The sequence below is a fragment of the Pseudomonas sp. S1(2024) genome (assembly GCF_046557535.1).
On the sequence record NZ_JBKGFP010000048.1, the window covers coordinates 1 to 97521 of the forward strand.

At 62.6% G+C, this 97521-nt stretch carries 84 protein-coding genes, 2 tRNA genes and 1 other RNA gene; 32 read left to right on the forward strand and 55 right to left on the reverse strand.

Features of this window, described 5'->3' with window-relative positions; genetic code table 11:
* Positions 1–340: 340 nt before the first annotated feature.
* From msrQ to mrcB, 9 genes are all read right to left on the reverse strand, one after another.
* On the reverse strand, positions 341–952 hold the full coding sequence (gene msrQ, locus ACLCGK_RS13635) for a protein-methionine-sulfoxide reductase heme-binding subunit MsrQ (protein ID WP_410952183.1): 612 nt from the start codon (positions 950–952) through the stop codon (positions 341–343).
* Positions 952–1965 (reverse strand): protein-methionine-sulfoxide reductase catalytic subunit MsrP, encoded by a 1014-nt coding sequence (msrP, locus tag ACLCGK_RS13640; protein ID WP_015271833.1) that lies wholly within the window; start codon positions 1963–1965, stop codon positions 952–954. The genes msrQ and msrP overlap by 1 nt, the downstream gene beginning before the upstream one ends.
* Positions 1966–2044: 79 nt before the next feature.
* A complete protein-coding gene (pssA, locus tag ACLCGK_RS13645; RefSeq protein ID WP_009685387.1) occupies positions 2045–2896 on the reverse strand; it encodes a CDP-diacylglycerol--serine O-phosphatidyltransferase in 852 nt (283 codons plus the stop codon).
* A gap of 150 nt (positions 2897–3046) precedes the next feature.
* Positions 3047–4063 carry a ketol-acid reductoisomerase gene (ilvC, locus tag ACLCGK_RS13650; RefSeq protein ID WP_013974255.1) on the reverse strand — a complete coding sequence of 339 codons (1017 nt, stop codon included), beginning with the start codon at positions 4061–4063 and terminating at the stop codon, positions 3047–3049.
* A 55-nt stretch (positions 4064–4118) separates the two neighbouring features.
* Positions 4119–4610 carry an acetolactate synthase small subunit gene (ilvN, locus tag ACLCGK_RS13655; RefSeq protein WP_003250040.1) on the reverse strand — a complete coding sequence of 164 codons (492 nt, stop codon included), beginning with the start codon at positions 4608–4610 and terminating at the stop codon, positions 4119–4121.
* 1 nt (position 4611) lies between these two features.
* Positions 4612–6336, reverse strand: a complete 1725-nt coding sequence (locus tag ACLCGK_RS13660) for an acetolactate synthase 3 large subunit (RefSeq protein ID WP_015271834.1) — start codon at positions 6334–6336, stop codon at positions 4612–4614.
* Positions 6337–6744: 408 nt separating this feature from the next.
* Entirely contained in the window at positions 6745–7077 is a 333-nt protein-coding gene (locus ACLCGK_RS13665) for a YqcC family protein (RefSeq protein ID WP_031324603.1), read from the reverse strand.
* A complete protein-coding gene (locus ACLCGK_RS13670) occupies positions 7077–7895 on the reverse strand; it encodes a tetratricopeptide repeat protein (protein ID WP_410952184.1) in 819 nt (272 codons plus the stop codon). The genes ACLCGK_RS13665 and ACLCGK_RS13670 overlap by 1 nt, the downstream gene beginning before the upstream one ends.
* 15 nt (positions 7896–7910) lie before the next feature.
* Complete coding sequence (gene mrcB, locus ACLCGK_RS13675) at positions 7911–10232, reverse strand: penicillin-binding protein 1B (RefSeq protein WP_139657867.1); 2322 nt, start codon at positions 10230–10232, stop codon at positions 7911–7913.
* Between the two features lie 116 nt (positions 10233–10348).
* On the opposite strand from mrcB, the gene ACLCGK_RS13680 reads away from it, so the two are divergent.
* Entirely contained in the window at positions 10349–11911 is a 1563-nt protein-coding gene (locus ACLCGK_RS13680; protein ID WP_410952185.1) for an AAA family ATPase, read from the forward strand.
* A gap of 177 nt (positions 11912–12088) precedes the next feature.
* Positions 12089–12367, forward strand: coding sequence for a TfoX/Sxy family protein (locus tag ACLCGK_RS13685; RefSeq protein WP_013974260.1), 279 nt, complete (start codon positions 12089–12091; stop codon positions 12365–12367).
* Between the two features lie 178 nt (positions 12368–12545).
* Here the strand turns inward: ACLCGK_RS13685 and ACLCGK_RS13690 are convergent, their stop codons facing one another.
* From ACLCGK_RS13690 to ACLCGK_RS13705, 4 genes are all read right to left on the reverse strand, one after another.
* A complete protein-coding gene (locus tag ACLCGK_RS13690) occupies positions 12546–13427 on the reverse strand; it encodes a ChaN family lipoprotein (protein ID WP_410952186.1) in 882 nt (293 codons plus the stop codon).
* Between the two features lie 140 nt (positions 13428–13567).
* A complete protein-coding gene (locus tag ACLCGK_RS13695; RefSeq protein ID WP_410952187.1) occupies positions 13568–14335 on the reverse strand; it encodes a heme ABC transporter ATP-binding protein in 768 nt (255 codons plus the stop codon).
* Positions 14335–15318 carry a FecCD family ABC transporter permease gene (locus ACLCGK_RS13700; protein WP_162276790.1) on the reverse strand — a complete coding sequence of 328 codons (984 nt, stop codon included), beginning with the start codon at positions 15316–15318 and terminating at the stop codon, positions 14335–14337. Before ACLCGK_RS13700 ends, ACLCGK_RS13695 begins: the two co-directional genes overlap by 1 nt.
* A gap of 50 nt (positions 15319–15368) precedes the next feature.
* The gene (locus tag ACLCGK_RS13705) at positions 15369–16253 is read right to left on the reverse strand and encodes a hemin ABC transporter substrate-binding protein (RefSeq protein ID WP_410952188.1); all 885 of its coding nucleotides are present in this window, start codon (positions 16251–16253) and stop codon (positions 15369–15371) included.
* 148 nt (positions 16254–16401) lie between these two features.
* On the opposite strand from ACLCGK_RS13705, the gene ACLCGK_RS13710 reads away from it, so the two are divergent.
* The gene (locus ACLCGK_RS13710; protein ID WP_410952189.1) at positions 16402–16719 is read left to right on the forward strand and encodes a Rieske (2Fe-2S) protein; all 318 of its coding nucleotides are present in this window, start codon (positions 16402–16404) and stop codon (positions 16717–16719) included.
* Here the strand turns inward: ACLCGK_RS13710 and sfsA are convergent.
* Both sfsA and ACLCGK_RS13720 read right to left on the reverse strand, forming a co-directional pair.
* Positions 16709–17422, reverse strand: a complete 714-nt coding sequence (sfsA, locus tag ACLCGK_RS13715; protein ID WP_410952190.1) for a DNA/RNA nuclease SfsA — start codon at positions 17420–17422, stop codon at positions 16709–16711. The two genes, ACLCGK_RS13710 and sfsA, sit on opposite strands and share 11 nt — an antisense overlap.
* Complete coding sequence (locus ACLCGK_RS13720; RefSeq protein WP_410952191.1) at positions 17422–18594, reverse strand: pyridoxal phosphate-dependent aminotransferase; 1173 nt, start codon at positions 18592–18594, stop codon at positions 17422–17424. Before ACLCGK_RS13720 ends, sfsA begins: the two co-directional genes overlap by 1 nt.
* A 210-nt stretch (positions 18595–18804) precedes the next feature.
* On the opposite strand from ACLCGK_RS13720, the gene dksA reads away from it, so the two are divergent.
* From dksA to ACLCGK_RS13785, 13 genes are all read left to right on the forward strand, one after another.
* Complete coding sequence (dksA, locus tag ACLCGK_RS13725) at positions 18805–19248, forward strand: RNA polymerase-binding protein DksA (protein WP_003259209.1); 444 nt, start codon at positions 18805–18807, stop codon at positions 19246–19248.
* A gap of 64 nt (positions 19249–19312) precedes the next feature.
* On the forward strand, positions 19313–20200 hold the full coding sequence (gene gluQRS, locus ACLCGK_RS13730; RefSeq protein ID WP_024087757.1) for a tRNA glutamyl-Q(34) synthetase GluQRS: 888 nt from the start codon (positions 19313–19315) through the stop codon (positions 20198–20200).
* Positions 20201–20445: 245 nt separating this feature from the next.
* Positions 20446–20622 (forward strand): hypothetical protein, encoded by a 177-nt coding sequence (locus tag ACLCGK_RS13735; RefSeq protein WP_003250005.1) that lies wholly within the window; start codon positions 20446–20448, stop codon positions 20620–20622.
* A complete protein-coding gene (locus tag ACLCGK_RS13740; protein ID WP_410952192.1) occupies positions 20606–23581 on the forward strand; it encodes a sensor histidine kinase in 2976 nt (991 codons plus the stop codon). Before ACLCGK_RS13735 ends, ACLCGK_RS13740 begins: the two co-directional genes overlap by 17 nt.
* Before the next feature lie 4 nt (positions 23582–23585).
* Positions 23586–25028, forward strand: coding sequence for a sigma-54-dependent transcriptional regulator (locus ACLCGK_RS13745; RefSeq protein WP_100413853.1), 1443 nt, complete (start codon positions 23586–23588; stop codon positions 25026–25028).
* Between the two features lie 839 nt (positions 25029–25867).
* Positions 25868–27250: a polynucleotide adenylyltransferase PcnB gene (locus tag ACLCGK_RS13750; RefSeq protein ID WP_410952193.1), complete on the forward strand. Its 1383-nt coding sequence runs from the start codon at positions 25868–25870 to the stop codon at positions 27248–27250.
* Positions 27247–27726: a 2-amino-4-hydroxy-6-hydroxymethyldihydropteridine diphosphokinase gene (gene folK / locus ACLCGK_RS13755; protein ID WP_085721785.1), complete on the forward strand. Its 480-nt coding sequence runs from the start codon at positions 27247–27249 to the stop codon at positions 27724–27726. The genes ACLCGK_RS13750 and folK overlap by 4 nt, the downstream gene beginning before the upstream one ends.
* A gap of 262 nt (positions 27727–27988) precedes the next feature.
* Complete coding sequence (panB, locus tag ACLCGK_RS13760) at positions 27989–28789, forward strand: 3-methyl-2-oxobutanoate hydroxymethyltransferase (protein WP_410952194.1); 801 nt, start codon at positions 27989–27991, stop codon at positions 28787–28789.
* Positions 28786–29649: a pantoate--beta-alanine ligase gene (gene panC, locus ACLCGK_RS13765; RefSeq protein WP_410952195.1), complete on the forward strand. Its 864-nt coding sequence runs from the start codon at positions 28786–28788 to the stop codon at positions 29647–29649. The genes panB and panC overlap by 4 nt, the downstream gene beginning before the upstream one ends.
* Before the next feature lie 355 nt (positions 29650–30004).
* Positions 30005–31669, forward strand: coding sequence for a glucose-6-phosphate isomerase (pgi, locus tag ACLCGK_RS13770; RefSeq protein ID WP_410952196.1), 1665 nt, complete (start codon positions 30005–30007; stop codon positions 31667–31669).
* A 198-nt stretch (positions 31670–31867) separates the two neighbouring features.
* The gene (acs, locus tag ACLCGK_RS13775; RefSeq protein WP_410952197.1) at positions 31868–33802 is read left to right on the forward strand and encodes an acetate--CoA ligase; all 1935 of its coding nucleotides are present in this window, start codon (positions 31868–31870) and stop codon (positions 33800–33802) included.
* Positions 33803–33844: 42 nt separating this feature from the next.
* The gene (locus ACLCGK_RS13780) at positions 33845–34714 is read left to right on the forward strand and encodes an oxygenase MpaB family protein (RefSeq protein ID WP_015271851.1); all 870 of its coding nucleotides are present in this window, start codon (positions 33845–33847) and stop codon (positions 34712–34714) included.
* Positions 34715–34792: 78 nt separating this feature from the next.
* Positions 34793–37729, forward strand: coding sequence for a DUF748 domain-containing protein (locus ACLCGK_RS13785; RefSeq protein ID WP_410952198.1), 2937 nt, complete (start codon positions 34793–34795; stop codon positions 37727–37729).
* A 121-nt stretch (positions 37730–37850) separates the two neighbouring features.
* Here the strand turns inward: ACLCGK_RS13785 and ACLCGK_RS13790 are convergent, their stop codons facing one another.
* A complete protein-coding gene (locus ACLCGK_RS13790) occupies positions 37851–38264 on the reverse strand; it encodes a VOC family protein (RefSeq protein ID WP_010955354.1) in 414 nt (137 codons plus the stop codon).
* A 60-nt stretch (positions 38265–38324) separates the two neighbouring features.
* Between ACLCGK_RS13790 and ACLCGK_RS13795 the strand changes: the two genes are divergently transcribed.
* Complete coding sequence (locus tag ACLCGK_RS13795) at positions 38325–38627, forward strand: putative quinol monooxygenase (RefSeq protein WP_023661347.1); 303 nt, start codon at positions 38325–38327, stop codon at positions 38625–38627.
* Positions 38628–38705: 78 nt separating this feature from the next.
* Here ACLCGK_RS13795 and ACLCGK_RS13800 read toward each other — a convergent pair whose 3' ends face one another.
* From ACLCGK_RS13800 to rlmE, 16 genes are all read right to left on the reverse strand, one after another.
* Complete coding sequence (locus tag ACLCGK_RS13800; RefSeq protein ID WP_013974282.1) at positions 38706–39056, reverse strand: BON domain-containing protein; 351 nt, start codon at positions 39054–39056, stop codon at positions 38706–38708.
* A 264-nt stretch (positions 39057–39320) separates the two neighbouring features.
* Entirely contained in the window at positions 39321–41426 is a 2106-nt protein-coding gene (gene pnp, locus ACLCGK_RS13805) for a polyribonucleotide nucleotidyltransferase (protein ID WP_410952199.1), read from the reverse strand.
* A 250-nt stretch (positions 41427–41676) separates the two neighbouring features.
* Positions 41677–41946: a 30S ribosomal protein S15 gene (gene rpsO / locus ACLCGK_RS13810; RefSeq protein ID WP_003249971.1), complete on the reverse strand. Its 270-nt coding sequence runs from the start codon at positions 41944–41946 to the stop codon at positions 41677–41679.
* 147 nt (positions 41947–42093) lie between these two features.
* Positions 42094–43011 (reverse strand): tRNA pseudouridine(55) synthase TruB, encoded by a 918-nt coding sequence (gene truB, locus ACLCGK_RS13815; RefSeq protein WP_013974284.1) that lies wholly within the window; start codon positions 43009–43011, stop codon positions 42094–42096.
* A gap of 3 nt (positions 43012–43014) precedes the next feature.
* Positions 43015–43413 (reverse strand): 30S ribosome-binding factor RbfA, encoded by a 399-nt coding sequence (rbfA, locus tag ACLCGK_RS13820; RefSeq protein ID WP_003258061.1) that lies wholly within the window; start codon positions 43411–43413, stop codon positions 43015–43017.
* Between the two features lie 115 nt (positions 43414–43528).
* Entirely contained in the window at positions 43529–46069 is a 2541-nt protein-coding gene (gene infB / locus ACLCGK_RS13825) for a translation initiation factor IF-2 (RefSeq protein WP_024087764.1), read from the reverse strand.
* Positions 46070–46096: 27 nt separating this feature from the next.
* The gene (gene nusA / locus ACLCGK_RS13830) at positions 46097–47578 is read right to left on the reverse strand and encodes a transcription termination factor NusA (protein WP_003258062.1); all 1482 of its coding nucleotides are present in this window, start codon (positions 47576–47578) and stop codon (positions 46097–46099) included.
* 59 nt (positions 47579–47637) lie between these two features.
* Entirely contained in the window at positions 47638–48096 is a 459-nt protein-coding gene (rimP, locus tag ACLCGK_RS13835; protein ID WP_003249960.1) for a ribosome maturation factor RimP, read from the reverse strand.
* 130 nt (positions 48097–48226) lie between these two features.
* Positions 48227–48303 (reverse strand) — tRNA-Met (locus ACLCGK_RS13840).
* A 100-nt stretch (positions 48304–48403) separates the two neighbouring features.
* Positions 48404–48489 (reverse strand) — tRNA-Leu (locus tag ACLCGK_RS13845).
* 21 nt (positions 48490–48510) lie between these two features.
* Positions 48511–48909, reverse strand: a complete 399-nt coding sequence (gene secG, locus ACLCGK_RS13850) for a preprotein translocase subunit SecG (RefSeq protein ID WP_015271857.1) — start codon at positions 48907–48909, stop codon at positions 48511–48513.
* Positions 48910–48913: 4 nt separating this feature from the next.
* Entirely contained in the window at positions 48914–49669 is a 756-nt protein-coding gene (tpiA, locus tag ACLCGK_RS13855) for a triose-phosphate isomerase (RefSeq protein ID WP_015271858.1), read from the reverse strand.
* A 65-nt stretch (positions 49670–49734) separates the two neighbouring features.
* Positions 49735–51075: a phosphoglucosamine mutase gene (gene glmM / locus ACLCGK_RS13860; RefSeq protein ID WP_264209673.1), complete on the reverse strand. Its 1341-nt coding sequence runs from the start codon at positions 51073–51075 to the stop codon at positions 49735–49737.
* 16 nt (positions 51076–51091) lie between these two features.
* Positions 51092–51943: a dihydropteroate synthase gene (folP, locus tag ACLCGK_RS13865; protein ID WP_024087765.1), complete on the reverse strand. Its 852-nt coding sequence runs from the start codon at positions 51941–51943 to the stop codon at positions 51092–51094.
* 8 nt (positions 51944–51951) lie between these two features.
* Positions 51952–53856, reverse strand: a complete 1905-nt coding sequence (gene ftsH, locus ACLCGK_RS13870; protein ID WP_015271861.1) for an ATP-dependent zinc metalloprotease FtsH — start codon at positions 53854–53856, stop codon at positions 51952–51954.
* A gap of 203 nt (positions 53857–54059) precedes the next feature.
* Positions 54060–54686, reverse strand: a complete 627-nt coding sequence (rlmE, locus tag ACLCGK_RS13875) for a 23S rRNA (uridine(2552)-2'-O)-methyltransferase RlmE (RefSeq protein ID WP_015271862.1) — start codon at positions 54684–54686, stop codon at positions 54060–54062.
* Between the two features lie 102 nt (positions 54687–54788).
* On the opposite strand from rlmE, the gene yhbY reads away from it, so the two are divergent.
* The gene (gene yhbY, locus ACLCGK_RS13880; protein ID WP_003249945.1) at positions 54789–55097 is read left to right on the forward strand and encodes a ribosome assembly RNA-binding protein YhbY; all 309 of its coding nucleotides are present in this window, start codon (positions 54789–54791) and stop codon (positions 55095–55097) included.
* 141 nt (positions 55098–55238) lie between these two features.
* Here the strand turns inward: yhbY and ACLCGK_RS13885 are convergent, their stop codons facing one another.
* The 8 genes from ACLCGK_RS13885 to grpE form a co-directional block, all read right to left on the reverse strand.
* Positions 55239–55679, reverse strand: coding sequence for a hypothetical protein (locus ACLCGK_RS13885; protein ID WP_049798463.1), 441 nt, complete (start codon positions 55677–55679; stop codon positions 55239–55241).
* On the reverse strand, positions 55657–56139 hold the full coding sequence (greA, locus tag ACLCGK_RS13890) for a transcription elongation factor GreA (RefSeq protein WP_013974292.1): 483 nt from the start codon (positions 56137–56139) through the stop codon (positions 55657–55659). The genes ACLCGK_RS13885 and greA overlap by 23 nt, the downstream gene beginning before the upstream one ends.
* Complete coding sequence (carB, locus tag ACLCGK_RS13895; RefSeq protein WP_015271865.1) at positions 56136–59357, reverse strand: carbamoyl-phosphate synthase large subunit; 3222 nt, start codon at positions 59355–59357, stop codon at positions 56136–56138. The genes greA and carB overlap by 4 nt, the downstream gene beginning before the upstream one ends.
* Before the next feature lie 105 nt (positions 59358–59462).
* Positions 59463–60599, reverse strand: coding sequence for a glutamine-hydrolyzing carbamoyl-phosphate synthase small subunit (gene carA / locus ACLCGK_RS13900; protein WP_013974294.1), 1137 nt, complete (start codon positions 60597–60599; stop codon positions 59463–59465).
* 327 nt (positions 60600–60926) lie between these two features.
* Positions 60927–61733 (reverse strand): 4-hydroxy-tetrahydrodipicolinate reductase, encoded by an 807-nt coding sequence (dapB, locus tag ACLCGK_RS13905; RefSeq protein ID WP_410952200.1) that lies wholly within the window; start codon positions 61731–61733, stop codon positions 60927–60929.
* Between the two features lie 13 nt (positions 61734–61746).
* Positions 61747–62871, reverse strand: coding sequence for a molecular chaperone DnaJ (dnaJ, locus tag ACLCGK_RS13910; protein WP_013974296.1), 1125 nt, complete (start codon positions 62869–62871; stop codon positions 61747–61749).
* Between the two features lie 197 nt (positions 62872–63068).
* The gene (gene dnaK, locus ACLCGK_RS13915) at positions 63069–64994 is read right to left on the reverse strand and encodes a molecular chaperone DnaK (protein ID WP_015271867.1); all 1926 of its coding nucleotides are present in this window, start codon (positions 64992–64994) and stop codon (positions 63069–63071) included.
* Positions 64995–65095: 101 nt separating this feature from the next.
* The gene (grpE, locus tag ACLCGK_RS13920) at positions 65096–65653 is read right to left on the reverse strand and encodes a nucleotide exchange factor GrpE (protein ID WP_003258073.1); all 558 of its coding nucleotides are present in this window, start codon (positions 65651–65653) and stop codon (positions 65096–65098) included.
* A gap of 191 nt (positions 65654–65844) precedes the next feature.
* Here grpE and recN point away from each other — a divergent pair, with 191 nt between their 5' ends.
* On the forward strand, positions 65845–67518 hold the full coding sequence (recN, locus tag ACLCGK_RS13925; RefSeq protein ID WP_061551376.1) for a DNA repair protein RecN: 1674 nt from the start codon (positions 65845–65847) through the stop codon (positions 67516–67518).
* 190 nt (positions 67519–67708) lie between these two features.
* Here the strand turns inward: recN and fur are convergent, their stop codons facing one another.
* A complete protein-coding gene (gene fur / locus ACLCGK_RS13930) occupies positions 67709–68113 on the reverse strand; it encodes a ferric iron uptake transcriptional regulator (RefSeq protein ID WP_015271870.1) in 405 nt (134 codons plus the stop codon).
* A 97-nt stretch (positions 68114–68210) separates the two neighbouring features.
* On the opposite strand from fur, the gene ACLCGK_RS13935 reads away from it, so the two are divergent.
* A complete protein-coding gene (locus tag ACLCGK_RS13935) occupies positions 68211–68744 on the forward strand; it encodes an outer membrane protein assembly factor BamE (protein ID WP_015271871.1) in 534 nt (177 codons plus the stop codon).
* Positions 68745–68805: 61 nt separating this feature from the next.
* On the opposite strand, the gene ACLCGK_RS13940 is transcribed toward ACLCGK_RS13935, so the two are convergent.
* Positions 68806–69240 carry a type II toxin-antitoxin system RatA family toxin gene (locus ACLCGK_RS13940; protein WP_410952201.1) on the reverse strand — a complete coding sequence of 145 codons (435 nt, stop codon included), beginning with the start codon at positions 69238–69240 and terminating at the stop codon, positions 68806–68808.
* 162 nt (positions 69241–69402) lie between these two features.
* Here ACLCGK_RS13940 and smpB point away from each other — a divergent pair, with 162 nt between their 5' ends.
* On the forward strand, positions 69403–69885 hold the full coding sequence (smpB, locus tag ACLCGK_RS13945; RefSeq protein ID WP_013974300.1) for an SsrA-binding protein SmpB: 483 nt from the start codon (positions 69403–69405) through the stop codon (positions 69883–69885).
* 115 nt (positions 69886–70000) lie between these two features.
* Here smpB and ACLCGK_RS13950 read toward each other — a convergent pair whose 3' ends face one another.
* On the reverse strand, positions 70001–70768 hold the full coding sequence (locus tag ACLCGK_RS13950) for an FCD domain-containing protein (RefSeq protein ID WP_013974301.1): 768 nt from the start codon (positions 70766–70768) through the stop codon (positions 70001–70003).
* 256 nt (positions 70769–71024) lie between these two features.
* Here ACLCGK_RS13950 and ACLCGK_RS13955 point away from each other — a divergent pair, with 256 nt between their 5' ends.
* The 5 genes from ACLCGK_RS13955 to ssrA all read left to right on the forward strand — a co-directional run bounded on the left by ACLCGK_RS13955 (position 71025) and on the right by ssrA (position 77868).
* Entirely contained in the window at positions 71025–72695 is a 1671-nt protein-coding gene (locus tag ACLCGK_RS13955) for a lactate permease LctP family transporter (RefSeq protein ID WP_015271872.1), read from the forward strand.
* A gap of 63 nt (positions 72696–72758) precedes the next feature.
* The gene (gene lldD, locus ACLCGK_RS13960; protein ID WP_013974303.1) at positions 72759–73904 is read left to right on the forward strand and encodes an FMN-dependent L-lactate dehydrogenase LldD; all 1146 of its coding nucleotides are present in this window, start codon (positions 72759–72761) and stop codon (positions 73902–73904) included.
* Positions 73905–73979: 75 nt separating this feature from the next.
* A complete protein-coding gene (locus ACLCGK_RS13965; protein ID WP_410952202.1) occupies positions 73980–76790 on the forward strand; it encodes an FAD-binding and (Fe-S)-binding domain-containing protein in 2811 nt (936 codons plus the stop codon).
* Between the two features lie 287 nt (positions 76791–77077).
* Positions 77078–77374, forward strand: a complete 297-nt coding sequence (locus tag ACLCGK_RS13970; RefSeq protein WP_013974305.1) for a hypothetical protein — start codon at positions 77078–77080, stop codon at positions 77372–77374.
* Between the two features lie 99 nt (positions 77375–77473).
* Positions 77474–77868: a transfer-messenger RNA gene (ssrA, locus tag ACLCGK_RS13975) on the forward strand.
* A 229-nt stretch (positions 77869–78097) separates the two neighbouring features.
* On the opposite strand, the gene ACLCGK_RS13980 is transcribed toward ssrA, so the two are convergent.
* Positions 78098–79636, reverse strand: a complete 1539-nt coding sequence (locus ACLCGK_RS13980; RefSeq protein WP_410952203.1) for an MFS transporter — start codon at positions 79634–79636, stop codon at positions 78098–78100.
* 271 nt (positions 79637–79907) lie between these two features.
* Here ACLCGK_RS13980 and ACLCGK_RS13985 point away from each other — a divergent pair, with 271 nt between their 5' ends.
* On the forward strand, positions 79908–80771 hold the full coding sequence (locus ACLCGK_RS13985) for a LysR family transcriptional regulator (RefSeq protein WP_024087774.1): 864 nt from the start codon (positions 79908–79910) through the stop codon (positions 80769–80771).
* 57 nt (positions 80772–80828) lie between these two features.
* On the opposite strand, the gene gabP is transcribed toward ACLCGK_RS13985, so the two are convergent.
* The 3 genes from gabP to ACLCGK_RS14000 form a co-directional block, all read right to left on the reverse strand.
* Positions 80829–82220, reverse strand: a complete 1392-nt coding sequence (gene gabP, locus ACLCGK_RS13990) for a GABA permease (protein WP_003258117.1) — start codon at positions 82218–82220, stop codon at positions 80829–80831.
* A 552-nt stretch (positions 82221–82772) separates the two neighbouring features.
* The gene (gudD, locus tag ACLCGK_RS13995) at positions 82773–84119 is read right to left on the reverse strand and encodes a glucarate dehydratase (RefSeq protein ID WP_410952204.1); all 1347 of its coding nucleotides are present in this window, start codon (positions 84117–84119) and stop codon (positions 82773–82775) included.
* A 19-nt stretch (positions 84120–84138) separates the two neighbouring features.
* Positions 84139–85491, reverse strand: a complete 1353-nt coding sequence (locus tag ACLCGK_RS14000; protein ID WP_410952205.1) for an MFS transporter — start codon at positions 85489–85491, stop codon at positions 84139–84141.
* A gap of 261 nt (positions 85492–85752) precedes the next feature.
* On the opposite strand from ACLCGK_RS14000, the gene ACLCGK_RS14005 reads away from it, so the two are divergent.
* Positions 85753–86460: a FadR/GntR family transcriptional regulator gene (locus ACLCGK_RS14005; protein WP_410952206.1), complete on the forward strand. Its 708-nt coding sequence runs from the start codon at positions 85753–85755 to the stop codon at positions 86458–86460.
* 148 nt (positions 86461–86608) lie between these two features.
* Here ACLCGK_RS14005 and ACLCGK_RS14010 read toward each other — a convergent pair whose 3' ends face one another.
* From ACLCGK_RS14010 to ACLCGK_RS14025, 4 genes are all read right to left on the reverse strand, one after another.
* Positions 86609–87619: a zinc-dependent alcohol dehydrogenase family protein gene (locus tag ACLCGK_RS14010; protein WP_410952207.1), complete on the reverse strand. Its 1011-nt coding sequence runs from the start codon at positions 87617–87619 to the stop codon at positions 86609–86611.
* A gap of 163 nt (positions 87620–87782) precedes the next feature.
* The gene (locus tag ACLCGK_RS14015; protein ID WP_013974314.1) at positions 87783–88373 is read right to left on the reverse strand and encodes an HAD family hydrolase; all 591 of its coding nucleotides are present in this window, start codon (positions 88371–88373) and stop codon (positions 87783–87785) included.
* Positions 88370–89239, reverse strand: coding sequence for an acyl-CoA thioesterase II (gene tesB, locus ACLCGK_RS14020; protein ID WP_025340733.1), 870 nt, complete (start codon positions 89237–89239; stop codon positions 88370–88372). Before tesB ends, ACLCGK_RS14015 begins: the two co-directional genes overlap by 4 nt.
* 95 nt (positions 89240–89334) lie before the next feature.
* Positions 89335–89904 (reverse strand): GNAT family N-acetyltransferase, encoded by a 570-nt coding sequence (locus tag ACLCGK_RS14025; protein ID WP_013974316.1) that lies wholly within the window; start codon positions 89902–89904, stop codon positions 89335–89337.
* Between the two features lie 179 nt (positions 89905–90083).
* Here ACLCGK_RS14025 and ACLCGK_RS14030 point away from each other — a divergent pair, with 179 nt between their 5' ends.
* The 3 genes from ACLCGK_RS14030 (at position 90084) to ACLCGK_RS14040 (ending at position 93269) form a co-directional block, all read left to right on the forward strand.
* Positions 90084–90776: a histidine phosphatase family protein gene (locus ACLCGK_RS14030; protein WP_410952208.1), complete on the forward strand. Its 693-nt coding sequence runs from the start codon at positions 90084–90086 to the stop codon at positions 90774–90776.
* A 194-nt stretch (positions 90777–90970) separates the two neighbouring features.
* Entirely contained in the window at positions 90971–91885 is a 915-nt protein-coding gene (locus ACLCGK_RS14035) for a histone deacetylase (RefSeq protein WP_015271914.1), read from the forward strand.
* 148 nt (positions 91886–92033) lie between these two features.
* Positions 92034–93269: a TIGR03862 family flavoprotein gene (locus ACLCGK_RS14040; protein ID WP_410952209.1), complete on the forward strand. Its 1236-nt coding sequence runs from the start codon at positions 92034–92036 to the stop codon at positions 93267–93269.
* Between the two features lie 120 nt (positions 93270–93389).
* On the opposite strand, the gene ACLCGK_RS14045 is transcribed toward ACLCGK_RS14040, so the two are convergent.
* Together ACLCGK_RS14045 and yedA are read right to left on the reverse strand one after the other, a co-directional pair.
* Positions 93390–94721, reverse strand: a complete 1332-nt coding sequence (locus ACLCGK_RS14045) for a DEAD/DEAH box helicase (RefSeq protein WP_410952210.1) — start codon at positions 94719–94721, stop codon at positions 93390–93392.
* Between the two features lie 55 nt (positions 94722–94776).
* Positions 94777–95697, reverse strand: a complete 921-nt coding sequence (gene yedA, locus ACLCGK_RS14050) for a drug/metabolite exporter YedA (RefSeq protein ID WP_015271917.1) — start codon at positions 95695–95697, stop codon at positions 94777–94779.
* 154 nt (positions 95698–95851) lie between these two features.
* On the opposite strand from yedA, the gene ACLCGK_RS14055 reads away from it, so the two are divergent.
* On the forward strand, positions 95852–96301 hold the full coding sequence (locus tag ACLCGK_RS14055) for an Lrp/AsnC family transcriptional regulator (RefSeq protein ID WP_410952211.1): 450 nt from the start codon (positions 95852–95854) through the stop codon (positions 96299–96301).
* Here ACLCGK_RS14055 and ACLCGK_RS14060 read toward each other — a convergent pair.
* Positions 96298–96903 (reverse strand): PolC-type DNA polymerase III, encoded by a 606-nt coding sequence (locus ACLCGK_RS14060; protein ID WP_039613572.1) that lies wholly within the window; start codon positions 96901–96903, stop codon positions 96298–96300. The two genes, ACLCGK_RS14055 and ACLCGK_RS14060, sit on opposite strands and share 4 nt — an antisense overlap.
* 9 nt (positions 96904–96912) lie before the next feature.
* Entirely contained in the window at positions 96913–97392 is a 480-nt protein-coding gene (locus ACLCGK_RS14065; RefSeq protein WP_004576858.1) for an NYN domain-containing protein, read from the reverse strand.
* Between the last annotated feature and the right edge of the window lie 129 nt (positions 97393–97521).

Here is a 97521-nt window from a genome sequence, read left to right on the forward strand (position 1 = left end):
AGAGCGTTTCGTCTCAACCGAGGCGCGCATTCTACGCTTTCCTCATTTGCTGTCAAGCGTTTAATTTGAAGTTTTTTGCGAGAAACTCGTTTAGCTTCAAACACTTGACTCGCTGCGATCTCTCGTAGCGGGAGGCGAATCATACAGCGTTTAGAAGCGCTGTCAACCATCATCTCAACCGCTGACAATCATTCGATCGTAGCCCTTTCAACTTCGCTTCAACTATCTAACTCTTTGAAAATCAAGGAGTTTGTCGTTCCGGCGTCGCTGGAAGTGGGGCGCATTATAAGGGGATTCGAGAGGGCGTCAACCTTTAATTTCAAGAAATTGAAATAATCGCTCAGACCACCCTCCCCTGCCTCCGACCAACCCTGGGCAGCACCCGCGCAACAGCAGAAACCCGCAACACCATCAACACAGCCCCAATAACCGCATAAATCGCCCACTCCCGCAAATCCGAGCGCACGATCCACAGAAAATGCAGCAACCCCAACCCAAGTATCACGTACACCAACCGGTGCAGCTTCTTCCAACGCGCACCCAACCGCCGCTGGCTATACCGATTCGAGGTAACCGCCAGGGCCAGCAGCCCAAGAAACCCAAGCGCACCCACAATAATGTAAGGCCGCTTGCGCAGCTCAACCGCCAGCTGCCCCCAGTCCAGCCCAAGGATAAAGAACAGGTAAGCCAGGACGTGCAGCACGATATAGGCAAACACCCACAACCCCAACTGCCGGCGCACCACGATCCAGCCCGACCATCCCGTCAGCTTCTGCAGCGGGGTCATGCCCAAGGTAACCAGCAGGAAGGTCAGCGCCCCGAGCCCAAGCCGGTCCATCATGATCTTTCCGGGATCAGGCCCTAGCAGATTCATCGCCGCCTCATACAACCACCAGACTGGGAACAGGCATCCCACGATGAAAATGGCCAGACGAAACCAGGGGTAACGCATCAATAGTTCTTCCGCAGATCAAGCCCGGTATACAGCGACGCCACTTCATCGGCATAGCCATTGAACATCTGGGTTTCCCGCACATTGGGACTGAACAGCCCGCTGGGCAGCCGCCGTTCACGCGCCTGGCTCCAACGGGGGTGGTCGACCGTCGGGTTCACATTGGCATAGAACCCATATTCATCCGGCGCCAGCCCTTCCCAGGTGGTGCCCGGCTGCTCCGCCACCAGGCTGATACGCACGATCGACTTGATGCTCTTGAAGCCATACTTCCACGGCACCACCAGCCGCAACGGCGCGCCATTCTGGTTGGGCAGCTCCCGGCCATACATCCCGACCGCCAGGATCGCTAAAGGATGCATTGCCTCATCCAGGCGCAAGCCTTCTCTATAAGGCCAGTCGATCAAGGCAAAACCCGAACGCTGCCCCGGCATGTGCTCCGGGTCTTTCAGGGTTTCGAAGCGCACATAACGTGCCTTGGATGTCGGCTCGACCTGCTTGAGCACCTGCGCCAACGGGAAGCCCAGCCACGGAATGACCATCGACCACGCCTCCACGCACCGCAGCCGGTAGATGCGCTCCTCGAGCTGGTACGGTTTGACGAAGTCCTCCAGCGCATAGCGGCCGGGCTTACCCACTTCGCCATCGACCACAACGCTCCAAGGTTCGGTCTTCAGGCTGTCGCCATTGGCCGCCGGGTCGCCCTTGTCAGGCCCGAACTCGTAGAAGTTGTTGTAGTGGGTGGCATCCTTGAACGGCGTGATTGCCTCACCCTTGACCGTTACTGCCTGCCATCGGGTAGCTGCGAGCTTTTCATTGAACCAGCCAGGCGCCCTGCCCGCCTCGACATCGGCGTATCGGCTGGCTTCAGCTGCGCGCGCCATGCTCGGCAAAGCGCCCAGGGCCAGGCCAGCCAACGAGCCACCCAGCAGGGTACGACGGGAGAGATAGATGCCTTCGGGGGTGATCTCCGACGCCTTGCACTCGGAAGACCTGGGAAGCTTGATGAGCATGAGCGGCTCCACAGCACTGGATAACGGATGTACCAGTAAGACTATGGAGCCGGCGGGTTATTCCAGCATTAAATGATTGTCACGCTTTGCGACGGCGTGACTTCAGCAGGAACTGAATCGGGCCCGAAGCCGCATAGGCGAGGAAGATCAGCAGCAGGATACGCGGCGGGTCGCTGAACACCACGGCAAACACCAGCACCACGGCCAGGATAGCCACGAACGGCACACGCCCCTTCAGGTCCAGCTCCTTGAAGCTGTTGTACTTGATGTTGCTGACCATCAGCATGCCGGCAGCAGCCACCAGCAGCGCCACCAGGAACGACAGCTTGGAGCCCTGGATGCCGTAGTCGCTGAACGCCCACACGGTACCCGCGACCACACCCGCAGCAGCAGGACTGGCAAGGCCGATGAAGTAGCGCTTGTCGGCGGTGCCGACCTGGGTATTGAAGCGTGCCAGGCGCAGTGCTGCACCGGCCACATAGATGAAGGCAACCATCCAGCCAACCTTGCCCATGTCGCCCAGCGCCCAGCCAAAGGCCAGCAAGGCCGGAGCGACACCAAAGGCAACCATGTCCGACAGTGAGTCGTACTCGGCACCAAAGGCGCTCTGTGTGTTGGTCATGCGCGCGACACGGCCATCCAGGCCGTCGAGCACCATGGCCACGAAGATGGCGATCGCAGCGAAGGCAAAGTACTTGCTCGCCTCGCGCGGGTCACCGGCACTCAGGGCGCTCTGCGCGCTCATCGAGCTGATGATGGAATAGAAACCGGCAAACAGGTTGGCGGTGGTAAACAGGTTGGGCAGCAGGTAGATGCCACGATGGCGTACCTTGCGCCCTTCGGCGTCATGCCCTTCTTCAACGTGCTCATCGACAGGTAGCAGGCTTTCGGCGTCGGAGGGCTTGTTCGGCTCTTCGGGACGTTCGCTCATGGAGGGTACCTTGCAACAGGATGGAAAATGTTCGACACGGACCTGCAAAACAGGTTCTGACGGCAGGCCACTGGTCTGCTTTATACCAGAAGCTGACAGTCAGAACGAAAAAACGCGGCCGAAGCCGCGTTTTTCATCTTTCGATAAGACTTAGTTCTTGGTCTTGTCGACGATTTTGTTAGCCGAGATCCACGGCATCATCGAGCGCAGCTGCTCGCCGATGATTTCGATGCCGTGAGCGGCGTTGTTGCGGCGCTTGGCGGTCATCGATGGGTAGTTGGTAGCACCTTCGGAGATGAACATCTTCGCGTACTCGCCGTCCTGGATGCGCTTCAGGGCATTGCGCATGGCCTTGCGGGATTCTTCGTTGATGACTTCCGGACCGGTTACGTACTCACCGTACTCGGCGTTGTTGGAGATCGAGTAGTTCATGTTGGCGATGCCGCCTTCGTACATGAGGTCAACGATCAGCTTCAGTTCGTGCAGGCACTCGAAGTAGGCCATTTCCGGCGCGTAGCCAGCTTCGACCAGGGTTTCGAAACCGGCCTTGACCAGCTCTACGGTACCGCCGCACAGAACAGCCTGCTCACCGAACAGGTCGGTTTCGGTCTCGTCCTTGAAGGTGGTTTCGATGATGCCGGTACGGCCGCCGCCTACGCCCGAAGCGTACGACAGGGCGACATTCTTGGCGTTGCCGGAGGCGTCCTGGTAGATGGCGATCAGGTCAGGGATACCGCCGCCCTTGACGAACTCGGAGCGAACGGTGTGGCCCGGGGCCTTCGGCGCGATCATGATCACGTCGAGGTCGGCACGTGGGACAACCTGGTTGTAGTGGATCGAGAAGCCGTGGGAGAAGGCCAGGGTAGCGCCCTTCTTGATGTTCGGCTCGATTTCCTGCTTGTACAGTTGGCCCTGGAACTCGTCCGGGGTCAGGATCATGACCAGGTCGGCAGCAGCTACGGCAGAGGCAACGTCGGTCACTTTCAGGCCATGGGCTTCTGCCTTGGCAACGGTGGCCGAACCTTTACGCAGACCGATGGTGACATCTACACCGGAGTCCTTCAGGTTGCACGCCTGAGCGTGGCCCTGGGAACCGTAACCGATGATGGCGACTTTCTTACCCTGGATGATGGAAAGGTCGCAGTCTTTATCGTAGAAAACTTTCATGAAAATACCCCTGGTTATATCTCGGCCCCTGCGGAGCCATCGCTAATTTTTGAATTTAGATGCTGAGCACTTTGTCGCCACGGGCAATGCCGGTAACGCCGCTGCGCACGGTTTCGAGAATCGATGCAGTGCCGATCGCCTGGATGAAGCTGTCCAGTTTGTCGCTGGTGCCGCTCAGCTGCACGGTGTACACGCTGGCAGTCACATCGACGATCTGGCCACGGAAGATATCCGTGGTGCGCTTGATCTCGGCGCGCTGGGCACCGGTGGCCTTGACCTTGACCAGCATCAGTTCACGCTCGATGTGAGCGCTTTCCGACAGGTCGACGAGCTTGACCACTTCGACCAGCTTGTTCAGGTTCTTGGTGATCTGTTCGATCACTTCGTCATGGCCAACGGTGGTCAGCGTCAGACGCGACAGGGTCGGGTCTTCGGTCGGCGCCACGGTCAGGCTTTCAATGTTGTAGTTACGCTGGGAGAACAGGCCGACCACGCGGGACAACGCACCTGGTTCGTTTTCCAGCAGCAGGGAGATGATGTGCCGCATATCAGGTACGCTCCGTCTTGCTCAGCCACATGTCACGCATCGAGCCATCCTTGATCTGCATCGGATAGACGTGCTCACTGCGGTCAACCGCGATGTCGATGAACACCAGGCGGTCCTTCATCGCAAACGCTTCTTCCAGCTTCGGCTTGAGGTCCTTCAGGCTGGTGATGCGGATACCCACATGGCCATAGGCCTCGGCCAGCTTGATGAAGTCAGGCAGCGACTCGACGTACGAGTGCGAGTGACGACCGTTGTAGGCCATGTCCTGCCACTGACGGACCATGCCCAACACACCGTTGTTCAGGTTGACGATCTTCACCGGCAGGCCGTACTGCATGCAGGTGGACAGCTCCTGGATGTTCATCTGGATGCTGCCTTCGCCGGTCACGCAGGCCACGTCCTGGTCCGGGAAGTTGAGCTTGACGCCCATCGCCGCCGGGAAGCCGAAGCCCATGGTGCCCAGGCCACCGGAGTTGATCCAGCGGTTCGGCTTGTTGAAGCGGTAGTACTGCGCCGCGAACATCTGGTGCTGGCCCACGTCGGAGGTGACGAAGGCATCGCCATTGGTCACTTCGCACAGGGTCTCGATGACTTTCTGCGGCTTGATGACATTGCCGTCACCCTTGTCGTAAGGGAACAGCTCGCCATTGCCACGCCATTCGTCGATCTGCTTCCACCAGGCATCCAGCGCCGCCTTGTCAGGCTGCTCGCCGATTTCCTTGAGGATGCCGAGCATTTCGCTGAGCACGCTGTCGACCGGGCCGACGATCGGCACGTCGGCCTTGATCATCTTGGAGATCGACGCCGGGTCGATGTCGATATGGATGATCTTGGCATTCGGGCAGAACTTGGCCGGGCCGTTGACCACGCGGTCGTCGAAACGGGCACCGACGGCGAAGATGACGTCGGCATGATGCATGGCCATGTTGGCAGTGAAGCTGCCGTGCATGCCGAGCATGCCGAGGAACTGGCGGTCGGTACCCGGGAAGCCACCCAGACCCATCAGGGTATTGGTGACCGGCAGGTTCAGCGACTTGGCGATTTCGGTCAGGGCTTCGGAGCCACCACCGAGGATCACGCCGCCACCGGAGTAGACGATCGGGCGCTTGGCCGCCAGCAGCATCTCTGCAGCCTTGCGGATCTGGCCGGAGTGGCCGCGTACCGCTGGGCTATAGGAGCGCAGCTTGACCTTTTTCGGGTAGACGTATTCGAACTTCTCGGCCGGGTTGGTCATATCTTTTGGAATGTCGACCACGACCGGACCTGGGCGACCGGATTGCGCCAGGTAGAAAGCTTTTTTCAGAACTTCGGGAATTTCGCTGGCATGTTTGATCATGAAGCTGTGCTTCACGATCGGCCGCGAAATACCGATCATGTCGGTTTCCTGGAAGGCATCGGTACCCACCATGGTGCTAGGCACCTGGCCGGACAGGATGACCATCGGAATCGAATCCATGTAGGCGGTGGCAATACCGGTAATGGCATTGGTCGCGCCCGGGCCGGAGGTTACCAGCACCACGCCGGCCTTGCCGGTGGCGCGGGCGTAGCCGTCCGCCATATGGGTAGCTGCCTGCTCATGACGAACCAGGATGTGCTCGACTTCCGGTTCCTTGAACAGCGCGTCGTAAACATGCAGGAGAGCACCACCAGGGTACCCGTAGATGTGCTTAACGCCTTCGTCACGCAAGAAGCGGACGACCATCTCAGCGCCAGATAAAAGCTCCACGTTGTTCACCTCTAAAACGCCAGAATACCGCCCTCACTGGACGGGTCTTAATAGGTTTACTGCCAAGCAGAGCATGAGCGAACGTCAGCACTGACTGAGCAAGTATTGGGAGCGCCCCAGAGTGTTGCGGGGTTTTCCCACCCAGCGCGAGGTAACGCGTTGCGGGGTGTAACAGGTCGGCGCGGGTGTGCGCCTCATGATCTGCTTAGCGGGTCTGCTTCTGGCAGTCCCTCTACAGCGGAGATTGGATTCTTCTGATTCGGCGCCAACAAGTCAAGGAAAATTATTGCCAATTTTTCCCCAAGATGAATTCCTGCCACCACTAAAAATCGCTTCAGCAGCAGAATAAATAAGATTTCCACAAAAAAGGGCCACAATCTGCGGCCCTTGAAGGAAAAACTGAAGAAATCAGGCGGAAGGAGCAATCAATTGGTCAAATGCTGCCAACAGGCGGCGTAGCTCACGACTTTGCTCTGGCCGGTCGGTAAATACCGTTTCAGCCATTACCAGGATGCCGGACGCATTGGGCAGCGGGTGGCCCAGCTCGATGATGATCTTCATCCGCGGCAGGAAGATCCATTGGAGCCACTGCTCGAAACTGAGGGTATCGACTGCGAAAGGCACCGTGCTGGCCAGTGCCTCATCGCTTGGCGGCTCGTCATCCCACCAGCCTTGCACCTGCAGCTCACGTTCGATCAGCAGCAGGTGGTCGGCAACATCCAGAATGCGCTGCTCGATCATCACGAATTGACCCGTGCCTTTTGCCGGGCCAGTGCGGCACCAGCGCTGTCACCCTGCTTCTCGCGGGCCTGGGCGATGGTGTTCCACAGCTCGGCCTGCAGGCTCGGGCGGCCGTTGGCGTAAGTCAAAGCACGACGCGCCAACTGCTCGGCCTGCGGTGCATCACCTTGCGACAGGCGTACCTGGGCCAGACGGTACAGTACCTGTGGCTCGCGCGGGGCAATGCGCTGAGCACGCTCCAGGCTCGATGCGGCACCGTTGAAGTCACCGCTGCCCTGCTGGGTCTTCGCGGTGGTCAGCAGCGCCAGCACCGGGCCGTCCAGCTGCTCGTCGGCCGACAGGCCACCGGTAGCAGCACCGCTACGCGGAATACCGGTTGGCGCGTTGGTGCTTTGCGGGGCGCTGTTCATAGCCGCGATGTCGAAGGGTTCGTCGGCGATCGGGTTGGGATTGGTGGTCATTGGTGCCGAAGTGACCGGCCCAGGGGTAATTGGGCCTGGGGTGATCGGCCCCGGGGTAATCGGCGAGGTGCTGATTGGCGCCGCGCCATTGGCCGCCGGGAACGTCTGGATGCCCGAAGCGCCAGCGCCCTGCGGGATCATCACGGTCACGCCGGAGTCTTCAGGCAGCGTTTGAGCCTGCGCGGTACCTGCGTTATAGCCACCCGCAGAGCGATTGGCCGTCACGCGTTCGCTGTTGGACACCCGGGTGCTCGAGTCGACCACCGGAATATTGCCGCGCGGGACGCTGGCGCACCCCTGGAGCACAGCCAGCGCCGTCACGGCAGGAAACAGCCACTTGTTCACGTCACACCTCATCAATGCAGCCTGTGCTTAATTCATCCAGCCCTTGACCCAGTCCATGACCGATTCAACTGGATCCTGCTCGCCGCCGCAGGTCGCGCCGGCGGGCGGTTCACTCCCGCGAATATACGGCATCTGCACCGCTCCCGGACAGCTGCCATCAGACCCATGGCCACTGTACGGGTCAATCCAGGCCTGCACCACGTTGTCCGGTTGCGGCATGTCCAGCGGCAGCGGGTCGGCCTTCTTCATGAAGCTGGTCCACACCTGCAGGGCGCCGGTAGCACCAGTAAATGGCGTCTTGCCGTTGTCGTCACGCCCCATCCATACCACGGCCAGCAGGTCCTGGCTGAACCCGGAGAACCAGCTGTCGCGCGAATCGTTACTGGTGCCGGTCTTGCCCGCCAGGGTGAGATTGCGCGGCAAAGTGTTGTACACCGAGCGGCCGGTGCCTTCGCGCATCACCCGCTGCATGGCGTTCTGCACCAGGTAGATAGCCCCCGGGTCGAAGGTTTGCTGGATCTGGAACGGGTAGCGTTTTAGCGGCTCGCCCTCGGCGGTGAGCACGCTGCGGATACCGCGCATCGGGGTATTGAAGCCTCCGTTGGCGATGGTTTGGTACATCGTCGCGACCTGCATTGGCGACATGCCGCCGGCACCCAGCAGCATGGCCGGGAAGGCTGGCCAGTCAACGTTCACTCCCAGCCGGCCAATGGTCTTGATCACGTTGGGCACACCCACTTCCAGGCCGATCTTGGCAGTCGACAGGTTGTAGGAGTTGGCCAGCCCCTGGTACAGGTAGATGGTGCCATGCGGGCGACGATCGTAGTTCTGCGGGCGCCAGACCTGGCCGTCGGCACCTTTGACCGAGAACGGCTCGTCCTGCACCCAACTGGTCAAGGTGTACTTGGTCGGTTGTTCCAGCGCGGTCAGGTACACCGCCGGCTTGACCAGCGAACCGATCGGCCGCACGGCATCAATGGCGCGGTTGAAGCCGGCGAAGCCGGCCTGGCGGCTGCCGATAAGCGCCTGCACCTCACCGGTTTCCGGATTGGTCACGACCATCGCCGACTCAACCTCGTCCGCCCCCTTGCGCCCCGCGAGGCGCTTGAAGGTCTCGCTCATCGAGGTTTCGGCCTTCATCTGCAGGATCGGGTCGAAGCTGGTGAAGATGCGCAGGCCTTCTTCGGTCAAGTCTTCATCGCGGTAGTCCTGGCGCAGCTGACGCTTGACCAGGTCGAGGAACGCCGGGAACGAGCTGTCTGCCAGGCTGCCGCGCTTGGTCACGCCCAGCGGCATCTTCTTCGCTGCATCGACTTCTGCCTGGCTGGCCACGCCCTGCTCGGCCACCAGGTCGAGCACCAGGTTGCGGCGGGCCAGGGCGCGGTCCGGATAGCGACGCGGGTTGTAGTAGGACGGCCCCTTGACCATGCCCACCAGCAAAGCGATCTGGTGCAACTTCAGTTCCGACAGCGGTTGGCTGAAGAAGAACTGGCTGGCGAGGCCGAAGCCGTGCACCGCACGCTGACCATCCTGGCCGACGAACACCTCGTTGAGGTAGGCCTCGAGGATCTCGCGCTTGTCGTAGTGCAGCTCCAGCAATACGGCCATCATCGCCTCGGTCAGCTTGCGGCTGAGGCTGCGCTCGCTGGTGAGGTAGAAGTTCTTCACCAACTGCTGGGTCAGGGTGCTGCCACCCTGGCGCATGGAACCTGCCGAGGTATTGACCCACATGGCTCGAGCGATGGACTTGGGCGACACCCCGAAGTGGCTGTAGAAATCGCGGTCTTCCGTCGCCACCAGGGTTTCGAGCAGGTAGGGCGGTACCTGGTCGATCTTGATCAGGATGCGGTCTTCGAGGTTTTTCGGGTAGATGCCACCGATCATCAGCGGCTCCAGGCGCACTACGTCAAGCGTCTTGTCGTTGGCGCCGGAAAGGCCCGCCACGTAATCGCCGGAGAAGCGCACACGCACGAACTGCGCCGGCTCCATGCCCTCGTAGAACTGGAAGCCACGGGTATTGAGCTCGACGGTGTTGCCGTTGACTGCCGCCGCTCCCGGGCCGTTGGCCGCGCTTTCACGCCGGTAGCCGAGCGCGTCCAGCTCGGTGAGGAAGTCGTTCTTGCTCAGTTTCTGGCCGGTGAACAGCTCCAGCGGCCGGGCATACACCTTGGCCGGGATGGTCCAGCGCTTGCCGGAAAACTTTTCCTGGACAACGGCATCGAGGTAAACCGCGAAGCCGGCGACTATCACCAGGCCGACCAGGCTGAGCTTCAAAGCCCAGCCCAGCCAGGCGCGGGAGCGGCCGGTCGGGCGTTTCTGAGGGGTACGGGGATTTCGAGTTCGGGTCATGGCGGCGGATTATACGCACTTTATAAAGGCTGGGCAGACGCCCCCGGCGGTAGGCAGGGACGGCACCATTGACCATAATGGCGCATTCGAATTCCCTGCCCCCGGAAGGATTTCCCGTGAGCCAAGCCCTTATCACTGCGTTGCAGAACCCAGCCCTGTACCCTCACCCCGTGGATGGGTTCCAGCTCATCGAGACGCATATCTCCTGGGTCCTGCTCACCGGCGAGTATGCCTACAAGATCAAGAAGCCGATGAACTTCGGCTTCCTCGACTTCACCGGCCTGGACCAGCGCCGGCATTTCTGTAACGAAGAATTGCGCCTGAACCAGCGCCTGACCGATGGCCTGTACCTTGAAGTGTTGCCGATCACCGGTAGCGTCGACGCGCCGCAGATCGGCGGTGAAGGCGAAGCCATCGAGTACGTGCTGAAGATGCGCCAGTTCCCCCAGGGGCAGATGCTCAACACCCTGCAGGCCAATGGCGAACTGAACGCCGCGCACATCGACCAGATGGCCCGGCAGATCGCCGAGTTCCACCTGCAGGCCCCACGCGTGCCGGTGGAGCACCCACTGGGCACGCCGGACAGCGTGATGGCACCTGTGGAGCAGAACTTCGAGCAGATTCGCCCGTTCCTCAGCGACAAGGCCGACCTGCAGCAACTCGACGCCCTGCAGGCCTGGGCACGCAGCAGCTTCGAGCGCCTGCATGGCCTGCTGGAAAAGCGCAAGGCCAATGGTTTCATCCGTGAGTGCCACGGTGACATCCACCTGGGCAACGCCACCCTGATCGACGGCAAGGTGGTGATCTTCGACTGCATCGAGTTCAACGAACCGTTCCGCCTGACCGATGTGTACGCCGATACCGGCTTCCTGGCCATGGACCTGGAAGACCGCGGCCTGAAATGCCTGGCCCGCCGCTTCATCAGCCAGTACCTGGAACTGACCGGCGACTACGAAGGCCTGGAACTGCTCAACTTCTACAAAGCCTACCGCGCGCTGGTGCGGGCCAAGGTTGCACTGTTCAGCATGCCAGCCGATGCCGATGGCGTGCAGCGCGCCACCACTCTTCGCACCTACCGCAACTATGCCAACCTGGCAGAAAGCTACAGCGCCATCCCGTCGCGCCTGCTGGCCATTACCCACGGTGTTTCGGCTGTGGGCAAAAGCCACGTGGCCATGCGCATGGTCGAAGCCCTTGGCGCCGTCCGCGTGCGTTCGGATGTGGAGCGCAAGCGCCTGTTCGGTGAACAGCAGCTGGCTGAGGCTGGCCAGCTGAGTACCGGCATCTATGATCAGGACGCCAGTGTCGCGACCTACCAGCGCCTGCACGAGGTGGCAGCGACCGTACTGCGGGCCGGCTTCCCGGTGGTGCTGGATGCCACCTACCTCAAACGTGATCAGCGCCAGGCCGCAGCGGACATCGCCAGCCAGACGGGCGTGCCGTTCCTGATCCTCGACTGCCATGCGCCGGATGCGGTCATCGCCAGCTGGCTGGAGCAGCGCCGGGCAGAAAATACCGACCCGTCGGATGCCACCCTGGAAGTGGTCAAAGCTCAGCAGGCCAGTCGTGAGCCACTGGATGCACAGGAACTGGTGCAGAGCACCGGCGTCGATACCCAGAGCGCCGGGAGCATGGACCAGGTGATCGAGCAGATTCGCCAGCGCTTGCCTGGGCTGTAAGTTCAGCGTTTTCCTGGACCGGCCACTTCGCGGGTGAACCCGCGAATAGGCCGGCACAGGACATCTCGTCGCCCCCTATGGCAAAAGGCCGCGCATTTCCTATCCCCCGCTACACTCCTCTCTGACCTGCTCGCGATTTATCCCCCAATCCCCGTTCAGCCATCGCAAGGAGGCTCGATGAACGATGAATTGCAGCATCTGAAGAACCTTGGCAAGACCTCTGCGCAGTGGCTGCATGCAGCCGGCATCCACAGTGCATCGGATCTGCGCCGCCTGGGCGCGGTAGGTGCGTACCAGGCCGTGAAGACACGAGGGTTCCGCGCATCGAAGGTGCTGCTGTATGCCATTGAAGGCGCCCTGCTGGACATGCACTGGAACGATTTGCCGCTGGAGCGCAAAGAAGCGCTCAACCAACAACTGGATGCGAAAAGCCCTGCGCAAAAAAATCAGAAATAATCTCGGGAAAGGGATTGACGTCGAAATGAGAATAGTTATGATTATCACAACTGGTCGCGAGACTGGTTGGATAAGCTAAGAGCCCCTGGTTCGGACTCTCAGATTATCTCCTCATCAGGCTAATCACGGTTATTGACCCGGCAATTTGCCGGGTCTTTTTTTGCCTTTTACAGCCCCGTCACCGCAGTTGCGCGCAATAGTCCTGCTCCGGCATCGCTGCCGTGTACCACACAAAATCAGCCTCGCCTGCCTCGACCTGCTCACCAACCTCAGCTAGCAGTAGCACCTTGCTCTCCCCCTGCGCTTGCAGGTCAGCCAAGTGCAACGGTACACCCAGGTCCTTGCGCACGTGATAGGCCCCGGCCAGCAGCAGTGCTGGCTGCGGCGCCGCCAGCAAGCGCTCGGCCATGCGCCGGTCGCGCTGCTGCTGCACGGCCAGCATCGCCGGCAACTGGCTTTCTGGCAGCATCCCGCAATGTCCGGCGCGCACCTGCTCCAGCAGGGCGGCCTTGACCGTCGGCGCATTGGACCGTTCGCCCATTAACGAAGCCGGCTGGCGATAGGCCTGGCGCATCTCGCCAGGTGAGAGGTTGGCGGACAGCAAAGGCACCCGCTGCTGCAAGGCTTCAGTCACGATTGGCCCGTACAGCTGCCAATCCCAGCCGTCCTGCCAGGCCATGGCCTTGGGCAGGTCTGCCGGCAAAGGTTGCCCCGCGAGCTTGTCCAGCAGCGGTTGCTGCTCGGGCTGCAACATCTCCAGCAGCAGGCTGCCCTGCGCGCGTTGGCCTTGCAAGGCACGCAGCAGCCACAGCTGCAGCGCGTGATGGTCGGAGTTGTCGTGTTTCTCGCCGACCAGCACCCGGGGGGCGGCAGACAGGTGCTGCACCAGCTGCTCAGGGCTGATCAGCTGGCCACTGGCAAGATCGACGATATGTCCCAGCTCGGCATGGCTGCGCCCTTCACTGCTCTGCCAAGCGGGCAGCGGTGGCAGGCTGGCCTGGCAGCCACCCAGTACCAGCCCCAGGCACAGCGAGAAAACGGACAGCAGCGGATGTCGCATGTGTATCTCCCCTCACGGCCTGACCGGAGTATGTAGGAGCAGCCTTGTGCTGCGAAGAGGCCGGTATGGGCAGCAGACATGCATTGTCAGTACCGGCCTCTTCGCAGCACAAGGCTGCTCCTACAAAGATCGCGCCAGCGTTAGCGAGTGATGATCAGCGGATGCCCACGCTCCGGGTGCACCTGTACCAGTACGTCGATCCCGTATACCGCCTTCAACGCCGCCGGCGTCAGCACTGCTGACGGTGCGGCAAAGGCATGGCAGCGCCCCTGCTCCAGCAGCAGGATACGATCACAGTAGCGCGCCGCCAGGTTCAGGTCATGCAGGATCACCAGCACCGCGGCGCCACGGTCGGCAAAGCGGCGCACGGCTTCGAGGGTGGTGTGCTGGTGCAACGGGTCGAGCATCGAGGTTGGCTCGTCCAGCAGCAGCGTTGTACCCGCCTCGCCCGGCCACAGCTGCGCCAGCACCCGAGCCAGGTGCACTCTTTGCCGCTCGCCGCCAGACAACGCCAGGTAACTGCGCTCCACCAGGTGCCAGGCATCCGCTGCCCGCAAGGCCGCTTCGACGATTTCAGCATCGCGCCGCTGCCCGGTGCCATGGGGCATGCGCCCCATGCCCACCACTTCCTCGACCCGGAACGAGAACCCCAGGCTGGACACCTGCGGCAACACCGCCAGGCGCCTGGCCCGCTCCTGCCCTGCCCAGTCCGCCAGTGGCCTGCCCTGTAGCGTCACCCGCCCGTGATCGGGCGCCAGCTCACCACACAGTACTCCTAGCAGGCTGCTCTTGCCGGCACCGTTGGGGCCGAGCACGCCCACCACCTGCCCCTGGCTCAGCTGCAGATGAATGTCATGCAGCACTTCGTTGCTGCCCCGCCGCAAGTACAGCCCCTCGGCTTGCAACATCAACTGCGCCCTCGTATCAGCAGGAACAGGAAGAACGGTGCGCCGATAAAGGCCGTGACGATGCCGATCGGCAGCTCGGCAGGCGCCAGCAGCAGCCGCGCCGCCAAATCGGCGAACAGCATCAGCACACCGCCAGCCAACAAGGAAGCTGGCAGCACCACACGGTGATCAGGCCCGGCCAGCAGGCGCACCAGGTGCGGCACCACCAGGCCGATGAAACCGATCAGCCCTGCTGCCGCCACCGCCGCACCCACGCCCAGCGCCGTGCAGAACACCAGCTCGCGCTTGAGCCGCTCCACGTCAATGCCCAGGTGACGCGCCTCCGATTCACCAAGCAACATGGCATTCAACGCCTTGGCCCGACGTGGCAGCCACACTGCCACGCCTGCAGCCACCAGCAGCAAAGGCCACAGCCGCTGGTAACTGGCACCATTGAGGCTGCCCAGGTTCCAGAAGGTCAGCGTGCGCAGCGTGGCGTCGTCGGCCAGGTAGGAGAACAGCCCCACGGCAGCACCGCCCAGCGCGGTCATGGCCACACCGGCCAGCAGCATCGTGGCGACGTTGGTCTGGCCGTCGCGTCGCCCCAGACGATAAACCAGCGCAGTCACGCCCAGCCCGCCGATGAAAGCGCACAGCGACAACAGGTAAGGGGCAAGCACATCCGGCATGCCGCCCAGCCAACTGCCGCCAACGATGGCCACCGCCGCGCCCACCGCTGCTCCGGCGGCAACCCCTACCAGCCCGGGGTCGGCCAGAGGGTTACGGAACAGCCCCTGCATGGCCACACCAGATAGCGCCAGCACCGCGCCCACCGCCAACCCCAGCAAGGTGCGCGGCAGGCGGATCTGGCCGAGGATCATCTCGGCCTGCTGCAGGCCGTCAGCGGCAATGGGCAACCCCAGCAGGCGCAGGCCGGCACGCAGGGTATCGAACAGCGGCAGGCTGACCGGCCCCAGGGCCAAAGACAACCACACCGCCAACAGGCACAACAGGCTCAGGCAAACGAACAGTGTGCGTGGCTGGACGCGTTGTTTCATTGGGAGAGGCTGATCTTGGCGGCCGGATAGAAGGTAGCCGCAAGCAACTGAAGTGTTGCCGGCAGGCGTGGCCCGAGCCCGCCGACCAACAGTGTCGGGTCAAGCGATACCAGGCGTTTCTCTCGCACGGCGCGCGAAGTCGCCAGCGCGGGGTTTTCTTTCAGCAACGCCTTCAAGGCTTCGTCATCGGCCAGCGCCCGGTCGGAAAACACGATCACATCCGGGTCCAGCGCAGCCAGTGCTTCGCTGGAGAAATTCTTGTAGCCCTGATGTTCTGCCAAGTTGCGCCCGCCTGCCTGGCTCAGCAGCCAGTCGCCGGCGGTACCCTGCCCGGCGATCAGCGGCTTGGCACCCGCATGCCCGACCAGCAGCAACACTCCTGGCGCCTTCTGCCCGGCCTGGGCCTGCCTGACCCTGGCCTGCAAGGCATCGAGCTGCTGGTGGTAACCCGACGCCAAGACCGCGGCCTGCTCTTCTGCGCCCAGCAATTGCCCCAGATGCTTGAGGTTTTCATCCACCGCCGCCACCTCGGCTTTGCTGGAGAACAGTTCGACCCGCACGCCAGCCTTGCGGATTTGCGCCAGTACCGGTGGCGGCCCCATTTCTTCGGTGCCCACCAGCACATCCGGGCGCAGGCTGAGAATGCCTTCCGCAGACAACTGCCGCTGGTAGCCGACGCTAGGCAGTGACTTCAGCGATTGCGGGTGCTGGCTGGTGGTGTCCACACCCACCAAGCGCGCTTCACCGCCAAGTGCGCTGATCCATTCGCTCAGTGCGCCACCAGCGCTGACCCAACGCTGCGGCAGGTCGGCCGCCAGGGCCTGGGTGGACAGCACAACGCTCGCGCACAGAGCGAGCAAGGCGACAGGACGGCGCATCATCGGTTTCCTTCTGCAGGCGAGCCGCGCGCCTTGTGGCGAGCGACGGAACTGCGCACCATAGGCAGCCGGGCGCAGCGAATATGGACAATTTGATAATTATTCGCATTGAAGCGTCAACCCATCACTTGTTCCACGAGTCGTCTTTGCCATGCACTTCCTTTGTACCTACCACGGCCTGGCCGAAGGCCAAAGCCGCGCCTTCAGCGTAGACGGCATCGAACTGTTCGGCGTGCGCCGCCAAGGCCAGGTGTACCTCTACCGCAACCGTTGCCCGCACCGCGGCATCCCGCTGAACTGGGTAGAAGATGCGTTTCTCGATGACAGCGCCAGCCTGATTCACTGCGCCCATCATGGCGCGCTGTTTGTGATCGAAAGTGGAGAATGCGTGGCCGGGCCGTGCGAGGGCGAGCAACTGCAGGCCCTGGGCTGCCACGAGGACAGCCAGGGCATCTGGCTCAAGGGGTAAGCAGCACCGGCAGGCGGCGGTCGATGACAATGCTTTCGGAGTCCAGGCGTGCGCCGTAGGCCAGCACCTCCACTCCATCTGAAACTGCCGCGCGCAGGGCCTGGGCATAAGCCGCATCGATTTCCTCGGCCGGGCGCACCGCGTCGATACCGGTCAGGTTCACACAATACAGCTGCACCGCCCGCACGCCTTGCCTGGCCAACTTCGCCAGCTCTCGCAGGTGCTTGGCGCCACGCTGGGTCACCGCATCAGGAAAGGCCGCGACCGTGCTGGCTGGGTAGCCCAGGGTCACGCTCTTGACCTCGACATAGGCCGGAGCACCGTCGAACTCCAGGCGAAAGTCGATGCGGCTGCCTTCCTCGCCGTAGGCTACCTCACGCCTTAGCGCACTGAAACCGGCCAGTTCGGCGATGATGCCGGCACGCAGGGCCTCTTCGACCAGCGCATTGGCCCGCCCGGTATTCACACAGGCCAGCCGCCCCTGCGGAGTTTCGCTGATTTCCCAAGTGCCCGGGAGCTTGCGCTTGGGGTCGTTGGAGCGGCTGAACCACACCTGCCCGCCTTCACGCATGCAGTTGAGCATCGAGCCGGTGTTGGGGCAGTGGATGGTCAGTTGTTCGCCGCCGGGCAGTTCGATATCCGCCAGAAAGCGTTTGTAGCGGCGCAGCAGGCGGCCCTGTTCGAGTGGGGGATGGAACTGCATCAGCCTTGCCAGCTCCGCAGGCCGCGGGCAATCCGCTGCACCGCCTCTTCCAGGCGCGGCAGGCTCTGGGTGTAGGCAAAGCGCACATGGTGGCCGGCCAGGTGACGGCCGAAGTCCAGGCCCGGGGTGAAGGCCAGGTGCTCGGTCTCCAGGAAGTGCCGGCAGAAGGCGAACGCGTCACCGCCAAAGGCACTGATGTCGGCATACAGGTAGAACGCCCCCTGCGGCTCGACGGCAATGCGGAAGCCCAGTTCGCGCAGGGCGGGCAACAGGTAGTCGCGGCGGCGGGCGAACTCGGCGCGGCGCTCCTCGAAAATGGCCAGGGTTTCGGGCTGGAAACACGCCAGCGCGGCATGTTGGGCCATGCTTGGCGCACTGATGTACAGGTTTTGTGCCAGCTTCTCCAGGTCGGCCACCGCGCCAGGAGGCGCCACCAGCCAGCCGAGGCGCCAACCGGTCATGCCGAAATACTTGGAAAAACTATTCAGGACGAATGCCGAGTCGTCCACTTCCAGCACGCTGGGCGCGTCCATGCCATAGGTCAGCCCGTGATAGATCTCGTCCACCACCAGATGGCCGTGCCGTTCACGGGTGGCGCGGGACAGTTTGGCCAGGTCGTCACGCCCCAGCACGGTACCGGTCGGGTTGGCCGGCGAGGCGACCAGGGCTCCGACCGTGTCCTTGTCCCAGTAGCGGTCGACAAGGTCGGCAGTCAGCTGGTAATTCACGTCCGGGCCCACCGGCACCAGCTGCGCCCCGCCCTCGACCAGGCGCAGGAAGTGGCGGTTGCACGGGTAGCCTGGGTCGGCCAGCAGCCAGTGCTTGCCTGGGTCTACCAGCAAGCTGCTGGCCAGCAGCAGCGCACCGGAGCCACCCGGGGTGATGAGGATGCGTTCAGGGTCGACACTCAGGCCGTAACGCTGGCCATAGAACCCGGCAATGGCTTCGCGCAGTGCCGGCAGGCCGCGTGCGGCGGTGTAGCGGGTGTGCCCGGCGGCCAATGCTGCCTGGCCGGCGGCAACGATGGGCGTGGCCGTGGTGAAGTCCGGCTCGCCGATTTCCAGGTGGATCACGTCGTGCCCGGCCGCCTGCAGCTCGTTGGCCCGGGCCAGCAGCGCCATGACGTGGAAGGGTTCGATGGCGCGGCTGCGCGCACTGTAGGGGTGGGCCATGACCTTCTCTCAATTGGGTCTAAACTGGAGATTCTACCTCTGCACGCCACCGAACGTGCGGCTCAGGCCGCTGTCAATTACCAGGATCGGGCGGGGTAGCGCACCCCCGATCTATCTGGTAAGTTCGGCGGCTCGCAGTCGCAGGGCCGGCGGGTGCCGGAGATGGAGCAGCCTGCGCATTGGATCAGATGAGTGAGAGGCGGTCTATTCATGTCCACCGTAGAAAAGCAAAAAGCCCAGACCATGTACGGTGTCGAGCCCTACGTAGAATCCAAAGGTGAAGAGTACATGGGCGAGCCCATGAAGAAGCACTTCACCAAGCTTCTCGGCGCCTGGAAGCAAGAGCTGATGACCAGTGTGGACCGCACTGTGGACCACATGAAGGACGAGGCAGCCAACTTCCCCGACCCGGCCGACCGTGCCAGCCAGGAAGAAGAATTCGCCCTGGAGCTGCGCAACCGCGATCGCGAGCGCAAGCTGATCAAGAAAATCGACAAGACCCTCGACAAGATCAAGGCCGACGAGTACGGCTGGTGCGAATCGTGCGGCATCGAGATCGGCCTGCGTCGCCTGGAGGCCCGCCCTACCGCCGACCTGTGCTTCGACTGCAAGGAAATCGCCGAGAAAAAGGAAAAGACGGTCGGCAAAGGCTGATCTTTCTTTCCACCTGAACGGGGCGCATCATGCGCCCCGTTTCATTTATATGCCCAGCCTGACCATGACCCACTCAAGCTACATCGGGCGTTTCGCCCCCACCCCCAGCGGCTTCCTGCACTTCGGCTCGCTGGTCGCCGCCCTCGCCTCCTGGCTCGATGCCCGCGCCGTGAACGGCCGCTGGCTGCTGCGCATGGAAGACACCGACCCGCCTCGGGAAATGCCCGGTGCTCGCGATGCGATCCTGCAGACCCTGGAGCGCTACGGCCTGGAGTGGGACGGCGAAGTGGTGTTCCAGAGCCAGCGGCACGATGCCTATGCTGCGGTGGTCGACCGCCTGTTCAACATGGGCCTGGCCTACGCCTGCACCTGCTCGCGCAAGCAGCTTGAGGGTTACAACGGTATCTACCCGGGCCTTTGCCGCAATGCCGGGCATGCTAGGGATGGCGCGGCGATCCGCCTGCGCGTGCCAGAGCTGATCTACCGCTTTACCGACCGCGTACAGGGCGAGTTCCAGCAGCACCTTGGGCGTGAAGTGGGCGATTTCGTCATCCAGCGCCGCGACGGGCTGTATGCCTACCAACTGGCGGTGGTACTGGACGATGCCTGGCAAGGTGTTACCGACATCGTGCGTGGCGCCGACCTGCTCGACAACACCCCGCGCCAGCTGTACCTGCAAGAGTTGCTGGGCTTCTCGCAGCCGCGTTACCTGCATATTCCGCTGATCGTGCAGCCGGACGGGCACAAGCTGGGCAAGTCGTACCGCTCGCCGCCGCTGCAGGCGGACCAGGCGACACCGCTGTTGCTGCGGGCGTTGCGGGCGCTGGGGCAGAAAGCCGACCCCGAGTTGTTACTGGCAACGCCGGCGGAGGTATTGGCGGTAGCTCGCAAGCAGTGGCGGCCCGAGGCGATTGCACAGCGGACCACGGTGCCAGAGGCTGATTTGCGCTGAGGCATTACCGGCATCTTCGCGGGCACGCCCGCTCCCACAGGAACTACACCGCCTTCAAGATTTGTGGTTTACCTGTGGGAGCGGGCGCGCCCGCGAAGAGGCCCGCACAGGCAACCCACCCCTCAAAAACAAAAGCCCAATAAATTCAACCTCTTGGCGAACACTATGGATTCCCGCTAGCATCCGCCCAGCCATTTGCGCCAATAATAAGTCCAAGCCCGCAGCGCCCAACCATCGAGGCCAGCATGTACATCTATCGTTTGGTCCTGCTTCTGGTCGTGGGGATCTACCTGTTCTCCCCGGCCATCATGGACTGGTGGATCGAACCGACCGGAGCCTGGTACCGCCCTTACCTGCTCTGGCTGATCCTGATCGTCGTCACCTTCATCCTGCAGAGCCAACGAGATGCCGATGAGCTTTAGCCTGACCCAGATGATCCTGATCAGCGCCGCGTACCTCATGGTGCTGTTCGGTGTGGCCTGGATCAGCGAGCGGGGGTTGATCCCGCGCTCGATCATTCGCCACCCGCTGACCTACACCCTGTCGCTGGGCGTATATGCCAGTGCCTGGGCCTTCTATGGCTCGGTGGGCCTGGCCTACCAGTACGGCTACGGCTTCCTTGCCTGTTACCTGGGGGTGTCCGGCGCGTTCCTGCTGGCGCCAGTGCTGCTCTATCCGATCCTGAAGATCACCCGTACCTACCAGCTGTCCTCGTTGGCCGACCTGCTGGCGTTCCGCTTTCGCAGCACCTGGGCCGGGGCGCTGACCACCATCATCATGCTCATCGGCGTTCTGCCCTTGCTGGCCCTGCAGATCCAGGCGGTAGCCGACTCGATCAGTATCCTTACCGGTGAGCCGGTCAAGGCACGTGTGGCCTTCGCCTTCTGTACGCTCATCATCCTGTTCACCATCTTCTTCGGCTCGCGGCACATCGCCACACGCGAAAAGCACGAAGGGCTGGTGTTTGCCATCGCCTTCGAGTCGGTGATCAAGCTGCTGGCCCTGGGCGGTATCGGCCTGTATGCCCTGTATGGCGTGTTCGGCGGCCCGCACGAACTGGAAGTGTGGCTGCTGCAGAACCAGACCGCCCTGGCCGCTCTGCATACGCCGCTGCAGGAAGGTCCATGGCGCACCTTGCTACTGGTGTTCTTCGCCTCGGCCATCGTCATGCCGCACATGTACCACATGGCCTTCACCGAAAACCTCAACCCGCGCTCGCTGGTCAGCGCCAGCTGGGGCCTGCCGCTGTTCCTGCTGCTGATGAGCCTGGCCGTGCCGCTGGTGCTGTGGGCCGGCCTGCGCCTGGGCGCCACCACCAACCCCGAGTACTTCACCCTGGGCCTGGGGCTTGCCGCCAACAACCAGGCACTGGCGCTGCTGGCCTACGTCGGCGGTTTGTCGGCCGCCAGCGGGTTGATCATCGTCACCACCCTGGCGCTGTCGGGCATGGCCCTCAACCACCTGGTGCTGCCGCTGTACCAGCCGCCGGCCGAAGGCAACATCTACCGCTGGCTGAAGTGGACCCGCCGCGCGCTGATCGTCGCCATCATCACCGCGGGCTTCATGTTCTACCTCACCCAGAACAACCACCAGAGCCTGGCCAACCTGGGCATCGTCGCCTTCGTGGCCACGTTGCAGTTCCTGCCGGGCGTGCTGTCGGTGCTGTACTGGCCGACTGCCAACCGCCGTGGCTTCATCGCCGGCCTGCTGGCCGGCACCCTGGTGTGGATGGTGACCATGCTGCTGCCATTGCTGGGCAACCTGCAGGGCTTCTACATCCCGCTGCTGGACATGATCTACGTGCTGGACGACACCAGCTGGCACATGGCGGCCATCGCCTCGCTGGCGGCCAACGTGCTGTTGTTCACCCTGATCTCGCTGTTCACCAACGCCAGCAACGAAGAGGTAAGCGCCGCCGAAGCCTGCGCAGTGGACAATGTGCGCCGCCCGCAACGCCGCGAGCTGCACGCCGCCTCGCCACAGGAGTTCGCCACTCAACTGGCCAAGCCGCTGGGCGCCAAGGCCGCACAGAAGGAAGTGGAACAGGCCCTGCGCGATCTCTACCTGCCGTTCGACGAGCGCCGCCCCTATGCCTTGCGCCGCCTGCGCGACCGCATCGAGGCCAACCTGTCCGGCCTGATGGGGCCGAGCGTGGCCCAGGACATGGTCGAGACCTTCCTGCCGTACAAGTCCGGTAACGAAAACTACGTGACCGAGGACATCCACTTCATCGAAAGCCGCCTGGAAGACTACCACTCCCGCCTGACCGGCCTGGCCGCCGAGCTCGACGCCCTGCGCCGCTACCACCGCCAGACCCTGCAGGAACTGCCCATGGGCGTCTGCTCGCTGGCCAAGGACCAGGAAATCCTGATGTGGAACAAGGCCATGGAAGAGCTCACCGGCATCGCCGCCAAGCACGTGGTCGGCTCGCGCCTGGTCACCATCAGCGAACCCTGGCGCGGCCTGCTACAAGGCTTCATCAACGTGCCAGACGAGCACCTGCACAAGCAGCGCCTGGCGCTGGACGGCCAGCCGCGCTGGCTGAACCTGCACAAGGCGGCCATCGACGAGCCGCTGGCCCCGGGCAACAGCGGCCTGGTACTGCTGGTGGAGGATCTTACCGAAACCCAGGCCCTGGAAGACAAATTGGTGCACTCCGAACGCCTGGCCAGCATCGGCCGTCTGGCCGCCGGCGTGGCCCACGAAATCGGCAACCCGATCACCGGCATCGCCTGCCTGGCGCAGAACCTGCGCGAAGAGCGTGAGGGCGATGGCGAAATCATCGAGCTGTCCAGCCAGATTCTCGAACAGACCAAGCGGGTATCGCGCATCGTCCAGTCGCTGATGAGTTTCGCCCATGCCGGCGGCAGCCACCAGAACAGCGAAGAACCGGTATGCCTGGCCGAAGTGGCGCAGGACGCCATCGGTCTGCTGGCGTTGAACCGGCGCAATTTCGAAGTACAGTTCTTCAACCTCTGCGACCCGGAGCACTGGGCCGAAGGGGACCCGCAGCGCCTGGCCCAGGTGCTGATCAACCTGCTCTCCAACGCCCGCGACGCATCAAAGCCCGGCAGCGCCGTGCGCGTGCGCAGCGAAGTCAGCGAGCACACCGTCGACCTGATCGTCGAAGATGAGGGCAGCGGGATCCCGAAGAACATCATGGACCGCTTGTTCGAACCCTTCTTCACCACCAAGGACCCGGGCGAAGGAACCGGACTGGGGCTTGCTCTGGTCTATTCCATCGTGGAAGAGCATTATGGGCAAATCACCATCGACAGCCCGGCCGATATCGAACGGCAACGTGGCACCCGGATCCGCGTGACCCTGCCCCGGCATGTCGTAGCGACGTCCCCTGAAATTCGAGACCGTCGAGAGAATTGAATCAATGCCGCACATTCTGATCGTCGAAGACGAAACCATCATCCGCTCGGCCTTGCGTCGCCTGCTCGAACGGAACCAGTACCAGGTCAGCGAAGCCGGCTCGGTGCAGGAAGCCCAGGAACGCTTCAGCATTGCCACCTTCGACCTGATCGTCAGCGACCTGCGCCTGCCAGGCGCACCCGGCACCGAACTGATCAAGCTCGGCCAAGGCACCCCGGTACTGATCATGACCAGCTACGCCAGCCTGCGCTCGGCGGTAGACTCGATGAAAATGGGCGCGGTGGACTACATCGCCAAGCCCTTCGACCACGACGAGATGCTGCAAGCGGTTGCGCGTATCCTGCGCGACCGGCAGAACGCCCCGGCTGCCGCACCGGCGGCCGAGCCACGCGCCACCAATGGCAAGGCCGCCACCGCCGACAAAGGCGGCGCGGCGGCCGCCAATGGCGAAATCGGCATTATCGGCTCGTGCCCGCCGATGCAGGACATGTACAGCAAGATCCGCAAGGTCGCGCCCACCGACTCCAATGTGTTGATCCAGGGCGAGTCGGGCACCGGCAAAGAGCTGGTCGCACGCGCCCTGCACAACCTGTCGCGTCGGGCCAAGGCACCAATGATTTCGGTGAACTGCGCGGCCATCCCCGAGACACTGATCGAGTCCGAGCTGTTCGGCCACGAGAAAGGCGCGTTCACCGGCGCCAGCGCCGGGCGCGCTGGCCTGGTGGAGGCTGCCGATGGCGGTACCCTGTTCCTCGACGAAATCGGCGAACTGCCGCTGGAAGCCCAGGCCCGCCTGCTGCGCGTGCTGCAGGAAGGCGAGATTCGCCGGGTGGGTTCGGTACAGTCGCAAAAGGTCGATGTACGCCTGATCGCCGCGACCCACCGCGACCTGAAGAACCTGGCCAAGGCCGGCCAGTTCCGTGAAGACCTGTATTACCGCCTGCACGTGATCGCCCTGAAACTGCCTGCCCTGCGCGAGCGCGGCAGCGACGTCAACGAGATCGCCAGCGCTTTCCTCGCCCGCCAGAGCGCGCGCATTGGCCGCGACGACCTGCACTTCTCGGCCGAAGCCGAGCAGGCAATTCGTCACTACAGCTGGCCGGGTAACGTGCGAGAGCTGGAAAACGCCGTGGAGCGTGCGGTGATCCTCAGCGAGAGCGCAGAAATTTCCGCCGACCTGCTGGGCATCGACATCGAGCTGGGTGACCTGGAGGAGGACGAAATCCTCGATAACGCCCTGGTCGGGGCCAGTACGGCCAATGCCAGCCATGAGCCTACCGAGGACCTGTCGCTGGAAGATTACTTCCAGCACTTCGTGCTCGAGCACCAGGACCACATGACCGAGACCGAGCTGGCCCGCAAGCTCGGGGTCAGCCGCAAGTGCCTGTGGGAACGCCGCCAGCGCCTGGGCATCCCGCGGCGCAAGAGCAACGCTACCAGCGAATAACCACGCTGCCTGGGCGGGAGGTTCCTCCTGCCCCTATCTACAACCTCTCCAGCCTCTTCGCGGGCATGCCCGCTCCCACAGGAATTTCACTGCCCTAAAGGGTGGTGCATCCCCTGTGGGAGCGGGCGTGCCCGCGAAAGGGCCAGCAAAGCCAGCGCACACACCTCGGTAACACATCAGCCCCCGCAAAAATCTGTTACCCAAGCTTTCCGCCGTAACAGTTCCCGAGGCGTACGGTAACGAAATTTCGACATTTTCGACCGCTGAAAAACTGCTCACCACCTCCAAACCCTTGATTTTACTGGGTTTGCAAAAGTTGGCACGGCACCTGCTATATGTCTGGTACAAGAACAATAACAAGCACTGCAACTCAGAATAAGAACAAGACGAAACGGCTCACGCACAATAAAAACAAGACGGCGGAGGCGCAGCTAACTGATTCTTTTGGAGAGGATGCGTGTTTGGGGCTTGCCCCACAACCAGGTAGAGAACAACAAAAACTGCACTAAAAAGCAGCGCCTGAACTGGTTGGATCGACAGATCAACGTGACATCAGCGACCAAAGCAATCCGTTTGCTCTTAACCCCTGGATTGGGGGTCGTCCACAAGCTTCGAGATTTGTGGACAGGGCACTCAACAAAAACAAGAAGCCCAGCAGAAAAACAATAAGAGCACGCAACGACTTCTTGGGGAGCTTAGGCTCCCCTTGTCGTTTCTACCCTTCTGGCAGGCATCCTGCTACCCGCCTACACCATTCCTTGAGTAAATGCTAGAATCCCCGCCCATCATGCGGCCATTCTCCTATTCTTGGCCGAACATTCCTTCAAACAGTGCATCCCATGCTGAAGAAGCTGTTCCAGTCGTTCCGCCCGCCCGTACCGGGCCCGCACCACAGGCGCACCACGCCTGAGGTGATCAACAAGAGCCAGCACTCGCTGCAACGCCACCAATTCAGCCGCCATGCGGTGAACATCGTGGAACGCCTGCAGAGCGCCGGTTACCAGGCTTACCTGGTCGGTGGCTGTGTCCGCGACCTGATGCTGGGCATCACGCCGAAAGACTTCGACGTCGCCACCAGTGCCACCCCTGAACAGGTCCGTGCCGAGTTCCGCAACGCACGCATCATTGGCCGCCGCTTCAAGCTGGTCCACGTGCATTTCGGACGTGAAATCATCGAAGTCGCAACTTTCCGCGCCCACCATTCGGAAGACGACCAGGGCGACAGCCACCGTTCGTCGCACAATGCCAGTGGCCGCATTCTGCGTGACAACGTGTACGGCACCCTGGAAGAGGACGCGCAACGTCGCGACTTCACCATCAACGCCCTGTACTACGACCCGGTCAGCGAGCGCATCCTCGACTACGCCAACGGCGTGCACGATATCCGCAACCGCTTGCTGCGCCTGATCGGCGACCCTACCCACCGCTATCAGGAAGACCCGGTGCGCATGCTGCGCGCGGTGCGCTTCGCCGCCAAGCTCGACTTCGGCATCGAAAAACACACGGTCCAGCCGATCCGCGAGCTGGCCCCACTGCTGCGCGAAATTCCGCCAGCGCGCCTGTTCGAAGAGAGCCTCAAGCTGTTCCTCTCCGGCCAGGGCGCCATCGTCTTCGAAATGCTGGTCGACCTTCAGTTGTTCGAGCCGCTGTTCCCGGCCAGTTCGCATGCCTTGGACGAGCGCCCGACCTACACCCACACGCTGATCAGCCAAGCGCTGAACAACACCGACCTGCGCGTGAAGCAAGGCAAACCGGTAACCCCGGCCTTCCTCTTCGCCGCGCTGCTGTGGCCAGCCCTCCCGGCTCGCGTGCTGCACCTGCAGAACCAAGGCGTGCCGCCTATCCCGGCCATGAACGGTGCGGCCCACGACCTGATCGCCGAACAATGCGCACGTATCGCCATCCCCAAGCGCTTCACCCTGCCGATCCGCGAGATCTGGGACATGCAGGAGCGCCTGCCACGCCGCAGCGGCAAGCGCGCCGACATGCTGCTGGACAACCCGCGCTTCCGCGCCGGCTACGACTTCCTGCTGCTGCGCGAAAGCGCCGGGGAAGAAACCGACGACCTCGGCCAGTGGTGGACCGACTACCAGGATGCCAACGACAGCGAGCGCCGCGAGATGATCCGCGAACTGGGCAGCCGTGACGAAGGCGCCGGCCCGCGCAAACGCAAGCGCAGCGGTGGCAAGCGCAAGCGCAGTGGCGACGAGGCGTTCGAGTGAGCACCCGCGCCTATATCGGCCTGGGCAGCAACCTGGATGCGCCTGCCGAGCAGTTGCGCAGCGCGTTCCAGGCCCTCGACCAGGTCGAAGCCACACGACTGGTGGCGGCCTCGGCCCTGTACACCAGCGATTCGCTGCTGCCCGGCCAGCCGCGCTACACCAACGCCGTCGCCGCCCTGGACACCACGCTAGCGCCGCTGGCCCTGCTCGATGCCCTGCAGGCCATCGAAAACGAACAGGGCCGCGTGCGCAAGGAACGCTGGGGCCCACGCACACTGGACCTGGACATCCTGCTGTTCGGCGACCAGGTGCTCGACGAGCCGCGCCTGAAAGTACCGCACTACCACATGCATGCCCGGCCTTTCGTGCTGTACCCGCTGGCGGAACTGGTACCGGGCGATTTCCGCCTGGCCGACGGCCGCGCCCTTGCGCAACTGCTCGACGACTGCCCGTTCGTCGGCCTGGAACGCCTGTAAACCGGGCGTTCCAGCCTTGCACACTGGCGCGGTAACGCCAGTAACACCCTGATCGTAACAATGCGGTAACAGGGTGATTGACTTCCCCCACCTCGCTCACGACTATAGGCGTCCCGTGTGGCACCAAAGTGCCGCATACCCGTATTTAGGCCCGGACGGACCTGTGCCCGAACATCACGCGCGATGATGTGCCGCTCCGGAAAATGACTACACGCGTTGAATGCAGTCGTTTCTTACAGCGCCTGAACGAGGAATTTCCTACATGCCTGAAGTAACCCTGACCACCCTCAATGGCCTCAAGGCCAAGGGTGAAAAAATCACCATGCTGACCTGTTACGACGCCACCTTTGCCAAGGCCGCCAGCCAGGCCGGTGTCGAAGTGTTGCTGGTGGGCGACTCGCTGGGCATGGTCCTGCAAGGCCACGACAGCACACTGCCGGTGACCACCGCGGACATGGCCTACCATACCGCCAGCGTCAAACGTGGCAACGACGGCGCGCTGATCCTCGCCGACCTGCCGTTCATGGCGCACGCTACACCAGAGCTGGCCTTTGCCAACAGCGCCACGCTGATGCAGGCCGGCGCCCACATGATCAAGATCGAAGGCGCTGCCTGGCTGGCCGAGACCATCCGCCTGCTGGCCGAGCGTGGCGTGCCAGTATGCGCGCACATGGGCCTGACACCGCAGACTGTCAACGTGATGGGCGGCTACAAGGTCCAGGGCCGCCAGGAAGCCCAGGCCCGGCAGATGCGCGCCGACGCGATCGCCCTGGAACAGGCCGGTGCAGCCATGCTGCTGCTCGAATGCGTGCCCAGCGAACTGGCGGCGGAAATCACCAGTGCCGTATCCATCCCGGTGATCGGCATTGGGGCTGGCAACGGCACCGATGGCCAGGTCCTGGTCCTGCACGACATGCTCGGCCTGTCGCTGAGCGGCCACGTACCGAAGTTCGTGAAGAACTTCATGCAAGGCCAGCCGGATATCCACAGCGCCCTCGTCGCTTACGTCGAGGCGGTCAAGCAGGTCAGCTTCCCAGGCAGCGAACATGGGTTCAGTGCATGAATACAGTCAAGACCGTCCGCGAACTGCGCGCCGCAGTCGCCCGCGCCCGCGGTGAAGGCAAGCGCATCGGCTTCGTGCCGACCATGGGCAACCTGCACAGCGGCCATGCCGCCCTGGTGACCAAGGCTGCACAGCGCGCCGATTTCGTGGTCGCCAGCATCTTCGTCAACCCGCTGCAGTTCGGCGCCAACGAAGACCTCGACAAGTACCCGCGCACCCTGGCCGCCGACCAGGAGCGCCTGCTCCAGGCGGGCTGCAATCTGCTGTTCGCGCCCAGCGTCGAAGAGATGTACCCCGACGGCATGAGCGTGCAAACCCGCGTCAGCGTACCCCACCTTTCCGAAGGCCTGTGCGGCGCCAGCCGGCCCGGTCATTTCGAAGGCGTGGCCACCGTGGTCAGCAAGCTGTTCAACATGGTCCAGCCCGACCTTGCCGTGTTCGGTGAAAAGGACTTCCAGCAGCTGGCGGTTATCCGCGCCATGGTGCGCGACCTGAACATGCCGATCCAGATCATCGGCGAGCCCACAGTGCGGGCCGAGGACGGCCTGGCGCTGTCGTCGCGTAACGGCTACCTCACGCCGGAGCAGCGTTCTACGGCACCTGCGCTGTACCGCACGCTGCAGCATATCGCTGGGGCCATCCGCCATGGCCAGCGGGACTTTGCCGCACTGGTTGCCGAAGGCAAGGCGCAGTTGACCGCCGCGGGTTTCCGCCCGGATTACCTTGAGGTGCGTCATGCGGTAAGCCTGCGACCCGCGATGATCGATGATCGTGATCTGGTGGTGATTGCGGCGGCTTACCTGGGTAACACACGGTTGATCGACAACCTGTACCTTCATCTGGAAGAGAAGACCGCGTAACGGCCCGGGGCTGCCTTGCAGCCCATTCGCCGGCAAGCCAGCTCCCACCCCGACCGCATCGGCCTCGAGCCATGCGCTATCCCTGCGGGAGCTGGCTTGCCAGCGATGAGGCCAGTACCGGTAGCGCCCCCAAATCACACCCCGACCGCATCGGCCTCGAGCCATGCGCTATTCCTGTGGGAGCTGGCTTGCCAGCGATGAGGCCAGTACAGGCAATACAAGACAGTTGCTTCCCCCAAATTCCCCCGCCTTACCCATTCCCTGCAAGTGGCCTTTGCCTATAATGGTGCCAGCCTGAACCCGGCAATGAGTGCCGTGTCCAAGGTCTCATCACGCACCAAGGGAACCCCGCGCAATGGCGTATTACCGTACACCCCACGATGTCACGGCCCTGCCCGCCTGGCAGGCGCTTCAGCAACACCGCGACGCCATGCAAGGTTTCAGCATGCGCGAAGCCTTCGCCGCCGATACCAAGCGCTTCGAGCAGTTTTCCTTGAGCTGCTGCGGCCTGTTCCTCGACTACTCGAAAAACCTGATCACCGAACAAAGCCGCGACCTGCTGGTGAACCTGGCCAACGAAGTGGGCCTGCAGGACGCCATCAAGTCGATGTTCAGTGGCGAAATCATCAACGCCTCCGAAGGTCGCCCGGTGCTGCACACCGCCCTGCGCCGGCCGGTAGGCGACAAGCTCAGCGTCAACGGCGTGAACGTCATGCCGGAAGTACACAAGGTACTCAACCAGATCACCGAACTGGTCGGCCGCATTCACGACGGGCTGTGGCGCGGCTACAGCGAAAAACCGATCACCGACGTGGTCAACATCGGCATCGGCGGCTCGTTCCTCGGCCCCGAACTGGTGTCCGAGGCGCTGCTGCCCTACGCCCAGCGCGGCGTGCGCTGCCACTACCTGGCGAACATCGACGGCAGTGAGTTCCACGAGCTGTCGGCCAACCTGCGCGCCGAAACCACCCTGTTCATCGTCTCGTCGAAGTCGTTCAACACCCTCGAGACCTTGAAGAACGCAATGGCCGCGCGTACCTGGTACCTGGCCCAGGGCGGCTCGGAAGCCGAGCTGTACCGCCACTTCATCGCCGTTTCCAGCAACAAGGCCGCCGCCGTGGCCTTCGGCATCCGCGAAGAAAACATCTTCCCGATGTGGGACTGGGTGGGCGGGCGCTACTCGCTGTGGTCGGCCATCGGCCTGCCGATCGCCCTGGCCATCGGTACCGCCAACTTCAAAGAGCTGCTGTCCGGTGCCTACACCATGGACCAGCACTTCCAGACCGCGCCGTTCGACAAGAACATGCCGGTGCTGCTGGCCCTGCTGGGCGTGTGGTACGGCAACTTCTGGGGCGCCCAGAGTCACGCGATCCTGCCGTACGACCACTACCTGCGCAACATCACCAAGCACCTGCAACAGCTGGACATGGAGTCCAACGGCAAGAGCGTGCTGCAGGACGGCACCCCGGTGAAGACCGACACCGGTCCGGTTATCTGGGGTGGCGTCGGTTGCAACGGCCAGCATGCCTACCACCAGCTGCTGCACCAGGGCACCCAGCTGATTCCGGCCGACTTCATCGTACCGGTGGTGAGCTTCAACCCGGTGGCCGACCATCATCAGTGGCTGTACGCCAACTGCCTGTCGCAGAGCCAGGCGCTGATGTTGGGCAAAACCCGCGAGGAAGCCGAGGCAGAGCTGCGTGGCAAAGGCCTGAACGAAGCGGACATCGAAAAGCTGGCCCCGCACAAGGTGATCCCAGGCAATCGTCCGAGCAACACCCTGGTGGTGGAACGCATCAGCCCGCGCCGCCTGGGCGCGCTGGTGGCGATGTACGAGCACAAGGTGTTCGTGCAGAGCGTGATCTGGGGCATCAACGCCTTCGACCAGTGGGGCGTGGAGCTAGGCAAGGAGCTGGGCAAGGGCGTTTACCAACGCCTGGTCGGCAGCCTGGAAGAAAGCGCCGAAGATGGTTCCACCCAAGGCCTGATCAACTACTTCCGCGGCCGTCACCGCGGTTGATCTGAAACCTTCGCCAGCTTCTTCGCGGGCTCGCCCGCTCCCACAGGTACCGCACAGGCCTCAAGAACTGTTCAGTACCTGTGGGAGCGGGCGAGCCCGCGAAGAGGCCGGCACAGGTTGAACACCTCTCCCAGCTACACTGTCCTATCGAATAGCCGTTGCAGTCCATCGCCCCTTACAAGAGCAGGACCACCCGCCATGTTCGATATCCGCAACTACCCTCAGGCCCTGGCCGTCAGCCAGTCCGCCGCCCTAACCCCCGACGAGTACCGCCGCCTCTACCGCCAGTCGGTGGATGACCCCGACACCTTCTGGGCCGAACAGGCCAAGCGCCTGGACTGGATCAAGCCCTGGTCGAGCGTGCAGCAATGCGACCTAGAGACCGGCAGCGCCCGCTGGTTCGACGGCGCCCAGCTCAACGTCAGCTACAACTGCATCGACCGCCACCTGGCCCGACGCGGCGAACAGACTGCCCTGCTGTGGGAAGGCGACGATCCCAAGGATTCCAAGGCCATCACCTACCGCGAACTGCACCGCCAGGTCTGCCGCCTGGCCAATGCGCTGAAAGCACGCGGGGTAAAGAAAGGCGACCGGGTGTGCATCTACATGCCGATGATCCCCGAGGCCGCCTTCGCCATGCTTGCCTGCACCCGCATCGGTGCCATCCACTCGGTGGTGTTCGGCGGCTTCTCGCCAGATGCCCTGCGCGACCGTATCCTCGATGCCGACTGCCGTACGGTGATCACTGCCGATGAAGGCGTGCGCGGCGGCAAACGCATCCCGCTGAAACAGAACGTCGACAAGGCCCTGGCCAGCTGCCCTGCGGTCAGCAGCGTATTTGTGGTGCGCCGCACCGGCGGCGATGTCGTCTGGGCCGAAGGCCGTGACTTCTGGTACCACGAGGCAACGGAAAAGGCCGGCGACGACTGCAGTCCCGAGCCGATGGGTGCCGAAGACCCGCTGTTCATCCTCTACACCTCCGGCAGCACCGGCAAACCCAAAGGCGTGCTGCACACTACCGGCGGCTACCTGCTCCAGGCCACCCTCACCTTCAAGGTGGTGTTCGACTACCGTGACGGCGAGGTGTTCTGGTGCACCGCCGATGTCGGCTGGGTCACCGGCCACAGCTACATCGTCTATGGTCCGCTGGCCAATGGCGCGATCTCGCTGATGTTCGAAGGCGTGCCCAACTACCCGGACACCTCGCGCTTCTGGCAAGTGGTGGACAAACACAAGGTGAACATCTTCTACACCGCCCCGACCGCCCTGCGCGCGCTGATGCGCGAGGGCTCCGCGCCGCTGCAGAGCACTTCACGCCAGAGCCTGCGCCTGCTGGGCAGCGTCGGCGAGCCGATCAACCCGGAAGCCTGGGAGTGGTATTTCGAAGAAGTCGGGCAAAAGCGCTGCCCCATCGTCGATACCTGGTGGCAGACCGAGACAGGCGGCATCATGCTCACCCCGCTGCCCGGCTCGCAGTCGCTCAAGCCCGGCTGTGCCACCCAGCCCATGTTCGGCGTACAACCGGTGCTGCTGGACGAAAAGGGCAAGCTCATCGAGGGCCCCGGTGCCGGCCTGCTGGCGATCAAGGCCAGCTGGCCCGGGCAGATCCGAAGTGTCTATGGCGACCATCAGCGCATGGTCGACACCTACTTCAAGCCGATGCCCGGCTATTACTTCACCGGCGACGGTGCCCGCCGCGATGCCGATGGAGACTACTGGATCACCGGGCGTATCGATGACGTGATCAACGTTTCCGGTCACCGTATCGGTACCGCCGAAGTGGAAAGCGCGCTGGTGCTGCATGACAGCGTTGCCGAAGCGGCGGTGGTCGGTTACCCCCACGACCTCAAGGGCCAAGGCGTTTACGCTTTCGTCACACCGATGAATGGTGTAACGCCGGACGACGCGCTCAAGGCCGAGCTACTGGCCCTGGTCAGCAAGGAAATCGGCAGTTTCGCCAAACCCGAGCTGATCCAGTGGGCTCCGGCGCTGCCCAAGACACGCTCAGGCAAGATCATGCGGCGTATACTGCGCAAGATCGCCTGCAACGAACTCGACAACCTGGGCGATACCTCGACCCTGGCCGACCCCAGCGTGGTGCAGGGCCTGATCGACAAACGCCTCAACCAGTAACCGGCGGCCGTTGCCCATGGCCGCCCTGAACCAAAGGTCGCCATGGAAGCCCTTCGCCGCCGCATCGAAACCCAGGTCATGAGCCTTACCGGGCTGGCCCTCGGCCAGCTCGACCTGGAATCGCCCAAGGGTGACCCCGGGCTGTTCGGCCCGCACAGCATCAGCTGGCGGGTACATGGCGACTTCCCGAGCATGCTGGTCGGTGGCATCAGTGCCCTCATGCTGCAGTTGCTGCACCCGCTGGCCCTGGCCGGGGTGTGGGACCATTCCAACTTCCGTGAAGACCTGCTCGGCCGCCTGCGCCGTACCAGCCAATTCATCTCCGGCACCACCTTCGGCGCCACCCGCGATGCCGAGTGGCTGATCGACAAGGTGCGTACCATCCACCTGCAGGTAACCGGCACCGCGCCGGATGGCCGCCCGTATGCGGCCAGCGACCCTGACCTGCTGACCTGGGTGCACGTAGCGGAAGTCAGCAGCTTTCTCGCCGCCCACCTGCGTTACCGCAACCCGCAACTAGCGCGCGCCGAGCAGGATGCCTACTACGCAGAGATCGCATTGATTGCCGAGCGCCTTGGCGCCCGCGACGTGCCGCGCTCGTGCCAGCAGGTCGAGGACTATCTGCAGCGCATGCGTCCGCAGTTGCACTGCGACGCACGCAGCCATGAGGTGGTCGGCATCCTGCTCGATGCCCCCGCCCCCAGCCGCCTGGCACAGCCGGTGGGCAAGCTGATGCTGCACGCCGGCATCGACCTGCTGCCGGGCTGGGCCCAGACCATGCTCGGGCTACAGCACGGTCCGTTGCAGCGGCGCATGATCCGCCTGGGCCTGCAACGCACTGCGCCAGTACTGCGCTGGGCGATGCGCGACGGCTCGGCGCACCGGGCCAAACGGCGCATGGGTATCGAATGAGGTCAACTGGTCGCCTCAGCGGAACTGATTTAACGTGCCATACTCCAAGCTCTCCTGCTTAGACAGACGAAGCGACACATGTACAAAGGATTGACTCGCGCCGCTGGCGCACTGCTGGCCCTGGTAGCCCTCTACAGCCTTCTTGGCTTTTTCGTTCTCCCCGGTGTCGCGCTGCGCATCGCCAACCAACAGTTGGCCCAGTACGCAACCGTGCCTGCCCACCTCGAACGGATCGAACTCAACCCCTTCAGCCTCGAGCTGACACTGTGGGGCCTGCAGATCGGCGAGCCTGGCAAGGAGCAGGTCGGCTTCGACCGGCTGTACGCCAACCTTTCGCTCGACAGTCTATGGAGCGGTGCCCTGCACCTGGACGCAGTGGAACTGGTCAAACCGCGCAACGAAGTGCTGTTCGCCAAGGACGGTACTCTCAACCTGACCCGCCTGTTCAAACTGCCAGCCAGCGAAGCCAAGCCTGACGAGCCACCCAGCGACCCGTTCCCGCTACGCATCGGCAGCATCAAGCTCAGCGATGGCTACCTGCACTTCGAGGACCTGCGCCCGAGCGAGCCGATCGAGTTCCTCTACGACAACATGAACCTGGAGCTGAAAAACCTCAGCACCCTGCCCAACGACAATGCCGACATGACCCTGGTGGCCATCGGCCCCAACGGCGGGCGCATCGACTGGAAAGGCACCCTTAGCCTGGCGCCAATCGCCTCTGAAGGCACACTGAAGATCACCGAAGGCAAGATGAAGGCATTCTGGCCCTATGTGCGCGATGCCGTGCCACTGGTGCTGGAAGACGGCGTGGTCAGCCTCGACACCCACTACAAGCTCAACCTCGCCAAGCAGACCGAACTGTTGCTGGACAACGCGTCGGTGCGCATCGCCCCGTTTGCCATAAAGGCCCCGGATGGCCGCCCGCTGGCACGCCTGGCCAGCCTGGAAGTAAGCGAAACCTCGGTCGATCTGGTCAAGCAGCTGGTCACCGTGGGCAAGATCCGCAGCGAAAAACTGGAAACCTGGGCCGCGCTGGAAAAGGACGGCCAGCTCGACTGGCAGAAACTGTTCGCCAGCCAGCCGGCCAAGGCTACGCCGAAGGAAAAGGCCGAACCGGCCGCCGCCGAGCCCACGCCCGAACAGCAAGCCGCCAAGGAGCCGAGCAAACCCTGGCAGGTGCTGCTCAAGGACGTGCAACTGCGTAACTACCTGGTGCACCTGGCAGACCGTACTCAGAAGGAGCCGGTGGCCCTCGATGTCGGCCCGCTCAACGCCGACCTGCAAGGTTTCGACAGTCTCAACAAGTCGCCCTTCAACCTCAAGCTCGATACCGGCGTGGGCAAGCAAGGCAAGCTTCAGGCGGCCGGCCAGGTCAACCTGGCGCCCATCTGGGCCAAGCTGGACGTGAGCACCCGCGATATCGACCTGCGAGTGGCCCAGGCCTATATCAGCCCGTTCATCCTGCTGGAGCTGCGCAGCGGCATGCTCGCCAGCGACCTCAAGGTCGACCTGAAGAACACCGCACCACTGGCCTTCAGTGTTACCGGAAAGGCACAGGTCAGCCAGCTGCACACCCTCGACACCATCAAGAGCCGTGACTTCGTCAAATGGCAACAGGTGAACGTCGACGGCCTGTCCTACGTGCACGGCGATGCGCTGTCGATCGACAAAGTGACCCTGCTGCAACCCTATGCGCGTTTCATCATCAACGAAGACCGCACGACCAACATCAACGACCTGCTGATCCCGCAGCCGGCCGGCGCCCCAGCGACCAGCCAGTCCAAGCCGGCCTCCGCCGGCAACGACAAGCCGCTGGGCATCCACATCGGCCAGATCGACATCAACGACGGCTCGGCCAACTTCGCCGACCTGTCCCTCACCCCCAACTTCGCCACGGCCATCCAACAGCTGAACGGCCGGATCGGCACCATCGACAATCGCAAGCCGGTGCCGGCCAAGGTCGACGTCAAGGGCAAGGTCGACCGCTACGCGCCGGTCACCATCAAAGGCGCCCTCAACCCGTTCAACCCGCTGGCCAGCCTGGATATCGCCACCAGCTTCAAGCGGGTCGAGCTGACCACACTCACCCCCTACTCCGGCAAGTTCGCCGGCTTCCGTATCCGCAAGGGCCGGCTCAACCTCGACCTGCATTACCTGATCACCAATGGCCAACTGAAGGCCGAGAACAAGGTGGTGGTTGAGCAGTTGCAGTTGGGCGAGAAGGTCGACAGCCCGGACGCAGTGGACCTCCCTATCCGCCTGGCGGTGGCACTGCTGAAGGATACCGAAGGCAAGATCTCGATCGAGCTGCCGGTATCCGGAGACCTCAACAACCCGCAGTTCAGCGTGATGCCGATCGTCTGGCAAACCCTGCGCAACCTGGTGTTGCGTGCGGCGCAAGCGCCGTTCAAGTTCATTGGCGGGCTGGTTGCCGACGGTGGCTCGGAAGATCTGGGCAATGTGTCCTTCGCCCCGGGCTCCAGCGAGCTTAGTGGCGACGCCCAGGCATCGTTGGACAAATTGGCGTCGGCCCTGAAGGAGCGCCCGGAGCTGCGTCTGGAAATCGAAGGCACCAGCGCCCAGGCCAGCGACGGCCCGCTGATCGCCCAGCAGCGCCTGGAGCGTGAGTACCAGGCCACCTGGTACAAGATTCTGCAGCGCCGCGGTGACAAGGTGCCGGCCAATGCCTCGATGCTGGTGGTCGACGACAGCGAAAAACCGGCGATGCTCGAAGGCATCTACCGTAACCGCCTGAAGCAACAGCCGCCTGCGGAATGGGAGCAACTGGGCCGCGACGAGCGCACCGCCAAGCTGCGCGAGGCGGTGATCAAGTCCTGGGCCGAAAGTACTGCGCTGCTGCGCACACTTGGCCAGGAGCGGGCCAGCAGCATCAAGGATTACCTGGTAGACAAAGGCCAGCTGGAAGATGACCGGGTGTACTTCATCGATACCAGTCTGGGCCAGGCCGAGAGCGATGGTCGGGTGGTGACGCCGATGCATCTGGATGCCGAGTAACTTCTACTAGCAGGTCTGGCCTCTTCGCGGGCTTGCCCGCTCCCACAGGTACTGCACAGGCCTTGAACTGTGTACGGTCCCTGTGGGAGCGGGCAAGCCCGCGAAGAGGCCGGTACAGGCTTCACACCAACCGCTGCCCCGACACCGCCGGGTGGTACAACGGCTGCACCTTGTTCCCTGCCGGGTCCAGCAGGTGGAAGCTGCGCGCCCCGTCACCATGGTTGAACGGCCGGTCCAGCAGGGTCACGCCATGGGCCTTGAAATACTGGTACCAGGCCTCCAGCTCCTCCACGCTATCGACGATGAACCCATAGTGGTCCAGGGTCTGCAAACCATTGGCCGCCCCTGCCCCGCGCCCCAGCGACAGGTTGTCGTTACCACAAGTGAGATACACCAGGTCTTCGTTGGCGCGGTTCAGCACCTCCATGCCCAGCACATCGACGTAGAAGCGTTCGCACTCCTCCAGGTTGGGCACCAACAAGGCAATATGGCGCAGGCCGTTCAGGCGACCAGGGCGTGCAGGCAATTCGGACATTGGCGAAGCTCCATTTTTGTATACAATTCACAGTAGAATTTAAAACAAAAGGAGAGCCTTGTGTATAGCCTGTTCATCAAGACCCGAGTGAAGCCCGGTTGCGCCGAGGATTTTCTAACTGCGATCAAGGTCAATGCCGCAGCCTCAGTCGCCACTGAACCTGGTTGCCTGGCATTCGATGTGTCGCAAGACCGGGTCGACCCGGAGTTGATCTACCTGTACGAGATCTACCGCGACGATGCAGCCTATGAAGCGCATACCCAAACCGCGCACTTTCGCGATAGCCGGCCATTGGTCGAGCCGCTGATCGTCGAGCAAGAATGCTTCGAGAGCGATGTGATCGCGCGTAACCCGGTGTACTAGCCGCAAATGAAAAGCCCCGGCAAATAGCCGGGGCTCGGAGCGAAGGTGGCCAAATCCGTTTGGCCGACGGGACATTCCTTATTCGGCTTTCAGGCCGTCAGACATGACGCTTTTCACGCCTTTGATGTTCTTGGTGATGCGTACTGCTTCTTCTTTCTGGGATTGAGTGATCGCCACGTCAGACGACAGCGAGACGACGCCTTGGCTGGTCTCGACTTTGATGTCGCTGCCTGGAATACCTTTTTCAGTCAGCAGGTCCGCTTTCACCTTGGTAGTGATCCAGGTGTCGGAACCTTCCTGCTTGGCGTTATCCACGGTGTTGGCAGCCAACATGACTGGAGCCTGGGTTGGCTCCGCAGCGAATGCGCCGTTAGCCATGGTCAGGGTCAGGGCGGTAGCAGTAGCGGCAGCAATGGCGAACTTCTTCATGTGAGTCACTCCTGTTTTTTCGAAAGGTCTGCGCCGTATGTCCTGGCGTCAGATATGGAGGTAGTTGCATGCGCTGTGCCAGCTTTTCCGTCTCGCTTGTTTCCTTTTAAATCAACAAGTTAGCCAAATTTAGATTTGGCCGATGTCGTGCATTCTGCAATCCGCACGATAAAACTGCTTGCAAGATGCAAGTCCGCAAAAGGTTCCGTACAGCCATAAAAAAAGGCCCCTTGCGGGGCCTTTCTTTCTACTACGAGGCAATCATCAGACGCCCGAGGCCTTGGCCGCGGCAACGTCCTTGATCGACAGCTTGATACGGCCGCGGTTGTCCACGTCCAGTACCAGTACTTCGACTTCCTGGCCTTCTTTCAGGATGTCGGTGACTTTCTCGACGCGAGCATCGCTCAGCATGGAGATGTGCACCAGGCCGTCCTTGCCAGGCAGGATGTTTACGAACGCACCGAAGTCGACGATGCGCTCGACCTTGCCGACGTAGATCTTGCCGATCTCGGCTTCGGCGGTAATGCCCAGGATGCGTTGCTTGGCAGCATCTGCCGCTTCCTTGGTTTCGCCGAAGATCTTGATCGAGCCATCGTCTTCGATGTCGATCGAAGCCTTGGTCTCTTCGCAGATGGCGCGAATGGTGGCGCCGCCTTTACCGATGACGTCACGGATCTTGTCGGTGTCGATCTTCATCGCGATCATGGTCGGGGCGTTGGCCGACAGCTCGCTACGCGACTGGGCGATGATCTGGTTCATCTGGCCGAGGATATTCAGGCGCGCTTCCAGGGCCTGGCCCAGGGCGATCTCCATGATCTCTTCGGTGATACCGTTGATCTTGATGTCCATCTGCAGCGCGGTAACACCCTTGGCGGTACCGGCTACCTTGAAGTCCATGTCGCCCAGGTGGTCTTCGTCACCCAGGATGTCGGTCAGGACGGCGAACTTGTCACCTTCCTTGACCAGGCCCATGGCGATACCGGCAACCGGTGCCTTCATCGGTACACCAGCGTCCATCAGGGCCAGGGAAGCACCACAGACCGAAGCCATGGAGCTGGAACCGTTGGATTCGGTGATTTCCGATACCACGCGGATGGTGTACGGGAACTCGCTGTCGCTCGGCAGCATGGCCTGCACGCCACGACGGGCCAGGCGGCCGTGGCCGATTTCACGACGGCCAGCGCCGCCCATGCGACCGCACTCACCCACCGAGAATGGCGGGAAGTTGTAGTGCAGCATGAACGGGTCTTTTTTCTCGCCTTCCAGGGTGTCCAGCAGCTGGGCGTCACGGGCAGTACCCAGGGTCGCAACGACCAGGGCCTGGGTTTCGCCACGGGTGAACAGCGCCGAACCGTGGGTCTTCGGCAAGACGCCGACTTCGATGTTCAGCGGGCGCACGGTGCGGGTGTCACGGCCGTCGATACGCGGTTTGCCGTTGACGATGTTCTCACGGACGGTGCGGTATTCCAGCTCGCCGAAGATTTCCTTGATGGCGCCGGCGGACGGGCCGGTCTCTTCGTTGCTCAGACGGGCAACAGCCTCGTCGCGCAGCTGGCCCAGGCGGTTGTAGCGGTCAGCCTTCTGGGTGATGGTGTAGGCCTGCGAAACGGCTTCGCCGAACTCGGCGCGTACCAGGTTCATCAGCTCGACGTTGGCCGGGGCTGGCTGCCAGTCCCAGGTCGGCTTGCCGGCTTCGGCAGCCAGTTCCTTGACGGCCTGGATCACGGCCTGGAATTCGTCGTGGGCGAACAGCACGGCGCCCAGCATCTGGTCTTCGGTCAGCTCTTTGGCTTCCGACTCAACCATCAGTACAGCCGATTCGGTACCGGCAACGACCATGTCCAGGCTCGAGGCAGCCAGTTGCTCGTAGGTCGGGTTCAGCAGGTAGCCGGTGCTTTCGTGGAAGGCAACGCGAGCGGCGCCGATCGGGCCTTCGAACGGAATGCCGGAGATGGCCAGGGCGGCCGAGGTACCGATCATCGCAGCGATGTCCGGGTCGGTCTTCTTGCTGGTGGAAACCACGGTGCAGACAACCTGCACTTCGTTCATGAAGCCTTCCGGGAACAGCGGACGGATCGGACGGTCGATCAGGCGCGAGGTCAGGGTCTCTTTCTCGGAAGGACGGCCTTCACGCTTGAAGAAGCCACCCGGGATCTTGCCGGCGGCGTAGGTCTTTTCCTGGTAGTGGACCGACAGCGGGAAGAAGCCCTTGCCTGGATCGGCCTGTTTGGCACCGACCACGGTCACCAGCACGGTGACGTCGTTGTCGACGGTAACCAGCACGGCGCCGGTTGCCTGACGGGCAATACGGCCCGTTTCGAGAGTAATGGTCGACTGACCGAACTGGAATGTCTTGATTACCGGGTTCACGGTTTCCTACCTTTTTTCAGTGGCTCTGGGGGAACTGGTTTCTTGCGAATTCTTGGGCAGAACGGGGAATCGGCCCCATTGACCGTCCAGATACAACACGAGGCTGGGAGCCTGGCACCAAGCGGAAAATCCGCTCAGCATTGCCAGGCTGCCAACCTCGGAGATACGCGTGGCGTGTCCAACGGCAGCACTGCAAAACAGCCCTGCCGAAGCCTGCGACACGCCATGCACACCACTGGCCAGGCCGCTATTAGCGACGCAGACCCAGGCGACCGATCAGGGCGCTGTAACGAGTGGTGTCTTTGCCCTTCAGGTAGTCCAGCAGCTTACGACGCTGGTTGACCATACGGATCAGACCACGACGGGAGTGGTGGTCTTTGTCGTTGGCCTTGAAGTGGCCTTGCAGCTTGTTGATGTTGGCGGTCAGCAGAGCAACCTGCACTTCCGGGCTACCGGTATCGCCGGCGGCTTGCTGGTATTCGGCAACGATCTGAGCTTTTTCTTCAACGCTGAGGGCCATTTGGCTTCTCCTGATAACGGATCCCGCATGCGGGGTCCAATAGGCCAGGGACAAATCCCTGTATTAATAAAAAAGGTGTGACCGTGCCTACTGACAGCCACCCTTGGTGCCGTGGGGCCTGGCAATTGCCCGACCCCGCGGTTTCGGTCATTCCGACCGAATCAGCCGACGCGGCGCAATGCGCCCGTCTTCGCTCACTTCACCGATACCGATGAAGCGCGCATTGTGATCCTGTACCCGGACCATGCCAAATTGCGGCGCGTCCGGCGCGCGTACCGCCTGCCCATGCAGCCAGTAAAACGCACTGTGCTCGGACAGGCACACCAGTGGCCAGTCCTGCAGGCCGCTGTCCGAAGGCATCAGGAAGCGGTCGAGCGCTTCGTTGCCGCCTTCGGCGTGGGCCTGTTCGAGTTCCTCGAGGGTGACCGTCTGTGCCAGCGCGAAAGGCCCGGCCTGGGTCCTGCGCAGCTCGGCGACATAGGCGCCGCAGCCAAGGGCCTCACCGATATCCTCCACCAGGGTGCGGATATAGGTGCCTTTGCTGCATCCTACGCTCAGCCGTGCACGGGTGCCTTCGCACTCGAGCAACTCCAAGCGGCCAATAGTAACAGAACGCGCCTCGCGCTCCACTACCTCTCCTGCACGTGCCAGCTTGTAAAGCGGCTGGCCATCACGCTTGAGCGCCGAGTACATCGGCGGTATCTGGCTGATCTGGCCACGAAAACGCGGCAGCAGGGCCTCGATGTCGGCGCGACCAACGGTCACCTCACGGGTCTGCAGCACTTCACCTTCGGCATCGCCGGTGTTGGTAGTCTGCCCCATCTGCATGACCGTTTCGTAGCCCTTGTCGGAATCGAGCAGGTACTGCGAAAACTTGGTCGCTTCGCCAAAGCACAGCGGCAGCACGCCGGTTGCCAGCGGATCGAGGCTGCCGGTGTGACCGGCCTTTTCCGCATTGAGCAGCCAGCGCACCTTTTGCAGGGCGGCGTTGGAGGTGAAGCCCAGCGGCTTGTCGAGCAGGATGATGCCGCTGACGTTGCGGCGGATACGTTTGACCTGGGCCACCGCTTACTCCTCGGCGTCCAGCTTGTCGGCATCCTTGTGCAGACGGTCTTCGGCGACCGCGCGCTCGATCAGTGCCGACAGGTGGGCACCACGGCTGACGCTTTCGTCGAAGTGGAAGTGCAGTTGCGGCACGCTGCGCAGTTGCATCACACGGCCCAAGTGCAGGCGCAGGAAGCTCGCGGCGCTGGTCAGGGCCTTGAGGGTCTGCGGTACGGCGTCGGCGCCGTCCTGGCCCATCACGGTGATGAACACCTTGGCGTGGCCAAGATCACGGCTGACATCGACGGCAGTGATGGTCACCAGGCCGACGCGCGGGTCTTTGACTTCACGGCGGATCAGCTCCGACAGCTCGCGCTGCATCTGGTCGCCGATGCGTTGGGTACGGCTATATTCTTTTGCCATTCTTGCTACCTGTAACTTAAAGCGGCAAACGCCCGGTCAGGCTGAAGCCTGACCGGGCGCTACCTACTGAGGCACTGCCCACCGCCCTGCGGCGGGGCTGGCGCCCTGCTCACCCTTAAAGGGTACGAGCAACCTGGACTTTCTCGAAGACTTCGATCTTGTCGCCGACCTTGACGTCGTTGTAGCTCTTCACGCCAATACCGCACTCCATGCCGTTACGTACTTCGGAGGCGTCGTCCTTGAAGCGACGCAGCGACTCCAGTTCGCCTTCGAAGATCACAACGTCTTCGCGCAGTACGCGGATCGGACGGTTGCGGTACACGGTACCCTCGATGACCATACAGCCAGCGATGGCGCCGAACTTCGGCGAACGGAACACGTCACGTACTTCGGCGACACCCAGGATGTTCTCGCGAACATCGCTGCCGAGCATGCCGGTCAGGGCCTTCTTGACGTCTTCGATGATGTCGTAGATCACGTTGTAGTAACGCATATCCAGACCTTCCTGCTCGACGATCTTGCGCGCGCCGGCATCGGCACGCACGTTGAAGCCGAACAGTACTGCATTCGAAGCCAGCGCCAGGTTGGCGTCGCTTTCGGTGATACCACCGACGCCGCCACCGATCACGCGCACCTGAACTTCGTCGTTGCCCAGGCCCGACAGCGAACCCTGCAGTGCTTCCAGGGAACCACGCACGTCGGTCTTGAGGACGATGTTGAGGGTCTTCTTCTCTTCCTGACCCATGGTCTCGAAGATGTTTTCCAGCTTGCCAGCGTGAGCACGGGCCAGCTTGACCTCGCGGTACTTGCCTTGACGGAACAGGGCAACTTCACGAGCCTTCTTCTCGTCGGCAACCACGGACAGCTCGTCACCGGCTTCCGGGGTACCGTCAAGGCCGAGGATTTCGACCGGGATCGACGGGCCGGCTTCCTTCACAGGCTTGCCGTTCTCGTCGAGCATGGCGCGCACGCGGCCATAGTTGGAACCGCACAGGACCATGTCGCCCTGACGCAGGGTACCGTCCTGAACCAGGATGGTCGCCACCGGGCCACGGCCCTTGTCCAGGCGAGATTCGACAACCACACCACGACCTGGAGCGGTCGGGGTAGCGGTCAGTTCCAGGATCTCGGCCTGCAGCAGGACAGCCTCGAGCAGTTCGTCGACGCCGGTACCCATCTTGGCCGAAACCTTGACGAACGGAGTATCACCACCCCAGTCCTCGGAGGTCACGCCTTCGACAGCAAGCTCGTTGCGGATGCGATCGATATCGGCACCCGGCTTGTCGATCTTGTTCACTGCAACCACCAGCGGAACGCCAGCTGCCTTGGCATGCTGAACGGCTTCGCGGGTTTGCGGCATCACGCCGTCGTCCGCTGCCACCACCAGGATGACGATGTCGGTAGCCTTGGCACCACGGGCACGCATTGCGGTGAACGCAGCGTGGCCTGGGGTATCGAGGAAGGTGACCATGCCGCGGTCGGTTTCCACGTGGTAGGCACCGATGTGCTGGGTAATACCACCGGCTTCGCCAGCGGCAACCTTGGCACGACGGATGTAGTCGAGCAGCGAGGTCTTACCGTGGTCAACGTGACCCATGACGGTAACGACCGGCGCACGCGATTCGACTTCACCTTCGAACTTCAGCGATTCGGCCAGGGAGTCTTCCAGGGCGGTATCGCTGACCAGGGTCACTTTGTGGCCCAGTTCTTCGGCGACCAGCTGAGCGGTTTCCTGGTCGAGCACCTGGTTGATGGTGACCGGGGTACCCAGCTTGAACATGAACTTGACCACTTCAGCGGCCTTGACCGACATCTGTTGGGCCAGTTCCGAGACGGTGATGGTCTCGCCGATGGTCACGTCACGGATGACTGGACCGGTCGGGTTCTGGAAGCCGTGCTGGTTGCGCTTCTTCAGCTTGCTCTTGCCACCGCGGCCACGGCGTACGCCATCGCTCTCTTCATCGGTGGTGCGCGGTGCGGCGCGAGGAGTCGGAGCCTTTTCCTTCTCCTTGACCTTGACCTTGATCGACACGCGCGGGGCCTCGCCACGACGCTCGCCACCACGACGGTCTTCGTCACGGGTGCGGCCTTCGTTGCGACGGGCTTCGTCCTTCTTGCGCTCGGCAGCACGGGCTGCGGCGTCTTCGGACGCCGGGGCGTCGGCAACTACCGGGGCCGGGGCAGCGGCAGGTGCCGCCTCTGGCTTGGCGGCAGGCGCAGGGGCTGCAGCAGCGGTTTCGGCGGCCTGACGGCGAGCCTGCTCTTCGTTGCGCTGGCGAACTTCGGCCTCGACCTTCTCTCGAGCGGCGTTTTCAGCCGCGCGGCGCTCTTCCAGCTCACGCTTCTGCTCAGCCTGGATTTCTTCCGGGCTGCGCTGCACGAATACTTTCTTCTTGCGTACTTCTACGCTGATGCTCTTGCTACCGGCGACACGCAGGGTGCTGGTGGTTTTGCGCTGCAAGGTAATCTTGCGCGGCTCTTCCGCCTTGCTCTTGTGGCTGCTCTTCAAATGAGTCAGCAAGGTCTGCTTCTCATTGTCGGTCACTACCTGACCGGCGTCGGTGTGCGGCAGACCTGCCTCACGCATCTGCTGCAGCAGGCGCTCTACCGGTGCCTCGACCTCTTGGGCCAGTTCTTTCACCGTGACTTGCGTCATGCACTTCTCTCCTCAGGCCGCGCCTAATTACTCGAACCAGTGGGCTCGGGCGGCCATGATCAACTTGCCGGCACGCTCTTCGTCGATGCCGTCGATGTCGAGCAGATCGTCGATCGACTGCTCGGCCAGGTCTTCGCGGTTAACCACGCCGCGCACCGCCAGTTCCGCCGCCAGGTCCTTGTCCATACCCTCGAGGGAGAGCAGGTCGTCAGCCGGATGGGCGTCTGCCAGTTTTTCTTCGGTAGCGATGGCCTTGGTCAACAAACGGTCCTTGGCTCGAGCGCGGAGCTCGTTGACGATATCCTCGTCAAAGCCATCGATGTTGAGCATTTCTTCCAACGGTACGTAGGCAATTTCTTCGAGGCTGGTGAAGCCTTCGTCGACCAGCACTTGGGCCAGCTCCTCGTCGACTTCCAGTTCATCGATGAAATTGCGCAGGATGTCACCGGTTTCGGCCTGCTGCTTGGCCTGGATGTCCTTCTCGGTCATCACGTTCAGGGTCCAGCCGGTCAGCTGACTGGCCAGGCGAACGTTCTGACCGCCACGACCAATGGCCTGGGCCAGGTTGTCCTCGGCAACGGCGATGTCCATGGCATGGGCATCTTCATCAACGATGATCGCCGCGACTTCAGCCGGCGACATGGCGTTGATGACGAACTGCGCCGGGTTATCGTCCCACAGGACGATATCCACACGCTCACCACCCAACTCCCCGGATACGGCCTGGACGCGCGAACCACGCATGCCGATACAGGCGCCTTGCGGGTCGATGCGCTTGTCCTTGGAGCGGACGGCGATCTTGGCTCGCGAACCCGGATCACGGGATGCAGCCATGACTTCGATGAGGCCCTCGGCAATTTCCGGCACTTCGATGCGGAAAAGCTCGATCAGCATCTGTGGCGCGGTGCGCGACAGGATCAGCTGTGGGCCACGGTTCTCGGTGCGAATTTCCTTGAGCAGCGCACGCAGGCGCACGCCAACACGGAAGGTCTCGCGCGGAATGATGTCTTCGCGGGCCAGCAGGGCCTCGGCGTTGTTGCCCAGGTCAACGATGACGTTGTCGCGGGTAACCTTTTTGACGGTACCGGAGATGATCTCGCCAACGCGCTCGCGGTAGGCATCGACCACCTGGGCACGCTCGGCCTCACGGACCTTCTGCACGATGACCTGCTTGGCGGTCTGGGCGGCAATACGACCGAATTCGATGGACTCGATCTTCTCTTCGATCACGTCACCAACCTTGGCTTCAGGGTGGGTTTCGTGAATCTTGCTCAACCAGGTCTCGATCGCCGGATCATCAAGATCGGCTTCGTCGACCACGGTCCAGCGACGGAAGGTCTCGTAGCTACCGGTGTGGCGGTTGATTTCCACACGCAGGTCGACTTCGTCTTCAAAACGTTTTTTGGTTGCAGTGGCCAGTGCCACTTCCAGCGCTTCGAAAATGACGCCGGGCGGTACACCTTTTTCGTTGGATACCGATTCAACAACCAGCAGTACTTCTTTGCTCATCGTACGCCTCGCCTTGCGCAAGCCATTGGGCCCGGATAGTCCGCCGGGCCCGGCACGTCTCAGTCAAAACTGGGAATAATATTGGCCTTGTCGATCGAGTCGATCGGCAACAGGAATTCTTGATTGTCCACCTGGACCACCACATCCTGCTCCTCCACACCGCGGAGAAGGCCCTGGAAGTTACGACGACCCTCGAAGGGTGAGCGCAGCTTGATCTTCACTTGTTCGCCGGCATGCGAGGCAAACTGTTCCAGAGTGAACAGTGGGCGATCCATGCCTGGAGAAGACACCTCGAGGGTGTATTCACTGCTGATCGGATCTTCCACATCGAGAATTGCGCTGGCCTGACGGCTGACCGCTTCGCAGTCGTCCACCAGGATGCCGCCTTCCTTGTCGATGTAGATGCGCAGTACCGAATGCTTACCCTGGGAAACGTATTCGATCCCCCAGCATTGATAGCCCAGACCCTCGACAACCGGGGCCAACAAGGCCTGCAACTGTTCTAGCTTGCTCGACACCTGAACCCCCTCGTGCATGCTGTGCAAATAAAAAATGGGCGAAGCGCCCATCCCTGAAAGCGCCGTTGGACAACGACGCCGAAAACTGTTCGGTTAGCAAAAAGCCCCTGAAAAGGGGCTCCGCTGAAGCTGGTTGCGGGGGCTGGATTTGAACCAACGACCTTCGGGTTATGAGCCCGACGAGCTACCAAGCTGCTCCACCCCGCGACAAAGCTGGGGCAAAAGTATAAGACTGAACCCTCTTGAGGGTCAAATCCGAACCTTCACCTGCAAGAAAGCCCGCTAAAGCGGGCTCTCAAGCTTTAATTGGTACCGAGAAGGGGACTCGAACCCCTACACCCTATGGGCACAACCACCTCAAGGTTGCGTGTCTACCAATTCCACCACCTCGGCAATACTACTACTTGAAACCCGTTACTTCTGCTCTTGTGCCGGAGGAGGTACATCACCCGTGTTAGGAGTGGTTTCGCTCTTCTGCTGCTGGAGCACCGGTACATCATCATTAACTGCCGGTTTCTGCGGCTCTTTCACTTCTAGCACTGCTGGATCTGGAAGACCTGCTTGGCTAAGCTGGTGAGCTTGTTGCTTCGCGAAGTATCCTAACCCAAGTGCTGTCAAAAAGAAAGTGGCAGCGAGTATAGCAGTTAATTTACTCAGAAACGTTGCAGAACCCTGGCTCCCGAACACGGTATTTGAAGCACCCGCGCCGAAAGATGCACCTGCTTCCGCACCTTTACCCTGTTGCAACAGAACCAGCACTACAAGCGACAGCGCTGCCAACAGATGAAAAACAACGATGACTGTTTCCAGCATTTGTTCAGTTTCCTGCGGCGCGACAAATTGCACCGAATTCGTCTGCGTTCAGGGAAGCTCCACCAATGAGCCCCCCATCGATATCCGGCATGCCGAACAGTTCGGCCGCATTGGCCGCCTTCACGCTGCCGCCGTAGAGCAACTGCACCTTCGCAGCCACTTCAGCATCTTTTGCCGCCAACTGGCTACGGATGGCTGCATGCACATCCTGAGCCTGCTGTGGCGTGGCCGTAAGGCCGGTACCGATGGCCCATACAGGCTCATAGGCAATTACTGCATTGGCAAAAGCCTTAACACCGAATGCCTCGATGATACTGCTTAGTTGACGCCCGACAACTTCGAGCGTTTTGCCAGCCTCGCGCTCTTCAAGGGTTTCCCCGATGCAAAGCACTGGTTTCAAACCTTTGGCCTGGGCCGCTGCAAACTTGCGATTGAGCACTTCGTCGGTTTCACCAATGACCTGGCGACGCTCCGAATGACCAATCAACACCAACTTGCAGCCTGCTTCGACCAGCTGTTCCGGAGCAACTTCTCCGGTCAGCGCACCCTGTTCGGGTTGTACTGCAGAATTCTGTGCGCCGACAGTAATTTCCTTACCTGCCAGGCCATCGATCACTTGATTGATGAACAAGGCTGGTGGAAATACAACGACTTCCACTCCGCTCGGCAAGGCCAGATTTCTCAAGCCTTCGGTCAGCTCAGCGACGCTAGCGCGGGTACCGTGCATCTTCCAGTTACCAGCTACCATAGGGCGACGCATGCTTTACCTCGTCGGTCAAAGTGGGCGCAGATAGTACCCAACCCTATCTGCGCTGGCAAGCGCCTTCAGACACAAACTTCGCCGACCAGTTTGGCCAACGCTTCTGCGTGCGCACGCACCTGGCTTTCGTCCTCGCCCTCGACCATCACCCGCACCAACGGCTCGGTACCGGATTTTCGCAGCAGCACGCGGCCGCGGCCTGCCAAGGCCTCGGTCACCTTGGCACTGGCTTCCTTGACCGCCGGGTGCTCCAGCGGGTCGACCTTGCTGGCGCCATATCGCACGTTTATAAGCACCTGCGGGCACTTGCGCAGGGCCTGACGAGCCTGCGCCAGAGTTTCGCCACGACGCTTGAGTGCCATCAATACCTGCAGCGCTGCGATGATCGCATCACCGGTGGTGGTGTGGTTGCAGCACACGACGTGCCCGGAGTTTTCGCCACCGACCAGCCACTCACGCTCCAGCAACTCTGCCATGACGTAACGGTCACCGACCTTGGCCCGCACGAACGGGATATCCAGTTCCTTCAGCGCAAGCTCCAGGCCCAGGTTGCTCATCAGCGTGCCCACCACCCCGCCCTGCAGCTTGCCACGCTCGTGCAGGTCGCGAGCAATGATGAACAGCAGTTCGTCACCATCAACGATGGCGCCGGTGTGGTCGACCATCAGCACGCGGTCGCCATCACCGTCAAAGGCAATGCCCAGGTCGGCATGACCGACCAGCACGGCAGCCTGCAGCGATTCGATGTGAGTCGAGCCACAGCCTTCGTTGATGTTCAGGCCGTCTGGCTGGGCATGCAGCACGGTCACTTCGGCACCCAGCTCGCGGAAAACGCTTGGCGCGACCTTGTAGGTGGCACCGTGGGCGCAATCGACAACCAGCTTGAGGCCGTCGAAGCTGGTGCTGGTCGGCACACTGCTCTTGCAGAACTCGATGTAGCGGCCGGCTGCATCGTTGATGCGCGAAACCTTGCCCAGCTTGCCCGACTCGACAACGGTCATCGGCTGATCGAGCAATTCCTCGATCATCAACTCGACTTCGTCCGGTAGCTTGGTCCCTTGGCCCGAGAAGAACTTGATGCCATTGTCATCGTGCGGGTTGTGCGAGGCGCTGATGACGATGCCGGCTTCGGCGTGGAAGGTACGCGTCAGGTAGGCGATGGCCGGCGTAGGCATCGGCCCGAGCAGCATCACATCGGCACCTGCCGCGGACAGGCCGGCTTCGAGTGCGGACTCGAACATGTAGCCGGAGATACGCGTGTCCTTGCCAACCAGCACTCGGCAGTGGCCTTGCTTGCGGAAGGCCATGCCGGCCGCCCAGCCAAGCTTCAGCATGAAGTCAGGCGTGATCGGGTATTCGCCGACGCGGCCACGAATGCCGTCGGTACCAAAGTATTTTCTGCTCATAGGGACTCCAATGTTCTTATTCGGCGTTTTGCACCGCAGCGATCATGCGCACCACATCAACGGTTTCGGCCACGTCATGGACACGAAGGATGCTCGCCCCCTTGGTCATGGCCAACGCCGCCAGCGCAAGGCTGCCATACAACCGCTCGCCAACCGGACGTTCCAGCGTCAGGCCGATCATGCTCTTGCGTGAAACACCCACCAGCAGCGGGCGCCCAAGGCGATAGAGCGCTTCCATGTGCTTGAACAGGCTCAGATTGTGCGCCAGTGTCTTGGCGAAACCGAAGCCCGGATCAAGGATGATTCTGTTTGCGTCGATGCCCGCCGCGGCGCAGGCGACCATTCGCTGTTCAAGGTAGCGCGTAACGTCGGCGGTCACATCTTCGTAATGCGGGTCGTCCTGCATGTTACCCGGCTCGCCACGCATGTGCATGAGGCACACCGGCAGGCCGGTATCCGCGGCTGCGTCCAGGGCGCCATCGCGCTCCAGGGCACGCACGTCGTTGATCAACCCTGCACCGAGGCGCGCCGATTCACGCATGACGGCTGGCGTGGAGGTATCGACCGAGATGACCACGTCGAGTCGGCTGTTGATCGCCTCGACCATGGGGGCCACCCGCTCCAGCTCCTCGGTCACCGATACCGCGCGCGCACCCGGCCGCGTGGACTCTCCGCCGATGTCGATCAGCGTGGCGCCTGCGGCAACCATCGCTTCGGCATGACGCAACGCCTCATCACGCTGGTTGAAGCGCCCGCCATCGGAGAAGGAATCAGGGGTGATATTGAGAATACCCATGACATGGGTACGCGACAAATCAAGAACCCGATTGCCGCAAGGCAACCGGGTCGGGTACTGCACTGAGCTCATAGATGCCCTTAGTGTTGAGCCGCTGGACCGCCGATCGGCGATTCCGGGCGATCACCCTGGGCAGCTGGTTTGCCCGAAGCCGAGTCATCATCCCAGTCGCGCGGTTCGCGGGGGGTACGGCCAGCCATGATATCGTCAATCTGCTCGGCGTCGATGGTCTCGTACTTCATCAGCGCTTCGGCCATGGCATCGAGCTTGTCACGGTTGTCGGTGAGCAGCTGCTTGGCCGTGGCGTAGCACTGGTCGATGATGCTGCGCACTTCCGAGTCGATCAGCTTGGCGGTTTCGCCGGAAACGCTGGCGTGCTGGCTCGCAGCACTGCGCCCCAGGAACACCTCACCTTCTTCCTCGGCGTACATCAGCGGCCCGAGTTTTTCGGAAAGGCCCCACTTGGTCACCATGTTGCGGGCGATCTGGCTGGCACGCATGATGTCGTTGGACGCGCCGGTAGTGACGCCATCGAAGCCCAAGGTCATTTCCTCGGCAATACGGCCCCCGTACAGCGAGCAGATCTGGCTGATCAGTGCGCGCTTGGACAGGCTGTAGCGGTCTTCTTCCGGCAGGAACATGGTCACGCCCAGGGCACGGCCACGCGGAATGATCGAAACCTTGTAGACCGGATCGTGCTCAGGCACCAGGCGACCGACAATGGCGTGGCCAGCCTCGTGGTAGGCAGTGTTCTGCTTTTCTTTCTCGGACATGACCATGGTCTTGCGCTCGGCGCCCATCATGATCTTGTCCTTGGCCAGTTCGAACTCTTTCATTTCGACCAAGCGCTTGTTGGCGCGCGCGGCAAACAGCGAGGCCTCGTTGACCAGGTTGGCCAGGTCCGCACCGGAGAAGCCAGGGGTACCACGGGCAATGACCGCCGGGTTGACGTTCTCGCCGACCGGCACCTTGCGCATGTGTACCTTGAGGATCTGTTCGCGACCACGAATGTCCGGCAGGCCCACCACCACCTGACGGTCGAAGCGGCCGGGGCGCAGCAGCGCCGGGTCGAGCACGTCCGGACGGTTGGTAGCGGCGATGACGATGATGCCATCGTTCATCTCGAAACCGTCCATCTCCACCAGCAACTGGTTGAGGGTTTGCTCACGCTCGTCGTGACCACCCCCCATGCCAGCGCCACGGTGGCGACCAACGGCGTCGATCTCGTCGATGAAGATGATGCACGGGGCGTGTTTCTTGGCCTGTTCGAACATGTCGCGCACACGGCTGGCACCGACACCGACGAACATTTCCACGAAGTCCGAACCGGAAATGGTGAAGAAAGGCACCTTCGCCTCGCCGGCGATGGCCTTGGCTAGCAAGGTCTTACCGGTACCGGGCGGGCCGACCATCAGCACGCCACGCGGGATACGGCCGCCCAGGCGCTGGAACTTGCCCGGGTCGCGCAGGAACTCGACCAGCTCGCCGACTTCTTCCTTGGCTTCGTCGCAACCTGCAACGTCGGCCAGGGTGGTCTTGACCTGGTCTTCAGACAACAGGCGCGCCTTGCTCTTGCCGAAACTCATCGGCCCGCCCTTGCCTCCCGCTCCGCCCTGCATCTGGCGCATGAAGAACATGAACACGGCGATGATCACCAGGATCGGGAAGCTCGCTACCAGCAGCTGTGTCCAGATGCTCTGCTGCTCAGGCTGCTTGCCTTCGATGATGACGTGATTGTCGACCAGGTCGCCAATCAGGCCGTTGTCGGTAATGGCCGGACGCACGGTCTTGAAATTGTCGCCATCGGCGCGCTTGCCGGTGATGATGTAGCCGTCGACGGTCACACGCTCGACCTTGCCATCCTTGACCTGCTGGATGAAGTCGGAATAGTTGAGGGTCTGCGGCTCGTTAGGGCTGGAGAAGTTGTTCATCACCGTCACCAGGACAGCTGCGATGATCAACCACAGGATCAGATTCTTTGCCATGTCGTTCAATTCGCTACCCTCTGAGGTCGGCGCACGACGCAGCCGTTCCTCGCATGATATTCATCGCCCTAACTTACTACATTACCTACGCAGCCGCAGGCACCGTCTGTAACCCTTTGTGAAAGCTAGACTACACGAAGTTCGGACGATCCTGACGCGGCGGCCGATTGGAAATAACTATCGGCCACCACGCTTCACGCCTTTTATGCCCCTTTGAAACCCCTGCCCAGCAGGTACTGCTCGCGGGAACGGTCACGCGACGACGACGGCTTGCGCATCTGTACCTTGTCGAACTTGCTGCGCACGTCCTTGAGGTACACGTCAAAACCTTCGCCCTGGAAAATCTTGATCAGGAAATCGCCGCCGGGCTTTAGCACGCGGGTTGCCAGATCGAGGGCCAGCTCGCAGAGGAACATGGCACGCGGCATGTCCACCGCAGGCGTACCACTCATATTGGGGGCCATGTCGGAAATCACAAGGTCTACGTGCGAATCGCCGACGGCCTCGAGAATGCGCTGCAGCACTTCATCCTGGGTGAAATCGCCCTGGATGAAGGTCACATCGGGGATCGAGTCCATCTCCAGGATGTCGGACGCGATCAGGCGGCCCTGGCCACCAATCAGACGACTGGTCACCTGCGACCAGCCACCAGGAGCAGCGCCGAGATCGATCACGCTCATACCTGGGCGGATCAGCCGGTCCTTTTCCTGGATCTCCAGCAGTTTGTAGCTCGCACGCGAGCGGTAGCCGTCCTTTTGTGCCTGTTTCACAAAAGGATCGTTGAAATGCTCTCGCAGCCAGTTTGCGCTGCTTTTGGAACGTTGTACCACGGGGCACCTCGATGATATGCGTCGTGATTGACTGGGCGGAGCCGGTGGCCCTCGGGTAAAATGCCGGTCAATTTTACAGAATCAGACGGAAAGGGTCAGATTATGCCGCTCAATAACGAGCAGAAGAAGCAATACAAGTCCATTGGTCATGACCTGAAGCCGGTCCTGATCGTCGCTGGCAACGGTTTGAATGAAGGCGTCATCGCCGAACTGGAGCGCGCCTTGGTCGACCATGAGCTGATCAAGGTCGAAATTCGCTCGGAAGACCGCGAAGAGCGCGCCGAGACCATTGCCGAACTGTGCAAGGCCGGCCGTGCCGAACTGGTGCAGACCATTGGCAAGAAAGCCCTGATCTACCGCAAGAACCCACAGCCGAACAAGCAGCTGTCCAATATCCACCGTTACAAGTAACGGCAAAGGGGCTGCTGCGCAGCCCATCGCCGGCAAGCCAGCTCCCACAGGTACGGCGCATGGCCTGAATTCGATGCGGTCGGTGTGGGAGCCGGCTTGCCGGCGATGGGCCGCGAAGCGGCCCCAGCGATCTCGAGCCGCTTAGCGGCGCACCTTGACCGGAACCGGCTGGGCCACCAGCACGATGCCGGAAAAGCCCAGCACCAGGAAACAGAGCAGCTGCCAGCGCTCGCCAACGGAAATACCGTAGCGCAAGGTGTAATACCCCACGCAGGCACCGAAGCCGAGCAACAGCATCTGGCCACGGAACTGCTGCCACCAGGCCGACAGGCCGTCCACCCTTGCCAGCACCGCCAGCTGGGTCAACAAGCCAAGCAGCGCCACACCGATCAACCAGCGGTCGATCTGCCCGGCGATATCCTGCACCAGCAGCGGCGCCAGGCCACTGACCTTGAGCGCGGGCACCAACCCCACGTGAAACACCCACAAGCCACCGACCCAGAAAACCTGGGCCAGCTGCCATAGGATCCCCTCGAGGGATGGCGCCCGCAGGCGCCGGTCAGATGTGCTTGACTTCGACAATCTCGTACTCGACCGTGCCGCTAGGCGTCTTGACGACGACAGTATCACCTTCTTCCTTGCCGATGATGGCACGGGCAATCGGCGCTCCGCTCGAGAGCTTGCCCTGTTTAACGTCGGCTTCATCCTCGCCGACGATCTGGTAGGACACCTCTTCATCGGTTTCGGTGTTGGCCAGTACCACGGTGGTACCGAAAATCACCTTGCCGGTGTGAGGGATGGTAGTCACGTCGATCACCACCGAGTTCTGCAGGCGGCCTTCGATATCGCGGATACGCGCCTCGACCATGCCCTGCTCTTCACGGGCGGCATGGTATTCGGCGTTTTCCTTGAGGTCGCCCAGTTCACGTGCTTCGCCGATGGCCTGGCTCAGGCGCGGGCGCTCGGTCTTGCTCAGGAACAGGTGCTCCTCTTCCAGGGCGCGAGCGCCCTGGACGGTCATCGGGTACTTGGTAATGCTCATGCTTTCAGTCCTGCATGCAGATCCTGCAGGCGACGAACGGTCTTTTCCGGACCGAATTTCAGCGCCTCGCAGATGGCTTCACCGGCCGCAATGGTAGTGGTGCAGTAAATCTTGTGCTGCAGCGCATTGCGACGAATCGAGTAGGAATCGGCGATCGACTGGCGGCCTTCGGTGGTGTTGATGATCAGCGACACTTCGTCGTTCTTGATCATGTCGACCACGTGCGGGCGACCTTCGGTCACCTTGTTCACACGGCGCACTTTCAGGCCAGCCGCTTCGATAACCTTGGCAGTGCCGGCAGTTGCAACCACTTCGAAGCCCAGGGCGATCAGGTCGCGGGCAACGCCAGCCACTTGCGGCTTGTCGTCGTCACGCACGCTGATGAATGCGGTACCGCCGGTCGGCAGTACTTCGCTGGCACCCATCTGGGCTTTGGCGAAGGCTTCACCGAAGCTGTCACCGACACCCATGACTTCACCGGTCGATTTCATCTCAGGGCCGAGGATCGGGTCAACCCCCGGGAACTTGGCGAACGGGAAGACGGCTTCCTTGACGCTGTAGAAGTTCGGGATGATTTCCTGGGTGAAGCCCAGCTCTTTCAGGGTTTTGCCGGCCATGACGCGGGCCGCGATCATCGCCAGGGAGGTGCCGATGCACTTGGAGACGAACGGCACGGTACGCGAGGCGCGCGGGTTGACTTCAATCACATAGATCTTGTCGCCCTGCAGGGCCAGTTGCACGTTCATCAGGCCGACCACGCCCAGCTCCAGGGCCATCTTCTTGACCTGTACGCGGACTTCGTCCTGCACTTCCTTGCTCAGCGAGTACGGTGGCAGGGAGCATGCCGAGTCGCCGGAGTGAACGCCGGCCTGCTCGATGTGCTGCATGATGGCGCCGATCACCACATCGGTGCCGTCGCACACCGCATCCACGTCCATCTCGATGGCGCAGTTGAGGAAGTGGTCGAGCAGTACCGGGCTGTCGTTGGACACCTGCACAGCTTCGCGCAGGTAGCGCTTGAGCTCGTCCAGCTCGTAGACGATTTCCATGGCACGGCCGCCCAGTACGTAGGACGGGCGCACTACCAGCGGATAGCCGATGCCGCCAGCAGCGCTGATGGCTTCTTCTTCGCTGCGCACGGTGGCGTTTGGCGGCTGCAGCAGGTTCAGGCGCTGAACCATCTGCTGGAAGCGCTCGCGGTCTTCAGCGCGGTCGATGGCATCCGGGCTGGTACCGATGATCGGTACGCCGGCTTCTTCCAGGGCGCGGGCCAGTTTCAGCGGGGTCTGGCCACCGTAGTGGACGATCACGCCTTTCGGCTTCTCGACACGGCACACTTCCAGCACGTCTTCCAGGGTCAGCGGCTCGAAGTACAGGCGGTCGGATGTGTCGTAGTCGGTGGAGACGGTTTCCGGGTTGCAGTTGACCATGATGGTCTCGTAACCGTCTTCACGCAGCGCCAGTGCGGCGTGTACGCAGCAGTAGTCGAACTCGATACCCTGGCCGATACGGTTAGGGCCGCCACCCAGGATCATGATCTTGTCGCGGGTCGACGGGTTGGCCTCGCACTCTTCCTCATAGGTGGAGTACAGGTAGGCGGTGTCGGTAGCGAATTCGGCAGCGCAGGTGTCGACGCGCTTGTACACCGGGAACACTTCCAGCTTGTGGCGGTGACGGCGCAGGTTCTTGTCGGTGATACCCAACAGCTTGGCCAGGCGCTGGTCAGAGAAGCCCTTGCGCTTGAGGCGCAGCATGTAGTCCTTGTCGATCGACGACAGGGCCAGGGTCTTGACCTTCTCTTCTTCCTTGATCAGGTCTTCCATCTGCACCAGGAACCACATGTCGATGCCGGTCAGGTCGAAGATCTGCTCGCAGGTCATGCCGGCACGCATGGCGTCAGCCACGTACCAGATACGCTCGGCGCCCGGTACGGTCAGCTCGCGCTTGAGGATGCTGCTGGCTTCGGGGTTGGCCAGGTCGACTTTCGGGTCGAGGCCGCAGGCGCCGACTTCCAGGCCGCGCAGAGCTTTCTGCAGAGACTCCTGGAAGGTACGGCCGATGGCCATGACTTCACCCACGGACTTCATCTGGGTGGTCAGGCGGGCGTCGGCTTTCGGGAATTTCTCGAAGGCGAAGCGCGGCAGCTTGGTGACGACGTAGTCGATCGACGGCTCGAAGGACGCCGGGGTGCGGCCGCCGGTGATGTCGTTCTGCAGTTCGTCGAGGGTGTAGCCGACAGCCAGCTTGGCAGCGATCTTGGCGATCGGGAAGCCAGTGGCCTTGGAGGCCAGCGCCGAGGAACGCGAAACGCGCGGGTTCATCTCGATCACGACCATGCGGCCAGTGTTCGGGCAGATACCGAACTGCACGTTGGAACCGCCGGTTTCAACACCGATTTCACGCAGCACCGCCAGGGAGGCGTTGCGCATGATCTGGTATTCCTTGTCAGTCAGGGTCTGTGCCGGGGCAACGGTGATCGAGTCACCGGTGTGCACGCCCATCGGGTCGAAGTTCTCGATCGAGCAGACGATGATGCAGTTGTCCTTCTTGTCGCGGACCACCTCCATCTCGTATTCCTTCCAACCGATCAGCGATTCGTCGATCAGCAGTTCCTTGGTCGGCGACAGGTCCAGGCCACGGGCGCAGATTTCTTCGAATTCTTCACGGTTGTAGGCGATACCACCACCGGTGCCGCCCATGGTGAACGACGGACGGATGATGCACGGGAAGCCCAGGCGTTCGAGGACGGCGTTGGCTTCTTCCATGCTGTGGGCGATACCGGAGCGCGGGCACTCCAGGCCGATGTCCTTCATCGCCTTGTCGAAGCGCGAGCGGTCTTCGGCCTTGTCGATGGTATCGGCGTTGGCACCGATCATTTCCACGCCGAACTTTTCCAGAACGCCGTGGCGCTCCAGGTCCAGGGCGCAGTTCAGTGCAGTCTGGCCACCCATGGTCGGCAGCAGTGCGTCCGGGCGCTCTTTCTCGATGATCTTGGCCACCGACTGCCACTTGATCGGCTCGATGTAGGTGGCGTCGGCCATGGCCGGGTCGGTCATGATGGTGGCTGGGTTGGAGTTCACCAGGATGACGCGGAAACCTTCCTCGCGCAGGGCTTTACAGGCCTGGGCGCCGGAGTAGTCGAATTCGCAGGCCTGGCCGATCACGATCGGGCCAGCGCCGAGAATCAGGATGCTTTTGATGTCTGTACGTTTTGGCATGGTTGTCACTCAAATCCGGGGTCAGTCGGCAAGCCGCTTTGAACAATCTGGGTCAGGCGCTTCCGGGCGCGGCGCAAGCCGGCCCGGGGCCTTGAAGCAGGATGCTCAGCGGCGCTTGGCCATGGCATCGATGAAACGATCGAACAGTGGCGCGACGTCGGTCGGGCCTGGGCTCGCTTCAGGGTGGCCCTGGAAGCTGAACGCGCTCTTGTCGGTACGCTCGATACCCTGCAGGGTGCCGTCGAACAGCGACTTGTGGATGGCGCGGACGTTGCCCGGCAGGGTGGCCTCGTCAACGGCAAAGCCGTGGTTCTGGCTGGTGATCATGACCACACCGGTGTCCAGATCCTGGACCGGGTGGTTGGCACCGTGGTGGCCATGGCCCATTTTCACGGTCTTGGCGCCAGAAGCCAGGGCCAGCAGCTGATGGCCCAGGCAGATACCGAATACCGGGATCTCGGTCTCGAGGATTTCCTTGATCGCCTGGATGGCGTAGTCGCAAGGCTCGGGGTCACCAGGGCCGTTGGACAGGAAAACGCCGTCCGGGTTGAGTGCCAGCACTTCGCTGGCCGGAGTCTGGGCCGGCACCACGGTCACGCGGCAGCCACGGGCAACCAGCATGCGCAGGATGTTCAGCTTGACGCCGTAGTCGAAGGCGACCACGTGGTAAGGCAGGTCAGCGGCTTCGATGGTCGGATGGCTGTCGGTCTTCAGTTCCCACACGCTGGAGCGCCACTCGTAGCGTTCCTTGGTGGAAACGACCTTGGCCAGGTCCATGCCCTTCAGGCCCGGGAAGGCGCGGGCAGCGGCGATGGCGGCTTCTTCGCTGATGTTGTCACCGGCGAGGATGCAACCGTTCTGAGCGCCCTTTTCACGCAGGATTCGGGTCAGGCGACGGGTGTCGATACCGGCGATGGCGACGACGTTGTTGGCCTTGAGGTACTCAGGCAGCGACTGGGTGTTACGCCAGTTGCTGGCCAGCAGCGGCAGGTCACGAATGACCAGGCCAGCGGACCAGACGCGGTTCGACTCGGCGTCTTCCGGGGTAGTACCGGTATTGCCGATGTGCGGGTAGGTCAGGGTAACGATTTGCTGCGCATAGGAAGGGTCTGTAAGGATTTCCTGGTAGCCGGTCATAGCGGTGTTGAATACCACCTCACCAACGGTCTGACCGTCGGCACCGATAGCTTCACCGCGGAAAATACTGCCGTCGGCAAGGGCGAGTATGGCTGGCTTTGTCAAGAAGACCTCCCGTAAATCAAGCATGAAAGGGCGATCGCAGGTTGCAAAAAAGCGGAGTGACGTATGGACACGTCACCCCGCTTTCATGTGCTGAATTCAATTCGCTGCGCGCTTTTAGTGGACACACTAAAGCTGTAGCTTACAGAAAAGTGCGTTTTCGGTCTACCGCGGATGTGCCTCTAAAACACATCAATGCGACAGGCTGACATCGGCGCCGGCTTCTTCGCGGGTAAACCCGCTCCCACAGGTACAGCGTTGCCCTCAGGCATGGCGCTATCCCTGTGGGAGCGGGCAAGCCCGCGAAGAAGCCAACACCACTCCAACTGCTTAACGCAGCTCGAGCACATCCTGCATGTCATACAGGCCAGGCACACGCCCGTCCAGCCACAGCGCCGCACGCACGGCGCCCTTGGCGAAGGTCATGCGGCTGGAAGCCTTGTGGGTAATCTCGACGCGCTCGCCTTCAGCGGCGAACAGCACGGTATGGTCACCCACCACATCACCGGCACGCACGGTGGCGAAGCCGATGGTCTTACGCTCACGTGCACCGGTCTGCCCTTCACGGCCATACACGGCCACTTCCTGCAGGTTGCGACCCAGCGCCTGGGCAACCACTTCACCCATGCGCAGCGCGGTGCCCGACGGCGCATCGACCTTGTGCCGGTGGTGCGCTTCGAGGATTTCGATATCCACATCGTCACCCAGCACGCGCGCCGCGGTATCCAGCAGCTTCAGGCACAGGTTGACGCCGACACTGAAGTTGGCGGCGAAGACGATAGGGATTTCCTTGCCGGCTTCGGCCAGCTGCTGCTTCTCTTCAGGAGTGAAGCCAGTGGTGCCGATGATCATGGCCTTGCCCGCCTTGCGGCAGAACGCCAGGTTCTTCAGGGTTACCGAAGGGTGGGTGAAGTCGATCAGCACGTCGAACTCATCGACCACCTTGCCAAGGTCGTCGGAAATCGGCACACCAATACGGCCCAGGGCCGCCAGCTCACCAGCATCAGCCCCCACCAGCGAGCTGTCCGGACGGTCGATCGCCGCCGTCAGGCCCGCCTGGGGAGCCTGCTGCTGCACGGCTTCGACGAGGGTCTTGCCCATCCGCCCTGCCGCGCCCATCACTGCAATACGTCGCATAGCCATTTCCTTGTCAGAGATCGCCGAAGAAGCGCTTCACGCCATCGAACCAGCCACTGGCCTTGGGCGAGTGAGAGCTATCGCCTTCCAGCGAATCACGCAGCTCTTCGAGCAACTCGCGCTGACGACGGCTGAGATTGACCGGGGTTTCCACCGCCACACGACACAGCAGGTCGCCCGCACCACCACCGCGCACCGGAGCAACACCCTTGCCGCGCAGGCGGAACTGCTTGCCGGTCTGGGTACCCTCCGGGATCTTCAGCTTCACCCGACCATCGAGGGTCGGCACCTCCAGTTCGCCACCCAAGGCAGCATCGGTGTAGCTGATTGGCACTTCGCAGTACAGGTGCTTGCCATCACGCTGGAAGATCTCGTGCTCACGCACGTTGATCACTACATACAGGTCGCCGGTCGGGCCACCATGGGTACCAGCCTCGCCCTCGCCCGACAGGCGGATGCGGTCGCCAGTATCGACACCTGCCGGCACCTTGACCGACAGCGTCTTGTATTCCTCGACACGACCTTCGCCGTGGCACGAGGTGCATGGGTCGGTAATGATCTTGCCCTGGCCATGGCAGCGCGGGCAGGTCTGCTGTACCGAGAAGAAGCCTTGCTGCATGCGCACCTGGCCGATACCGCCACAAGTCGGACAGGTAGACGGGGTCGAGCCCTTCTTGGCACCGGAGCCGTCGCACGGCTGGCAGTTGACCAGCGTGGGCACACGGATGCTGACCGTGGTGCCACGTACCGCTTCTTCCAGGTTCAGTTCCAGGGTGTAGCGCAGGTCACTGCCGCGCTGAGCACCACCACGCGAGCCGCCACGGCCACCCCCGAAGAAGTCGCTGAACACATCACCGAAGATGTCGGAGAAGTTGGCACCACCGAAACCGGCGCCACCACCACCCATGCTCGGGTCCACACCCGCATGACCGTACTGGTCGAACGCAGCGCGCTTGCTGGCGTCAGACAGCACTTCGTAGGCCTCGTTGGCCTCCTTGAACTTGTCTTCCGACTCTTTGTCGCCTGGGTTGCGGTCCGGATGGTACTTCATCGCCAGGCGACGGTAAGCCTTCTTGAGGTCTGATTCGCTGGCGCCGCGCTCGACACCCAATACCTCATAATAATCACGCTTGGACATAGGTCATTTGCACCTTGTTGGGCGTCTGGCATCTACGCCGCGCCATCAGCACCCGCCCTTTGCCCATCAGGGCCACTGACAGATGCTGTAAAAATTCTCGAATTCCAGATACGCCAACGCGGGAGCAAGCCCCCGCGCGGCGACATCCTACCAGCTCACCACCAAACGGCGGTGAACTGGCCGACAACATGCAGGGATTACTGCTTGTTGTTGTCTTTCACTTCTTCGAACTCAGCGTCAACCACGTCATCGTGCTTGGCTTCCGGCTCGGCCTGCTGTGCGCCGCCCTGAGGCTGTTCGGCCGACTGCTCGGCGTACATCTTCTGGGCAACCGGCGCCGAAACCTTGGACAGCTCCTCGACCTTGGCGTCGATGGCAGCCTTGTCGTCGCCTTTGACAGCGGCTTCCAGGGCAACAACGGCAGCCTCGATGGCGGCTTTCTCTTCAGCGGTAACCTTGTCACCAGCGTCAGCGACCATCTTGCGGGTCGAGTGAACCAGCGCATCACCCTGGTTACGGGCAGCGGCCAGCTCTTCGAACTTGCGGTCTTCCTCGGCGTTGGCCTCGGCGTCACGCACCATGCGCTCGATCTCTTCGTCCGACAGGCCGGAGTTGGCCTTGATCACGATCGACTGCGACTTGCCGGTAGCCTTGTCCTTGGCGCTGACGTGCAGGATGCCGTTGGCGTCGATGTCGAAGGTTACTTCGATCTGCGGAACGCCACGTGGAGCCGGCGGAATGTCAGCCAGGTCGAACTTGCCCAGCGACTTGTTCTGTGCAGCCTGCTTGCGCTCACCCTGCAGCACGTGAATGGTCACGGCACCCTGGTTGTCGTCGGCAGTCGAGAACACCTGCGACTTCTTGGTCGGGATGGTGGTGTTCTTCTCGATCAGCGAAGTCATTACGCCACCCATGGTTTCGATACCAAGGGTCAGCGGGCTGACGTCCAGCAGCAGTACGTCCTTGACGTCACCAGCCAGCACCGCGCCCTGGATGGCAGCACCCATGGCCACGGCTTCGTCCGGGTTGACGTCCTTGCGCGCTTCTTTACCGAAGAAGTCGGCAACGGCTTTCTGCACCAGCGGCATACGGGTCTGGCCACCGACCAGGATCACGTCGTCGATCTTGCTTGCATCGATACCGGCGTCCTTCAGGGCGATACGGCAAGGCTCGATGGTACGGGCAACCAGGTCTTCGACCAGCGATTCCAGCTTGGCGCGGGAAATCTTCACGTTCAGGTGCTTCGGACCGGTAGCGTCTGCAGTGATGTACGGCAGGTTTACGTCGGTCGACTGAGCGGAGGACAGTTCGATCTTGGCCTTTTCAGCGGCTTCTTTCAGACGCTGCAGTGCCAGCGGATCGTTCTTCAGGTCCATGCCGGACTCTTTCTTGAACTCGTCGACGAGGTAGTCGATCAGGCGCATGTCGAAGTCTTCGCCACCCAGGAAGGTGTCGCCGTTGGTAGCCAGTACTTCGAACTGGTGCTCACCGTCGACTTCGGCAATCTCGATGACCGAAACGTCGAAGGTACCACCACCCAAGTCATAAACGATGACGGTGTGGTCGCCCTTGGCCTTGTCCATGCCGTAAGCCAGTGCAGCGGCAGTTGGCTCGTTGATGATGCGTTTTACATCCAGGCCAGCGATGCGACCGGCATCCTTGGTGGCCTGACGCTGGCTGTCATTGAAGTAGGCCGGAACGGTGATGACCGCTTCGGTAACTGGCTCGCCGAGGTAGTCTTCGGCGGTTTTCTTCATTTTCTTCAGGACTTCGGCGCTGATCTGCGGCGGAGCCATGTCTTTGCCACTGGCCTGCACCCAGGCGTCGCCATTGCTGGCCTTGACGATCTTGTAAGGCACCAGCTTGATGTCTTTCTGTACAACATCTTCTTCGAAGCGGCGGCCGATCAGGCGCTTCACTGCGAACAGAGTGTTGTGCGGGTTGGTGACCGCCTGACGCTTGGCCGACTGACCAACCAGGATTTCGCCGTCATTGGCGTAGGCCACGATCGAAGGGGTGGTACGCGCACCTTCGGCGTTTTCGATGACCTTGACGTTACCGTTTTCCAGAACAGAGACGCACGAGTTGGTGGTCCCCAGGTCGATACCGATGATTTTACCCATGTTAACTCTCCCGAAACTTGAATTTGGTAGCAGCGACTACTTTGGCCAACTGCGGTAATACTTGAAGGCTTGACACCTAGATGGGGATGCCCGGATGGATTTCAAGCCTTTTCATTGATCGAGGGTTGCGCCGCGCTTGGCGCCTTGCTGACCACCACCATGGCGGGGCGCAGCAGACGACCGTTGAGCAGATAGCCCTTCTGGAACACGTTCAGCACGCTGTTCGGCTCCACTTCGGCGTTTTCCTGCATGGCCATGGCCTGGTGGTGCTCTGGGTTGAACGGCTGGCCGTGCGGGTCGACTGCTTCGAGGTTGTAGCGCTTGAGAGTGTCCTGGAACATCTTCAGGGTCAGCTCGACACCCTCGCGGATCTGCTTGACGTGCTCATCGTCGGCACTGGAGTGCGCCAGGGCCAGTTCCAGGCTGTCGATCACCGGCAGCAGGTCGCCCGAGAACTTCTCGAGGGCAAACTTGTGGGCTTTCTCGACATCCTGCTCGGCACGACGACGAGCGTTCTGCACGTCGGCAACGGCGCGCAGCGCCTGGTCCTTGGCGGCGGCCAGCTGCTCCTCGAGTTCCAGGACGCGGGCATCGGCAGCATTACCTGCACCGGTCTCTTCGACGTTAAGGTCTTTCTCGTTCAGCTGTTCGTCAGCCATGGGGTCTCTCCTGCGCAATTTTGTGGACTGCGAGCCAGGCTCGCCTTTGATGTCGGCTATATGGGGCCGGAAAAACCAGCTTCAAGGGGCAAGGTCGTTTTCCCGGCTGCAACAGAATCTGCCAAGGGGCATTGGCAGGCCCGAAAAAAGTACTGTATAAATAACCAGACCTGACTTTCGGGAGCCGCCCCATGCTGGTGCACCTGTCCATTCACAACTACGCCATCGTCGAGCACCTCGACCTCGAGATCGCCCGAGGCATGTCCGTCATCACCGGTGAGACCGGTGCAGGCAAATCGATCATGCTCGATGCCCTCGGTCTGGCCCTGGGCGACCGGGCCGACAGTGGCGTGGTGCGCCCCGGCACGGACAAGGCAGACATCCTCGCCACCTTCGACCTGGTGGACATCCCCGAGGCGCATGCCTGGCTGGCCGAGCGTGACCTGGACAACGACGGCCTGTGCATCCTGCGCCGGGTGATCACCGCCGAAGGCCGCAGCCGCGGCTACATCAATGGCACCCCCTGCCCGCTCGGCGACCTCAAGGCACTGGGCGAGCTGCTGATCGATATCCACAGCCAGCACGAGCACCAGTCACTACTCAAGACCGACACCCATCGCCGCCTGCTCGACGAGTACGCCGGCGCCGTCGACCTGGCCCGTCAGGTACAGCTGGCGGCCAAGCGCTGGAACCAGACCCGCCTGGAGCTGGAGCGCCTGTCCAACTCCGGCGATGAGCAGCGCGCCCGCCATCAGCTACTGAGCTACCAGTTGGAGGAACTGGACAACCTCGGCCTGGGTGAATACGAACTGGAGCAGTTGGAGCAGGAACACAAGAACCTGACCAGCGCCGAAGCCTTGTTCGGCATCTGCCGCCAGGTCATCGACCAGTGCAGCGAAAGCGATTCGGGCAACGTGCTCAGCGCCCTCACCTCCAGCCTCAACCGCCTGGGTGCCGCCCCCAACTCGCCAAAGGCACTGGGCGAAGCGGCCAACCTGATCGCCAGCGCGCAGATTCAGGTCGAGGAAGCCGTGGGCGAGCTCAATCGTTTCCTCGACAACTTCGACGCCGACCCCATGCGCCTGCAGGCACTGGAAGAACGCCTCGACACTATCTATACGCTGGCACGCAAACACCGAGTGCACCCAACCGAACTGCCCCACCTGCAGCAGCAACTGATGGAAGAGCTGGAGGGCCTGAACGCCAGTGATGAGTCGATCGAGCGATTGGGTGAAGAACTGGCCGCTTTCGCCCAGCATTATAAAGAGAAGGCGCTCGAGCTCAGCGCGCTGCGCCAGCAGGCCGCCCAACAGTTGGCGGTGGCCGTCGAGCAGGAGATCCAGCGCCTGGGCATGCCTGGCGGGCGCTTCTGTATCGCACTTACACCCAATGAAGGAGCAGACCTTTCGCCCCATGGCCTGGAGCAGATCGAGCTATTGGTCAGCGCCAACCCTGGCCAACCGCTCAAGGGCCTGGCCAAGGTGGCTTCAGGTGGCGAACTGTCCCGCATCAGCCTGGCGATCCAGGTAATTACCGCGCAGACTTCACGCATTCCAACCCTGGTGTTCGACGAAGTCGACGTCGGTATCGGCGGGCCTACTGCCGAAATCGTCGGCCAACTGCTGCGCCGCCTGGGCGAACGCGGCCAGGTGCTGACCGTTACCCACCTGCCGCAGGTGGCGGCACAAGGGCATCACCACCTGTTCGTGCACAAGGTGCGCAACAGCGACACCACCCACACCGCCGTGGCCAACCTGGGCAAACGTGAGCGAGTGGAGGAAGTGGCGCGGATGCTGGGCGGCATAGACCTGACCAAGGAATCCCTGGCGCATGCGCGCAAGATGGTGGTGAGCGGCAAGGCCTGACCCCTTCTTTTTCAGGCCCATTCGCGGGCACGCCCGCTCCCACAGGATGATCACAGGACCTGAAATCTGTGGTGTACCTGTGGGAGCGGGCGTGCCCGCGAAGAGGCCAGCACCGACAACACACTTCCAGCCCCAGAAAGCACAAAGGCGACCCGAAGGTCGCCTTTGTCATTCATAACGATAAAAATCGTTACTTCTTTTTACGTACGTACAGGACCAGATTGTGATCCACCAGCTCGTAGCCATGCTCGGCCACGATTTCGCGCTGGCGTTTCTCGATCTCGGCATCCATGAACTCGATGACTTCACTGGTCTCCACATTGACCATATGGTCGTGATGACCGCCATCGGCCAGTTCGAACACCGCATGACCGCCGTCGAAGTTGTGGCGAACCACCAGACCCGCCGCTTCGAACTGGGTCAGTACGCGGTAGACGGTGGCCAGGCCCACGTCCTCGCCAGCCTCCATCAGCGCCTTGTAGACATCCTCGGCGCTCATGTGACGCTGCTCGGTAGAGTCGAGCATCTGAAGGATCTTGACTCGAGGCAGGGTCACCTTGAGACCGGCTTTGCGCAATTCGCTATTTTCAACCATGGTCAGCTTTCTCGCCGATGCTGCTTCGCAGCTTCTCTTAATACGGGTATGATCGGGGTTTACGTTGTCCAGCCAAGATAGTGGAAGTCGCCCACCGATGCAAAACACCAAGCTCTTGCTAACCAGCCTCACCCTAGTGGGACTGCTCGCACTCGCCGGTTGCTCGTTTCCCGGGGTTTACAAAATCGACATCCAGCAGGGCAATGTCGTTACGCAAGACATGATAGACCAATTGCGCCCCGGAATGACCCGCCGGCAAGTAAGGTTTATCATGGGTAACCCGCTAATCCAGGACACCTTCAACACCAACCGTTGGGATTACCTGTACAGCCTGCAGCCAGGCGGCGGCAAACGCCAGCAAGAACGCATGAGCGTGTTCTTCAACGAAAGCGACCAGTTGGTGAGCCTGTCCGGCGACTTCATGCCAGGCGTCAGCCGCGACCAGGAAATCCTCGGCGGCAGCAGCGACACCACGGTCAGCCCGGCCAACCAGCCAGAGCAGCCAACCGCGCAGCCTGAAGAAAAACCGGCCAAGCCAGGTTCGGTGGAAGAATCCATCCAGCGCGAAATCGACACCATCGAGACCACCCCGGTCCCGACTCCAGCGCCGCTGGAAACCTCGCCTCAATAAGCGGCGAGCAGATACAAAAAAGCCCGGACCTGGTCCGGGCTTTTTGTTGCCGCTGTTTCAGTCAGGCATTCAGTTGCTTGGCACGCTGGCAAAAGGCATCCACCAGCGTATTTGCCGCCTGGTTGAACAGCGGCCCCAAAGTCGCGCGCACCAGCGGGCCAGCATAGTCGAACGAAAGGTCCAGGCTGATCTTGCAGGCCTTTTCACCCAGCGGCTTGAATACCCAAAGGCCATGCAACTGGGTGAACGGCCCCTCCTCCAGGTTCATCTCGATAGACTGCCCCGGCACCAGTAAATTGCGCGTGACGAAGTGCTGGCTCATGCCGCCCTTGGCCACTTCGAGCTTGGCACGCATGTGCGTGTCGCTGGCTTCGATCACCGTCGAGGCCGAGCACCAAGGCAGAAACTGCGGGTAGCTGGCCACATCGTTGACCAGATCATAGAGCGCCTGGGCGGGATACGGCAGCAGGGCGGAGCGTTGAATATGGGTAGTCATCCAGGCATCACTTCCAAGGCTGGGTGGCGGCGCTTCGCAGCGTGCCGAAAACAGGTTCTGTCGCAAAGACAGGGGCTGTATTGTCCGGTATTCATTGCAGTGGCTCAAGCACACCGAAATCCCATAGCCGACGACGCGGCGACTGCCTATAATGCCGCCCCTATGGCTAAACAAAAGAAACATCCGACCGGGACCATCGCGCAGAACAAGAAGGCGCGACACGATTACTTCATCGAACACAAGTTCGAGGCCGGGCTGGTCCTGTCCGGCTGGGAAGTAAAAAGCCTGCGAGCCGGCAAGGCGCACCTGACTGACAGCTACGTGCTGCTGAAGGACGGTGAGGCCTGGCTGTTCGGCAGCCACATCACCCCGCTGACCACGGCCAGCACCCACGTCATAGCCGACCCCATCCGCACTCGCAAGCTGCTGCTGAACAAGCGCGAGCTCGAGCGGCTGGAAGCGGCCGTGGCGCAAAAAGGCTACACCTGCGTGGCCCTGGCGCTGTACTGGAGCAAGCACCTGATCAAGTGCGAAATCGCACTGGGCAAGGGCAAGAAGGAATTCGACAAGCGCGACACCATGCGCGAACGCGATTCCAACCGCGAGCTGCAGCGGGCTGTGCGAAACAAGGGCAAGGAAGAGTAATACCTCTTCTTAGCCTCTTCGCGGGCTCGCCCGCTCCCACAGGTATCGCGCCGCCTTCGAGTCCGGCGCATATCCTGTAGGAGCGGGCAAGCCCGCGAAGAATCCAACACCGATCTCAACGCCCGCTACGCCGCTCCGCCCGCGCCACTCGCTGCGCTTCTTCATGCGCCTCTTCCAGCACCTCCTGCACATACAGAATGTGCCGGCTGGACACTTCCCGCGCATCCTCCGCCCTGCCCTCGACTATCGCCAGGTACAGCTCCCGGTGCTGACTTATCAGCATGTCCCGGGTCTCGGTCCGTTGCTGGTACATGCCGCCGATGTTGGTCACCACGTTGCGCTTGAGCAGGTCGAACAAGCCCCGAATGGTGTGCAGCAACACGGCATTATGGCTGGCCTCGGCAATCGCCAGGTGGAAGCGCGCATCAGCCGCGCCCTCCTCCGCCCGGGTCACTTCGTCGGCCCTGGCATAGCAGTCCTGCAGCGCATCGAAGGCCGCCTTGAGGCGCGCCCGGTCCGGCTGGGTGGCGCGCTGGGCCGCGTAGTAGGCGCAGGACGCCTCCAGGGTATGGCGGAATTCGAGCAGGTCACGCTGCGCCTCGGCACTGTGCTCAAGCAGTTGCAGCAATGGGTCGCTGAAAGTGGACCCCAGAGACTCGGCGACAAAATTGCCCCCACCCTGGCGGCTGACCAGCAGCCCCTTGGCCACCAGCTTCTGGATCGCCTCACGCAGTGATGGGCGGGACACGCCGAACTGCTCGGCAAGGACGCGCTCGGCCGGCAGCCGCTGACCCGAGGTCAGCGTACCTTCCAGAATCATCCCTTCCAACCGATCGACGATGTCGTCGGACAGGCGCCGTTGGCGGACCTGATCAAAAACCATCACATGCTCTCCACAAACCCCAGGCAGATTTCAGGGGGCGCCTATTCTCGCCGATCCGGGCCTTGCAAACACCCACCAGCCGACGATTTTCCCCGCCCATCAGATGCCCACTCATCGGCACACGACCAAAGTTTTGCACGGGACAAATTGACACACCCACGAAGACGCTTTTAACCTAGCGCCCAGCCATTGTAAATTGGTCTTACCAATTATCCAATGCCAGTGCCTGACCAACAACAATTAGGGGCCACCCCATATGCAAACCTGGCAACAAATCTATAGTCCGCTTGGTAGTCTTGGCCTGTCCGCACTGGCGGCGGTCATCCCCATCGTCTTCTTCTTCCTTGCCCTCGCGGTGTTCCGCCTCAAAGGCCACGTGGCCGGCAGCATCACCCTCGCATTGTCGATCCTGGTGGCGATCTTCGCCTTCCAGATGCCTGTCGACATGGCATTCGCCGCTGCAGGTTATGGCTTCCTCTACGGCCTCTGGCCGATTGCCTGGATCATCGTTGCCGCGGTGTTCCTGTACAAACTCACGGTCAAGAGCGGCCAGTTCGAAGTGATCCGCAGTTCGGTGCTGTCGATTACCGACGACCAGCGCCTGCAAGTGCTGCTGATCGGTTTCTGCTTCGGTGCCTTCCTGGAAGGTGCGGCGGGCTTTGGTGCACCGGTGGCAATCACTGCCGCGCTGCTGGTGGGCCTAGGCTTCAACCCGCTGTATGCCGCCGGCCTGTGCCTGATCGCCAACACCGCGCCAGTGGCCTTTGGCGCCTTGGGCATCCCGATCATCGTGGCCGGCCAGGTCACCGGTATCGACGCCTTCCACATTGGCGCCATGACCGGTCGCCAGCTGCCGCTGCTGTCGCTGTTCGTACCGTTCTGGCTGGTATTCATGATGGACGGCCTGCGTGGCGTGAAGGAAACCTGGCCTGCCGCCCTGGTCGCCGGCCTGAGCTTCGCCGTCACCCAGTACTTCACCTCGAACTTCATCGGCCCGGAGCTTCCGGACATCACCTCGGCCCTGGCCAGCCTGATCGCCCTGACCCTGTTCCTGAAAGTCTGGCAGCCAAAGCGTTCGTTCGCCGAAGCCAAGGGCAGCGTCGGTGCCGCCGTGGTCCAGCCAAGCGGCAGCCAACCAAGCCCCTACAGCTTTGGCGAGATCTTCAAGGCCTGGTCGCCGTTCCTGATCCTCACCGTGCTGGTCACCATCTGGACCCTGAAACCGTTCAAGGCGGCCTTCGCCCCGGGCGGCGCGATGTACAATTTCGTGTTCAACTTCGCCATCCCGCACCTCGACCAACTGGTGATCAAAACCGCACCGATCGTCGCCGCGCCAACCGCCATGCCAGCGGTGTTCAAGCTCGACCCGATCTCTGCCACCGGCACCGCGATCTTCCTCTCGGCGCTGATCTCCATGGCCGTGCTGAAGATCAACTTCAAAACTGGTCTGACCACTTTCAAGGAAACCTTCTGGGAGCTGCGCTGGCCAATCCTGTCGATCGGCATGGTGTTGGCCTTCGCCTTCGTCACCAACTACTCGGGCATGTCCTCGACCATGGCCCTGGTGCTGGCCGGTACCGGTGCCGCGTTCCCGTTCTTCTCGCCGTTCCTCGGCTGGCTGGGTGTGTTCCTGACCGGTTCCGACACCTCGTCCAACGCCCTGTTCAGCTCGCTGCAGGCCACCACCGCGCACCAGATCGGGGTCAACGACACTCTGCTGGTAGCGGCCAACACCAGCGGCGGCGTGACCGGCAAGATGATCTCGCCGCAGTCGATCGCCGTGGCTTGCGCCGCCACCGGCCTGGTTGGCAAGGAATCCGACCTGTTCCGCTTTACCGTCAAGCACAGCCTGTTCTTCGCCACCATCGTCGGCCTGATCACTCTGATCCAGGCCTACTGGCTGACCGGCATGCTGGTTCATCACTAAAGTGAAAGGGGCCGGGCGCCATCGCGCGCCCGGCAATCCCCACACGCAACGCTGCGAGAATCCATGATCATTTCTGCCTCTACCGACTATCGCGCCGCGGCCCAACGCAAGCTGCCTCCCTTCCTGTTCCACTATGCCGACGGCGGCGCCTACGCCGAGCACACCCTGCGCCACAACGTCTCGGACCTGGCCAGCATTGCCCTGCGTCAGCGCGTGCTGAAGAACATGTCCGAGCTCAGCCTGCAGACCAAGCTGTTCGACGAAACCCTGAGCATGCCGGTGGCCCTGGCCCCGGTCGGCCTCACCGGCATGTACGCCCGCCGTGGCGAAGTGCAGGCGGCACGTGCGGCGGCGGCCCACGGCATTCCGTTCACCATGTCCACGGTGTCGGTGTGCCCGATCGAAGAAGTGGCCCCGGCCATCGACCGGCCGATGTGGTTCCAGCTGTACGTGCTGAAGGACCGCGGCTTCATGCGCAACGCCCTGGAGCGGGCCAAGGCCGCCGGGGTCAAGACCCTGGTGTTCACTGTCGACATGCCGACACCCGGCGCCCGCTACCGCGACGCCCATTCTGGCATGAGCGGCAAGAACGGCCCGCTGCGCCGCGTGCTGCAAGCCATGACCCACCCCGAATGGGCATGGGATGTCGGCGTGATGGGGCGCCCACACGACCTGGGCAACATTTCCACCTACCGTGGCAACCCCACCGGCCTTGCCGACTACATCGGCTGGCTGGCCAACAACTTCGACCCGTCGATCTCCTGGAAAGACCTGGAGTGGATCCGCGAGTTCTGGGATGGCCCGATGATCATCAAGGGCATCCTCGATGCCGATGACGCCCGCGATGCGGTCAGGTTCGGTGCCGACGGCATCGTCGTGTCCAACCACGGCGGTCGCCAGCTCGACGGCGTGCTGTCCAGTGCCCGCGCCCTGCCGGCAATTGCCGATGCGGTCAAAGGTGACCTGAAGATCCTCGCCGATTCCGGCATCCGCAGCGGCCTCGACGTGGTGCGCATGATCGCCCTCGGCGCCGACACCGTACTGATCGGCCGCGCCTTCCTCTACGCCCTTGCCGTGCACGGCCAGGCCGGGGTGAAAAACCTGCTGGAGCTGTTCGAAAAGGAAATGCGCGTAGCGATGGTGCTGACCGGCGCCAAGTCGATCAGCGAGATCACCCGCGACTCGCTGGTACGCGAACTGGGCGCCTGACCGCCCGCAAGAACGACCGCCTGATTGACCCGGGGCATGGGGCGCACAGACGCCACGGCCCCGCGAGGAGACTGCATGAGCCTGCCCGCCGCGTTCCTGCGTGATGCCGAGCGCCTGATCCCCGCCGAACGCCGCTTCGACGACCCCACCTCCACTTTGGCTTTCGGCACCGATGCCAGCTTCTACCGGCTGATCCCCAAGCTGGTGGTGCGCGTCGAGTCAGAAGACGAAGTGGTCGGCCTGATCAAACTGGCCCAGCGCGAGCGGGTGCCGGTCACCTTCCGCGCCGCAGGCACCAGCCTGTCCGGCCAGGCCATCAGCGACTCGGTACTGATCGTGCTGGGCGATAACTGGAACGGCCGCGAAATCCGCGGCCAAGGCGAGCAGATCCGCCTGCAGCCCGGCGTCATCGGCGCCCAGGCCAATGCCTGGCTGGCTCCCTTCGGGCGCAAGATCGGCCCCGACCCGGCGTCGATCAACGCCTGCAAGATCGGCGGCATCGTCGCCAACAACGCCAGCGGCATGTGCTGCGGCACGGCGCAGAATACCTACCACACCCTGGCCGGCCTGCGCCTGGTGCTGGCCGACGGCACGCGCCTGGACAGCGAAGACCCGGCCAGCGTCGCCGCGTTCGAGGCCAGTCACGCCGGCCTGCTGGAAGCACTGGCCCGCCTGGGCCGCGAGACCCGCGCCAACACTGCACTCGCCGAGCGCATCCGGCACAAATACCGGCTGAAGAACACCACTGGCCTATCGCTGAACGCACTGGTGGACTACGACCAACCGCTGGATATCCTGCAGCACCTGTTGGTCGGCTCCGAAGGTACCCTGGGCTTCATCAGTGCCGTCACCTACGACACCGTGCCCGACCACCCGCACAAAGCCAGCGCACTGCTGGTTTTCCCCAGCGTGGAAAGCTGCTGCCGCGCGGTGACCGTGCTCAAGCGCCAGCCGGTCTCGGCCGTTGAACTGCTCGACCGCCGCAGCCTTCGCTCGGTGCAGAACATGCCCGGCATGCCACTGTGGGTAAAAGGCCTGTCGGACAACGCCTGCGCCCTGCTGATCGAATCCCGCGCCGCCAGCCAGAGCCTGCTGCATGAACAGCTGCAACAGGTGATGGCCTCGATCGCCGACTTCCCACTGGAACAGCAGGTGGACTTCAGCGAAGACCCCGCCGTGTACAACCAGCTGTGGAAAATCCGCAAGGACACCTTCCCCGCCGTCGGCGCCGTACGCCAGACCGGCACCACCGTCATCATCGAAGACGTCACCTTCCCCATCGAGCAACTGGCCGAAGGCGTCAACCGCCTGATCCAGCTGTTCGACAAGCATCGCTACGATGAAGCGATCATTTTCGGCCACGCCCTGGAAGGCAACCTGCACTTCGTCTTCACCCAGGGTTTCAACAGCGCCGAGGAAGTCGCACGCTACCAGGCCTTCATGGACGACGTGGCGCAACTGGTCGCGGTGGAGTTCGGCGGCTCTCTCAAGGCCGAGCACGGCACCGGGCGCAACATGGCACCGTTCGTGGAGCTGGAGTGGGGCCACGACGCCTATCAACTGATGTGGAAGCTCAAGCGCCTGCTCGACCCCAACGGCATCCTCAACCCTGACGTGGTGCTCAGTGAAGACCCGGACATTCACCTGAAGAACCTCAAGCCGCTGCCCGCTGCCGACGAGATCGTCGACAAGTGCATCGAGTGCGGCTTCTGCGAACCGGTGTGCCCTTCCAAAGGCCTGACCCTCAGCCCACGCCAGCGCATCGTCATGTGGCGTGACATCCAGGCCAAACAGCGCGCCGGCATCGACACCCGGGAATTGCGCCAGACCTACCAGTACCAGGGCATCGACACCTGCGCCGCCACCGGCCTGTGCGCCCAGCGCTGCCCGGTTGGCATCAACACCGGCGAACTGGTGAAGAAACTGCGCAGCCAGGCCGCCGAACACGAAAAAACCGCCGACTGGCTGGCCGAACACTTCCACACCGCCCTGGGCGGCGCGCGCCTGACCCTGACCGCCGCCAATACCGCACGCAAGCTGCTCGGCGCCCCACGCCTGGGCCGCCTGAGCGCCTCGCTGAACAAAGCCAGCAAAGGCCGCCTGCCAAAGTGGACCCCGGCGATGCCACAACCACTGCGCCCACTGGACTTCGGCCCGGCCAGCAACGACGCCCGCCCTCGCGTGGTGTACCTGGCTGCCTGCGTCTCGCGGGTGATGGGCCCGGCCTATGCCGACCGCGAGCAGAGTTCGCTGCTGGACAAGACCCGTGCCCTGCTGGAAAAGGCCGGCTACCAGGTGGTGTTCCCTGACAACGCCGACAGCCTGTGCTGCGGCCAACCGTTCGCCTCGAAGGGCTACCCCGAGCAGGCCGAACACAAACGCCAGGAACTGCTTGCCGCCCTGCTGCACGCCAGCCGCGGCGGCCTCGACCCTATCTACTGCGATACAAGCCCCTGCACCCTGCGCCTGGTGCAGGACCTGGGCGACACCCGGCTGGACCTGTACGACCCAGTGCGCTTCATCCGCACCCACCTGCTCGAGCGCCTGGAGTTCACCCCCCAGGACGAACCAGTGGCCGTGCATGTGACCTGCAGCACCCAGCACCTGGGCGAAAGCCAGGCGCTGATCGACCTGGCGCGGCGGTGCAGCAAACAGGTGGTGATCCCGGAGGGCATACATTGCTGCGGCTTTGCCGGTGACAAAGGCTTCACCACCCCCGAGCTCAACGCCCACTCGCTGCGCAGCCTGAAGGATGCGGTGCAATATTGCAGCGAAGGCATCTCCACCAGCCGCACCTGCGAGATCGGCCTGTCCAGCCATAGTGGCATCGATTACCACGGGCTGGTCTACCTTGTAGACCGCGTCACCCGGCCACGCAGCATATGACCGTTTAACGCAAAACCTGATAGCTGCCGCAATCCCTGTGGGAGCGGGCAAGCCCGCGAACACCGGCGCAGCCGGTGCCATACACCGCGCAGCCTGCTTCGCGGGCATGCCCGCTCCCACAGTTACAGCGCCGGCTTTGGGCGCACGCCCTACCTGTAGGAGCGGCTTCAGCCGCGAACACCGGCAAAGCCGGTGCCATCCCCCGCCAGCATCCGATTGAACCCCCGCCAATCCTCCACAGTCCATCCTTACAGGCCCACCTTCCAGAGGCCCAGAAGGAGACTCCCATGAAAGGTACCGCGCTTTCGGCCCTGTTCGCGGCCGCCACCCTGCTGGCTTCGCCGGTGTTCGCCGCCGAAGACCTCTGCACTGCCAACCTGCAAAAGATCGACGACAGCATGGCCACCGCCGGCGCCACCTCCGAAGGCCTGGACAAGGCCATCACCGAGCACGTCGACAAAGCCAAGGCTGCCCAGGCATCGGGGGACACCAAGGAATGCATCGCCATCACCAGCAAAGTCCTGGAGCGGTTGGAAAAAACGGAGAAAGGCAGCGGCACCAGCGGCGGCGGTAGCGGCGCGTGAGCCCAAAAGCGGGCGACCGGACCGGCTGTCGACGTCGCCCGCGCAATGGCGTATACTCAGCCTCACGTACCGTAAGGTGCGTTAGCTTAGAGCTAGTGTGGGGCCGATCAGGATTCGACGCCGGTAGCGAAACTCTAGGTGCATGCCGAGTTGGTAACAGAACTCGTAAATCCACTGTTGCAACTTTCTATAGTTGCCAATGACGAAAACTTCGAGGCGGAGTACGCTCTCGCTGCGTAAGCAGCCGAGCCCGACCTTCTGGTAGCTTCGGCTCCAGCAATCATCAGGGGATGCCTGTAAACCCGAAATGATTGTCATACAGAACAGGATCGTCGTGTAGCACGTTGGGGGCAAAGCGACTAAAACTTACCCAACTCGTCCAAAGCACCCTGCCCGTCGGGCGGCTGCGGATTAACTCAGTAGACACGGCTAAGCATGTAGTACCGACAGCGGAGTACTGGCGGACGGGGGTTCAAATCCCCCCGGCTCCACCAAATTCCAAAGAAGAAGACGCCCTCGGGCGTCTTTTTTTGTGCCTGGATTTTGGGTTGTGCGAGCCCACAAAGTCAGAATCAGGCTTTTCCGCATAGGGCGTTTCCCAAAGATACTCCCTGCGCCGGTTTGCTCTTCACCGGGCTCTCAACCCAAACACGGCTTCCACCACGTGAGTGACAGCAAGCGCTGGTCGCCCCAGTCGCCAGGTCGTGATGCCCGCCGCCAGCTTCATGATTCCCTCTCAGCCAGCAACACTTCCGGCACGACCGGCAGCGGCCGGCTCAGCAACACGCCAACCAGCATCGCGAACAGCAGCGCCGCCACACCGGCGACCTGCAACACGGCTTCGAAGCCCCCGATGAACGCCTGGCGGGCCAAGGGTGCCACCGTTTCCCGCAACCTGGGCTCAAGCAACGCCAACGCCGCCTGCAAATCACCCGCGGCAACCCGGGTAGCCATCGCGGAAACCTGGCCCGATTGCCCAGGCGCCACGGCAGCCATGGCCTCATACAGCAACTGCCCACTACGTGCAGCCAGCACACCACCCAACCCACCGATGGCCAGCACGATCGCCCCGAACCGCGTGGTTGTACTCAACCCCGAAGCCATGCCGGTACGCTCACGCGGTACGCAAGCCATGATGTTCTTCTGCGTATCGCCATTCAGCAGCCCGGCACCGCCACCCAGCACCAGGCTTGCCAGGGCGAATGTACCGTAACCGCCTTGCTGAGTGGCCCAGGCACACAGCAGGTTACCCGCCCCGACCAAAACCAGGCCGAGTGCGAATACCTGCGCCGGGCTCAAGTGTGCAGCCAGACGCATGCCCAGGCGTGGCGTCAGCAGCATGGCCACGGCAAACGGCAGCATGCCCGCCCCTGCGGCCAGGGCCGACAGCTGCAGGCCGTTCTGCAAGTAAAGCGGCAGCAGGGTCATCATCACCTGGGCGCAGGCAGCATAGGCAAACATCCCCAGCAAGGCGCCAACGAAGCGCCCGCTGCGCATCAGCCGCAGGTCGATCATCGGCCGTTCCTGGCTGCGCTCGACCATGACGAACAGGCCGAACAGGAAGGCGCTGATCACCAGCCGTCCCAGGGTTTGCGCACTGCCCCAGCCCACCTGGTTGGCATCGATCATTGCCCAGATCAGGTAACCCAGGCTGCCGGCGAAAGTCAGGCTTCCCCATGGGTCGAGCCGGGCCGCAGCGCTGTCACGGGACTCTTCGACACTGCGCAGCACCATCACTGCGAGCACTGCCACCAACGGCAGGTTGATGTAGAAGATCCAGCGCCAGCCAAGGGTGCTGGCGATCAACCCGCCCAGCAGCGGCGCAAAGGTGATGGTGGCGCCCATGCAGGCGCCCCAGAAGGCCCAGGCGCGCATGCGTTCCTGGGGTTGGTGGAAGCGGTTGCCGATCGCGGCCAGGGCCGAGGTCAGCAGCAATGCCGCGCCAACGCCCTTGGCTGCCCTGGCCAGGTCGAGGAACAGCAGGTTGGGCGCCGCGCCACAGGCCAGCGAGGCGAGGCCGAACAGGGCCAGGCCGAGCAGCAGCATGCGGCGGCGGCCAAAGCGGTCGGCCAGGCTGCCAGCGGGCAGCAGGCAGGCGGCAAAGGCCAGCAGGTAGGCGCTGACCACCCATTCGATATCGGCAAACGAGCCGGACAGGTCGCGGGCGATGCTGGGCAGGCTGACCGCGACGATGTTGGTGTCGAGGATGATCAGGGCACAGACCAGGGAGGCGGTGAGCAGGGTGAAACGCGCAGAGGGCATGGTGAGGCTCCGGATGCAGGGCTGGTTGGTCAAATCGCCGGGGCTGCCTTGCAGCCCATCGCAGGCAAGCCAGCTCCTACAGGGACCGCACCGCCTTCGAGGATTGCGCAATACCTGTACCTGCGATGGACTGCAAAGCAGTCCCCTGCAATTCCCAGGCAGCCTTTGCCGCCAAGCCACCAGCCTTGTAGTGTTGGCCTCACCATAACGCCACCAGCCCCCAGGCTTGTTAGCCACGGCGGCTCGCGTCATTACCCTGCAGGTAACACCCATGGAAATCCGCCATTTCCGCTACTTCCTCTGCGTCGCCCGCCACGGTCATTTCACCCGTGCCGCCGAACAGCTGGGCATCGCCCCGCCCACGCTCAGCCGGCAGATCCAGGACATGGAGCGCGAACTGGGCGTGCGCCTGTTCGAGCGCAACCAGCGCGAGGTCAACCTCACCGCAGCGGGCCAGGCGCTTTTGATCGAGGCCGAACATGCCGTGCGCCAGTTCGATGCTGCACAACTGGGCGCGCAACGGGCCGCTCGAGGCGAAAGCGGGCGCATCGAACTGGGCTATGTGGCTTCGGCCGCGTACTCGGGCATGCTCCAGCAGCAAGTCAGCCGCTACAGCGAAACCTGCCCCGGCGTACGCCTGAACATTCGCGAACTGCCCATGGCCGAACTGCCCGGTATGGTCCGCGACGGCCTGCTTGACCTTGCCTATGTGCGCTCGCCGATGGAGCTGCCCGAGGAACTCGAAGCTATCGCCTTGCACCAGGAAGGTTTCGTCCTCGCCCTGCCCGCCAGCTCACGGATAAATGAAGTGCCGCAGATCCCGGCCTCGCGCCTGGCCAATGAAACCTTCATCCTGCCCGAACAGATCTCCGGCACGCTGGAAGTGGCAGCACAAGGTGGTTTCGTCCCGAGGCTCGGCCCTCAGCCGGGCAGCCTGGTGGCGGTGATCACCCTGGTGTCTCTCGGCCAAGGCATCGCAGTGGTGCCGGAATCGGTGGTGCAGCGCATCAGCCTGCCGCAGGTGCACTACCGGCGTATTGTCGACTGCCAGGCCAGCTCGTGGCTTAGCCTGATCCACCGGCGCTTCGAGAAAGCGCCGGCGGCAATCAGATACATCAAGATGATGAAAGGCTGAAAAAACAAAGGGCACCCATCCACTGGTGCCCTTTGCCCTACCGCCAGGTGAACTCAATCACCCCATCGAACGCACCCCCACAGGTTGCGCATTGCCCCGCGTGGTCACGATCCCCAGGAAGGAAATCACGATCGCCAGGCCCAATGTCGAGCTCACCTCTGCCCGGTGTTCAGGCGTGAACATCATGACCGCCAGTGCCCCGCCAATGAACAGGATCACCGCCCAGGTCAGGTACGGGAACAGCCACATGCGGAACTTCAGCTCGGTGTTTTCCCGCTCCAGGCGACGACGCATGCGCAGCTGCGAAATCGCGATGACCATGTACACCAGCAAGGCAATAGCACCGGAGCTGGCCAGCAGGAACTCGAACACACCCTTCGGCGCGAAGTAATTGAGGATGGCAATGGCCGCGCCGATCAGCGTGCTGCCGAATACCGCAGCGCGTGGCACACCGACCTTGGAGGTCTTGTTGAGCATGGCCGGTGCGTCACCGCGCTTGGCCAGCGAGTACATCATCCGCGAGGCAATGTAGATCGAAGAGTTCATGCAGCTGGTCACTGCCACCAGCACCACCAGGTCGACCATGAAGGCTGCATTGGGGATGTTCATGATTTCCAGCGCACGCTGGTAGGAACCCACCACCGCCAGCTGCGGGTCGTTCCACGGCACCACCGAAATGATCACGAAGATCGACAGGATGTAGAAGGTACTGATGCGCCAGATCACCGAGCGAGTGGCCTTGGCGATGTTGCGCGACGGGTCGCTCGACTCGGACGCGGCGATGGTCACCGCTTCGGTGCCGATGAAGCTGAACATCACGGTGATGAACGCACCAACCACGGCCGACCAGCCCTTCGGCGCGAAGCCGCCGTGCTCGGCCATCAAGCTGCTCAGGCCACTGACCTCGCGGTTGGGCAGCCAGCCCATAAGTGCGGCGAAACCCAGGCCGATGAAACCGAGAATGGCCGTGACCTTGAGAATGGCGAACCAGAACTCGAACTCACCGTACTTGGCCACGCTGAACAGGTTGGTACCAGCCAGCAGCAGCACCGAAGCCAGGGCGAATATCCAGCTGTCCACCTGCGGGAACCAGGCGTTCAGCACATGCCCGGCGGCCAGCGCTTCGATCGGGATTACCAGTACCCAGAACCACCAGTACAGCCAACCGATGGTGTAGCCGGCCCAGCGGCCGATGGCCTGCTCGGCGTAGGTGGAAAACGATCCGGTGTCCGGGTGTGCCACGGCCATTTCGCCGAGCATGCGCATGACCAGTACCACCAAGGTCCCGGCCACGAAATAGGAAATTATGGTAGCTGGCCCGGCTGCCGCGATGGCGTGGCCAGAGCCGACGAAAAGTCCGGCGCCGATGATGCCGGCGATGGACAGCATCGTTACGTGACGTGGCTTGAAACCTTGTGCAAGGTTGCCATCAGATCCCACGGTGTTCATTGATGTTGTTCTCTTTTTACTGACACAAGGATGGACGGGCAGGTGTAGGCGAAAATATCTCCTTTGAAATCAATAAGTCGACACGTTACTCGCGCTCTGTTGTTGATATTTGGCACGCGTCACAGAGCAACGTGTCAGTGCAGGTCGGGCTTCATTTAAGCCCCGCAGGGCTGTGGGAAATTACACGAGAACGCCCCGGAACTGTTCGATCACGACAGGGCATCCCCATTAACGTCAGAAGTCGCGAATGGCATACCCGATCCCGTCACCAGGCCGTCTGGAGCTTTTGTTTTTCATTTGAGTGTGTTGTGGCTGTACGGGCCCTTTCGCGGGCTCGCCCGCTCCCACAGTTACTCCACGCCCCTCAAACCTGTGGTGTACCTGTGGGAGCGGGCAAGCCCGCGAAAGGGCCGGTGCAGCCATCACCACTTTCTGCCAGCCACAAAAAAGCCCCGGTCTCCCGGGGCCTCTGTTGCCAGGCGTCTGCCTACGCCTGCCCGGTACGCTCGAAGCACCGGACTAGCAACAGGAATCGCAAAAGGGCCCTATGCCTCAACGCACCAGGCAAGGCCGCTTGTTATCGAAGCTCCACCCCGGAATCAGGAACTGCATTGCCACGCTGTCATCCCGCGCGCCCAACCCCATGTTGCGGTAGCACTCATGCGCCTTGGCCAACTGGTCTTCATCCAGCTCCACCCCAAGCCCCGGCCGCGCCGGCACGTGCACATGCCCGTCGACGATGCGCAGTGGCTCGCGGGTCAGGCGCTGACCGTCCTGCCAGATCCAGTGGGTGTCGATCGCAGTGATTTCCCCCGGCGCCGCAGCCGCCACCTGGGTGAACATTGCCAGCGAGATATCGAAGTGGTTGTTGGAATGCGAACCCCAGGTCAGCCCCCAGTCGTTGCACATCTGCGCCACCCGTACCGAACCCTGCAAGGTCCAGAAGTGCGGGTCGGCCAGCGGGATGTCCACCGACTGCAACTGGATCGCATGGCCCATCTGCCGCCAGTCGGTAGCGATCATGTTGGTGGCGGTGGGCAGGCCGGTGGCGCGGCGGAACTCGGCCATCACCTCACGGCCCGAGTAGCCGTTCTCGGCACCGCACGGGTCTTCGGCATAGGCCAGCACATCGTGCTTGTCGCGGCACAGGGCAATGGCCTCCTTCAATGACCAGGCACCATTCGGGTCGAGGGTGATGCGGGCTTCGGGGAAACGTTTGGCCAGCGCCGTTACCGCTTCCATCTCCTCCTCGCCGCGCAACACCCCGCCCTTGAGCTTGAAGTCGCTGAAGCCATAGCGCGCCTTGGCGGCCTCGGCCAGGCGCACCACCGCGTCCGGGGTCAGGGCCTTTTCGTGGCGCAGGCGGAACCAGTCATCCTCGGCATCGGCTTCGTTGCGGTAGGCAAGGTCGGTCTGCTGGCGGTCGCCGATGTAGAACAGGTAACCGAGCATCTTCACCGCCTCGCGCTGCTGCCCCTCGCCCAGCAGTGCCGCCATCGGCACGTTCAGGTGCTGGCCGAGCAGGTCGAGCAGCGCCGACTCGATGGCCGTCACCGCATGCACGGTGATGCGCAGGTCGAAGGTCTGCAGGCCGCGACCAGCCGAGTCACGGTTGGCGAAGGTCTGGCGCATGGCATTGAGCACGCGCTGGTAATGGCCGATCGGCTGGCCGACCACCAGGCTGCGGGCGTCCTCCAGTGTCTGGCGGATCTTCTCGCCGCCGGGCACCTCGCCCAACCCGGTATTGCCGGCGCTGTCACGCAGCACCACTACGTTGCGGGTGAAGAACGGGCCATGGGCACCACTGAGGTTGAGCAGCATGCTGTCGTGCCCGGCGACGGGGATCACGCGCAGATCAGTGACCACGGGGGTGCTGGTGTGAAGGGTCTGCATGTTCATGGTTGTTGTCTCGCAGTCATCAATGGCTCTGACCCAGGGCCGAAGGGGCCTTGAGGTCATCGGAAGGGGCGCCCTTTGGGCGAGTGCGTACGAAGAAGATGGCAATGGCCGCCAGCACCGAGGTCACCGCCAGGCCGTACAGGCCGCCCTGGATCGAACCGGTCTGCTGCTCCAGCAGGCCGAAGGTGGTGGGGGCGACGAAGCCGCCGAGGTTGCCGACCGAGTTGATCAACGCGATCACCGCTGCGGCGATGCGGGCATCCAGGTAGCCCTGCGGGATCGGCCAGAACAGCGACGATGCCGACTTGAAACCGATCGCCGCGAAGCACACCGCGACAAAGGCGAACACCGGCCCACCCGTGGTGGACATGAACATGCCGATGGCAGCGATCACCAGCGCACCTGCGACCCAGGCCTGCTGGAACTTCCAGCGCGCCGAGCCGGCGGCGAAGGCATACATGGCCAGGATCGAGATCAGCCACGGGATCGAGTTGAAGAAGCCGACCTGCAGGTCGCTGAGGTCACCCATGCGCTTGATGATGCTCGGCAGCCAGAAGGTGGCGGCGTAGATGGTCAGCTGGATGCAGAAGTAGATCAGGCAGAACAGCAGGATCTGGCGGTCCTTGAGCAGGCTCCAGGCCGATGGCCTGACCGCGCCGACCGCTTCGCGCTCAAGTTGCTCGCGATCGATGGCGGCCACCAGTGCTTCCTGCTCGGCCTGGCTCAGCCACTTGGCGTCCTGCGGCCTGGAGTCGAGCCAGAAGAACACGAAGAAGCACAGCGTCACCGAGGCCATGCCTTCGATGAACAGCATCCACTGCCAGCCATGCATGCCCAGGCCCTGGATCTGCATCAGCGCGCCGGCCAGCGGCCCGGAAATCAGCGACGCCAATGCCGAACCGCTGAGGAAGATGGCAATCGCCTTGCCACGCTCGGCGGCCGGCAGCCAGCGGGTGAAGTAGTAGATCACCCCGGGGAAGAAGCCCGCTTCGGCAACCCCCAGCAGAAAGCGCAGCACGTAGAACTGGGTTTCGTTCTGCACGAAGGCCATGGCCGTGGCCACCACCCCCCAGGTGAACATGATGCGGGTCAGCCACAGCCTTGCGCCGACCTTCTGCAGCAGCATGTTCGAGGGCACTTCGAACAACGCGTAGCCAATGAAGAACAGGCCGGCGCCAAAGCCATAGGCCGCGGCGCTGATGCCCAGGTCGCTTTCCAGATGGGGGCGGACGAAGCCGATGTTGACGCGGTCCAGGTAGTTGACGATGAACATGATGACGAACAGCGGCAGGACGTGGCGCTTGACCTTGGCCACGGCGCTGGCCAGGGCGTCGCCTTCATTCCGGGCAGACGGAGCGAGGGTATCGTTCACTTGCGGATCTCCCACTAATTGTTTTTGTGCGGGTCGAGGTTGTCTGACATGGCAGTGGGGAGGAGCATATGCGCAGCGAAGTTGTACGACAAGATCAACAACATCGGAAAAATCACAAAATACAAGCTAACGCAAAGCCTATATGCGTCGATCTTGCAAAAACAGACAAACTACTCGCTGGCTTGACCGCAGGAAAAATCGGCAAAAAATATTTTTATCGATTAACTTGTCGTACAAGCACAACAACAATCGGATCACACCATGGCCACCGAACAAGCCCACAAACGCGGCCACAGCCGTGCCCATGACCTGGTCTCCAGCCTGACCCAACAGATCTTGCTGGGTACCTTCAAGCTAGGCGACAAGTTGCCCTCGGAAAACAGCCTGGTGCGCGAGCATGGGGTCAGCCGCACCGTGGTCCGCGAGGCCCTCTCGAAATTGCAGGCTTCGGGGCTGGTGGAGCCACGCCACGGTATCGGTACGTTCGTGATGGAGCGCCAGGCCCAGGCCGGCCTGCGCATCGCTGCGGAAAGCGCGGCGAATGTGCGCGACCTGCTGGAGCTGCGCATCGGCCTGGAAGGCCAGGCCGCCGCCTTGGCCGCGCTACGCCGTGACGAGGGGCACCTGACGCGCATGCGCCAGGCGCTGGATGACTACCAGGACCTGGCCGCCGCTGGCGACAGCTGCATCGAGGCCGACCGGCGCTTTCACCTGCTGATTGCCGAGGCCACTGGCAACCTGTACTTCACTGAAATGCTGTTGCAGCTGGGCAACGGCCTGATACCGCGCAACCGCATGGCCCTGGCCGAACGCAGCGGGGCGAAGCTGGCGCGGCAGGCGTACCTGGCCAACCTCGAGCATGAGGCGATCCTCAATGCCATCCGCCGGCAGGACCCGGACGCGGCGCGGGCAGCGGTGTGCCTGCACCTGTCCAATAGCCGCGACCGACTACTGCCCGAACAGGCCTGACACGATCCCCTGTAGGAGCGGCCTTGTGTCGCGAAAGGGCTGCACAGCAGCCCCTCGATTTCAGCTACAGAATTGCAGGCCGGGGGCCGCTTTGCGGCCCTTTCGCGACACAAGGCCGCTCCTACAAAGAGAACCGCATCAGGCCCTGTTACCAGGTCAGGCAGATTTTGCCGAAATGCCGGTTGCTCTCCTGATAACGGAACGCCTCGACGATCTGCTCCATCTCGAAATGCTTGTCCACCACCGGCCGCAGGCCGTTGGCATCGATCGCCCGCACCATCGCCTGCTGCTGGGCGCGGCTGCCCACCAGCACGCCTTGCAGGCGAATCTGCCGCACCAGCGCCTGCACCAGCGGCAACTGCCCGGCCACGCCGGTGAGGATGCCGATCAACGACACATGCCCACCAATGCGCGCGGCGATCATCGATTGCTCCAGCGTCGCCGGGCCACCCACTTCGATCACATGGTCGACGCCGCGGTTGCCGGTCAGCTCGCGCACTTTCTCACCCCACGCCGGAGTGCTCTTGTAGTTGATCAGGTGGTCGGCACCCAGGGCCTTCAGGCGCTCCAGCTTGGCATCACTGGACGAGGTGGCGATCACCGTCGCGCCAGCCAGCTTGGCAAACTGCAGGGCGAAGATCGATACACCGCCGGTGCCCTGCACCAGCACCGTATCGCCGGGCTTGAGGTGGTCGTCGCACATCAGCGCGCGCCAGGCCGTGAGACCGGCCGTGGTCAGAGTGGAAGCTTCGGCATGGCTGAAGCCCTTGGGCGCCAAGGTGAAGGCGCTGGCACGAGCAGTGACCTGTTCACGGGCGTAACCATCGATACCGTCGCCGGGCACCTTGGCGAAGCCTTCCACATTTGCCTGGCCGTCGAGCCAGTCGGGGAAGAAGGTACTGACCACATTGTCGCCGACCTGAAACTCGGTGACGCCGCTCCCTACCGCGACCACTTCGCCAGCGCCATCGGCCATGGGGATGCGCCGCTCGCTCGGGCCCCACATGCCGCTGACAACGGCGAAATCGTGGTAGTTGAGAGAGCTGGCGTGCAGGCGCACGGTGATCTCGCCGGCCTCGGGTGAAGAGGCCTCGCAGGTGCCGACCTCGACCTTGTCGTAGCCGCCGCCGGGTTTTACGTAGATGGCCTTGCTGGTCATGGATAGGTCTCCTTCAGGGAAAAGATTGGGGTTCAGCATAGACAGGTCCGGCCTCTTCGCGGGCTTGCCCGCTCCCACAGGATCTTCACCACCCTCAACAGCAGTGCAGTACATGTGGGAGCGGGCAAGCCCGCGAAGAGGCCCGCACAGGCGACACAAAAACTCAGCCCAGCATCACCTTCAATGCCCGGCAATCGGCCGCATGCCAATCCACCAGTTCCGGCCACGGATTGTCCGGCAGGTTCACCAGCACCGTGCGCGCCCCTGCGGCACGCCCACAGTCCAGGTCAAACCGGTAATCCCCCACCATCACCAGCTCACCCGGTGTCACACCCCAGGCATTGGCAATCTTCAGCAGCCCATCCGGGCTTGGCTTGGGCGCTGCTTCGTCACGCCCCAGAATGTGCTCCACCGGGAAGCAGTCCGCCAGGCCGATGGCCTCCAGCGTCACATGCGCCAACTCACGGGCATTGCGGGTCAGAATGCCCAGCCGGCAACCACGCTGGGCCAGTTCGCGCACCAGTTCCACCGCCCCGGTGGCCGCCGTGGAGGCAATCGCCAGGTCACGCTCGTGCTCCAGCAGCCAGGCATGCTTGGCCGCCGCCTCGTCCGCCGGCAAGGCTGCCAGGTGGGTGAGGATGTCGTGCTCGGCCGGGATATCCAGCGCCACGCGGATGGCGGCAAAATCGTGCACGGCCACGGTCAGGGTGCCGTCCATGTCGAACACCCAGTTGCGCACCTCGCCCAGGCTCATGCCCAGTCCTTGCGGTGGCGAATCAGGCCTTCCTGGCACGACGACGCCACCAGTTGCCCGGCCTGGTTGAAAATGCTGCCGCGGCAGAAGCCACGGGCATTGCCCGCCCAGGGGCTGTCGGTGGCGTACAGCAGCCACTCGTCGGCACGCAGGTTGCCATGGAACCACAGCGAATGGTCGAGGCTGGCGATCTGCATGTCACGCTGCCACACCGATTTGCCATGGGGCAGCAACGCAGTGGTCAGCAGGCCGAAGTCCGAGGCGTAGGCCAGCATGTATTTGTGCAGGGCGGGGATATCGGGCAGGTTGCCGTCGGCGCGGAACCAGGCGTACTTCACCGGGTCGCCAGGCTGGGGGTTGAACGGGTCGCGCTCGGTGACCGGGCGGATCTCGATCGGCTTGGCGCACAGCACCTTGTCGCGAATGCGTTCGGGCAACTGGTCGGCCATGGCCCGGGCCAGCTCGACTTCAGTGGGCAGGTTCTCCGGGCCGACCACCTCGGGCATCTGCGCCTGATGCTCGAAACCTTCCTCGTCGTACTGGAACGAGGCGCTGCAGGTGAAGATCGGCTGGCCCTTCTGAATCGCAGTCACCCGCCGGGTGCTGAAGCTGCCGCCATCGCGCACACGGTCCACCGAATACACCACCGGCAGGCTGGCATCGCCAGGGCGCAGGAAGTAGCCGTGCAACGAATGCACATGGCGTGCATCCTCGACCGTCTGGCTGGCCGCCGACAACGATTGGCCCAGTACCTGCCCGCCGTACAGCTGGCGAAAGCCCAGGTCTTGGCTGCGGCCACGGAACAGGTTCTCCTCGATGGACTCGAGGCTCAACAGGTCGACCAGGTCGTCCAACACATGACTCATCGGGGGTTCTCCTAGCAAGGCAACACGTCTCTACAGCACACTTATGAAGGCAAATAATACAGGGTTTGTCATTCGCGCCGGGCATGGCCATGCATTCAGGCGCGCAGGGTACGCTCCCAGTGAGCGCGATCGATGCGGTACAGCACATGCGGGCGCAGCGGATGGCCCACGGGCAGGCGCGGGTGTTCGAAACTACCATTCAGGTCCTGCTGCATACCGATGGCCTGCATGACCTTCTGCGAGGGCAGGTTGCTCTCGCTAGTGAACGACACCACTTCCTCCAGGCGCAATTGGGCGAAAGCACAGCGCAGGCATGTCCACGCCGCCTCGCTGGCGAAACCCAGGCCCCAGTGGCGGCGTGCCAGGCGCCAGCCGATCTCCACCGCCGGCGCAAAATCGGCATCGAAGCCCACGTGCAACAACCCGGTCATGCCGATGAAGGCACCACTGTCCTTGCGCTCCAGGGCCCACAGGCCAAAGCCGTACTCATTGAAATGCCCGCGCACGCGGCCGATCAGCGCGGCTGCCTCCAGGCGTGTCAGCGGCGCCGGGAAGTAGCGCATCACCTGCGGGTCGGCACACAGGGCGGCGAACTCGCGCAGGTCGTCGTCGTGCCATTGGCGCAGTACCAGCCGCGCGCTTTCCAGTTGCAGGATAGGGGTCATCGGGCGTGCTCCGGTTTTACCGTCTTGCAGTTTACAGCGTAGGCGCGGGTGCAGGTTTCACCTAGCCGGCGCGCCCGAATGCAATTTTCACACGCCCTTCACCGCCCCCCGACAGGCCTGTTGGCAGGATGCCAGCCAACACCGCCGCGCCAGCCGCGACCATGCCAACGGAGCAACGCATGCTATCGAGCAACACCCTGGGGCACCCTGCCATCCACGCCCGGCGCAAGCGACGCCTGACCCGCAAAGCCCTCGGTGCCGCCCTTGGCCTGTGCATGGTCGTGGCGGCGTTGAGCACCTGGCTGGCGACGAGGACGCACATCGTGGACCTTGGCAACGAACGGCAATTGAGTGACAGCGGCCTGCTGCAGGACTGGGCCGACGGTGCGGTGATCGTGATGATCCGCCACGCCGAGCGCTGCGACAGCGCCCCCGGCCCGTGCCTGGACGACCCCACCGGCATCACCGTGGCCGGCAGCCAGGCTGCCGGACGTGTTGGCCAAGGGATGCACCAGCTGGGCCTTAACAACGCCGATATGCTCAGCAGCCCGAAACTGCGCACACGGCAAACCGCGCATTTCATCCTTGGCCAGGCGGTGGCCAGTGAGGGCTGGCTGGAAAGCTGTGACAGCCAGTTCGCCAGCGAAGCGCTGGCACACAAACGACCGGGGCATAACCTGGTGCTGGTGACCCACAACGGCTGCATCGACCATTTTGCCCGCCAGCAGAAGGTTACGGGGGGCGAGCGTGAAAGCGGCTATGCCAGTGCGCTGTTCGTTTCGGTGGATGGCAATGGCAAGACGCGCATCCTCGGCCGCCTGAACGAGCCGGACTGGCAACGGGTGCTGGCCAGTACCACGAAACAGCACTGACGCCGCTCCTGCTGCCAGGGCAACTGCCTTGCACTGCCTTTTCTGGCCTCATCGCCGGCAAGCCAGCTCCCACAGGTATCCCATAGCCTTTTCACCTTGTGCAGTACCTGTGGGAGCTGGCTTGCCGGCGATTGGGCAGCAAAGCTGCCCCAGCCATGGCAAGATCAGCACTGGCCCCGATTGCGACCCCACCCATGCCGTTGCCGCTGATCTACCACGAAGACTACAGCCCGGAGTTCCCTGCCGAACACCGCTTCCCCATGGACAAGTTCCGCCTGCTGCACGACCACCTGATCGACAGCGGGCTGACCACCGACCAAGCCCTGCTGCGCCCGGACATCTGCCCCAACGACATCCTCGCCCTGGCCCACGACCGCAGCTACATCGAGCGCTACATGAACGGTGACCTGTCACGCGAGGACCAGCGCCGCCTCGGCCTGCCCTGGAGCGAGGCCCTGGCCCGGCGTACCGTGCGCGCCGTAGGCGGCTCGCTGCTGAGCGCCGAGATGGCGCTGCAGCACGGCATCGCCTGCCACCTTGCCGGCGGCACCCACCACGCCCATTACGACCACCCTGCCGGCTTCTGCATCTTCAACGACCTGGCCGTGATCAGCCGCTACCTGCTGGAGGCTGGCCGGGTACACCGGGTGCTGATCTTCGACTGCGATGTGCATCAGGGTGACGGCACCGCGCGCATCCTGCACGACACACCAGACGCCATCACCGTGTCGCTGCACTGCGAACAGAACTTCCCGGCGCGCAAGGCGCAAAGCGATTGGGACATCCCCCTGCCCCGCGGCATGGGCGACATGGCCTACCTGAAGGTGGTGGACGACGCCCTCAACTACCTGCTGCCACTCTATCGACCCGACCTGGTGCTGTACGACGCCGGGGTCGATGTGCACAAGGACGACGCCCTGGGCTATCTGCAACTGACCGATGCAGGCGTTGCCGCCCGTGACGAAGCGGTGCTGCGCCACTGCCTGGGCCGCGACATCCCGGTGGTGGGCGTGATCGGCGGTGGCTACAGCAAGGACCGCGCAGCCCTGGCCAGGCGCCATGGCATCCTTCATCACAGCGCGGCACGCGTCATCGGTTGTTCACAATGACTGTGGAACCGCTTGTGGATAACCTGCGGGAAAGGCGCTGCAGCCCTTTACAGGCAAGGCCTGCAAAGCTCTGATCATTTTTTGAGCAGTGCTTCCACAGGCCGCGCTGCGCTAGAATGCGCCTCTTTTCCACAGCCTGCTGCCCACCATGCCTGATCTGAGCCCCGCCTCCCCTCCCCTCGCAGTCGTCATCGGCGGCGGCCCAGCCGGCCTGATGGCCGCCGAAGCACTGGCCCAGGCGGGCCTGGCGGTCGAGGTGTTCGATGCCATGCCTTCGGTGGGTCGCAAGTTCCTGCTGGCGGGTGTCGGTGGCATGAACATCACCCATTCCGAGCCCTACCCGGCGTTCGTCAGCCGGTATGCCGAGCGCCAGGGCGAAATCGCCGCGCTGCTGCACGACTTCGATGCCGACGCCTTGCGCCAGTGGATTCACGGCCTGGGCATCGAAACCTTCGTCGGCACCTCGGGCCGGGTGTTCCCCACCGACATGAAAGCCGCGCCACTGCTGCGCGCCTGGCTCAAGCGCCTGCGCGACAACGGAGTAGTTATCCACACCCGTCACCGCTGGCTGGGCTGGAATGCCGAGGGTGCATTGCGGATTGCTTATCCACAAGGCGAGCGGCTGGTGAAGGCCGCCGTGGTGGTGCTGGCGCTGGGTGGCGGCAGCTGGGCGCGACTGGGCTCGGACGGTAGCTGGCAGCCGCTGCTGGCCGAACGGGCTGTGGATATCTCACCCTTGCAGCCCAGCAACTGCGGTTTTGAAGTGGCAGGCTGGAGCGCGCTGCTCAAGGACAAGTTCGCCGGTGCGCCGTTGAAGAACATTGCCCTTAGCGTTCCTGGCAGCGTGCCGCGCAAGGGCGAGTTCATCCTCACCGCGCAGGGTGTGGAAGGCAGCCTGGTGTATGCATGGTCAGCGCCGGTGCGCGAGGCCATCAACCGTGAGGGCCACGGGGTGTTGCTGCTCGACCTGTTGCCGGACAAGCCTGTGGACAAGATTGCCCAGGCGCTGGCCAAACCACGGGGTTCGCGCTCCATGGCCAAGCACCTGCACAGCCAGCTGGGTATCGATGGGGTCAAGGCTGCGCTGCTGCGCGAGCTGACCGATCAGGCGACCTTTGGCGACCCTGGGGCCTTGGCGAAAGCGATCAAGGCCTTGCCGATAACACTAGTACGCACGCGACCGCTGGATGAAGCGATCAGCAGCGCGGGTGGGGTGCGTTTCGAGGGGCTGGATGAAGGCTTGATGGTCAAGGGCATGCCGGGGGTGTTCTGTGCCGGCGAGATGCTGGACTGGGAGGCGCCGACTGGGGGGTATCTGCTGACAGCGTGCTTTGCCAGCGGCTTGCGCGCCGGGCGGGCGGCGGCAAGCTGGCTGAAGTCCTGACACATACTCGACCCCCTGTGGGAGCGGGCGCGCCCGCGAACACGGGCGAAGCCCGTGCCATGCACCGCGGTGCCTGCTTCGCGGGCACGCCCGCTCCTACAGGGGCCAAGTTTCCGCAGGCTACGGCTTACGCTTGCGCGCCCCACCATTGAAGCTCGGCACCTTGCGCACTGCCTTCACCACCGGCTCCGCACTGCCTGATTCAGCACTGTCCATCCAGCGCCCCAACCCGCGCTTGGCGCTGTTTTCCTTCGGCTTCTTGGGCTTCTTCGGCTTCTTGATCACCTGGCCACTGGCGTCGGTCATCGGCACCCGGTGGTCAGGGATGAAGTCCGGCTCTTCATGACGCGGAAGGGTCTGCCGCGTCAGCACTTCGATCGCCGCCAGCAGCTGCACTTCATCGGCACACACCAGCGAGATAGCCTCGCCCTTGTTGCCCGCCCGCCCGGTACGCCCGATGCGGTGCACGTAATCCTCGGCAACGATCGGCAGGTCAAGGTTGACCACCAGCGGCAAGTCATCGATATCCAGGCCGCGGGCCGCCACATCGGTCGCCACCAGCACCTGGATTTCGCGGGCCTTGAAGCTGTCCAGCGCGCGCTGGCGAGTGGCCTGCGGGCGGTCACCGTGAATGCCGTCGGCATTCACACCCTCGGCCAGCAAGCGCTCCACCAGCTGGTCCACACCATTGCGGGTCTTGGCGAACACCAGCACCTGCTTCCAGCGCTGCTTGCGCAGCAGGTGGCAGAACAGGTCGACCTTGCGCTTTTTATCCACAGGCACCAACCACTGCTTCACGCTGGTGGCCGTGGCATTGCGCGGGCTGACTTCGATGCTCAGCGGTTCGTTCAGGGCCAGCCCCGCCAGCATGCGGATCTGGTCGGAAAAAGTGGCGGAGAACAGCAACGTCTGGCGCTTGCGTGGCAGCGCGGCGTACACCGACTGCAGCTCTTCGGCAAAGCCCAGGTCGAGCATGCGGTCGGCTTCGTCCAGCACCAGGGTTTGCACCTGGTTGAACTTCACGGCGTTCTGCCGGAACAGGTCGAGCAAGCGCCCCGGGGTGGCCACCAGCAGGTCGACGCCACGGCGCAGGCGCATCATCTGCGGGTTGATGCTGACCCCGCCATACACCGCGTAGGTGCTCAGCGGCAGGTTCTCGGCGTACTCGCGCACGTTGTTGTGCACCTGCTCGGCCAGCTCACGAGTGGGCACCAGCACCAGCGCGCGGATCGAGTTGCTGGCCACCTTTTCGCCTTCCAGCGCCAGGCGCTGCAGCACAGGCAGGGCAAAGCCCGCGGTCTTGCCGGTGCCGGTCTGGGCCGCGGCCATCAGGTCGCGGCCGGCCAGCACGGCGGGGATGGCCTTGGCCTGCACCGGGGTCGGGGTGGTGTAGTCCAGTTGCTGCAGGGTGCGCAGCAGCGGTTCGATCAGGCCGAGTTTGGCGAAATTCATGGCAATACCGTCAGGGGGTTCAGCGAAGGCGGCAAGTTTACCGCATCACCCCTGCCTACTTGCAGATTTCGCCTTTCAACGGCTGCGCCGGCTCAGGTGCCTTGCGCCACTGCGGCAGGCCGATCAGCACCACCGCGCCGATGATCACCGCCATGGCCACACATTCTTCGGCACCAATCTGCTCACCGGCAAAGACGATGCCCAGCAGCACGGCCACCGCCGGGTTGACGTAGGCATAGCTGGTGGCAGCTGCGGGGCGCACGTGCTTGAGCAAGTACATGTAGGCACTGAACGCCAGGATCGAACCGAAGAACACCAGGTAGGCCAGTGCCCCCCAGCCGGCAGCGGTCGGCATCTGCGTCATGCGCTCGCCAGACAGCGCGCTGCCGAGCAGCAGCACAGCGCCACCAACGAGCATTTCTGCGGCGCTGGCCATGGGCCCCTGGGGCAGCGGCAAGGTCTTGCTCCACACCGAGCCGAACGCCCACGACGCCGCCGCAAAGATGATCAGCGCCGCGCCAATCGGGCTTGCCTGAAGGTTGGAGCCCAGGTTCAGCAGGCCGATACCCACCAACCCGAGGGCGATCCCCGCCCACTCCAGCTTCGAATTGCGGTGCCCGAACAGCAGGCCGAACAGCAACGTGAACAGCGGCACCGTCGCCACCGCCAGCGCAGCGACGCCCGAGGCCACACCGGCATGCTCGGCCACGGTCACGCCACCGTTACCACAGCTGAGCAGCAGGAAACCGATCGCCCCCGCAGCCCGCCACTGCGGCCAGGTCGGTGCCGGCACACCGCGCCAGCGCAAGAAGCCATACAGCAGGCCCCCGGCAATCAGGAAGCGCACTCCGGCCATGAGCATCGGTGGCCAGCTCTCGACGCCTATGCGAATGAACAGGTAGGTGGAGCCCCAGACCAGGTACAAGGCCAGGAAAGCGCCAATGAGCAACAACGGGAAGCGACGGGAGGCAGGCATGGGAAACACTCGAAATCCGTTTACGGGTGGCTTAGTTTAGAAAGGCCATCGTGTAAACTTAAGTTACAAAACAGCTTTAAATTACCCGAACACTTTGCATTGCATGGTTATTCGGATGCTTTTCAATCGAATCGAAACCAGGCAGGAATAACCCATGGACAAGTACGACCGCATGCTGCTCGCCGCCCTGCTCGACAATGGCCGCGCCACCTTCGCGCAACTGGCGCGCCAGGTGAACCTGTCGGCGCCGGCGGTGGCCGAGCGGGTGGCCAAGCTCGAGGCCAGCGGGGTTATCACCGGCTACCAGGCCAAGGTCGACATGAGCAAGATCGGCCTGCCGATCCAGTGCGTGATCGAACTGCGCCTGGCCAGCCACGGCAACCAGCAGGCCTACGAAGCGTTGACCCAGATCCCCCAATTGACCGAATGCCACCGGGTAACCGGCGACCCCTGCGTCATCATGCAGGCAGCGGTGGGTTCGATGCCGGAGCTTGAAGATCTGATCAACCGGGTCGCGCAGTTCGGCTTCAGCAAGACCTCGATCATTCTCTCCAGCGCTGTGGAGCGGCGGGTGCCGCTGGCGCAACTGGAGAAGAAGCCCTAACAGAACCTGGCCAGGGTTTCACGAACCTTGGCGGCCGGGGTTTTCTGCAGGCGGCAGAGCAGGTCGTGCGAGAGTTGCTGTACACCATGGCCCTGGCGCAGCACGCCAGCCAGGTGTTGCAGCAGGTTGGCGGCCATTTCGGCATCGGCCATGGCCCGGTGCGCGGTACCGGTATCCGGCAGCCCGGCCCAGCGGGTCAGGGTGCCCAGCTTGTGGTTCGGTGCCGCCGGCAACAGGCGTCGTGACAGCAGCAAGGAGCAGGCGAAGGCCTGGCTGCGGCTTCGGCCGATGCGGCCCAGTTCGTAGTCCCAGAATTTCTGGTCGAAGGCGGCATTGTGTGCCAGCAGCGGGGTGCCACCAACGAACTCGGCCACTTCGTTCATCACCTTGTCCACCGGCGGCGCACTACGCAGCATGGCGGTGGTGATGCCAGTGAGCCCGGCGACGAATGCCGGTACCGGCACACCCGCGTTCATCAGGCTCTGGTAGCGCTCGACGATGCGCCCGCCCTCCAGCATCACCACCGCCACCTCGGTGGCGCGGCAGCCGGCGCCGGGGCTGATGCCGGTGGTTTCAAAGTCGATGACAGCGATACGTTCCATGCAGGGGCCTCAGTGTTTGAGCAACAGCGCACCCTCGATGGGCACATAACGGGTGGCGGCACGGATCAGCGACAGTGCGGTAAGCCCGGGCACACCATACACCACTGCCTCGGTGCCATGGCGCTGTATCACACGCTCCAGCAGCAGGTCGAAATCGCCATCGCCGGAGGCCAGTACCACTTGGTCGACGCGGCTGGCGGCGTCGATCACATCCAAGGTAATACCCACATCCCAGTCACCTTTGGCCGAGCCATCGCTGCGCTGGATGAAGGGCTTGAGGCGCACATCGAAACCGAGGTTGCGCAGGATCTGCTGGAACTGCTGCTGCTTGCTGTCGCCACGGTCGATGGCATAGGCCACGGCCTCGACGATCTGACCTTCGCGGCTGACATCGGCCCACAGGGCGGTGTAGTTGAAATGGCAGCCGTGGGCCTGGCGCACGGTGTAGTAGAGGTTCTGCACATCGGCGAACAGCGCGATCTTTTTCACCTTGGAACCCCTTGGTCGGCCTGGAATGCTGGGGGCTGCTTTGCAGCCCTTTCGCGACACAAGGCCGCCCCCACAAAGGGTTTCGGGACCCCTCAAGAGGGGGCATGGGTTGAGAAAAGGGAGAAAAAA

What these genes read in the sequence shown, in the direction of transcription:
- pssA (WP_009685387.1), bottom strand. Translation starts at nt 2,896, where the DNA reads ATGAGCGAACGTCCCGAAGAGCCGAACAAGCCCTCCGACGCCGAAAGC.
- ACLCGK_RS13670 (WP_410952184.1), bottom strand. Translation starts at nt 7,895, where the DNA reads ATGAGGTGTGACGTGAACAAGTGGCTGTTTCCTGCCGTGACGGCGCTG.
- ACLCGK_RS13970 (WP_013974305.1), top strand. Translation starts at nt 77,078, where the DNA reads ATGAAAGGTACCGCGCTTTCGGCCCTGTTCGCGGCCGCCACCCTGCTG.
- ilvN (WP_003250040.1), bottom strand. Translation starts at nt 4,610, where the DNA reads ATGCGGCACATCATCTCCCTGCTGCTGGAAAACGAACCAGGTGCGTTG.
- ACLCGK_RS14030 (WP_410952208.1), top strand. Translation starts at nt 90,084, where the DNA reads ATGCTATCGAGCAACACCCTGGGGCACCCTGCCATCCACGCCCGGCGC.
- rpsO (WP_003249971.1), bottom strand. Translation starts at nt 41,946, where the DNA reads ATGGCCCTCAGCGTTGAAGAAAAAGCTCAGATCGTTGCCGAATACCAG.
- ACLCGK_RS14055 (WP_410952211.1), top strand. Translation starts at nt 95,852, where the DNA reads ATGGACAAGTACGACCGCATGCTGCTCGCCGCCCTGCTCGACAATGGC.
- ACLCGK_RS13710 (WP_410952189.1), top strand. Translation starts at nt 16,402, where the DNA reads ATGCACTTCCTTTGTACCTACCACGGCCTGGCCGAAGGCCAAAGCCGC.
- ACLCGK_RS14015 (WP_013974314.1), bottom strand. Translation starts at nt 88,373, where the DNA reads ATGAGCCTGGGCGAGGTGCGCAACTGGGTGTTCGACATGGACGGCACC.
- rbfA (WP_003258061.1), bottom strand. Translation starts at nt 43,413, where the DNA reads ATGGCAAAAGAATATAGCCGTACCCAACGCATCGGCGACCAGATGCAG.
- yhbY (WP_003249945.1), top strand. Translation starts at nt 54,789, where the DNA reads ATGCCGCTCAATAACGAGCAGAAGAAGCAATACAAGTCCATTGGTCAT.
- ACLCGK_RS13690 (WP_410952186.1), bottom strand. Translation starts at nt 13,427, where the DNA reads ATGCGACATCCGCTGCTGTCCGTTTTCTCGCTGTGCCTGGGGCTGGTA.
- sfsA (WP_410952190.1), bottom strand. Translation starts at nt 17,422, where the DNA reads ATGCAGTTCCATCCCCCACTCGAACAGGGCCGCCTGCTGCGCCGCTAC.
- ACLCGK_RS14040 (WP_410952209.1), top strand. Translation starts at nt 92,034, where the DNA reads ATGCCTGATCTGAGCCCCGCCTCCCCTCCCCTCGCAGTCGTCATCGGC.
- secG (WP_015271857.1), bottom strand. Translation starts at nt 48,909, where the DNA reads ATGCTGGAAACAGTCATCGTTGTTTTTCATCTGTTGGCAGCGCTGTCG.
- ACLCGK_RS13665 (WP_031324603.1), bottom strand. Translation starts at nt 7,077, where the DNA reads ATGATCGAGCAGCGCATTCTGGATGTTGCCGACCACCTGCTGCTGATC.
- panB (WP_410952194.1), top strand. Translation starts at nt 27,989, where the DNA reads ATGCCTGAAGTAACCCTGACCACCCTCAATGGCCTCAAGGCCAAGGGT.
- ACLCGK_RS13685 (WP_013974260.1), top strand. Translation starts at nt 12,089, where the DNA reads ATGAACGATGAATTGCAGCATCTGAAGAACCTTGGCAAGACCTCTGCG.
- ACLCGK_RS13790 (WP_010955354.1), bottom strand. Translation starts at nt 38,264, where the DNA reads ATGTCCGAATTGCCTGCACGCCCTGGTCGCCTGAACGGCCTGCGCCAT.
- fur (WP_015271870.1), bottom strand. Translation starts at nt 68,113, where the DNA reads ATGGTTGAAAATAGCGAATTGCGCAAAGCCGGTCTCAAGGTGACCCTG.
- nusA (WP_003258062.1), bottom strand. Translation starts at nt 47,578, where the DNA reads ATGAGCAAAGAAGTACTGCTGGTTGTTGAATCGGTATCCAACGAAAAA.
- pgi (WP_410952196.1), top strand. Translation starts at nt 30,005, where the DNA reads ATGGCGTATTACCGTACACCCCACGATGTCACGGCCCTGCCCGCCTGG.
- ACLCGK_RS13695 (WP_410952187.1), bottom strand. Translation starts at nt 14,335, where the DNA reads ATGTTGCAAGCCGAGGGGCTGTACTTGCGGCGGGGCAGCAACGAAGTG.
- greA (WP_013974292.1), bottom strand. Translation starts at nt 56,139, where the DNA reads ATGAGCATTACCAAGTACCCGATGACCGTCCAGGGCGCTCGCGCCCTG.
- ACLCGK_RS13955 (WP_015271872.1), top strand. Translation starts at nt 71,025, where the DNA reads ATGCAAACCTGGCAACAAATCTATAGTCCGCTTGGTAGTCTTGGCCTG.
- gluQRS (WP_024087757.1), top strand. Translation starts at nt 19,313, where the DNA reads ATGACCCACTCAAGCTACATCGGGCGTTTCGCCCCCACCCCCAGCGGC.
- msrQ (WP_410952183.1), bottom strand. Translation starts at nt 952, where the DNA reads ATGCGTTACCCCTGGTTTCGTCTGGCCATTTTCATCGTGGGATGCCTG.
- ACLCGK_RS14005 (WP_410952206.1), top strand. Translation starts at nt 85,753, where the DNA reads ATGGCCACCGAACAAGCCCACAAACGCGGCCACAGCCGTGCCCATGAC.
- glmM (WP_264209673.1), bottom strand. Translation starts at nt 51,075, where the DNA reads ATGAGCAGAAAATACTTTGGTACCGACGGCATTCGTGGCCGCGTCGGC.
- ACLCGK_RS13720 (WP_410952191.1), bottom strand. Translation starts at nt 18,594, where the DNA reads ATGGCCCACCCCTACAGTGCGCGCAGCCGCGCCATCGAACCCTTCCAC.
- ACLCGK_RS13985 (WP_024087774.1), top strand. Translation starts at nt 79,908, where the DNA reads ATGGAAATCCGCCATTTCCGCTACTTCCTCTGCGTCGCCCGCCACGGT.
- gudD (WP_410952204.1), bottom strand. Translation starts at nt 84,119, where the DNA reads ATGAACATGCAGACCCTTCACACCAGCACCCCCGTGGTCACTGATCTG.
- smpB (WP_013974300.1), top strand. Translation starts at nt 69,403, where the DNA reads ATGGCTAAACAAAAGAAACATCCGACCGGGACCATCGCGCAGAACAAG.
- ACLCGK_RS13785 (WP_410952198.1), top strand. Translation starts at nt 34,793, where the DNA reads ATGTACAAAGGATTGACTCGCGCCGCTGGCGCACTGCTGGCCCTGGTA.
- tesB (WP_025340733.1), bottom strand. Translation starts at nt 89,239, where the DNA reads ATGAGTCATGTGTTGGACGACCTGGTCGACCTGTTGAGCCTCGAGTCC.
- ACLCGK_RS13940 (WP_410952201.1), bottom strand. Translation starts at nt 69,240, where the DNA reads ATGACTACCCATATTCAACGCTCCGCCCTGCTGCCGTATCCCGCCCAG.
- ACLCGK_RS13780 (WP_015271851.1), top strand. Translation starts at nt 33,845, where the DNA reads ATGGAAGCCCTTCGCCGCCGCATCGAAACCCAGGTCATGAGCCTTACC.
- acs (WP_410952197.1), top strand. Translation starts at nt 31,868, where the DNA reads ATGTTCGATATCCGCAACTACCCTCAGGCCCTGGCCGTCAGCCAGTCC.
- yedA (WP_015271917.1), bottom strand. Translation starts at nt 95,697, where the DNA reads ATGCCTGCCTCCCGTCGCTTCCCGTTGTTGCTCATTGGCGCTTTCCTG.
- ACLCGK_RS14035 (WP_015271914.1), top strand. Translation starts at nt 90,971, where the DNA reads ATGCCGTTGCCGCTGATCTACCACGAAGACTACAGCCCGGAGTTCCCT.
- infB (WP_024087764.1), bottom strand. Translation starts at nt 46,069, where the DNA reads ATGACGCAAGTCACGGTGAAAGAACTGGCCCAAGAGGTCGAGGCACCG.
- ACLCGK_RS13705 (WP_410952188.1), bottom strand. Translation starts at nt 16,253, where the DNA reads ATGATGCGCCGTCCTGTCGCCTTGCTCGCTCTGTGCGCGAGCGTTGTG.
- ACLCGK_RS14025 (WP_013974316.1), bottom strand. Translation starts at nt 89,904, where the DNA reads ATGACCCCTATCCTGCAACTGGAAAGCGCGCGGCTGGTACTGCGCCAA.
- ACLCGK_RS13750 (WP_410952193.1), top strand. Translation starts at nt 25,868, where the DNA reads ATGCTGAAGAAGCTGTTCCAGTCGTTCCGCCCGCCCGTACCGGGCCCG.
- dnaJ (WP_013974296.1), bottom strand. Translation starts at nt 62,871, where the DNA reads ATGTCCAAGCGTGATTATTATGAGGTATTGGGTGTCGAGCGCGGCGCC.
- dapB (WP_410952200.1), bottom strand. Translation starts at nt 61,733, where the DNA reads ATGCGACGTATTGCAGTGATGGGCGCGGCAGGGCGGATGGGCAAGACC.
- ftsH (WP_015271861.1), bottom strand. Translation starts at nt 53,856, where the DNA reads ATGGCAAAGAATCTGATCCTGTGGTTGATCATCGCAGCTGTCCTGGTG.
- dksA (WP_003259209.1), top strand. Translation starts at nt 18,805, where the DNA reads ATGTCCACCGTAGAAAAGCAAAAAGCCCAGACCATGTACGGTGTCGAG.
- ACLCGK_RS14010 (WP_410952207.1), bottom strand. Translation starts at nt 87,619, where the DNA reads ATGACCAGCAAGGCCATCTACGTAAAACCCGGCGGCGGCTACGACAAG.
- ilvC (WP_013974255.1), bottom strand. Translation starts at nt 4,063, where the DNA reads ATGAAAGTTTTCTACGATAAAGACTGCGACCTTTCCATCATCCAGGGT.
- ACLCGK_RS13800 (WP_013974282.1), bottom strand. Translation starts at nt 39,056, where the DNA reads ATGAAGAAGTTCGCCATTGCTGCCGCTACTGCTACCGCCCTGACCCTG.
- ACLCGK_RS13740 (WP_410952192.1), top strand. Translation starts at nt 20,606, where the DNA reads ATGCCGATGAGCTTTAGCCTGACCCAGATGATCCTGATCAGCGCCGCG.
- gabP (WP_003258117.1), bottom strand. Translation starts at nt 82,220, where the DNA reads ATGAACACCGTGGGATCTGATGGCAACCTTGCACAAGGTTTCAAGCCA.
- ACLCGK_RS13935 (WP_015271871.1), top strand. Translation starts at nt 68,211, where the DNA reads ATGCAAAACACCAAGCTCTTGCTAACCAGCCTCACCCTAGTGGGACTG.
- dnaK (WP_015271867.1), bottom strand. Translation starts at nt 64,994, where the DNA reads ATGGGTAAAATCATCGGTATCGACCTGGGGACCACCAACTCGTGCGTC.
- ACLCGK_RS13745 (WP_100413853.1), top strand. Translation starts at nt 23,586, where the DNA reads ATGCCGCACATTCTGATCGTCGAAGACGAAACCATCATCCGCTCGGCC.
- ACLCGK_RS13980 (WP_410952203.1), bottom strand. Translation starts at nt 79,636, where the DNA reads ATGCCCTCTGCGCGTTTCACCCTGCTCACCGCCTCCCTGGTCTGTGCC.
- recN (WP_061551376.1), top strand. Translation starts at nt 65,845, where the DNA reads ATGCTGGTGCACCTGTCCATTCACAACTACGCCATCGTCGAGCACCTC.
- mrcB (WP_139657867.1), bottom strand. Translation starts at nt 10,232, where the DNA reads ATGACCCGAACTCGAAATCCCCGTACCCCTCAGAAACGCCCGACCGGC.
- ACLCGK_RS13735 (WP_003250005.1), top strand. Translation starts at nt 20,446, where the DNA reads ATGTACATCTATCGTTTGGTCCTGCTTCTGGTCGTGGGGATCTACCTG.
- panC (WP_410952195.1), top strand. Translation starts at nt 28,786, where the DNA reads ATGAATACAGTCAAGACCGTCCGCGAACTGCGCGCCGCAGTCGCCCGC.
- tpiA (WP_015271858.1), bottom strand. Translation starts at nt 49,669, where the DNA reads ATGCGTCGCCCTATGGTAGCTGGTAACTGGAAGATGCACGGTACCCGC.
- carB (WP_015271865.1), bottom strand. Translation starts at nt 59,357, where the DNA reads ATGCCAAAACGTACAGACATCAAAAGCATCCTGATTCTCGGCGCTGGC.
- ACLCGK_RS13965 (WP_410952202.1), top strand. Translation starts at nt 73,980, where the DNA reads ATGAGCCTGCCCGCCGCGTTCCTGCGTGATGCCGAGCGCCTGATCCCC.
- folP (WP_024087765.1), bottom strand. Translation starts at nt 51,943, where the DNA reads ATGAGCTCAGTGCAGTACCCGACCCGGTTGCCTTGCGGCAATCGGGTT.
- ACLCGK_RS13950 (WP_013974301.1), bottom strand. Translation starts at nt 70,768, where the DNA reads ATGGTTTTTGATCAGGTCCGCCAACGGCGCCTGTCCGACGACATCGTC.
- msrP (WP_015271833.1), bottom strand. Translation starts at nt 1,965, where the DNA reads ATGCTCATCAAGCTTCCCAGGTCTTCCGAGTGCAAGGCGTCGGAGATC.
- lldD (WP_013974303.1), top strand. Translation starts at nt 72,759, where the DNA reads ATGATCATTTCTGCCTCTACCGACTATCGCGCCGCGGCCCAACGCAAG.
- grpE (WP_003258073.1), bottom strand. Translation starts at nt 65,653, where the DNA reads ATGGCTGACGAACAGCTGAACGAGAAAGACCTTAACGTCGAAGAGACC.
- ACLCGK_RS14060 (WP_039613572.1), bottom strand. Translation starts at nt 96,903, where the DNA reads ATGGAACGTATCGCTGTCATCGACTTTGAAACCACCGGCATCAGCCCC.
- ACLCGK_RS14045 (WP_410952210.1), bottom strand. Translation starts at nt 94,721, where the DNA reads ATGAATTTCGCCAAACTCGGCCTGATCGAACCGCTGCTGCGCACCCTG.